Origin of the sequence: Exiguobacterium sp. s34 (assembly GCF_018617435.1) — a bacterium.
In the GTDB taxonomy this organism is placed as follows: domain Bacteria; phylum Bacillota; class Bacilli; order Exiguobacteriales; family Exiguobacteriaceae; genus Exiguobacterium; species Exiguobacterium aestuarii.
Genome location: NZ_JACSKE010000004.1, coordinates 172,009 through 286,661 on the forward strand (window position 1 = coordinate 172,009; position 114,653 = coordinate 286,661).

Here is a 114,653-nt window from a genome sequence, read left to right on the forward strand (position 1 = left end):
CGGAAAATTGATTACGGTCGGAATCTCATTCCATGAAGGTCGCCTATTCGGCTTACTCAATCAATTGGTCGGGGTCGCGCTTTGTCTAGGTCTCATTTTCGTGGTCATCAGCTCATTCGTGATGTGGCGAAAACGGAAAGTCGGATCCATCGAACAGATGAAGCGATTCGAGGATGAACGCATCAAGCGTATCGTAGGAGTCCTCATTTTACTTCTCGGCGTCACATTACCGCTCGCAGGAATCAGTATCCTCGTCGTGCTTCTTTTCGATTGGTTCATCGGTCGACGGAAATTGAATGCGGAGGTGGCAGCATGAAACGATTCATCCGAGTCATTCCTGTCATCCTGGCGACGATTTGGTTAGGAGCGTGTCAGCTTCAACCAGTAGAACGCACAATTGATCCAATCGGCATTCAATTGATCGTACCTGAACGTGTAGAAGTTGGGTCGACGACGCTTGCGATGAAAGTATCGAATGACGAACGTGTGACGGAAAGTCATATTCAAGTCACACCTTACGATACAGAAGAGACACGTACGTACGAAGTGACCGAAAAAGATGGATATCTCGTGACGAGCGTGAAGCTCGATCAAGGCATATATCAAGTGAACGGCATGGTGCATGAAGGCCAGAAAGTGTATACACCGACCGCATGGATGATTGTCGGTGATGTACCGCAAGACCAGATTGACAAGCTGGAGCAACCTACAGCTCACTCCCATGGTCATGGTGGGGGACATCAGCATTAAAAAAGTAACCGCTGCTCGCGCAGCGGTTACTTTTGTTTAAGACGTATCCCGATCTCTCCGATGAGAACGACAATGCCCATAAATCCGGCACCGAGGATGGCCATCTGATTCTGATTGGCGACCCCGGTCCCGTCTTCGAATTGATAAATATCGCGAGTGAACAATCGAATCGGCTCACCCGATGTGAGTGCCTGTTCATAACCGAGCCAAATCAAAATCGAGAATGTGGCAATTGAAACCAAAAGTCCGACGAATGCAGTAGTACTGACACGGATTAAGGTTCTAGTCATAGCGGTTCCTCTTTTCCTGTTTGTATACGATACGTCACAAGCTGAGGAAAAGATTCACGAGGCAATCATTTCGGAATGGTCAACACTTGCCCGACACTGATGAGATTGACGTTCGTGATGTTATTAGCGGCTGCAATTTTTGCGACGGTCGTATTGTACATTGTCGCGATCTTGTAGAGTGTGTCGCCCGACTTCACGGTATATTTCACGGTCGTTGTAGGTGGTGGTGTGACGGTCGTTCCAGGAATGATGAGCACCTGTCCGACACTGATGAGGTTGATGTTCGTGATGTTATTGGCGGCTGCGATCTTCGCGACGGTCGTATTGTACATTGTCGCGATCTTGTAGAGTGTGTCGCCCGACTTCACCGTATATTTCACGGTCGTTGTAGGTGGTGGTGTGACGGTTGTTCCTGGGATGATGAGCACTTGTCCAACATAGATCAAGCTGTAGTTCGTGATATTGTTTGCGGCAGCAAGAGCCGATACGGTGACACCGTATGTCCGTGCAATACTGTACAACGTGTCACCGGATTTCACGGTATACGTTTTGTTCGTTGACGTGTTTTGATAGGCGAGTAATTGCGAAACCGTGACAAATTTGTACCCTTTTGCTTTGAGTTGCGAAATCATCGTTGGTAATGCGAGTGGGGTGCCCGGTGCCCCCGCACCTGTGTGCATCAAAACGATGGAACCCGGTTTAATATTGGTTTGTACTTTCGTATTGATTTGACTCGCGGTCAATCCTTTCCAGTCAATTGTGTCGATGTTCCATTGAATCGTGTATCCATATCCGGCGGCGCCGACGCCGTTCAATACGGCACTATTGACGGCTCCGAACGGTGCTCTGAAAAGTGGTTTCGTCGTTTTGCCAGTCAACGATTTAATCAAAGCTTCCGTGCGGTCGAGTTCGGATTTCATTTGAGTGGCAGTCAGTTTGGTGAAATCAGGATGCGTATACGAGTGATTACCGAGCTGATGTCCTTTTGCAGCGATGTTTTTAATGTATTGGGGATGATTGTTCGCACCCGATCCGGTTAAAAAGAAGGTCGCTTTCACGTTGTTTTTTGCCAAAATGTCTAAAATCTTGTTCGTGTTCGCACCGTCTGCCCCGTCATCAAATGTCAACGCGACAACCTTGCTCGTCGTGTTCACACTCGTGATAAATTTTGAAGCGGCGGCACTGACGGAAATCGATTGTGTGATCACCATCGCCAATAAGATGAAAAATGCCATCGCCCCACGAATGACCCTACGTTTCACCTGAATTCGCCTCCATTCATGATGTCATCCTCTTGATGTTAAGACTTTCCAAATGCACACCTTATATAGTTTTTATATACCCCTTTTTAGAAATGATGGACTAAAATTCGGAAATGCACACGATAAATTTTCAATTAATCATATGTGTGAAATTTGTGAGAACGTATCGTGGGATATATCACAGAATGCTCACACTCTTTCTGGAAAGGGATGGTATCATGAAGAATGTGTGAAAGATGTAAGCGATTTATAAGGAGGACTTATGATGAAAAAGATGATGACACGGTTTGGGGTCGTGTTTGGACTCATCGGCCTGTTCGTACTCGGTGCGTGCGGCACGGAAAAAGAAGCGGAAAGCGCAGCTGTTCCACAATCGATGGAACCTGTTGAAGCAGAGTTGACGGTGGCGGCGACGGCAGAAAAAGAAGAAACAGTACCTTTATCTGTAAAAGTCACGCAAGACGGTCAGCCTGTAGACGATGCGGATGAGATTAAATTCGAAGTGTGGAAGAACGGTGCGAAAGAAGAGAGCGACATGATTAAGGCGACGCTCACGAAAGATGGCGTCTATGAAGCGGAGACGACGTTCGCTGAAGAAGCAGTCTACACGGTCCAAGTTCACGTGACGGCTCGTTCGATGCACACGATGCCGACGACGAACGTGACAGTCGGACATCCAGAAACGGCTGCCGAAGCGGAAGAGGATAGTGACCATCATCACCACGCTGGAGCGGATATCACGCTTGACCCAAAAGAGGCGACAGCAGGTGAAGAACAACCGTTCATGGTGCACGTTATGATTGAAGAGGAGATGCTCGCGGGAGCAGACGTACAACTCGAAATCTTCCAAGACGGGGCAGAAAAGCATGAGTGGGTGAAGTTGGAAGAGGCAGAGGCAGGAATGTATAAAGGATCGTACACCTTTACTGAATCTGGCGCATACAACGTTCAAGTCCATGTCACGAAAGGTCATGACATTCATGAACACGTGATGGAGACGGTAGACGTTAAATAAAAAAATCGGCTCGCGTTTGAGCCGATTTTTTTATTATGCGTTTTGGTAAAGTGATTCAACTTGTTGTTGAAGCGCTTCGTTCTCCAAGTACTCATCGTACGTTGCTTCTTTATCCACGATGCCGTTCGGTGTCACTTCGATGATGCGTGTCGCAATCGTCGAGATGAGCTGATGGTCATGTGAGCTGAAGAGAAGCACGCCTTTGAACGACTCGAGACCGTTGTTAAGTGCAGTGATTGATTCAAGATCCAAGTGGTTCGTCGGATCGTCGAGGACGAGCACGTTCGAGTTCGAGAGCATCATCTTCGAGAGCATACAGCGTACTTTTTCTCCCCCTGAGAGGACAGACGCTTTCTTCATGACTTCTTCACCTGAGAAGAGCATGCGACCAAGGAATCCGCGAAGGAACGTATCTGACTCATCAGCTGGTGAGAACTGACGCAACCAGTCCAAAATACTCTTTTCCGAGCCTTCGAAGTATTCCGAGTTGTCTTTCGGGAAGTACGACTGAGTCGTCGTTACGCCCCATTTGACCGAACCTGTATCTGGTTCCATCTCACCCATAAGAATTTTGAAGAGCGTCGTGATGGCAACGTCCGAACGACCGACGAATGCGACTTTGTCCGTCTTGTTGAGTGAGAACGTGACATTGTCGAGTACTTTTACGCCATCAATCGTCTTCGATACGTTGTCGACATAGAGAACATCGTTCCCGATCTCGCGCTCCATCGTGAATCCGACGAACGGATAACGACGTGACGACGGACGAATGTCATCGAGTGTGATCTTATCGAGCAACTTCTTACGCGACGTCGCTTGACGCGCCTTTGAGGCGTTCGAACTGAAGCGTGCGATGAAGTTTTGGAGTTCTTTGATCTTCTCTTCCTTCTTCTTGTTCTGGTCTGAAGCCATACGTGAAGCAAGTTGGCTTGACTCATACCAGAAGTCGTAGTTCCCGACGTACAATTGGATTTTTCCAAAGTCGAGGTCTGCCATATGTGTACAGACTTTGTTCAAGAAGTGACGGTCGTGGGAAACGACGATGACTGTGTTTTCAAAGTTGATCAAAAACTCTTCCAACCATTGAATTGCTTTTAGGTCAAGTCCGTTGGTCGGCTCGTCCAAAAGCAAGATGTCTGGTTTACCGAAGAGTGCTTGGGCAAGAAGGACTTTGACTTTCTCGCCACCTGTGAGTTCGCTCATTTGTTTCTGGTGAAGCGCTTCTGTGATTCCGAGACCTTGAAGAACCATCGACGCCTCTGACTCTGCTTCCCAGCCGTTCAACTCGGCGAATTCGCCTTCGAGTTCAGCTGCACGCATGCCGTCTTCGTCTGAGAAATCTTCTTTCATATAAATCGCGTCTTTTTCTTTCATGACGCTATAAAGACGCTCGTGACCCATGATGACGGTCTCGAGAACAGCACTGTCCTCATACGCATAGTGGTCCTGTTTGAGGACGGCGAGACGCTCACCCGGTGTGATGCTGACATCACCCGTCGTCGTATCTTGCTCACCTGATAAAATCTTTAAGAATGTCGATTTACCGGCACCGTTTGCACCGATTAATCCGTAACAGTTGCCTGGTGTGAACTTGATGTTCACGTCTTCGAACAACTTGCGACCGCCAAATTGTAGGCTGACGTTATTTACTGTAATCATGTATGGTATCCCTCGTTTTTCTGATTAGTTTACGACGTGTATTGTATCACGTTTTTAAAAATCGCGCAGTGTCACGTCATGATTCACAAACGTTAAAGATCAACTTGTGCATCATGATAGAGGATTCTACACCGTAAGATGGAAATATTATGTAGAACGAAATGAACGTAAATAAAATGGGGGATACTATGAAACAAATTAAACTTTGGTTGATCATCCTATTCGTTGTGGTCAGTTCAAGTATCGTGAATTCGCTATTGAAGAGTGAACTTCAAGCGTTTGAGGTGGGGAAGTTTGAGTTTGGGAAATATGATGATTTTGACGAGGCGTTGGCTAAGGGTCTCACTTATGACATGAATAAATTGATTTATACAACCCGTCACGATGGGGTGACCATCGTCATGTACACGACGATTCCAGATCCAGCAGAGTTCCAAGATGTCATAGAGTTTCAAGATAATAGTGAGTTTCAAAATAAGATGGAGGCACTAGTCGTCCAGTTCTTTGAGGGGAATAACGAGGAAGGGTGGGAGCTTCTTGGACCAAGAGGGTGGACGCACTATGAAAACGACAATTTCACCTCATATAGCACATTTTTACGAGAATACGATGAAGCCGGAAACGTCGAACATTCTTTCAATGTGGGATTTGGAGAAGTGAACAATCCAGAAATCGATACGATTGAAATAAAATCTCATCACGACAATACGTTTACCGAGGCAACGATGATTCAAAAAGGCCCGTACCGATATTATTTTCAAATTGGAGAAGACGCGGTTGTACGAGGAATTTCTGTGAAAGGTGAGATTGTCGATTAACAAGGTAGCTGATACTTCGATGCACAGAAAAAGCCATCATCACGATGGCTTTAGTCGACTCGTACAACAGTCGTATTCAATTCAAACGCCACATTTCCTGCGAGTGCGCGTGAAATCATACATTGATCTTTCGCTTTTTTCGCAATGCGCTCGACTAGCGTGATTTCTCGATCCGTCATCTCTGCAGGTACTTGAATCGTTGTCTCATAGCGAATCGTCTCATAGGTGAAGATACCGTTCGTCACATCGACGATGCCTTCCGCATCAATCGTGATGCCACGGTGAGTCAAGTCACTTCGTCCGAGTACGGCTGCGAGTGTGATGATATAACACGTGGCCGCGGCTCCGAGTAACATCTCATCCGGATTCGTACCGACTCCGGGACCGTCCATTTCGGGTGGGATTGAAATCTGTGTCTTTAACCGCTCGGCCTCGAGGGTACCGACGTCATTTCGTCCGCCATCCCAGCCGAGGTTCATGCTAAATGTATGTTTCATCAAAAATCGCCTCCAATGTCTCTAGTGTAAAAGAGAACGATTGGAGGCGCATTTGTTATGCTTGTGCACGCTTCGCGAATGTGCGAAGTGTTTCGATGATGACGGTTGTTGCTTTTTCCATATTGTTCACAGAGATATATTCGAACTTCCCGTGATAGTTTTCGCCACCCGTGAAAATGTTTGGTGTCGGAAGACCCATGTAAGAAAGTTGCGATCCGTCTGTTCCACCACGAATCGGTTCAATCTTCGGTTCGATGCCAAGGCCGCGCATGACGTCAGCGACGGTATCGACGATGTGTTTCACGGGTTCGATTTTCTCGGCCATGTTGTAATACTGATCTTCCATCTTGAGCTCGATCCGCTCTTCCCCGTATTTTTGTTTCCATTCGAGGACAAGTTTCTCCATCAATGCTTTACGTGCTTCGAACTTCTGTTTGTCGTGATCGCGAATGATGTATTGAAGTGTCGTCTTCTCCACATCCCCATTGAAGCCGTTCAAATGGAAGAATCCTTCGTAGTTGCTCGTACGCTCTGGTGCCTCATCAGCCGGTAAACGGTTTTGGAAAGCCATCGCGAGCTTCATCGAGTTCACCATCTTGTTTTTCGCGCTACCTGGGTGTACGTTCGTTCCGTGGAAGGTGACGGTCGCACCCGCTGCGTTGAAGCTTTCATACTGCAACTCGCCGAGCGGTCCCCCATCCATCGTGTAAGCGAAGTCCGCATTAAAACGGGCGACATCGAATTTATGTGGTCCACGCCCGATTTCTTCATCTGGTGTGAAGGCAATGCGAACCGTCCCGTGTGGAATCTCAGAATGAGCCAATAAGTATTCGACAGCTGTGACGATTTCAGCGATCCCTGCTTTATCATCCGCACCGAGGAGTGTCGTGCCGTCGGTTGTCATGAGCGTATGCCCGATATACCCATCAAGTTCCGGGAAGTCTTTTGGTGATAAGACGACATTCAATGACTCGTTCAAGACAATGTCGCCACCTTCATAATGCTCAACGAGTTGAGGTGACACGTTCGTTCCTGTGAAGTCGGTCGCTGTATCCACGTGAGCAAGGAATCCGATTGTCGGGACGTCATAATCGACGTTACTTGGAAGTGTGGCGAATAGATAGCCGTATTCATCCGTCTCGACATCTGTCAGTCCGAGTTCTTTTAATTCTTTCTCCAAATGACGAATCAAATCCCATTGTTTAGCCGTCGATGGTGTTGTCGTACTCGTGAAGTCAGACTGTGTATCGATCTTCGCGTAAGTCATTAAGCGTTCAATTAATTTTTCTTGCATGGATTGCCCTCCTCTAAAAGTTTCATCTTCATTAGTTTATCACGAGCGCTCGAAGTCGAAACAAAAAAGTCACACCCATCGATGAAGTGGGCGTGACCTGTTCAAAAGAGAAACGGATATAGAATGGGTAAGATGAACGATGTGAAGATGGCGGTCAATCCCATCGCAGCACCACCTGTTGCACCAGACAGCGGATGTTCAGTCGCTGCTTGAGCAGTTCCAATCCCGTGACTGATGGTGCCGAGCGTAAGTCCACGCGTGAACGGGTCGTCCATACGGATCCACGTCAACAAGACCGGTCCGAGCATCGCACCTAAAATACCGCAGGCGACGGCAATTGAGGCGGCAAGTGTCGCATCCCCCTCTAGTTGTCGTGCCAACTCGAGGGCGATTGGGGATGTGGCCGACTTGACCGATAGCGCAATCAACACGTTTTCGGTAAACGAAAACAACTTCCCGAAGAGCACAGCGACAAAAATCGTGGAGAGAGTCCCGATAACAATCGCACTTAATGCTCGCTTTGCCCGAGCGAGTAACACAGGTAGGTTGCGATAGAGTGGCAATCCGAGGGCGACCGTCGCTGGACCGAGTAAGATCGTGATGAGATCGGTAGCCGGTTTATACGTATCATAGGACTGTCCCGTCACGAGTAACAAGAGAATCAAAATGGCTGTACTTAAGAAGACGACATTGGTGAACGGGGATGCCCATTTTTTAGAGAGTTGCCGACTAAGCGTATACACAAGAATCGTCAACCCAATCCAAACGTATGTCATGATGCCTCACCTTCTTTCCCGGAAACGAGCGCCGTCACAATCATTCCGACCGCCATGCTGGCGAGTAACGTGAGGAGAAGCGGGATGCCGGCGGCTTTTAACAACGTACCGTACGCCATGAGACCGACGGCAATCGGGATAAAGAAGAAGGCGAGATGCTTCGTCAAATATCCAGCGCTGTCTTCAATCCACTCCACGCGAATGACTTTTGTCAGTAAGAGGACGAGCAAGAGCACCATGCCGATGACACTGCCCGGTACTTTCCAGGAGAACGTTTCAACGATCCAGTTGCCGAGCGTGCTCAACCCAAACAAGAGTGAGAGTCCGATGATCCATTTAAATAATTTCATTTATATGACTTCCTTTCGCGTCATTCAAAACGTATGAATCTTCTCAAATTCATCGTTATTGGTCAAGAAAAGGGTATAACAAAAAAGATAAGGGGTACATACGTTCGAGATGTTATACTACATCTATCATAAACAAGCGGGGTGTCGAGATGGAACTAAAAACGATTGAGCAATTTATCCAAGAGCAAGGGTTACAAAACGGGGAAGACATTTTGCGTGCGTTCACGAAGCGGGTCAATTTGACGCTTGTACCACGAACTATACGAGAAGAAGTTGAAATCGGTCATTCAAAATTCGGTGGGTATCCTGACTTGCCACATGCTGACTTGCACCCTGGGGAGAATATGACGTTTTTAGCTCAGTTCCGTTTAAATGATTTATCTGACTTTGAATCCGTGGATGCACTCCCGAAAGAAGGTCTATTGTCTTTCTTCTATGACTTAGAAGAACAACCTTGGGGAGATGCGGACGAACGTCATCTTTGGCATGTCTTGTATACGGAAGAAACGCCACTTGAGCGAGTAAGGGTTGGAGAAGCATTGAATGAACGTGCCGTTTCTTTTAAAGAGAGTTATGCGGAGAATGGGTATGATTTGTACGATTTGCTCGGTGACGACATGTACGAAACGCTCGTCGAACAATTCGATCAAGAAGAACTCCACGCAATCGGTGGACATCCGAATGAAGTGCAGAATGACGTGTTTGAAGAAGCGCAAGAAACATATGGGGAACGATTCGATGATCCATTCCTGTTGTTTCAAATGGACACATCTGAAGAGTTAGATGTCATGTTCGGGGATGCGGGTATTCTCTATTTTCTTATCCCAGAAGATGCCCTCCGTGCCAAACGATTTGAAGAAACCGAAATCATCATGCAGTGTTATTGAACGAAAAAAGAGAGTCGACTTATTAAAGTCAACTCTCTTTTGTTTACGCTTGTTTTTTCTTACGGAATCGTGCGAAGAACTCATAGACGATCGGTACGATAAGCAGCGTGAGGAGCGTCGAACTTGTGAGTCCGCCGATCACGGTGACACCGAGACCTTTCGAGATGAGCGCGCCACCCTCGAGACCGAGTGCGAGCGGTGCGAGTGCACCGATTGTCGCGAGTGCGGTCATCAAGATTGGGCGAAGGCGTGTGCCTGCTGCTTCAAGTAACGCTTCACGTGTTGATAAACCGGCTTCTTCTTTATGAATGACGCGGTCGATCAAGACGATGGCGTTTGTGACGACAATCCCAATCAACATGAGTGCTCCGATCAAGGCAGATACCGAAATCGTTTCACCTGTGATGAGAAGGGCCACAAGTCCCCCGATGATCGCATACGGAAGTGAGAACAACACGACGAATGGCGTGACGGCACCGCCGAATGTGATGACGAGAACCAAGTATACGATGGCGATCGCAGCGAGCATCGCAAGACCGAGCTGCGTGAACGATTCTTGAATCTGTTCCGTTACCCCGCCGACATCATACGATACGCCAGATGGAAGCTCGATCTCTGATACGCGTTCTTCGATCGCAGCAGACGCTTCCGTCGCTTTATCCGTGCTGAGTTCGACACTCACTTGTGCGAGCAGTTTTCCGTCTCGCTCGACGAGTGTGTCCGGTGTCGTGCCTTCTTCGATTTCAATGAAGTCTGAGATCGGGCGTGGACCGAACGGTGTCGTGATTTCTTGTGCTTGTAAATCATCCACACTGTCATACGTCACTTGTTCGTTCGGGATAATGACGTCTAACTGTTTGTCATCCACCGTCACGCTCGCAAGTGGGCTTTCTGGTGCCTGGAATTGACTGATGACTTGTGCGATTTGACCTGCTGACACACCAGCTTCCGCTGCGGCCTGTTGGTCGACGTTGAACGTATATTGTACATATGACTCACGTAAGTCAGAAGTTGCCTGACGCACGTAGTCTGTCTCTTCTTCAATCGTTTCGATGAAGGTCGGCACAATCGCTTCTAAATCTTCAAGTGTATTGGCATAGACGTTATACGTGACACCGCTCGTCGCGCCGCCACCTGAGAAGTCTTGTTCTTTCCACTCACCGTTTGAAGCGAGTTCATTTAACTTCTCGATATCGGCCAACTTCACATCCGCGAAGTCTTCCGTATCCGGGTCATATTGAACGATGAAGATTCCTTGTTTATTGTTTCCTGGGTTCAGCGGATTCTCGCCACCGACTGTAAATTGAACGTCTGTTGCGTTCGGTTGTTCTTCCATGAAATATTCTTCGGCCACTTCTGCTGCGGCAATCGAATCTTCAAGCGTTTGACCAGGTTCTGGGTCGAATGTGACGAACAGCGTCTTCTCCGAATCCTGATTCAAGAAGTTGACCCCGATTGCTGGGACTAACGCGAAGCTACCGATCAATAGGGCGGTAGCGAGACCGAAAACGATGAGTTTATGATTGAGTGACCAGTTCAAGACGCCACGATACCATTCTGCGAGCTTACCTGGACCTTCTTCCGGCTTCAACTTATCGCGGTTCTTAAAGAACGAGTCGGCCATCATCGGTACGACCGTAATCGCCACGAGTAACGAAGCGAGAAGGGCGAAGACAACAGTCAATGCGAACGGCAAGAACAACTCACCAACGAATCCTGTGACAAAACCGAGCGGTAAGAATACCGCGATTGTGACAATCGTAGACGAGGCGATTGGGATGAACACTTCTTTTGTCGCCGCGATGATTAGTTCTTTTCCACGAAGTGGTTCGTTCGCCCGTGTGAGTCGGCGGTAAATGTTCTCGATGACGACGATGGAGTCATCGACGACACGTCCAATCGCAACGGTCATCGCACCGAGTGTCATAATGTTCAACGTGATGTCCAATTGTTTCAACACGATGAGTGCCATGAGAAGCGACAACGGGATCGAGATGACAGCGATGATTGTCGATCGGAAGTTACGCAAGAACACTAAGATGATCAGGATGGCGAATAGACCACCGAGCAATGCTTTCGATAACATCGTCTCGACCGACTCTTCAATCGGTTGTCCTTGGTCAAGTGTGATCGATACATTCGCCGTATCGTATTCTGCCTCGAAGTCATTCAATACTTCTTTGACGGCATTGACGACATCTACCGTGTTCGCATCTTGCGTCTTCGTCACTTGTACGCCGATTGAGCGTTCGCCGTTCGAGCGGGAAATCGATTCTTCGATTCCTTTGTCTTCGATGGTAGCAAGCTCACTCAACGCGACAGTCGGAACTGTCGTTGGGACGTTCGGCGGCAATGCCGATGGTGTTTCCGTCGGGACCTCTGTCGGTACGTCTGGTGTTTGACCAGGTGGCAATTCCGTCGGAGCAGACGGTGTCGCCGGTGCTGATTGTGCTGGTGAGTAAGGGATTTGGATATCGCGGAACGCTTCGAGTGTCTCCGACTTTCCGTCGATGACGACGGCTTGCTCCGTGTCACCCAACTCATACAAACCAAGGGCGATTCGCGCATCGTTCGCTTGAATCAATTGTTTGACCGTGTCTTCTGTCAAATTGTATTCAGCGAGCGCTTCTTGGTCGAATTGAAGTTCGACGCGGCGAATCTCTTGTCCGGCAATTTGGACCGTTTGTGCACCTTCCACACCTTCAAGCGCAGGTTGGACTTCTTCTTCGACGAGCTTCGTCAATTCTGCCAAATCAAGACTCTCATCCGAGATGGCAGCCCCGATTACCGGGAAAGCGTCGAAACTGAGACGTGACACTTGAGGTTCTTGTGCCGACTCCGGTAGCTCGACGTTACTTAACGCGTCTTTGACTTGTTGTTCCGCTTCATCCATATCAGTGCTGAAATCGTAATCGATTTGGATGTTCGAAGCGTTTTGGAACGATGAAGAACGGACTTGTTCCACACCGTTCAGACTTTGTAGGCGTTCTTCGAGGACGCTACTGACTTCTTCGAGCACTTGCTCAGGGGATGCACCTGGATAAATAGTTGTGACCGAGACGGTCGGTGTTGTAATGTCCGGTAACGTCTCGAGCTTCATCGTCAGACCTGCGAAAAGACCTGCGGCCGTTAAGATGATTGTCATCAACCAAACCGCAAACTTATTGTTAACGGAGAAGGATGTGATTTTCTGCATGGGTTTTTAATCTCCTCATATATATTGTTTTTTTATGATTGACGATCGATATCGTGCGCCCGCTCAATCAATCGGGCAATAATTGCTTGTTTGAGCTCGGCAGGGGGAACACCGACACCAAAATGTTCTGACATCATCATGCCTTCGAGCGCATAACGAATGATCATCGTTTCAACCGGGTCGGCTGTTTTTTGGAACTGGGCGAAGAACGTATCTAAATCTTGCTTCCATCGATCCGCATACTCTTGGTCGACGGCGAACAGCGTGAGAAATGCGATCATTTTCTCGACATCGATGTGAATGGCGGAACGTTCGGGATGCAGGTTCGTCTCGTCGAACAGACGAACGAACGCTTCGACTGGACCGTGACCTTCTTGTTGCAGTGAGGCATACAGTTCATTCTGCTCTTGTTGCAACCGCTCAACGATTGCGGTCATTAGCGCTTCTTTTGAAGCATAGTGATAGAGAAGTCCACCTTTGGAAACACCGGCTGTTTTGGCTACTTCGTCTAACGTAAGTTGATGCACACCTTGATTCATGATGATGTCCGTTGCCGCATCGAGTAGCTTTTGTTTTGTGACGTTCGATCGGTTTGTCATATTTCCACCCCTTTCTGTACCGACCAGACGGTTTGTTTGATTTCACTATATCGTCCGCATTCTTTTGAAGTCAAGAAATGATAACCTCGAAACTGTCACAAATCGTACATTCAATGTGATAGCGATTGCAGAAAAACCTTGACGTGAGAATGATTATCAGTGATGATAGGTACTGAGAGTAATTATCATTACCATAGAGAGAAATCATTGAACGTGGGGGAATGACAGATGAACAAAAAATATGCAGCTTTAGGAATTTCAGCAGCACTAACGACATCGCTCCTTGCCGCTTGTGCAAGCACAGATGAGACAACTTCAAATGAAGGCTCAGACGATTCGAACGTCGTCAATGTTTACTCGAGTCGCCACTACGATGTCGATCAACAATTATATAAGCAGTTTGAAGAAGAGACAGGCATCAAGGTAAACGTCGTGGAAGGTAAGAGTGACGAACTCCTCGAGCGTTTAAACACGGAAGGCGAGAGCACAGAAGCTGACCTCTTCATTACGGCAGATGCCGGTAACTTGTATCAAGCGAAAGAAGCAGGACATCTCCAAGCGGTCGATAGCGATGAGCTTGAGTCAAACATTCCTGCCAAATATCGTGACACGGACAACGAATGGTTCGGTTTGACGAAACGTGCACGTGTCATCGTGTACTCGAAAGATCGCGTGAAACCAGAAGAGTTGTCGACGTATGAAGCGTTGACAGAAGAACAGTGGAACGGCAAAGTACTCGTCCGTCCGTCTGAAAACATGTACAACATCTCACTCCTCGCATCATTCATCGAAGTGAACGGTGTCGATGAAGCGAAAGAGTGGGCGAAAGGCTTAGTGAACAACATGGCACGTGACCCACAAGGGAACGACCGTGACCAAGCGAAAGCAGTCGTCGCCGGTGAAGGGGATGTCGCCATCATGAACACGTACTACATGGGTCTCATGTTGAATTCTGAGGACGAAGAAGAGAAGAAAGTCGCTGAAGAGCTCGGTGTCTTCTTCCCGAACCAAGATACAACGGGCACACACGTGAACATTTCTGGTATCGCGATGACAAAAGCATCGAAAAACACAGAAAACGCTCAGAAGTTGATGGAGTTCATGTCAGAACCGTCAGCTCAAGAGAAATTTGCGAGTGTGAACTACGAATACCCAGTCAACGAATCGGTTGAACCGAACGAGCTTCTTCAATCATGGGGCGAGTTCAAAGAGCAAGACATCAACCTCTCCGTACTTGGTGAAAACCAACAAGAAGCAATCCGTATCTTTAACGAAGCGGGTTGGAAGTAAGATGACTTCGGCTTGAACGAGAGTTCAGGCCGGAGGTTTTTGCGTTTCTCACACCTAAGCGCTACACGGGACACGTAGAAACTGATATGATGGGACAGGAATTGATTGTTTATAGAACGGGAGCGGTACGACATGAACTGGCAAGCGGTAAAACGACAACTGAATGGATGGGCGATCCTCAGCTTTCTCGCGATTTTATTGATCGTCTTGCCGGGAATCGTCGTGCTCGTCGAATTGTTCGCACCGGTCAATGAGAATTGGCAACACATTCAAGAGTATTTGTTGCCCCGTTACGTACGGAACACGTTGTTCATCATGTTGGCCACTGGCCTTCTGACGACTGTGATCGGAACGAGCCTCGCTTGGTTCGTGACCGTCTATGATTTTCCGTTCCGTCGCTTCTTTAAATGGGCACTCATCTTGCCGCTGGCGATCCCGCCTTATATCGGGGCGTATACGTATCACGGCATCTTAAACTATACGGGTGTGATTCAAACGACGTTACGGAACCAGTTCGGCATCACCGTCGATCAATCGTACTTCAATATCATGTCGATTCAAGGAACAGTGTTCATCTTTACCTTGTTCCTGTATCCATACATCTATACGATTACACGAGCGTTCCTGCATAACCAGTCGTCCTCGATGATTGAGAACGCACGGATTCTCGGGCGTGGGTCGTGGGATATTTTCTTCACCGTCGTCATTCCGATTTCCCGAGTCGCTATTATCGGTGGTGTCAGTCTCGTCTTGATGGAAGTACTCAACGACTATGGCGTCGTGAAATATTTCGGGATTCAGACGTTCAGTACCGCTATTTTTAGCACATGGTTCGGGATGAAAGACACGTCGTCGGCATTGAAGCTAGCGGGTACCCTTATGATTCTTGTCATCGCCATCTTGACGATGGAACGGCTCGTACGGGGACGAAAGCAGTTCAGTTACGCTTCGACGAAAGTGAAGCCGCTCAAACCGAGACCACTTCAAGGATGGCATCGCTACGCGGTATTCGCCTACGTCTCAATCGTCTTTGCGATCGCATTCGTCATTCCGTTCACGCAGTTGACGGCTTGGACGTTCCTGACGTTCGATACGGTCTTCACGGAAGAATTTTGGCAACTCGTTTGGAATACGGTTCGTGTCGCTTTTATCGCAACGGTGATCATCCTGTTGTTCGCACTCATCATTGCGAACTATACGCGACTATTCCCGTCGAACATGACACGTGTCATTTCAAAGGTGACGACGCTTGGGTATTCGATTCCGGGAGCAGCGATCGCGATTGCGGTCATCACGCTCTTCTTATGGCTCGATGACAAAGTGCTCGACATGGCTAAGGCGCTCGACTTGAGTCAGACGTTCGTGTTTCGTACGACGCTCATCATGCTCATCTTTGCCTACGTCATCCGCTTCCTCGCTATCGGCTACAATTCGATCGAGAGCGGATTCGAGAAGGTCGGGAAGTCGTTCACAGAAGCGTCTCGTATGCTTGGATGGAACACGGTCCAAACGTTTTTCCGGGTCGATATCCCGATGATCAAAGGCGCAATCATGAGCGCGTTTATCCTCGTCTTTATTGATATTATGAAAGAGTTACCATTGACGCTCTTTTTACAACCATTTAACTTTTCGACGCTTGCGACACAGGCGTTCAAATATGTGAGTGATGAGAAGATTCACGAAGCGGCACTCGCTTCGATCGTCATCGTCCTCATGAGTGGACTGTTGATTTTCGTTTCCCACAAGGTGCTTGATAAGGAGGCCGACTAATGTTTGTTCAAATCAATGATTTACATTTTAGCTATAAAGGTGCGCATGAAGAAACAATCAAAGGGTTCTCGATTTCGATTACAAAAGGCGAAATCGTCTCGCTTCTTGGGGATAGCGGTTCTGGGAAAAGTACGATTCTCCGATTGATCGCAGGACTCGAGATGCCGAACCAAGGCGTCGTCGTCGTGAACGACTGTGTCTGTTGCGACGATTGTCAGTTCATGCCGCCAGAAGATCGTGGCGTCGGGATGGTCTTCCAAGATTACGCACTCTTCCCGCACATGACTGTTGAAAAGAACATTCGATTCGGCCTTCACAAGCTCAGTCGCAAGGAACGGAATGCGCGTGTCGAAGAGATGCTCGAACTCGTCAATTTGACGGAGTTCCGTCACCGTTATCCGTACGAACTTAGTGGAGGACAACAGCAACGTGTCGCACTCGCTCGTGCGCTTGCACCAAAACCGGCGTTGTTGATTCTAGACGAACCGTTTAGTAACTTGGATACGTCACTCCAACATCGGATTCGCGACGACCTTCGCCGTCTTTTGAAGCAGACGGGCACGACGACGATTTTCGTGACACACGATGAGGAAGATGCCGAGGCGCTTGCTGACCGCATCGTCTACCTTGGAGAAGGCAAAATTAAAAAGCAAGTCATGACGGAGAACAACAAGACGTTCAATCCGCAGATTCCTTGCTTCGTATAAGCTCAGCGCACTCATTGATGAAATGGGTGCGTTTTTTTGTGGAGTTCATCGTTCAATGAATCGATGGTCTAAATCAGACAGGTGTTCCTGCCAATCTTTCCAAGAGGACTGAAGTGACGTGATCAATTCGTGCCCACCAAAGCTAATCGTACTCTCATGGGACGCATAAATGACCCAGTTCATGTGTTGGTCGAACCAATAGCGTTCTAAATAGCGCCCGTCATAACAAGGATCCAAGGAAGCGGTATCGATTTGCCAAAGCGTACGGTCCTCGTGTAGTTCAAAGATGACATCCGCTCCTCGACGCACGATCCATTGCTGAATATCCTCGATTTTTTGATCAATGTCTTCAATATAATCGCTATCGAACGCGATCACATCGGTGCGCCCGGCAGTCGATAGAGGGTACCAATAATATGAATCCGTCACACCCCAAATGGCGCGAATTCTTCTCTTTAACTGATTTGCGAGAGGTGATGAAAGTTGCGTCTTCATGATGTGTAAACTCCTTATCCTAAACATAATCTATGTATTGCTACATCTACTATACATGGGAAATAGAAAAACGTCCTTAGCAGTGAGCTAAGGACGTTTCGTACTACTTCGCTGTCTGAGACGGTTTCGACTCATTTCCCAACTGGTCAATCGCAGTCACGTAGTAGGATGCATTGTTCTCATTTGTGACCTCGATACTCTTTCGTGCATGGGACGGGATGCTTTCGATATGAGTCGCTTTTCCGTCGATGACTTCATAGACGCGATATCCAATCACGCTCTCTTGACGAACGGCGTGCCATGTCAACAAGTTTCCTTTTAGTTCGACTGCCGTTGGTGTCTCGAGTTCGACAGTTTCGTTCAGCTCGGTCTCCACTAGCTCTGTATAGACGACAAATCGTTTATCATAGCCCCCGTCCCCGAACGTACCCGAACAGGTAATCAAATTTAAGTTCCGATTTGATGTGGCACCGAAAATTTCTTCGATTGGCGCGGTTTTTGTATCATAGCGTTCTGTCTTTGTGACGCGGAACCGAAGGGTGTTGCCCGCCTCGTCTTGAATCAGAACGTCATTACCTTTTGTCAGTTGATCGAGTTGATAAAAGATAGCCGGGCCGGTTTTGCTGTCGACGTGACCGGCAATCACAGCATTTCCTTTGCTACCCGGTGTGACACCGGGTTCGAACCACCCGACCTGGTTCTCATCTTCTGGTACACCCATCTGTCCATTGTCTAGGACCCCAACTTGTTCGATGGCGGTGTCGACATCGATTTTAGGAATCTGGATTTGAACAGGGGTAACGGCCTTGGCGTTTTCTTCTTCCTCGGCTAAACGTAGCTTTTTCACCTCTTCCTGTAGAAGTGAGAATTCAGCCGTTAAATCCGGGCTCTCCTCTATTTGTTTTTCTTCTACAGGTGGTGACGACGATTCTTGGGCGCTCGTCCACGTCCAGAAGCTAAAACAAAAGAGAGAGAGCGCCAGAAACAAATGGCGCTTGTTCATGGGGCTCCCTCCTTATTGATTATTGTTCAGACACTTTACGTTTGCGAAGCGTTACGAAGGCGAGTAAGATTCCGCCAAGTACAGCTAATGCAGCGTAGAGGCTGTTCATTGATTGTTCTTGTGCACCACCGAGACCTGTTTCAGGCATCTCTTCAGGCATCATTGTTTCTTCGAACTTGTCAGGCATTTGTGTCACGATCGCGTTACCGAGTGTTTCGCCAACACCGAACATGAACGCATATCCTTCACGGAATGACATCCAAGCAGCTTCTGCATCGCCTGCGACATATTGATCAAATGTGTCGAGTACAAGCGCTTCGTGCTGTTTGATGGCTTCTTCACCGGCAGCTTGTGGTAAGTTACCTTCTGTTGCTGCATCGAGGAATGTGCTGAAGTCGACAGCGAAAGTATCAAGTCGCATGCGCGCATCTTCAATCATCGCTTCGTCACCTTCAAGTGTAGCGGCTACGATATCACCTTGTGCTGTGATGTGATCCGAGTTCCAAACTTTTTCAAACTGTGCAGCACCTTCGTCACCATATACAGATGCGATGGCCGCTTTAAAGTCGAGTGTGTTTTGGTCTTCTGCCCATGTCACGTAGTCATAGTCCTCTGCTTGATCGTAACCTTTTTGCATACCGATTGCAGCGAGGGCGAAGTGCTCACCTGCAAGACTGTTCAATGTCGAGCGGAGTTCAACAGCTGGTGTGTCAGCTCCAGTCGTGAATTTGTCAGGCATTTGTGTGACGATTGCACCTGAGAGGGCTTTACTGATGTTGAACATGTGCTTGTAACCTTCACGGAACGTCATGTAAGCTTCTTCATAATCTCCTTCGACATAGTTATCGAATACAGAGAGGACTTGGTCTTCATGAAGTTCAAGTGCATCGGCTGCTGCGTCTTTCGGTAAGTTTCCTTCAGTCGCTGCGTCGAGGAATGTTGAGAATTCTTCTACGAACTCATCGACTTCCGCTTCAGCTTCCATACGTAGTTCTTGGTTGTCTGATTTTGCAGCTTCTACGAAATCATCTGAATAGTCGTTATGGCCACGGAAGATTTCTTCAAACTGTGCAGCGCCTTCTTCACCGTAGATTGAAGCGATAGCTGGTGTCATGTCGAGTGCGTTTTGATCGAGTGCTTGATCTGCGACCTCAGCATCTGCTGCCTCGTCATATCCTTTCATCATCGATGTGACGGCTAATACGTAGTGCTCAGATAAGAGTTGATCGAGTGTGGCGCGAAGGTCACCTGCTGGTGTGCTTGCTGTCGGTGTGTGATCCGCCGCTTGTGCGTTGACCGGTACGAGTAGTCCTAAGGCTAGTGCCGGTGCTACGATTTTGTTTAACGTCTTCTTCTTCATGTGTAATCGCTCCTTTTCGTAAGTGAGTGTTGTCGTTATTTACACCCATCTAACGGAGCGGTTCAAAAAATGGATCACTCTTTTTTTATTTTTTTTTCGTTTTTTTGTTGAAGAGTGCGATAAACCCCTGGTGCTACGCCATATTTTCGTTTAAAAATTCTGTGGAAATATGGATAACTTCGAAATCCAGACAGTTCCGCAATCGTTTCTAACGAATGTTTTGTATAGCGCATTTGCTCTTCGGCAAGCTGTAGACGAATCGATTGTGCATATTCGATGATCGTCATCCCGGTCCCTTCTTTAAAGAGATGGACGGTCCGTGAAACACTAAGTCCGACCTCTATAGCGACGTCTGCCACTTTGAAGTCACTCGTGACGTGGGCTTCGATAAAACGCATCATGCGTGAGACGACTGGAGGTCGTGCATGGGAATGAACGTCTTGGATGGCGCGATCGAGCATGAGTAAGAGCGCTTGGACGAGTGTTTCGATTAATCCAGTGCTCTGTTCAGAAGGCGGCCGACGCACTTCTTCCGTGATGTGTTGCCATAGCGATAGGAGACGGGAATCAATGGTGATGGAATACAGTCGCTCCCGTGGGATCGCATGCCACCATGTATCAATCAAGGATCCGGTACAAAAGATATGGTAGTCTCCGCTCGCGGGTGTGTCGACATGCATTTCATAGAAGTCACCCGGACGAACAATCAATACGTCACCAGGTCGTGTGAATAGTGTTTCCCCATTGACGACCACCCGAGCCGTTCCTTCCGTCTGCAATCGAATCAGATACGTATCGAGTCGGTTAGCAAATGGAAAAGTATAAGTCGTTGTATGATATGAATAGCCACAAAAGCCGATTTCCATAATAATCTCCTCTTTTAATAGCAAGATTGTATATATCTTAATCATATCATGGATGGTCATGCATACTTGAAGGCAGTACGATGAAAGCGTTGAAACGGAAATGAACTTCAAGGAGGATGTAACATGAAACAATGGTGGAAAGAAGCGGTCGTATATCAAATTTATCCACGGAGCTTCAATGATTCGAACGGGGACGGAATCGGTGATATCCAAGGAATCACGGAGAAGATGTCTTACTTGGCAGAACTCGGGATCGATGTCATCTGGCTCTCGCCGGTGTATGACTCGCCGAACGATGACAACGGATACGACATCCGTGATTACCGTGCCATCATGGATGAGTTCGGTACGATGGACGACTTTGATGCGATGCTTGAGGAAGCACACCGTCACGGGGTTAAAATCATGATGGACCTTGTCGTCAACCACTCTTCTGACGAACACCAATGGTTCATAGAGTCGCGTTCTTCAAAAGAGAGCCCATACCGTGACTATTACATTTGGAAAAAAGGGAAAGACGGTCAGCCACCGACGAATTGGGGAGCTTTCTTCGGCGGAAGTGCTTGGCAGTATGATGAAGCAAGTGATGAGTATTATCTTCACCTCTTCAGTAAGAAACAACCTGATTTGAACTGGGAAAGTGAGACGCTTCGTCGTGAAGTGTATGACCTTATGACGTATTGGCTCGATAAAGGAGTCGACGGGTTCCGGATGGACGTCATCAATATGATTTCCAAAGATCCAAGCTATCCGGATGGTCAAACGCAAGGAACGGGCTACGGTGACGGTACGCCATTCTTCTTCAATGGACCACGCATCCATGAATTCATGCAAGAGATGAATCGAGAAGTCTTATCGAAATACGACACCATCACGGTTGGTGAGATGCCAGGTGTCAGTGTGGAAGAAGCGAAGCTTTATACGGGGGAAGACCGTAACGAACTGAACATGGTCTTTCATTTTGAGCACGTAGACGTCGGAAACGGCAGCTTCGGGAAATGGAATCCGACGGACTGGAAGTTGACCGAGTTAAAGACGATCTTCTCACGTTGGCAAGAAGGACTGGAAGAGGAAGGGTGGAACAGCCTGTACTGGAGTAACCACGACCAGCCACGAGCCATCTCGCGCTTCGGAAACGATTCACCGGAATATCGTGTCCGTTCTGGGAAGATGCTTGCGACCCTCCTTCATCTATTAAAAGGAACACCTTATATTTATCAAGGCGAAGAGTTTGGGATGACGAACGTCGCGTTTGATTCGATTGATCAGTATCGGGATATTGAGACGTTGAACGCCTATCGTGATTACACATCAAAAGGGTTGTTAACGCACGACGAGATTTTCCGTGGAATCCATGAGCGGGGACGCGACAATTCACGCACGCCGGTACAATGGTCGAACGAAGCGCACGGTGGATTTACGACGGGGACGCCTTGGATTGAGGTCAATCCGAACTATATCGACATCAATGCGGAAGCGGCACGGAAAGACCCGGAATCGTTATTCCATTACTACCGTCAGTTGATTGCGCTCCGTAAAGCCAATCCGCTCGTCGTCTATGGGAAGTATGAGCTCTTGCTCCCGGAAGATGAGGCGGTCTATGCGTTCACACGATCGTTCGAAGGAGAAACTTGGCTCGTGCTCTGTAACTTCTCAGGCGACACACAACAACGTGATTTACCATATGACGTCAAAGAACGCGTCATCGGCAACATGGAACCGATTGAACCGTTCACCCTTCGTCCTTACGAAGCACAAGTGTACAAACTGTGACGAAAAGCTCGCCATTTGGCGAGCTTTTTTGAGTGCATACGTATCTTCTTTTCATGATTCGGGAATAGAATAAATAACGTCTGACATGAAAAGAGGGAACGACATGGGTACTTTAATCGCTTACTCTTCGAGATATGGGACAAGTGAAAAAGTGGCGTCTCTACTCGCTGAACGGTTATCGGGAAACGTTCATGTCCAAAATATCGTGGAAGAGCCGAACGTCATGTGGGAGACGATCAATCACGTTATCGTCGGCAGCTCGATTCGGATGGGCACCATCCAGGACGAGATGAAGGAATGGCTGATCAATCATGAAGAACACTTGCTCGAGCGCCCCCTTGCTTTGTATTTGTGTGCTGGCACACCGACAGAATCAGAGCGGATTCGTGAGTTAGAAGAAGCCTATCGTGCCGCACTGCGCGAGCATGCCTATTTCGTCGAAGTCGTCGGCAGCGGGTATGACTTTGAACGAATGGGCTTTTTAGACAAAGCAATCGTCCGAATGATGGCCAAACAGAAAGAAAGCTCGCTTGAACTCGATGAGGACAAATTGGACCGGCTCGTGGAGGCGGCTCAAACGTCCGAACGCACCCGGTCTGAGAATCCGTAAGCGAGTAGATCTTTCACATTAATTGGGCTTTTCGTGGAGATGAGTACATCTCCGCTTTTTTTCTGCCCTTCGATTTGATGAAGTGCGATGTTCTCCAGCTGACGTCCTATTTTCAAAGCGATTGGCGCAGATTCGTGGCATCGCAAGTTTTTGATGGTCACTTCATCGGTTCGGTTATCTCCCCCGAACAGCTCGAGATCAGCTCTCGAGGTTGTAAATCCGCGCACGGAGATGCGATGTAATTGAACGCGTCGAGACTTGTATTGAATCGCCAGTGCCGGATGTTGTTCATAATCGTAGGTCGGGTCACCGATGGCGGTCAATCCATGAATCAAGACATCCTGATACGCCGAGACGACTAGACTTCTTGGAGAGGACTTCGCATAGAGCGGGCTTCGAATCGGTTCGATGGACACCAAGTTCGTACCGGACAGAAAACGGGCCGTCGTCGAATCGGGGTCGTCCGCTAAATGATGACTGATGTGGCGGAAATTGAATGAGCGATTGTCATGAACGGAGAGATGTCCGAAGATATGGACATCATGAGCGGCTGACGAGGTGCCATGTGCCTTCACTTCGATTCCGCCAAAACACCCTTCACTTTTATTGTTCACGAGCGTGACATGTCGAGATCCGTCGTCGATTTCAATGCCGTTCGAGTTTGAGAATCCGAGAGCATGCGTTCGACCATGAGGATGATGACAATAGCAGTTGGTAATATAGATAGCATCACTATGATGTGTCGTGATTCCGTCATCGCCATAGTTCGTCGCCTCGAGGTGGTCGAGGTGGATGTACCGACTGCCGTTTGCGGCGCGGAGTCCATCTCCGAGATAATGATAGTGTGGAGACGTGATATCGAACGCATGAAGACCGGCATTTTTAGCCGTCACGTGATGCACCCAGCCATACGTCACGTGCGCAAACATCAAAGCGCTCGATGTCGTGTCACCGCTCGTCGTACGTTTCACATCGCCTAATCGTGCAACGTTCCAATCGAGCGTCAGGTGACATACCTCGATATGATGATTTCCCGCAAATGGGGTGGCGTTTCGCAACAGTCTTCGATGCTTTGGGGCACGATTGGATAGTTTTAGAATCGTGACATCTTGACCGGCACCTTCTAGCACACAGTTGGAAGGGAGGCGAATACCTCGAACGATATACACGCCTGCTGGGACAAAGACACGACGGTTGGAACGGAGAGCGAGACGAAAGGCGAGCGTACAATCCGTTTTACCATCTCCGACAGCCCCATAGTCCGTCACGTCGACGCGTTGTTTCGTGACCTGTATCAGATTCAAATATTCCGCATCGAGTCGGCGCATCCAAACAGGACGAACGATTCCATCGATTTGTTCGAGCGGGAGTGATGTTTGGACAGGAGCAATGCGTTCCGTCAATGGAATTCGGCAAGGTATGGACAGTTGCTGCGCTGAGTAAGACTTTTCGCGTGTCGCTCGGTGCCACTCGAGTGATTGATGAATCAAGTCTTCAGACCAATCCGAGTAAGAAGCGATCATCGAGGCGATTGATTGTTGCTCTCTTGCGTTTTTCATAATAGATCCTCCTAGCATCATCTTCTCTAGCATGTACCCGTTTCACCTTGTTTTTTAGCAATCAGAAGTATTTACTAGACAGAAGCATCTAGTCGTGTTATATTCAATATGTGCTTAATTAAGAATAGCTGGAATCATAATTCACAAGTGCTTGGGATTATTTTTCATTAGATAATCCAGAGGCTTGTATTTTTTTTGGTCAAGTTTTTTCTAGTAAGGCACTACTATAACGCATAGCGTTTATTTCAGGAGGGTTCATTCATGAACACAGGTAAAGTAAAATGGTTTAACTCAGAAAAAGGTTACGGCTTCATCGAAATGGAAGGCGGAGACGACGTATTCGTACACTTCTCAGCAATCCAAGGCGACGGCTTCAAGACACTTGAAGAAGGCCAAGAAGTAACTTTCGAAATCACAGACGGAGCTCGTGGACCACAAGCTTCTAACGTTGAAAAAATCTAATCTTCCTTTCTAAGGAATATGATACCTGCTCGCATCGGCGAGCAGGTTTTTTTGTGTTTAATCGTGTAGTTTGAGGGAACAGTATACGAGCGACAAATCATGAAGGAGGAATTTGGAATGAGTGCAAAAGAAACAGCTTTGAAGATCCTAGATTCAAGTGATGTAGGGACGATGGCGACCGTATATAAGGTGAAGCCCCATAGTCGATACATGACATTTTTCCATGATGATTTCACGCTCTATACAGCAACCTCGAATGATACAGATAAGGTAGAGGAATTAGAGAAGAATCCATATACGCATATTTTGATTGGTTATGATGGAGATGGAGTGGGAGACACCTACTTAGAAATCTTAGGTAAAGCGACTGTGTCAGACGATGAATCGATGAAAGAAAAAGTGTGGAACGACAAACTCGAGGGCTGGTTTGATGGTCCGGACGATCCGAAATTGGTCATTCTCAAAATCGAACCAGAATCGATGCGTGTGATGAACAAAAAAGGGCAGCCACCTCAAGAAGTAACATTGTAAACTTCTCAAAGACGCCTCGAGTAGGCGTCTTTTTGCTGGATGTGAATAGAGTGTGACGTACATATGGACGAATCATGAACAAAGCAAAATACATATGTGAAATAGTGAACATGGGTGTTATATTGTGAATGTAATCACATTATTCATTTATTCAACTTCTTGAAAGGGAGGAATCATCATGTTCACGAAATTTTGGCAAAATCATAACATCGCTACGGCAATCTTGACGGTGTTACGTGTATGGCTCGGTTATCATTGGTTAACAGCAGGTTGGGGTAAAATCACAGGTGGCTTTGGAACGGAAGGTTTCTTAAACAACGCGGTGACGCTCGCGACTGGAGAGCATCCAGCCGTCGCGGGATGGTGGGCTGCATTCTTAGAAAACTTTGCGATTCCGAACGCCGGATTATTCGATGTCCTTATTCCTTATGGTGAATTTTTGGTCGGGTTAGGGTTATTGCTCGGTGCACTCACACGTAGCGCGGCGTTCTTCGGTCTTGTCATGAACATGGCGTTCTTGCTCTCAGGGACGGTCAGTACGAACCCGACGATGTTGATCGTATCTGTATTGATTTTGGTTGCTGGACATAACGCAGGAAAAATCGGAGTCGATGGCTTGTTCCTTCGCAACTTCGTCGAAACAAAAGTATTGCATCGTTCACCAAATCGTCAAATAGCCTCGTAACTTTTATGCACTCTCCTGTGACAAACCTCTCATGTTTCGGCTACGATAGATATAGCCTACAGAGATAAAGGAGAACGCATATGACTACGACTCATTTTAAATGGATTGGCTACACAGAAGGTGTGTCCTTCTTGTTGTTACTGTTCATCGCGATGCCACTGAAATATATGGCGGGTATTCCACTCGCGGTCAGCATCGTCGGCGCTGCACATGGTTTCTTGTTTGTTGCCTACGTGCTCGCAGCCGTCTACATGGCATGGCGCTTCCGTTGGGGCTTCAAAGTTCTGACGCTTGCCGTCATGGCATCGGTCATCCCATTCGGACCATTTTTATTAGAGAAACGGGTACTCCCGTCAACAGAGAAGACATCGAACTGATTCGTTCGATGTCTTTTTTCGTTACGAGATGCGTTCGATCGATTGGACTTCTGCTCGTTCTGCTTGGATATCGTGACGGATGCGATGCATGGAAATCAAAGTGAGACTAAGCAAACAAATCATACAGATGGTGTAGAGAAGAGCGACTGGAATTAAATCGCTTAAAAAACCGAAAAGAATGAACCCAAGTGGTGTGATTCCCATTGCAAGTGACTCGAGGACTCCCATTACACGACCTAGATAATTTGGATCTGTGTTCGTTTGTAAATACATCTGAATCGGAATATTGGCTCGAATAACGAAGAGGCCACTCAATAAAGCGAAAAATGAAAAGAATAAAATTGCGGGCAATACGTTGAATGTAAAGTAAAGTGGGATGGCTGGACCGATAAAAAGTAAGCTTAAAGCAATTAAGGCACTTCTCATCGTTGAAAGTCGGTACTTAATTTTGAAGAATGGTAATGCATGTAGTAATGAAGCGACTAAAAACCCAATGGCGAACATACTTTCTAAAAATCCGAACTGAAGAGGTGATACCCCGATTTCTTGTAAGGCAGCAATAGGGAATAAGACTTCGGATGCGACAAAAAAGAAATTAAGAAAAGTAGCGAGGAGCGCAATGGTCCATAAAACACGCTGTTTTTTAAGATATTGAAACCCGGATTGTACTTCTTTCCAAGTCGACTGAGACGTTTCTTGAATATCGCGGGTTTGAAATTTAAGTTGAGTGGCGACTAATCCTGCGATGAAAAATAATACAGCTGAACTGAACAAGAATACGGAAATCGGTAGAATTTTAAATAAAGCTCCGGCCAATAAAGGTGTGCCAATACTTGAAAATGAGATGATACTTTGGATTAATGAGTTGGTCCGTTGTAACTCTTCTTCCTTAAACAAAAGAGGGATTGAGCTAGATAAAGTCACGGATAGGAAAGTTGAAAAAACAGAGAGTAATGCGGTGATCAAAAGATAAGCAGGGACATTAAATGTCCAAATTAAGCTCGAAATTCCGGCAAGAAGAAACAGCATTCCATTTAACGTTTCCATATTTACGATGACACGCTTGCGATTTAGCTTGTCTGCATAAGCACCAGCAAAAGGAGAGAGCAGAATGCGAGGAAGGGTTCCTGCTAATAAGACAATCGCAAATTGTAACCCTGAACCGGAAGTGGTAAGTACAGTCAATCCGGCGATAAATGTGAACAAGTTTGAGGCGAACAACGACATGAATTTTCCGATTAACAAGATGTGTAGATTCGAAAATGATTTTTTCATAAGAAGTCTCCTTTACAAATTAGTTAAATGTGATTTAACATTATCATAAAGGCAATTTAGTGAAATGTAAACAAAAAGTTCAATATAATTTAACTTTAAGGGGTGTCATATGATTGGAGAGCGCATTAAAGCATTGCGAAAACAGAAAAAAATGACTCAAACACAGTTGGCGGAAGGAATTGTCACGAAATCAATGCTTAGCATGATTGAGAATGGAAAAGCGGAGGCATCGATGCGCAGTTTGCGAGAACTCGCCAGTCGATTGGATGTATCAGTACAGTTTTTGCTCAAAGATTCTAGAGAGTCTGAACTACAAAAACTTGTAGAGGAAATCGAGTACGCAGATATGGGTTTTATGAAATGGGACAATAAAGATATTATCGAGCGTTTAGAACCATTTCTTGATAGTGACATGCAATCGATTTCGTTGGGACGAGCGTATGTTTTTTATGGTGACGCGATTTTGACGAATGATAATCGCGATTTAGTATTAAATTATTATGATCGTGCTATTGAGTTATTTGAACGATTAGGTGAGAAAGATGAAATTGCAATGACGCGAATCGGTCAAGCATATTATTTAATGCACTGGGATCGATTTGATGAAGCGGGTGAAAAAATCGAACTGATTGAACAGCTCGATTCTCAAGCGATGAAAACAAAAACACGTATCGAATTTTATATGTTACTTGTTTTTAAAGAATTACTTTACAACGCTCAATTGTCTCACGCTATTCAATATTTAGAAGAAGCATTGAATTATATGAAACAGACTCGAACTTATTATCGAGCAGATGACGTATATCGAGCTCTCGTCATTTGCGCACTTTATCGAAAAGAGAATGAATTGATTCAGACAGCAATCATGAAAGCTCGACAGTATGTTGATTTTACCGAAGATGATTCTTCTAGAATGAGATTGGCGTTTACAGAAGGCTTAGTGGCGATGAAACAAAATAATGTAGACTTGATGGGGGTTCAATTAAACATTATCGAAAAAATCTTGCAAAAAGAAGAAAGCTATATGGCGATTAAAGAGGAAAAACGCTTCATTACTCCTTTTGAAATGTTCAAAGGAGTTTATCATGCGATGAAGGGTGATATCGAAAAAGCGGAAGTATTCTTAAATGAATTGTGGGAAAGAAGAAATGAATGGCAACTGAAGCATAGCTTGATTGACCAAGCCATTTATTTAGAAGGACTATTACTTGGTACCCTTTACGGATGTGGGAATCAATGGTTAGAGGAGATCGAGATACTTATCGATCAATTCCCTGAAGGGTACTATCATCAAAACTTAACGGGATTACTAGTTAAAATCAAGGGCTGATGTATCAGCCCTTGAATGTTTGAATCAATGTTCCTTGACCATGCTCGACTTGGACAGAAGCGTGAGCCCCGTTGACGAGCGTCATCTGTGGGGGGACGTGTCCGCAATCGATATCGTAAAAGATTGGAATACCTAGCATGTGGTGAAGCTCTTCATATATCATCTCGACCGTATAGTCTTGATGCACAGATGGTGCATCACTTCGTCCGAATAGAATACCAGACGTATGATCGAACCAACCGGCCCACTTCATTTGGAGGAGGGTCCTTTTTAATGCGGGGACGTTCATCTCGGCATTCTCAAAATACCAAAGAATCGGTTCATCATTCAGGTAATCGTGTTGGAATGTCCTGACGTCGCCATACGGTGTCCCGATTGTATGTAAGAGCACATCGAGACATCCACCAAGCAATCGACCTGTCGCGTGTTGACCCCCAATCGCTTTCCATTCCGTTGTTTCACTCAAATGAAACAGGTGTGGCGTCGGATTGTCATGCTGCCATTCCTTTTGAAACTTCTCAGACGAGCGTTGGATGACCGTCTCGTCGACCCGCGTCGACAATACATCTAACCAGCGTGAACTCGTCTCATCCCACATATCCGCACGTAAATCGACCAGGTTCGGACCATGGGCCGAGGCGATTCCGGTTTTTAGCGTATAGACGAAGAGCAACAAACTCGTATCTGAATAACCGAGCATCCATTTTGCGGGTAAGGATTGCCACTCGATTTGGTCGAGGATCTCCATTAAAAGTTCTCCGCCCCAAGGCGGAATGATCAAGTCGACAGTGTCGTCTTGAAGGAGATTGGTCAGTTCATTTACTCGTACGCGAGCCGGGGAGGACTTCCCGAATTGTTGTTTCCACGCATTTGGAGTGAATTGCAATGTGAACCCTCGATCAGAAAACTTATGTTCCGCTTGATGCAATAAATGGTGTAGTTCTGTTGGTATACCGGATGAGGGAGCGGTGACCCCGATTTGATGACCGGTTAACTGTGGATAACGAATCATGACGACCTCCTGTGGATAAGTGATAAATGGGACGGGTTAAGACGGTTATCCACATGTGGACAACTAGTTGGAACGCATACGTTCTGCATGACGCATTCCCCATTCGTTCATTGCTTCGAGAATCGGGATAAGTGTTTTCCCATACTCACTTAAGCGATAGTCGACACGGGGTGGAACTTCTGGATAGACGGTCCGGATGACGATATCCTGTTCTTCTAAGTCACGGAGTTGCGCGGTCAATATCTTTTGACTGATCTTTGGTAATGCTCGCTTCAACTCACTGAAGCGTAGCGTGTCCCCATTGATTAGGACGAGAAGGATGGAGTGCTTCCATTTTCCTGTGATTAGTTCAAGTGCCGTATCGACTTCGCAGCTTGTTATCTTGGTCACAATCGCTCTTCCTTTCCAATAGTATCGTTGAGGTAACTATACCACCTTTTTGTGCCTACTTCTGCAACATAAGCCGAGCGGGTATAGTGAAGGGGAGGTGATTGTATATGAAAATCGAAAATATTGAACTAGGACCGGTGACACTTCGAGTTCGTGACATCGAACAAGTGACACAATTTTATGTAGACGTGATCGGGATGAGCGTCCTAGAAGAAACCGAGGATTTTGTCACGCTCGGAACGAAGGAGCGCCCGCTCGTCATCTTGCACAGTGTTCCCGAGGCAAAGAAAAATCCGCGGGCGGCGGGGTTATTTCATTTAGCGATTCTATTACCGAATCGTGTAGCGTTAGGAAGTATCTTGGCACATCTCATCGAGCGGCGTATCGAAGTCGGACAAGGTGACCATTTGGTGAGCGAGGCGTTCTACTTGAGTGACCCAGAAGGGAACGGAATTGAGCTATACGCCGATCGTCCGAAAGAACAATGGAGCTATGAAGCGAACGGGCATGTGAAAATGGCGACTGAGCCGGTCGAATATGAATCGATGCTTCAAGCTGCAGCCAATCGACCGTTTACAGGTTTACCAGTCGGGACGACGATGGGACATGTGCATTTTAAAGTCCGGTCCATCGAGGCGGCGAAACGCTTCTACCATGACCGACTCGGATTTTCCATCACGACCGATTCTTATCCGGGGGCACTGTTCCTTGCGGCCGACGGATATCACCATCACGTTGGGACGAACGTGTGGGCACGTCCGAGTGATGAGCTAGGCGTTGAGGCCGGACTCGAGGCGTGGACACTTCTCGTCGATGAAGAGACGAATCAGGCACTAGGAGGAACATCGTCTGAGTGGTCGTTGACCGATGAAGACGGAATTACCGTGCATATAAAAAGAACGGGCGCTTGAGGCGTCCGTTCTTTATTAACGTGCGGATACTTTCTTCTGACTTGCATTGAATGAGAGACGAAGTCCGCGTTTTTGATACGCTTGCTCGACTCGCTTCGGATTGATGCTGAGCTCGAGATGAGCTAGCTTCAAATGTTCAAGTGCTGGCACCGTGACATCGAGACGAACGAGCTCCATATTGCGCTCTGCTTTTTTGCGTGTTCGTCTCAAGTTACGGGGCACCTCCTCTGACGTCAGTGCCGCGATCGTTTCATTTACTTGTTGTCGTTTGTCACCTTTGATACTCAAGGCAGAATACAGCTTATCGAGCGAACCGAATCGTTTGATCAATTGGACCGATTGGCTTTCGTCGAGCCCTGCAACTGGCGGAATCCCGTCAGAACGGTCTCCCGTCAACGCTTTAACGGCTGACAGTTGCTTCGGTTTCAATCCTTCGTATAACGCCGCAATCTCTTCTGGTCGAATTTCTAAATGACGTTTGAGCGGTAATGGGCGGTTATCACGAATGTCACAGCGAGCCTGCATTTGCTGAAGCTCCTGTGTTTGCAACCAAACGGTGATTCGTGGACTGACAAGCTGTAACAAGTCTTTGTCTTTTGTCATGATGACCACAGGTGCACTGCAACTGAATTTACGCGCGATGTGGGCAATTAAATCTTCCCCTTCATAGCCCTCTACTTGGAATTGTGGAATCCCACTATCTTCAAGCAGTTGACGCATGAGTTCCATTTGCGCTTTCAATTCAGGCGGTGTTTGACGTCTGCGGCGTTTATAGCCCGGGTAGAGTTCTCGACGCCATAATGTTTCACGTGAGACGTCCCAGACGACGACAAAGTGAGTCGGACGATGTCTACGTAGAATCGTCCGGATGAGGCCGGTCATTCCGATGACGGCACTCCGATCGTTTTTAGATACCTCGCGTCCTTTTTTCGTTCGGCTCGCGGCGGCACCATAGTAAGCACTGGCCAGCATGGAGTTACCGTCAATCAAAAATAGTTTGCGTTCCATGCGTAACCTTCTTTCTATTTCTTTCTGTTTAAACCGAACATCTCGCCATGTTTCGGTGATGTTGTGTCATTGAGTGCGTGACACTCAAATAAGCAACATATGTGCAGTATATCACGGCAAGAGGCGAAAATATAGCGACAGTTCAGCTCACATATCAAAAACCCTTCTCTAAAATATAGAGAAGGGCGTTAAGAAAAGCGTTATTCTGATACGGGTTCCTCATCTTCATAAGAGGCTAAGATTAAATCGACGAAGACGATTCGGTGGTTATCGACCTCGCTGACAATCAGTTCATGATTACCAGGCAAAATGAACCGTTCTCCTGTTCGTGCGTTCGCTTTTTGTGACAAAACGAATCCACCGACCGTATCGACGTCATCTTCGATTTCGATTCCGAACCGCTCCTCGAGTTCTTGTGTCAACACAAGTCCAGAGAGACGGTAATGTTTCGGAGCAATTTCGGTAATTTCTGCTTGTTCATCTCGGTCGAACTCGTCGCGAATCTCACCAACGATTTCTTCCAAAATATCTTCAATCGTCAAGAGGCCCGCAGTCCCCCCGTACTCATCGATGACTAAGCACATCATCGTCTGCGCGTTTTGCATCTTCACCATCGCTTCTTGGAGCGGTGTGAATTCGGTGACGAGTGGTAATTGGTGAATGAACGACTCGAATGGTGCATCATTTTTTGACAGTTGAGCAGTAAAGAGTTGCTTCGCATTCACGAATCCGAGGACGTCATCACGATCTCCATCTCTTGTGACTGGATAACGTGTGTACTGATGCTCTTCAACAACTGAAATGATTTCTTCGATTGTATCTTCTTCATCAATGGTTACCATGTTCATCCGTGGAACCATGGCATCTTTTGCGATTCGTTCGTCAAACGAGAAGATGTTTTGTACATACGCCAACTCGTTTTCGTTGATTTCACCACTGCGGAAACTTTCCGTCATGATGATTTTCAGCTCTTCTTCTGAGTGTGCCGTCTCCTGCGCCGTCGTCTGCACTCCGAATAAACGGAGAGTGAGGCGTGCCATGCTGTTCAAGGCACGAATGAACGGGTAGAAGATTTTCGTGAACACGTAGAGCGGGCGTGCGACAAGGAGCGTCAACTTTTCGGCTTCATGAACCGCAAGTGTTTTCGGAACGAGTTCCCCGATGACGACGTGCAAGAACGCAATGAGTAAGAATGCGATCAGGAACGACAAGAATGTCACGAGAGATGGCGATAAGTTTAGCTGGTCGACCAACGTGTGGATATATGTTTCGATTTGATCGGCACCAATCCACCCGAGCCCGAGTGCAGAAAGCGTAATTCCGAACTGAGATGCAGAAAGGGAGTCGTCGATATTCTCGATGACTTTTTTTGCGCTGACCGCTCTCTTATTTCCTTCAAGCACGAGCTGGTCAAGTCGAGCGCCACGCACTTTCACAATTGAAAATTCGGCTGCCACGAAAAAGGCGGTCAAAAAGATTAAGAGCGCAACGATGAGTAAGCTGAGTAACATGGGACTGTCCAACAATTCCCCCAAAAATCGGGGAGTCACCTCCATTGAGTATAAGATCAAACGTCTTTCAGGCAATTCCTGAAAACGAATAGTTTGTTTCAGTATAGTTGATTTGTCTCCAATATTCAAAATGCAGCCAATCATGTTTGATGAAGAGGGGAATGCGGGAACTAAACCCGAGAAGATGAAGGAGGAATTGATATGGCAAACTATCCAGAGTTAAAAGGAAAAGTCGCAGTCATCACGGGGAGTTCGAAAGGTCTCGGCCGAGCCATCGGGGAACGCTATGCGAAGGAAGGGATGAGCGTTGTCCTGAACTATCGCAGCAGTGAGAAAGAGATGGAGGAAGTCATCCGTGCAATCGAGGCGGGTGGCGGGAAAGCCGTCGCCGTGAAAGGAGACGTCTCGGAAGAAGGACTCGCGGAGAAGATGATTGAGAAAGCTATCTCTGAGTTTGGGAAGATGGATATCTTCGTCAACAATGCCGGCGTACAAGTCGAAGCGAAAACGCATGAGATGGAATTCGATAATTGGAAGAAGATTATCGACGTCAACTTGAACGGTACGTTCCTTGGTGTGCGTGCTGCCTTGAAATACTTTGTTGAACATGAAATCGAAGGCAATATCATTAATATGTCTTCCGTTCACGAAGTCATTCCGCGTCCGGGCTACACACATTACGCAGCAAGTAAGGGCGGCGTGAAAATGTTCACAAAATCAGTCGCTCTCGAATATGCACCGAACCACATTCGTATCAATGCGATCGCACCAGGTGCAATCGATACGCCGATCAACGAAGAGACGATGAGCGACCCGGAAGAGAAGAAAGGGCTGGAGGCACTTATCCCATCTCACGTCATTGGGAAGCCAGAGCAGATTGCCGCCGTTGCCGCTTGGCTCGCATCAGATGAATCGTCCTATGTGACCGGTACAACAATCTTTGCGGATGGTGGACTATCGCTTTATCCATCATTCGGTCCAGAGAATAAAGTTCAATAAGGAAGTTAAAAGAGGGGGACACACCTCTCTTTTTTGTTTGATTGCAAGTTCTTTACGTGTCGTATAAGCTAATGGAGATTGTTGTAATCGCTTAAATGAAAGAGTGATACATGTATATAATTTATTTTATATTTAATGCAAATGAAAAATGAGTAGGATTATTGTGTTTCGGGAGGAGATTATGCTTCATTTTAATGATCGGATTCTAAATTTTGAGCATCTGTTAAATGATACAGACGATCAAATCATAGAATATATTCAGGCCAATTTTGAAGATGTAACCCATATGTCAGTACAATCATTGGCTACTCAAATGTTTACGGTACCAAATACGATTATTCGTTTATCGCGAAAGCTTGGATACGATGGATTTTCACACATGAAAACGGCCATGAAGGAAGAATTGCGCGAACTAGAAGAGTTAGATGCGATGCAAAACATTAAAAAAACACATGCTTTGCTAAGTCATCAGAAAATACAAACGTTTAATATGATGATTCACCAATCTTCTCGTGTCATCGTATATGGAATAGGTGACTCGGCTATTTACTGCGAATATCTAATGAATGGATTAAGAACAGTAAACAAGAAGTGTGAATTCTATCTTCATCGTCATAATATGCTGACAGAACTTGAAACTTTAACAAGTAAGGACTTGTTAATATTTATTTCCGTTTCGGGTGAAACGAGTCAATTGATTGAGCTGGCACATCTCGCAAAACAGCGTCATGTCCGAACAGTTGCTATTACTCATTTATGCGACAATACCTTGCAGAGAGAATCCTCATATTCATTATATTTTTCATCCCCTCCAATCTACAGTCATCATCATAACATTACGGACCCTACACCTATTTTTTATCTATTAAGACACATCCTTGAAGATTATTGGAAATCGTATAAATGATGTGTATAAATACACATGAAAACCCTTACATGAATAGAGTTTGTGCAAAAAAGAGAAGAATCATTCTTCTCTTTTTTTTGTTGATACACTTGGCATATAGAAAGTTATTCATTCTCATAAGGAGGACAGAAGTTATGCAACTGAGAGAGAGCACAGACGTTTCATTGTTGAATGTTGAACAATCCTTCTCCTCAAAAGAAGAAGCGATTCGTTTTTTAATCAAACAACTTAAGCAAAATGGCAATATCACGTCCGAATCAACATTTTATCAAGCAGTGATGGAGCGTGAAGCATTATCGCCGACAGGATTTGAAGGAGGACTTGCAATTCCTCATGGAAAGTCAGATGCAGTTGTAAAAGCTGGTTTTGCTATCGCCACCCTTAAACAACCAATCGATGACTGGGAAAGTGTTGACCCTACCAATCGAGTCAATCTTGTCATTTTGTTGGCCATTCCTACTGCTGAAGCAGGATCTACTCACTTGTCGCTATTATCAGAATTTGTTATTCGTCTGACTGACACGGCATATAAGAATCGTTTATTACAAGCGAAATCTCCAGAAGAGATGCTTGTTCGATTAGATGAAACGGAAGAGAAAGAGAATTCGATTTCATCAAATGAAAATCAAAAGTTAGTTTTGGGCGTCACAGCCTGTCCTGCCGGCATCGCTCATACGTATATGGCGGCAGAAGCTCTAGTAAAAGCGGGTCAAGAACTTGGCGTGAAAGTCAAAGTCGAGAAGCAGGGTGCGAACGGGATTGAGGATCGCCACTCGACAAAAGATTTAGAAAGTGCTGAAGCTGTTATCTTTGCTGTGGACGTTTCCGTAAAAGAAGAAGAACGTTTCAGTCATTTGCCGAAAGTAAAAACGTCAGTCGCATCACCGCTTCGTAATGCAAAACAATTAGTGCAAAAAGCATTAAATAAAGGCGAAAGTGAAGCGCGCGGTGAGTTCAAAGAAGTTTCGGCTACGCATACTGAAGAAGATGGTCAGTCATGGAAGACAGAAGTGAAAAATTCACTGCTTACTGGGATTTCTCATATTATACCGGTCATCGTCGCCGGGGGAATGACGCTTGCGGTCGCGGTCTTTATCGCCCAAATTTTTGATTTACAGGCGCTTTATGCTGAAGAAGGCTCATGGTTGTGGTTGTTAAGACAATTAGGTGGATCGCTCTTAGGTCAACTTATGATTCCAATCCTTGCAGCATACATGGCGTATTCGATTGCAGATAAACCGGCGCTAGGTCCAGGTTTTGCTGCTGGTGTTGCCGCGAACTTAATTGGTAGCGGTTTCTTAGGTGGGATGCTCGGTGGTTTGTTAGCGGGTTACTTCCTTAAGTATTTAAAAGCGAAAATACAACCAAAAGGTACATTTGCAGGATTCATTAGTTTCTGGGTGTACCCGGTAGTAGGAACATTAGTCGTCGGTTCCATTATGTTGTTCGTCATTGGTCGACCACTTGCGGCGCTAAACACAGGATTGCTCGAATGGTTAAGTGGTTTAGAAGGAGCAAATGCGCTCTTACTTGGAGCGATTATCGGAGCCATGGTCTCGTTTGACTTAGGTGGTCCAATCAACAAAGCGGCATATACGTTCTGTATCGGTGCGATGGCAAGCGGGAACTTTATCCCGTATGCGGCATTCGCTTCGGTCAAGATGGTTTCTGCTTTCTCGGTCACATTGGCAACGCGTTTAGGTAGAACATTGTTCACACGTGAAGAACGTGAAATTGGGAAACAGACTTGGTTACTCGGACTTGCCGGTATTACAGAAGGGGCTATTCCATTCATGATCAATGACCCACTCCGAGTGATTCCGTCACTCGTTGCGGGTTCAGCCGTGACGGGCGCAATCGTTGCATATTTTGGGATCGGATTGAACGTTCCGGGAGCAGGGATTTTCTCATTAGCACTACTTCAAGGTCCACCGTTGTTCTTCGCGGCAACGATTTGGTTGGGAGCAGCATTAGTAGGGGCTGCAATCTCTACATTCCTTCTCTTGTATACACGGAGACACAAAGTTCAAAAGCAGTTGAAAGCGGAGAAAGAAGCAGCATAAAGGAGAGATAGAAATGAAACAGGTTCATGTGGTTCCACATATGCATTGGGATCGTGAATGGTACTTCTCCACAGAAGAGTCAAGAATTCTGTTGGTGAATAACTTAGAAGAAATTATGCATCGTTTGGAAACAGATGAGCACTATCCGTATTACGTGTTAGATGGACAAACGTCTATTTTAGAAGATTATTTGGCCGTAAAGCCGGAGAATCGTGAGCGGATTAAACGCCTCGTTCAGGCGAACAAGTTGATCATCGGACCTTGGTATACACAGACGGATGAGATGATTGTTGGGGCAGAATCAATAGTTCGAAACTTGCTATACGGTATTAAAGACTCTAAAGAGTTTGGACCCCATATGGAAATCGGATATCTGCCTGATTCCTTTGGTCAATCTGCACAAATGCCAATGATTTTGAATGGTTTCGGGATCAAGCGCTCCATCTTTTGGCGTGGAACGTCGGAACGTCATGGGACAAACAAGACTGAATTCTACTGGGAATCGAAAGATGGATCGAACGTATTGGTTCAATTGATGCCACTCGGTTATGCAATCGGAAAGTATTTGCCTACCGAACCAGAGGCGTTAAAGAAACGCATGGATAAATATTTGCCAGTACTTGATCGCGGAGCCACAGGTGAAAACCTTCTCCTTCCAAATGGTCATGACCAGATGCCGATTCAGCAAAATATTACGGAAGTGCTCACCGAACTGCATCGTTTGTATCCTGAACGTGAATTTTTCTTGAGTCGCTATGAAAAAGTGTTTGAGCAACTCGAGAAACAGTTGAATCTTCCGACGATTAGCGGCGAATTTCTCGATGGAAAATACATGCGGGTTCACCGAAGTATCTATTCAACTCGAATGGATATCAAAACGATGAACGCCATCATTGAGAACAAGTTGACGAACACGCTCGAACCATTGATGAGTTTAGCGTATTCCCTCGGCATTGAATATCATCACGGTTTGATCGAATTGATTTGGAAAGAAATCATGAAAAATCATGCCCATGACAGCATCGGTTGCTGTTGTTCGGATAAAGTCCATGCTGAAATCTTCAACCGTTTCTTCATCGCAAACGAAAAAACAGATCAATTGATCACATTCTATAAACGTAGAATTGTGGATTCGATTGACACGAAACGAACAGAAGATAGATTGACGTTCTTTAATTTGAGAAGCATTGCCGAAGAACGTGTGATTCGGACGGAAGTCATCACAAAGTTTGAATCATTCCGCTTAGAAACAGAAGACGGAACGGAAGTACCTTATGAATTGATTCAAAAAGAAATCATTGATCCAGGCTTGATTGATCGCCAAATCGTTCACTACGGCAACTATGATCCGTTTTACAAGTATACAATCGAAGTTCGACGTGAATTGGCAGCACTTAGCTATGAAACCGTATTTGTAGTATCAGAGTCGACGCCAACAGTTGTAGAAGAGACGACAGTATTTGGTCCACAACTGATTGAAACAAAAGTCTATGACATCACGGTCAAAGAAAATGGAACTATCGATTTGCTGGATAAACGATCGGGCGTATTGCACCGAGATTTGTTGTGGCTCGAAGATAGTGGAGATGATGGAGATGAATATGACTATTCTCCGCTCGCAGGAGACAATCCGATCACGACACAATCGAGTCGTCCGATCATTCAAACGACGAGTACATCCAACCGAACAGTTGTCACGATTTCACATGATATGAAGATTCCGCGTGATTTGATGGAACGAAAAGATGGGCGACTGACGAATCTATTGAAGGTTTCACTTGAATTGGTCATTGAACAAAATGATTCAACAATTGGACTCAAAGTAGTCGTGGATAATGACGCAAATGATCATCGCCTTCGCCTTTGTTTGCCAACTTCTGTCCAAACGAATGTTTCGTTTTCCGACAATCAGTTCGGTGAAATCAAACGACCGTTCATCGATGATGCAATTCATGTATGGGAAGAAGAAGGATGGAATGAACGACCGGACGGAATTTTCCCGATGTTGTCTTATGTGGGATTACAAGAAGAATCAGGAAATGGAATGGGTGTCATTACGAACAGCTCACGTGAGTTTGAAGTAATAGAAGAAGGTGAATCGACACTAGCCATCACCTTGTTCCGAAGTGTAGGCGTGTTAGGTAAAGAAGAGCTTGTTCGACGACCTGGGCGACCATCTGGAATCAAATTATCGACACCGGATTCCCAGATGATCGGAACGTATACGTTTGACCTTGCATTCACATCATTGGATGGAACTGAACGTCTCTCTGACTTGGCGAAACGTCATCTTACACCGATTGTGACCTATAACAAAATTCCGCATGATGCGATGAAGCTTAACCCTACCGGACTTTGCTTAAACGCCTCTGCATCGCTTTTTGAAATGGCTGAAAATGGGTTATTGATGAGCACTTTGAAGAAAGCAGAGAACGAAAAAGCGTTACTGTTGCGTGTGTATAACCCGACTGAACATACGATTCCTCTCATGTTTACGAAAGTAGACTTTGATTCATTCACTGAAGTCAATTTGAATGAAGAACCGGTTCGAGACATTACTGAGGTCGTGTCAAACAATCAGTTTAATATCTTACCGAATCAAGTGAAGTCCATCTTGATGAAATAAAACGAATCAGGACATGGATGATCCGTGTCCTGATTGATTTTTATACGGAGGGAATCAACATGTCTGTATTAGTAGCACTTGATTCATTCAAAGGAAGTCTGACATCCGAACAAGCTAACCAAGCTGTAAAAGATGGAATCCGAATGGTCAATCCAAATGAACGCATTGATCTTTTGACAGTTGCAGATGGAGGAGAAGGAACGGTCTCTGCATTACGACATGCATTACAACTCGAAAATCGGGAGCTTGAAGTACTTGATTCACGAAAAAAACAAGTGATGGCGATGTATGGAATCAATCGACAACATCAAACAGCGGTAATCGAAGTCTCGGCGGCGTGTGGATTACCTCAAGTTCCAATCGAAGAACGGAACGCGCGACTTGCGACATCTTATGGGGTCGGGCAACTCATCCTTGATGCAATCAAAGAAGGAAGTCGAACGATTTATGTCGGGTTAGGTGGGAGCGCAACAACGGATGGCGGATTCGGGATGTTACGTGCACTCGGAGGAATCTTCTTCGATGCTAAACAAAAAGAAGTCACTAACGTCGAAAACCTTCATTCTGTGGTTCGCAGTGATTTGTGTGAGCTTAAGAAGAGGTTAGAAGACACAGAGATTGTTCTGGTCTGCGATGTAGAGAACCCATTTTACGGAGAGACCGGGGCAGCGTATGTATATGCACCACAGAAAGGTGCGACCCAAGAGGACGTGTTGTTACTAGATGAGAGGTTGAAACATTTCGCAAAACTGATGGAACGAGATACAGGAGTGGATGTTCAATTATGTGTCGGAAGCGGTGCGGCGGGCGGAATTGCAGGAGCACTATACGCCTATGCCGGTGCTAAATATACATCCGGTGCAGAATTGGTGTTGTCGCTGAACGATGTTCCCGAACGAATTGCCAACTACGCTTTAGTGATCTCGGGCGAAGGGAAAATCGATGAGCAAACCTTAAACGGAAAGCTTCCGTTGATGATTGGAAAGCTTGGAGCGAAAGAACAGATACCCGTAGTGTTACTTGGGGGAAGTGTCAACATCTCATTTGAAAAGTTACAACATACCTCCGTTCTCGCAGCACATTCCATCGCGTCGGGCCCAATGTCTCTCGAAGAGTTAATGAAACCAAAAGTCGCTTATGAACATCTTAAACAGACGGCGGCACATTGCTATGCTACTTTCCAAGCCAGAAAGGAAGGGAACAATGATTCTAAAAGTTGAACCGGTATTTCAAGAGAGAATATGGGGCGGTAGAAAGTTAAGTACTCTCTTTAACTATAAAATTCCAGATGGAAATATTGGGGAATGTTGGGGGATCTCGGCGCATCCGAACGGCATGAGCTACGTTTTGGCTGGAGAATATAAAGGAATGTCTCTAGCGGAGCTATGGAAAAATCACCGTTATTTATTCGGAGAGTACAAAAATGAAGAATTTCCTCTACTCATTAAATTGTTAGATGCGAGGGAGGATTTATCCGTACAAGTTCATCCAAACGACGATCAGGCACAACGTTTAGAAGGTGAACCTTACGGAAAAACCGAATGTTGGTATGTGGTCGATGCAGAACCTGATGCGGAATTGATTCTTGGTCATCGTGCAAAAACAAAATCAGAATTTTTGGAGCGGATTGAGCATGGCCAGTGGGATGACCTCTTATGTCGCATGCCGGTAAAAAAAGGTGATTTCATCTATGTTCCAAGTGGTACGATTCACGCGATTGGAAAAGGAATCGTTATTCTTGAGACACAGCAGTCATCAGACACGACTTATCGGGTATATGATTTTGATCGTGTCGACGCGACGGGAAATCTTAGAGAATTACATTTAGAAAAAGCATTAGCTGTCACGAACTTCCCGAATGAACAGGTAGTCATTGTCCCAGAAACAATAAAAGTTCCTGATGGCACAATTACAACGTTGGTTGAAACGAATGAATTCAATGTCTATCATATGAATGTTCAGACAGGTTTCAATCTTTCGTCATTGAATCGTTTTCGACTCATATCGATTTTAAAAGGGAATGGTCAAATCGATGGAGTGGATGTTCAACAAGGTGATCATCTCATCGTGACTGCACATCATCAATCGTTGTCGGTTGTTGGAACTATGGAGTGGATTACGAGTGATTGTATCCTGTAAGATTTAAGACATCGGAGACGGTGTCTTTTTGTGTTAGGAATGATGAGGAGGGAATCATGAAAGAAGCAGAATATAAGATTTTTTATTGTAATGTAGAGTTGGCGCTCGATGTGATGGGGGGGAAATGGAAACCACTTATCATCTATCACGTAGGCGGTGCTGGCGTGATCCGATTTGGAGAATTGAAACGTAAAATTCCGAACATCAATGAACGAGTACTCTCTCGTCAACTCAAAGAACTAGTAGAAGCAGATCTCTTGGCTAAAAAAATATATGACGAAGTTCCACCACGTGCAGAATATTCTCTTAAGGAGGCTGGCGAAGCGCTCTTACCCATTTTAAAGCAATTAGGATCGTGGGGAAAAGATTATCAAGATGAGCATCAATATGGAGAAATTTATTTCGAAGAAGAATATGACGCATAACCGTAGTCTGTACAAAAGTGTCCGTACGGATAAAGAAGTCCGTACTTGTAGGCGGGTAATATGAGTCCTATACTAGGCGCATATCAAGTTTTAAAAATCGAAAAAGGAAGTGTAGATATGCAACTGGTTAAGACATTAAACAATCGATACTCAACAAAAGAATTTGATGTATCCAAGCAAATTTCTGAAGCGGACATGGAGTCAATCAAGTCGCTACTCCAACTTTCTCCATCATCAACGAATGTTCAGCCATGGCATTTTGTGCTTGCGACAACTGAAGAAGGAAAAGCGCGTGTCGCAAAAGCAGCGAATGGATTCTATAGTTTTAATGAATCGAAAGTGACAAATGCATCTGCCGTCGTTGTATTTGCATCTAAAACGGAAATCACAGAAGAGTATCTTCAACATGTGACGGACAAGGAAGATGAGGATGGGCGTTTTGCGGAACAGGAATTCAAGCATGCTAACCACGCAGGGCGAAAGATTTTTGTCGATATGCATAAATACGATTACAAAGACTTATCTCATTGGACTGAAAAACAAGTCTATCTGAATTTAGGTTCGTTTTTACTTGGTGTCGCGTCATTGGGAATTGATGCGATCCCAATGGAAGGATTAGATATGAAAATGTTAGACGAGGAGTTCTCATTACGGGAAAAAGGCTTCACTTCTTGTGTTGTCGTATCACTCGGATATCGTTCGGAATCTGATTTCAATGCAGCCTTACCAAAATCACGTCTTGATTTAGCTGAAATCATTGAGGAAGTGTGATGAAGATTCTCGTTACCGGTGCCACAGACGGAATCGGACTAGCGACCTCCAAACTTTTGATTGAGGAAGGTCATGAGGTTTTGGTTCATGGTCGAGACGAGCAAAAACTAGCGGCCGTCGTGCGAGAATTAGACTCTAGTCATGTCACTTCATATATTGCCGATCTTTCGAAGTCAGAGGACGTCATGTTATTCGCTGACCGACTACTAAAAGAACATAATTCGATTGATGTCCTGATTCATAATGCTGGAATTTATGAGGCACAGCCACGACTTGGGGAGAACGGATGGGATCTTCGCTTCATTGTGAATGCGATAACACCTTATGTTTTGACTAAGAGACTGTTGCCGTTACTTCCTGTAACAGGACGAGTCGTCAACGTGTCATCTGCTGCCCAGGCACGATTAGACTACGGGGCGTTACGAGGTCATTCACCTATCACGGACGGTGACGCATATGCACAAAGCAAACTGGCAATTACGATGTGGACATATGAGTTATCAAAAAAATACCCTCAGACTTTCGTAGCGGTCAATCCAAAATCCTTGTTTGGTAGTAAAATGGTGAAAAGTGCTTATGGAATCGATGGTCATGATTTGATGATTGGAGCGAAAGTCTTGCGTGATGCCGCTACTTTAGATGAATTTGAAGGTGCGTCAGGAAAATATTACGATAATGATCGTGAGCAGTTTGCTGAAGCACATCCAGATGTTTACGATGAAGAGCGCAGACAGGAACTCATGGAAACCTTGAATTCCATTTCGTATCTTTAAGTTCACGTCATTCAGCGATTATTGTATCATTCTTGGCGGCGCAGCTTTTCCGCGTAAACGGAGAGATATAAGTTCGGAAGATGCCAACGATGATATCTCTCGGGCCTTTCCTATTCTTCAACCCTTTTCATAACTAATACTTTGTCAATATAAAGAAGCCATCGCCCATAAAGGCGATGGCTTCTTCTCGTTAACTACTCATTTGATTTGATACATCCATTTTTGGAAGGCTGACTGTGAAAATGGAACCTTTTCCGATATTCGATGCGGCGTGGATCGTGCCACCATGACCTTCTGCGATTTCTTTACAAATCGCGAGGCCAAGGCCTGTACCTCCGATTTTACGGCTGGCTGAATTGTCGACGCGATAGAACTTATCAAACAACTTCGACAGCGCGGCTTGTGGAATCCCGATTCCATGGTCCTCAATCGAAATATCAATCCAATCCGGTCGTTCACATGCGACACGTACATGGATGTCTCCACCACTTGGAGAGTACTTCACGGCATTATGAAGCAAGTTCGTGAAGAGTTGTCCGAGTCGTGTCCGATCTCCATATACATAGACGTCTTCTTGACAATCAAACGTGATGCGATGATGTTGACTGGCACCTTGATGAATGGCGATGGCCTGTTTTAGGATTTCCGATAGGCGCTCCGTCTCATTGTGGTACGTCTGTTGTCCTGATTCCATTCGCTGAACATCGAGCAAGTTGGAAATCAAATCCTCGAGACGTAACGTTTCCTGATGGATCATCCCTAAATATTTCTCCGAACGTTCGGGAGACAGTTGTCGGAAACGAAGAAGTTCGGTGAATCCGATGATACTCGTGAGCGGCGTGCGGAGTTCATGGGAGACGGTCGAAACGAGTTCGGTTTTCAAACGATCGACCTCAGTCTCATGCGTCACATCACGGAAGACGAGCATCGTGCCGTGGCGTGTCCCTCTCAAATAAATTTTCTCCGCATACATTTGAATGAAGCGCTCTTCCTGATTCATCGAGAACGTGACGCTCTCTTCTTTACACTGTCCATCGAATGAACGTTCCATGAATGCAAAAAAGGCATCCTTTTGGTCGACCTGCAGCCCGAGTTCTTCAAGACTAGCATCTAAACGATATAAATCGACTTCATTTCGTTTTGTGATCGGTTGATTGAATAAGACGAACAACGCTTGGTTCGCCACTTTTTCGCTTGTCGCGTGCTCGACATAGATGACAGCATCTCGAATCGAGTGGAGAAGGCGAGCTGTCTTTTCACGCTCTTCCTCAATCCGATAACGCTGATGCGTAAGCGAAGTCGCCATCTGACGGAATGATGTCGTCAATTGACCGACCTCGTTTTTAGATTGAACCGTGATTGGCGTGACCGGTTGCTTCTCTCCGGCAAGACGCTTACTGTTTTCAATTAACTCTTGGAGTTGACCGGTCAAGCGTCGGACGTAAGGGCGGGCGACGATGAAGAGAATGAAGAGGACTCCGAGTAAGGAGAGGAGCCAGAGGGCCTGTGCCCATTTCGTATGTGTCGCAAGTTGAGCACGGAGCGCATCCTCTTCTGCGTTCAGTGAGTTCCGATATTCCGTGAAGACGCTCTCCATATCGACGATGCTCGCGCTCATATCCGCGGCACTTTTCGAGTTGATTTTAAATTTTCGATCCGCCGGCGGCTCTTTTTGAGGGTTTACTTTCCCGAGCGTTGGCATTTTTAAGAAGGGTTCGGTCACGCTTCCGCTCCGCTTTCCTTCTACATAACGTTCAAGGCTTGGCATGACGCGTTCCTGATAAGCGACAAACAGCGTACGCGCATCGCTCGCATACGTTTTTTCCTTATCGGTCACGGCGTTCTGTTCGAACCAGGTCGTCTGTTCGTCAATCAAGACTTGTTTATCTTGTACGCGCTCTAGCATCGCATCGTCTCCGAGGAGTACATAGCCGCGCATTTCATATTGCATCGACTGCCATGTCTCGAACAATTCGGTCGCATTCGTGCGCCGTTCACTAATGTTCTCGAGCGATGACGTCGTCTGTTCGATTTGGTTTTCCGTATACACATATACGGCAAGTGACGTGAGGAGGATCAGTCCGATGAATAAGTAGAAGACGAACAAAAATTGTCTTCCGATCCGCTGGTCAATCCATGACTTCATAAAGACCGTTCCTTTCTAGAATGATGAACATTCCGACTGTGACTAATATCCTACGAGTGTCGTTCTTTCATTGTACAGATTCAAACGTTTAGATGCTATATATTGAGAAATCAGGGGAATGGATACTATTATATATTGAACAGTAGTGAATGATATGCTATTGTTCTATGTATAGTAGGGGGTGGGATCATGAATCCTCAATTCAAAAAGGGCGTACTCAACCTTTGTGTACTGGCGCTTGTGGCGGAACAAGACCGCTATGGCTATGAACTCGTCCAAGCGATTTCAGCCAAAGTAGCCATTTCAGAGGGTGCCGTCTATCCATTGTTACGTCGACTGACGACAGAGGGCTATTTCACAACGTATTTAACCGAGTCCGGGGAAGGGCCTCCGCGAAAGTATTATCAGATTACGGAACAAGGAAAAACACATTTGGCTGAGTTGCGAGCGGAATGGGATGTATTCACGAACGGCGTCAATGACTTAATCCGAGGGGGAGACGACAGATGAATGAAGAACAGTACTTGTCAGAGCTTGAGCAGTTATTGATGAACGTGAAGGTGAAGGATCGCCTCGATATTTTACGAGACGTGTCTGAATATTTCACGAGCGGTCGATTAGAGGGTAGGAGTGATGAGGAGATGGCACGCGAGTTAGGGGAACCGAGCGTACTCGCCTCGGAACTACTCGCTTCTGTCGATTTTGAAGTATCGGAATCGACACGACCGCCTGCGGTTGTCAAAAGCTCGACCGTAGCCTTTCAAAGTGTCCTCATCCAAGTACAGCATGCACAGGTGTTCGTCACGCCATCACAAGACGGCTATGCGTATGCGACGCTCGAAACGGAGACCGACCATGGGGTTGTGATGGACATCGTCGGGGACACGCTTGAGATTCGGATTGAATCCGAACGTCGTTTCGGTCTCTCTGACCTCTTCTCGTGGTTCGGGTCGAAAGCACCGGTGCTTCGAGTCGAGCTGCCGCATCACGCCTATCATCAGATTCAATTGAAAAACCGCCACGGTTCGAGTGATGTACAAGATCTTCAAGCGGAACGGTTACACGTGGAGAGTGAGAACGGTCGAGTCATCGCGCATCATATTCAGGCACGCCAAGGTGTGCTTCGTACATCGAACGGACAGGTGCTCGCGTCGAGTTGTCACGGTCACGATTGGGAGCTCCATTCCTCAAACGGTCGCGTGGAAGCAAAACATTCTCAACTAGAACGGATCAACATCCATTCCTCGAATGGTCGAATCGATGTCGATCACGTCATGGGGGCAATTGATGCCAAAACGTCAAACGGTCGAATTGACTGTATCGTTCAATCGATTCAATCACCGATTCGATTGAAGACAAACAATGGGAAGATTGACTTGCACGTCGAGGAACGTCCAGAAGATGTGACGATTCGGGCGAAGTCGCGGAACGGAAAAGTCAATGTATTCGGAGAACGGTCGAAAGAGTGCGTGTTCGGTGAAGGATCGATTGATGTGAAATTAACAAGCTCGAACGGAAGTGTCACCGTATCATGATTAACATAGCCCCTCCATCAATCGATGGAGGGGCTATGTTTATAAGTCATGCACTAAGATATAGGCGACTCGAACGGGTCCATGGACACCAACGATCAGGTTCATTTCAATGTCGGCCGAGTTCGACGGACCGGAGATGAAATTGACACCGTTCGGGGAACGGAGGTCATCTTGGTCGAGTTCGGCAAGTTGTTGTGCCGTTTGCGTCATACGTGGAACAAGGACAGATTTCGGGATGATTGCGATATGGTCTTGCGGTAACAGACTGATCGTTCGTGATTTGCCAGGCTTCGCATATTGAACGATTGTCGCACTTTCCGCAAACGCCGCATCCGCAATCGTAATGCCGATGTCGGCACGGGCGGCCAACTCTCGACTCGCTTTCGGTTGTGACGAATCCCACCAAGCGAACGTCTCACTCGTTGTGGGTGCCCAAGCGGAAATTCGTTCATCGTTCTCCGCAAGAATCCTTGTTCCGTCATAACGGCCAATCAAGAGACGGAGCGTATCATCGAGATGCGAGGATTCGCATTCGACCAAATCGGTATGAATTCGGGTCGCGACCATACGAAACGTTTCGAGCAATTCCTCTTCGCTCGCATCTTTTAACACGTCGTCTTGTGGGCGATATTTATAGTCACGTTTCGGTGGGGTGAGGTCGACCTCACGACCGAGCTGTTTGGCGATTCGTTGTAAAAAGTCTTCACGGTTTGTGATTGTGCCAGGATTCATTCGACGTTCCCCCGTTTCTTAAACCAATCTCGGACGGTCTGTTTGTTCGGTTGCGGCAAGTCTTTGGAGTCCGTCCAAGCAGGTAACCCTTTTTCAATCTGACCAGATGTGGCGAACGGTGATGTCGCAAACGGTGCGACGTGTTCCGCGGCTTCGAATAAGAAAGGACTCGATGCCGTGACGGCAAATCCTTTCATCGCAATCCGCTCCACGAATGGTGATTGTCTCTTTTCTTCTACGATGACACGACGGTGTTCAATCAATAGCTCGTGTAGCGGAATCTTCACAGGGCATGCCTCTGTACAGGCACCGCATAGACTTGACGCGTAAGGGAGCTCTTTATAGTTTTCGTATCCGTCTAGGAGTGGGGCCAACACGGCACCGATTGGACCAGGATAAATTGACCCGTACGCATGCCCACCGATATGGCGATAGACCGGACAGACGTTGATGCATGCCGCGCAACGGATGCATTGCAGGACCGATTGGAACTGTGTACCGAGAATGCCAGAACGTTTATTGTCGACGATGACGAGATGGAATTCTTCCGGACCATCGACTTCACCGACCGCGCGCGTCCCGGCGAATGTCGTGATGTATGACGTGAGGCGTTGACCGACCGCGCTTCGACAAAGCATATTGACGAGTACCTCGAACTCTTCATAAGATGGGACGACGCGTTCCATCCCCATGACAGAGATGACCGTATCAGGAAGTGACGTCACCATGCGTCCGTTTCCTTCATTGGTCACAAGCCCGACGGCTCCACTCTCTGCGATGGCGAAATTACAACCGGTGATGCCGACTTCTGCCTTCAAAAAGTCTTTTCGGAGTTCTTGTCGTGCGTAGCGTCCGAGCTCGGTCGGATTGTTCGAACCGGTATATCCGTGAGCAGTGAACGTCTCGTGGACAGCGTCGCGGTCTTTGTGTAGGGCAGGGGCGACGATGTGAGACGGTGGATCTTCGTCGAGTTGTAAAATCCATTCCCCAAGGTCGGACTCGACGACGGTACATCCTTCTTCCTGAAGTGCCTCGTTCAATCCGATCTCTTCTGTGACCATCGATTTTGATTTCACGACATGTTTTGCTTGTTTTGAACGAACGACTTCTCGAATATAGCGGTTCGCTTCTTCTGGTGTTTCTGCAAAAAAGACGCTCCCGCCTCGTTTTGAGACGTTCTCGCTCAATTGATACAAGTAATAATCGAGATGTTCGAGCACGTTTTGACGAATCTCTTCCGAATGATCACGAAACGCTTCCCAGTCTCCAAGTTCACCTGCAGCATCCAACCGTCCATCCCGCAGCCGATTTTGAGCCGAACTGACGGCTTGACGCATGAACGTATCCTCAATTCCGTCCTTCCGACGGTCTTGAAACTTCTCATCTAACCGAATCCCCATGCTCATGCTTGCTTCACTCCTTCGTTCAAGACTTCGGCAATGTGCATCACTTTGATCGGATGCCCTTGTTTATGAAGACGTCCGCCGATGTTCATGAGACAAGACGCATCCGCCCCGATCAAAACGTCTGCACCGGACTGTAAAATCGATTCGACTTTCTCATCTACCATCTGGACCGACACGTCTGGCATTTTGACGGAGAACGTCCCTCCGAACCCGCAACAGTTATGTACATTTGCGAGAGGAACCATCGTCAAGCCATCGACGTTTCCGAGCAATTTCCCTGGCGCGGCTTCGATTCCGAGGAGGCGGGTCATATGACAGGACGCATGATAAGTCGCTGTAGCGGGAAACTTGGCGCCGACGTCTGTGACTTCGAGCACGTCGACGATGAACTGTGTCAGTTCGAACGTTTTGGCGGCATGCGCTTCTGCACGAGGACCCCATACCGGATCATCTTGGAATAAATGTGGATAGTCACGCATCATCATGACACATGACCCCGATGGTCCGACAATATACTCCGCATCGGCCTGTTCGAACGTTTCAATCATGTGCTTGGCGATTTTCTTCGTCTCCTCATGGTAACCGCTGTTATAGGCGGGTTGCCCACAGCACGTCTGTTCAAATGGGAAGGTCACCTCGCACCCTAAATGTTCAAGCAGTTCGACTGTCGCTTGTCCGACGGATGGAAACAACGTATCTGATAAACAAGTGACGAATAAAGCTACATTCGGCATAGCCATTCCTTCTTTCTTCTCATGATAGCGATTTCAACGTCATTATTTCATAAAGAGTAGGAAAGTGACAGAAAAATGGGGAGAAAAACTGATTTATTTGTAAAATCCTGTCTAATTGATAACGTATCTCACTGAACAGACATTCATCTATTTTCTGATATAAAACAGGAAGGAAGCACGTATAACAGAAAAAGATCCTCGTCATATGGCGAGGATCTTGCATCTAAATTATAGGAAGAACATTTCCAAGATGAAAAGTGCGCCGAACAAATAGATGAGCGGATGGACCGTCTCTTTGTTCATCGCTTTGAAGATCGGATACAAGATGAACCCGAACGCGATTCCGCGTTCGATGCTTCCTGAAAGCGGCATGATCAAAATCGTCATGAACGCCGGGAAGTATTCGCTAAAGTCGCTCCAGTCGATATAACGGACGTTCGTCAACATGAGAGCCCCGACGATGATGAGTGCAGGAGCTGTAATCGCTGCAACGCCGGAGATGGCACCGATGAGCGGGCTAAAGAAGAGCGTCAGTCCGAACAAGCTGGCAACGACAGCCGTTGTGAGACCGGTACGTCCACCTTGTGCGACACCGGCTGCAGACTCGATGTATGCAGTCGAAGGACTCGTTCCGACGAGTGAACCACCCATTGTGGCAAGCGAGTCGGCAAAGAGTGCACGGTGACCATTTTCAATCGTGCCATCTTCCTTTAAAAGACCGGCTTGTTTCCCGACACCGACAAGTGTACCTGTCGTATCGAACAATGTGACGAGGAAGAACGAGAGGACGGCACCGAATAATCCATATTGAATGACATCACTAAATGCTGTCACCGGGTTGACCATAAGTCCTTCTGGAAGTGTCGGCATTGCCGTGACACCGTTGATTTGTAAGATGTCCATGAAGTAAGCCGCGATTCCAGTGAGCAGCATCCCAATCAATAGTGACCCTGGGACATTGCGCGAGAAGAGAAGTGCCGAGACGATTAAACCACCGAGTACGAGTAATACTTCTGGTGAGGATACGTCACCGAGACGCACCAAGTTCGCCTCATCTGCGACAATCAATCCCGATAACTTCAATCCGAGCGAAGCGATGAAGAGACCGATTCCGGTCGTGATCGCATGTTTCAGCGAAGTCGGGATCGCTTGAATCAGTTTCGTCCGAATCGGAGAAAGCGACAGGATTAAAAAGAAGACGGACGAGACGAAGACGACGCCGAGAGCAGCGGATGGTGCGATTTGTTCTTGGGCGACGAGTGTGTACGCGAAGAAGGCGTTGAGCCCCATACCAGGTGCCACAGCGATCGGCAAGTTCGCATAAAACGCCATCAAGCCTGTCCCGATGAGAATCGCGATGATTGTCGCCGTGAAAGCTTGAGCGAAAGGGATTCCGGCATCAGATAGGATGGCCGGGTTGACGACAGAGATATATGCCATCGTCACGAACGTTGTAATCCCTGCAGTGACTTCCTGTTTAACATTCGTTCCATGTTGTTTCAATTGAAAAATATTCATCGATAAAACTCCTTATTTCGGTCTATTTCCGAACAATAATTGAAAATAATGATCAAATTAACGTTATCAACTTGATGACTATACAAAAATGTTTGATTCACGTCAATTGTTTTGAGTAAAAAACATCAAAAATGATTAGGTGGGATAAAAAATGTTCGGAAATTAACTTTTTTACAAAATATGCTTGCTCTGAAACGCGTTTCAGAAGATACGGTATAGACAAAGGGAGGGGAACCGATATGAAACCGACAACGTGGAAGACATGGTGCAGTGGAATTGTATACGAGCTCGTCATCAATCAGTTGTATACGCCGTTCGGGAAAATGTTGTGTAGCCGTTTCCGTGAAGAGTTTCTTCATTTGCCGTTAGAAGAGCGCTTCCGCCTCGTTCAGGCGATTCGAAGTCAAGTCGTCGAAAGAGGTGACAGTCAGCAAGCAGAGTGGGTACACTATATGCAAAGACTGACAAGTTGAGGTGAGACGAATGGCAAACATTCGAGATATCGCAAAGCACGCTGACGTTTCGGTGACGACGGTCTCGCGCGTCTTAAACGAGCATCCGTACGTATCGAAGGAAAAACGGACCCGTGTCCATGCGGCGATGAAAGAGCTCGGGTATTTGCGAAATCAACAGGCGTTGACGTTGTCGACGGGGAAAACACAACGTGTCGTCGTCATCTTACCTTATATGGATCATCCGTATTACGGTCTCTTCGTCAACGGGCTTGCGAAAGCGGCCCTCGAGCACGATTACCGCCTCGTCATGTGGCAGACGGAGTATAAGTTGAGTGAGGAGCGACAAGCACTCGATTTATTGAAGCATCGCGAAGTCGATGGGGCGATCGTCTTGTCGCACGAAATGTCCTTTAAGGAAATGGAGACGTATCGCGCTTACGGACCGATTGCCGTGGCGACCGTAGGCGCACCGGAGACAATCTCATCCATCCATGTCGACCATTATGCGTCGTTCGTGTCAGGTATTCATGTGCTACAGGAGCATGGATATGAAGAGATTGGAATCATCTTGTCAAGAAGCCACAGTCCGAGCTCCCTTGCGCGTCAGCAAGCCTATTTCGATGAAGTAGCGCATGCGCGTGAGCAATGGATTTGGACCGGTTATTTGACGAGTGAGGACGGCATTCGGTTAGCAGAAACGTTCCTCTCTCAAAAAGAGCGTCCTCGAGCGCTCTTTTTCTCGTCGGATTATGTCGCACTTGGATTTTTGGGGGAGATGCAACGGCGGCAAGTCGCCATTCCTGAGAAAGTCGCCATGCTTGGATTTGACGGGCATCCGATTGGTCGGGCGTTTGGGTTATCGACGATGCTTTCTCCGAATGAACAGATTGGTCGCCATCTGTTTGAAACGACGCTCGCTGAGATGAACGGGGCTCAACCTGAAACACGTGGAATGACGGTGAGCTATCAAATCGGGACGACACTTTAGGCAACATCCTCGCTCGACTCTTTTGAAACGTTTAGAATGAAAGAAGTAGTCGAGAGGAGGAAATGTTATGAAGATTCAAGTAACAGAAGAAGCGCTCCAATGGTTTAAAGAAGAAATGGAAGTCGAAGCGGGTCAAACGGTACGTTTATTCGCAAAATACGGGGGTTCGACAGACTTAACGCACGGTTTTTCCGTCGGAGTCATCACAGAAGACGTGAACAATGCGGCTGTTGAGACCGAAGAAGACGGCATTCGTTTCGTTGTGGCGGAACAAGATGAGTGGTTGTTCCAAGGACAAGACGTGAAAGTCGAACTTCGCGGAGAAGAAATCGTCTTCGTTCAAGCCTGACGTTTCAGTTTGTTTACGTTTGATGAAATGTCGTTTGACGAAATCTGGCTTGGGGAACAGATTACGACAAGTCGGATTTTCGAAAGGATGACACGATATGTCAGACAAAGAAAAGCGTGAACAAGAAGAAAAAGAGAAGTTGAAACGAGATCAACCGGACATCTCCCACGAAGAGGATTCAAAAGGAGATCATTCCGACCTCGAAGAGACAGATGAAGATGAACAATCATAAGAGCCGACACGGCTCTTTTTGTTTGGGAATTGAAAGAAATGCCGTGGGCGTTATAATGGATAAGGGAAAACTATTTAGTGAGGAGAATGAGATATGAGTACAGTACTAGTCTTCGGACATAAAAATCCAGATACCGACACGATCACATCAGCGCTCGCCTATGCCGAGTTGAAAAAGAAATTAGGGATGGACGCAGAGGCAGTCCGTCTCGGTGAAGTGAACGGGGAAACACAATATGCACTCGATCACTTCCGCGTGAAAGCACCACGTTTGATTGAAAGTGTGAAAGGTGAGGCCGAAGAAGTCATCTTAGTCGACCACAACGAGTTCCAGCAAAGTGCGGACGGCATCGAAGACGTGCGAATCCTTGAAGTCATCGACCACCACCGCATCGCGAACTTCCAAACGGCAGACCCGCTCTACTATCGTGCAGAGCCAGTCGGATGCACAGCGACAATTTTGTTGAAATTGTATAAAGAGCACGGCGTTGAGATTGCAGCGGATATGGCCGGTTTGATGCTTTCAGCAATCATCTCAGATTCGCTTCTCTTCAAATCACCGACATGCACGGACGAGGACATCAAAGCAGCGAAAGAACTTGCAGAAATCGCTGGCGTCGATGTGGAAGCATACGGACTTGAGATGCTCAAAGCCGGTGCGGACCTTAGCCAAAAAACGATTGAAGAGCTCATCTCACTCGATGCGAAAGAATTTGCGATGGGCGACTATCGCGTCGAAATCGCACAAGTGAACACGGTCGATGCGAGCGATGTCTTGAACCGTAAAGAGGAAGTCGATGCAGCCATCGCTAATACGGTTGCAGCGAAAAACTTAGACTTGTTCGTCTTTGCCATCACGAACATTTTGACGAACGATTCAGAAACAATCGTCGTCGGACCAAAGCCAGAACTCTTCGAACAAGCGTTCAACGTGACGCTTCAAAACGGATTGGCGACACTTCCGGGCGTCGTTTCGCGTAAGAAGCAAATCGTGCCATTCTTAACGGAAGCGGCGACAAAATAAAAACTCGAAGCATTAGCCTCGAGCGAAACTGCAGACGTTCATACGTCTGCAGTTTTTTATTTTAATTCATTTATTCATCATAAAAAAGACCGGACACTGAAGTCCGATCTTAAGATGATTTTGTTTGTCTTCCGTACGTCCCTAAGCGCCATAGCTTCTCAAACGGTCCGTAACGGTGATTTTTTAGCCACCACATCGAGAAGATGGATTGGACAATTAAAATAGCGATGCTTAGGAACAATCCTTCGGTCAAAGAGAGCGTACCGTATGCTCCGAGCGCAATCACAGGGACGAAGACGATGAGCGTATGTGTCAAATAGTTCGTAAGCGCCATCCGTCCGAGCGCTTGAAGTGGGGCGAACGTGCGACCCTTTCGAACGGCTATCGTAAATAGGCAGACATATGTCGTGGCGAGTAACTTCCCGGAAATCAAGACGGCGAACAAGTTTAACCAGAAATAAGGATACCCTTCACCATAATGATGCCAAATGATTACGCCGAAGAACGGGAGGGCAAGGATAGCACAGATGATGGCCGTTCGTGTTAACCCTTCTAGACGCCATGTCAGGAGTTTTCGTTCACGTCCAATATACAGTCCGAATAAGAATAGACTGAGAATCTCGAAGCCGACAACGAACGAGTTGGAGAAGGCGTTAAAGATTTCAACAGAATACCGATAATCGAACCAGGCACCAAACCCTTGGTTATACACATCTGGGAACGGGATACCACCATAATAGCTTCCGCCCATGCTCCATTCATTCAGCGCGGAAGTTCCGTACAATAGAAGGATACTTCCAATCAGTAATCCCCAAGCCCATGTCAGAATGGCACGGTTACTCAACTTATAGAAAAGAGGAAGCAGCAAGCCCCACATCGCATATGTATGTAGGATATCACCTGACCAAATCGCCAAGTGTGCCAGACCGAACAAGAAGAGAATCAAAATCCGGCGTATGTAACGACTGACCGATTCGCCTCGGGCGTAAGAACGCTCGAGGAAAATCGAAAAGCCGATCCCAAATAAGAGGGAGAAAATCGTATAAAACTTCGTCTGCACGAACAAGTCGAAGAGGGTGCGGACGAACAAGTCGCTCCCATAATAGTCGGGGCGACCGAACATCCAGTCGCTCCCGAGCATACTCGGGATATTGACGAGGAAAATGCCGCAGAGGGCAAACCCTCGGATAATGTCATACAAGATAATCCGTTCATTCGTTTGAATTGGGCCAGCCATACGACACGTCCTTTACTGAATTAGAATACTTTCGTCGTCCACGACTCACAGTTCCAGACGTCTGTGACGATATCTTCATAGAATTCTGGCTCGTGACTGATGAGGAGGACACTACCCTTGTACTCTTTCAACGCACGCTTCAACTCTTCCTTCGCATCGACGTCCAAGTGGTTCGTCGGCTCATCGAGTAAGAGAAGGTTTGTCTCGTTGTTGAGGAGTTTGCAAAGACGAACTTTCGCCTTTTCCCCACCACTGAGGACGGAAATCTTACTTTCGATGTGCTTCGTCATGAGTCCACACTTCGCAAGCATCGCGCGTACTTGTTGTTGGTTGAGTGACGGGAATTCACTCCAAATCTCTTCGATACACGTGTTGTTGCTCGTTGCCGCTTCTTGTTCGAAGTACCCCATTTCAAGAAACTCGCCGCGTTCGACTGTTCCTTCAAGTGGGTTGATCAAGCCGAGTAAACTCTTCAAGAGTGTCGTCTTCCCGATTCCGTTCGCTCCGACGAGGGCAATCTTTTGACCGCGCTCCATTTGAAGGTCGAGCGGGCGTGAGAGCGGCTCGTCGTAACCGATGACGAGACCTTTCGCATCAAAGATGAGACGTCCTGACGTACGGGCCTGCAAGAAGCGGAATTCCGGTTTCGGACGCTCCGCGCTCAGTTCGATGACATCCATCTTATCGAGCTTCTTCTGACGCGACATCGCCATGTTCCGTGTCGAGACGCGCGCTTTGTTTCGGGCGACGAAGTCTTTCAAGTCGGCAATCTCGGCTTGTTGACGCTTATAAGCTGCTTCAAGCTGTGAGCGTTTCATCTCGTATACTTCCATGAACTTGTCATAGTCTCCGACGTAGCGATTCAACTCTTGGTTCTCCATATGGTAGACCAAGTTGATGACACTATTTAAGAATGGGATATCGTGTGAAATCAAGATGAAGGCATTGTCATAGTTTTGGAGATAGCGCTTCAACCACTCGATGTGTACTTCATCCAAATAGTTGGTCGGCTCATCGAGGAGCAAGATATCTGGCTTCTCGAGAAGCAACTTCGCGAGCAATACTTTCGTACGCTGTCCGCCTGACAAATCTGTGACGTCACGGTCGAGACCGACGTCTAAAATACCAAGACCACGTGCGACTTCCTCTACTTTCGCATCGATGATATAAAAGTCGTTCGAGTCGAGCGTCTCTTGAAGTTCACCGACCTCAGCGAGCATGTCTTCCATCTGTTCAGGTGTCGCATCTCCCATCTCCATGTAGAGTTCGCCGATGCGCGTCTCCATGTCGATCAAGTATTGGAAAGCACCTTTCAAGACGTCACGAATTGTCATCCCACGCTCAAGTACCGCGTGTTGGTCGAGGTAGCCGACACGGACATTTTTTGCCCATTCGATTTTTCCCTCATCCGGTTGCAGTTTGCGTGTGATGATGTTCATGAACGTCGATTTTCCTTCACCGTTCGCTCCAACGAGACCGATGTGCTCTCCTTTTAAGAGACGGAAAGAGACATCGTTCAAAATAGCGCGGTCACCAAAGCCGTGGCTTAAGTTTTGTACCGTTAATATACTCATAATTCGTTTTCGTTCCTTTCAAAGTAAACTACCCGATATTGTAGCATGAATCCAATCAAATTAGTACGCCAGTCCGACTGACTCTCTTATATGTTCATCCTCTTCGATGGCGTGAAGCATGAACTGGGCGACATCTGCCCGTGAGATGTGTTTCCCGTTCTCTGGTACCTCATCGATGGCCGTGCGGTACGTTGAAGTACGCGGACCGTCTGTCAATTGCATCGGTCGCACAATCGTATAATCGAATGACGAGTTGCGCCATAAGTCCACGGCTGCCCGATGATCGCGGAGCGGTTTCCGGAGCATGAACGTGATGGCTTTCCCCGCAAGTCCCGGAATCTCATTGTCGATACCCGCTGAAGCCAAATAGATGACGCGTGAGATGCCATTCGCCTTCATCGCTGGGACGAGTTTGTCCGTGACACTCGCTAAAAAGTCTGGGTCGCTCAAGTCCGTTCCGAGGCAACTGACGACCGCATCATGACCATGCATCGCTTCCGTTAACGCATCGATGTCATATAGATCCCCTTCGATGATTTCGAGTTGTGGGGTCCGAATCAGCTTTTTCTGTTCCCGTACGAACGCGGTGACATCATGACCGTGCTCGATGGCTTGATCGACGAATTGATGTCCGGTCCGACCGGTTGCGCCTAATACGAATAACTTCATAAGGGCAGGGCTCCTCTCTCATATCCAATACATACAGTATACAGCAGTTTCAGAAAAATCGAACATTTCACCGTTTGATTCCAACCTATTGCAATTCTCGTCAGCTCGTCTACAATAAAGTTTATCTTATATAAATAGATTCGCACTCGTATATCAGCGGAAATATGGTCCGCAAGTCTCTACCGAACTACCGTAAATGGTTCGACTACGGGTGGCGCTTGTCGTATGCTGTCGTTGATTTCCATGCGGTTCGTTGCCTCCCGATGAGGGGTGACGAATCGCATTTTTTTATGGAGGGAAAACAATGAAGCAATTAGAAGACAAAATCCGTGAAGAGGGTCGGGCGCTATCTGACCAAGTACTGAAGGTCGACGCCTTCTTGAATCATCAAGTCGATCCCGTACTCATGCAAGCTATCGGCAAAGAGTTTGCGGAGCGTTTTAAAGACGCTAACATCGACCGAATCGTCACACTCGAATCGAGCGGAATCGCACCGGCGATGATGACGGCACTTGAAATGGGCATTCCGTTCGTATTCGCTCGTAAACGGAAATCGCTGACGCTTCAAGACGATCTCGTTGAAGCAGACGTATATTCCTTTACCAAACAAGAAACGAATCGTATCAGCTTGAGCCAACGCTTCGTCTTACCAGGTGAACGCGTCCTCGTCATCGACGATTTCCTCGCCAATGGCGAGGCGGCACTCGGATTGACACAACTCGTGGAGGCGGCAGGTGCGAAGGTCGCGGGTGTTGGCATCGTCATCGAAAAATCGTTCCAACCAGGCCGTGACAAACTTGTGGAGCGTGGCTATTGCGTCGAATCGTTGGCACGTATCGCAAAATTAGAGAAAGACCATATCTCATTCGTGGAGGTCGCGCGATGAATACGTTCAAGACGGCCAGTCTAGGGTTTCAACATCTACTTGCCATGTACACGGGAGCAGCGATCGTCCCGCTCATCGTTGGAGGCGCCATCGGTCTTGGCCCGACCGAGCTCGCTTATCTCGTCGCGATTGATTTATTCATGTGTGGGGTGGCGACGCTTTTACAAGTATGGACGACACGCTTTACGGGTGTCGGATTGCCGGTCGTCCTCGGATGTACGTTCACGGCGGTCGGTCCGATGATCGCGATTGGAAGCGCAAATGGAATTACGGCCATTTACGGCGCATTGATTGCGAGCGGACTGATTGTCATCCTCATTTCTGGATTTGTCGGGAAGCTGGCGCGCTTCTTCCCACCGGTCGTTCTCGGTTCGGTCGTGACGATCATCGGTCTCTCGCTGATCCCGGTCGCTATCAATGACATCGGTGGCGGGATGCCCGGTGAACCTGGATTCGCATCCATGCAAAATCTTGGACTAGGTGGTTTGACGATTTTACTCATTCTCATCTTGAACCGTGTCGGGACCGTCTTCACACGGGCCGCTGCTGTCCTCTTTGCCGTACTCATCGGAACGGGGATCGCCGCTTCGCTCGGTCTCGTGGACTTCAGTCCTGTCCGTGAAGCCAGTTGGTTCCAAATGGTTCAACCGTTCTACTTTGGGATGCCGACATTCGATGTGTCCGCCATCCTCGTCATGACGCTCGTCGCCATCATCTCGATGATTGAATCGACCGGTGTGTTCTTGGCGCTCAGTGACATCACGAAAAAGCCAATCGGTGCAAAAGAATTGACGAAAGGGTATCGTGCGGAAGGCGTCGCGACGATTCTCGGAGGAATTTTCAACAGCTTCCCATACACGACGTTCAGTCAAAACGTTGGAGTGGTCCAATTGTCGGGTGTGAAATCTCGTTGCGTCATCTTCTGGACAGGCGGATTACTCATCTTGCTCGGATTCCTCCCGAAAGTGGCCACGTTCACAACGTTGATTCCAAAACCCGTTTTAGGCGGAGCGATGCTCGTCATGTTCGGAACAGTCGCTGCTTCCGGTATTCGTATTCTCAGTCAGGTTGATTTTGCGAAAAATGAAAACTTGATCACGATCGCACTCTCGATTGGCGTCGGGCTCGGCATTACGGCAAACCCGGCTATCGTCGCGAACATGCCGGAATGGCTTCAATTGTTCACAGATAGCGCCATCGTAGCAGGTTCGTTCACAGCGCTCCTCTTGAACGGTTTCTTCCGCATGATGGACCGTTTCCGTCCCATGACGATTATTGCCGAGGAACGGCAAGTCAGCTAGACTGAAGGAAATAGTAGTCTAGGAGGAGTCATGAATGGGGAAAACTGCACTTGTCGTAGGCGCGACCGGCTTGATTGGCCGCGAATTGGTAGAACAGTTGTTAGAAAGTGACCGTTATGAGGCGGTCTGGATTGTCGTCCGTCGCTCGAAGCGTTGGAGTCATCCGAAGTTACACGAGGTCGTCGGCTTCGAGGAGATGGATGCGGCACTTCCACATATCGATGACGTATACTGTGCACTCGGTACGACGATTGCGGTCGCCGGCTCGCAAGAGGCGTTCAAACAAGTTGATTTGGAGTTGCCGCTTGAAGTCGCTCGTGTCGCCAAAGCACACGGTGCGACACGCTATGCGGTCGTATCGGCACAAGGCGCATCGCTACGTTCGTCTTTCTTTTACAACCGGGTAAAAGGGGAGCTCGAAAACGGATTGCGCATCTTCAACTTCCATCATCTCATTATCGCGCGTCCGTCGTTGTTACTTGGAGAGCGTGATTCATTCCGACTCGGTGAGAAAGCGGCCGAGGTCGTCAGTCGGCCGTTCCAGTCACTGCTTGTGGAAAAGGCACCGGAAGTCGCACCGATTCAAGCGCTGCATGTTGCGCGTGCGTTAATCATGGCGTCTGAAGAAGGTGAAGGGATTGAAGTGTTGACGTCGGGGATGATGCAGAGGATGAGCCGATGAACTCATTGACTAAGAAACGAACGAAAGCGGTCCTGATCGATAGTGTGATTGCAGGTATCGTCAGCGTTGGTGTGGAACAATTCGTGCGCAAGAAAGTGAAGAGCGAGTTTGTGCATGCGGTCGTCACACCAACCTTGCTGACGTACGCGATGGAAGCCTGTCAAATGCGTCGAGGTGGACAAACGATCGGTTATAAACTGATGGGACTCGAGTTGAAAAATGACGACGGCACCGATGTCACGGCGAAACAGGCGCTACAGCGCGCCTTATATCGAGATACGTTGTCAGCGGTTCGGTACTGGAAAGACCGTGAGCATTTTGAACAAGAAGAAGGCGCCGTGTTACCGCACGATGCCCGTTACCATATGTATGTAAGCGAAAAGAACTGACCGATTGGGTCAGTTCTTTTTTCAATCCTTGATTTTACTTAAAATGGCCGTCGTCAAAGCGACGATTGTGCCGAGGACGAGTCCGTTTGAAAAGACGGTCGCAAGGAGCGGCGGTAAATCATTCATCGAACCGGGTGGCAAGAGCATCGCTCCGGCACCAATCACGAGCGGAAGCCCGACCGTGAGAGAAGCCGTTGATTGTTTTAATTCGAAGGCAGCCTCATTGATTCCGATGATGATCATCGTCGCGATAAGTGGTGTCACGATCGCATAGCCGACAGCGGCTGGAATGCTCGCGATTAACGAGACGAATGGACCGATGAGTGCCAACCCCATCATGAGGGTGTGGGCAATCAAGTGAGGCGCACGCTGGACGCTCTCCGTCGAAGAGAGGAAACCGGCCGTCCCTGAGATGGCGACAGGACCCGGTGTACCGAACAGACCGGCCACGATTTGACTGATTCCACTGGCGACACCAGACGCAGGAACGTTCCCTTTGATTTCTCGTTTTTCACGAGAGCTGACAATCCGTTCAATTAATTTGATGTTCGCGAGTACATTCGTCATGAGAAGCAAGGTGATGACGAAAGCCGTCGGCAACAAGTTCCAATCCCATACCCAGTTTCCGAACGGAAGAAGTTCAGGGACGAGGAAGAAGGATTCTGAACGAACGATTGGGTTTCCGAGGTCGAGTAAATGAAACAGACCGAATCCAACAAATAGCGTCATGACGAGTCCGTATTGTTTGAAGCGACTTTGCTCGAGGGTGAGCGCGAACAAGACGAGACCAGCCGTTGCGACGGCTTGGACGATGTTGATTCCGTCTTCCGTCACCCCGAAGCCCCCTTTAATGACGGCCCCAGATAACTGGAGGACGAGTAAAATCATATAGACGCCGAGCACTTGTGGTGTAAACAGGGAAAGCATTCGTCTTAAAATACCGGTGACGGTCAACAACACACCAAGGATCCCACTCAAGAACAACATAAATCCGAGTGCCTGCAACGTCTCTTGCTGACTTCCGTATAGGGCAGGACCGATGGATGCGTATAAGGTGAAGACGCCCCACCAAATGCCGGCAGGTCCTTCGAGTATCGGGAGGCGGTGTCCGAGCAACGTCTGGACGATGCTAAAGAGTGCGAAGATGAAGAGTGAGCGGGATATGAAGGTCATCGTCTCATCTGGTGACAGTTCAAATAATGCGGCGATGGAGAGTGGTGGTACAATATTTGTAGCTAAAATAAAAATAAACCACTGAATCGTCGTGGTTACATTACTTCTGGTCATGGTGTCCCCCTGATCATGCTTTTTCTTATTAGTGTAACGTTATGATGAAGTGGATGCAAATGGAGGCTATATAATGAAGAAATTCTTCAAGTGGACAGGACTGGTTGTATTAGGATTGCTTGTCGTCGCGATCGCCGGCTTTTTGATTTGGACACAGTTCACGTACGGACCGACCGATGAAGCGACACAGTATGCGGAAGAAGGAAAAGTGGTTGATAACCGTCTCGAGTTTGGAGATACGACGAGTGAAATCGGCATCATTCTTTATCCAGGAGCAAAGGTGGAGAAAGAGGCATATGCGTATTATGGAGCACGTTTAGCTGAGGAAGGGTATTTCGTCGCCATTCCGTCGCTTCGTCTCAACTTAGGCATTTTAGATATCGACGCAGCCGATCCAATCATCGAAGCACATCCGGAGATCGAACGTTGGGTCGTGGCCGGTCATTCACTCGGAGGTTCGGCGGCATCGGGATATGCACTTGAGCATCAAGAGTTGGTGGAGGGTGTCATTTTCCTCGCTTCGTATCCGATCAGTTCGATGGTCGACAGCGACTTACGCGTATTATCGATCTCGGGTGAATTGGATGGACTAGCTGTACCAGAAGATATCGAAGCAAGTCGAAGCGACCTCCCTGAAGATAGTCAATTCGTGCAAATCGAAGGAGGGAACCATGCGAACTTCGGGATGTATGGTCCGCAAAAAGGAGATCAGGAAAGTCCGCTCACATCAAAAGAACAATTAGATGAAGTCCTTTCAGCGATTCTCGAATGGTTATAAAAAACGTGCGCACCTGCATCGAGGTGCGCATGTTTTAGCGTTGGTCGAGCGAATAACTAACTGCGGTCAACCCGGCTGTGACCAGGGCGACCAAGCCGCCGACAAGTGCGAGCGTCATGATAGGGCTCGTCGCATAGACGACACCACCGAGAGCGGAACCGAGTCCAATTCCGACGTTACTCGCCACGGGCATAAGTGACGAGGCGAGACCTTTGGCGTTCGGATTGAACTTCTCTGCCAAATCGATCAAATAAATCTGTGTCGATGTCGTCAATAAAATCGCCATGAACGACATGAGCGCGATGTTAAGAAGACCTAGCGTCACATTCGACGTCGTCACAAATAATGCGGCCAGGACGAACGCCTGGACGAGAAAGACGAACCGTAAGCGTCCGATCGGATTGTGACTAGCAATCTTTCCGGCAGCGATATTACTGAAGATTGAAATGAATCCGTATGCGAATAGGATCGGACTGACCCAGGCGACCGGTACGCCGAGTACATCTTTTAAAATCGGTACGAGATACGTGTACACGACATACGTTGCCCCGAAACCAAACGCCGGAATCAAGAAGGCAATCAAGATGCGAGGGTTCGTCAGCAATGCCAATTGTTCGCGAAGTGATGCTTTTTCTTGAGACAGTTGATTCGGCAAGACACGATAAATCGCGATCCAAGCGACTGCACCGAGTGTGGTCGTCAACCAAAACGTTGACTCCCAGCCTGCCTGTTGACCGATAAACGTCCCAATTGGAACACCGAACACGTTGGCCATCGTGAACCCACCAAAAATAAAGGACACCGCGACACCACGCTTCGCCGGAGGGACACTCTCACTGGCAACGAGCATGGCAAGCGAGATCAACACGCCAGTGACGACGGCCGTCAACATGCGTAAGATGAGTAGCCACTCATATATCGGTGCCAGGCTGCTCAGTAAGTTCAGGACAGTGAACAAAATGGTCAGACCAAGCATCAATTTACGTTTCGGAAGATGGCTCGTCAATGACATCATAATTGGCGTGCCGATGGCAAAACTGATGGCGAATGCCGATACGAGACTACCGGCCGTCGCAATCGAGATGGCTAAACCGGTTGCGATGTCAGGCAAAATTCCGACAATGACAAATTCACTCGTTCCGAGAACGAAGGTTAATAAGGATAAGGATAAAACTAAAGTCCAGTCGCTTCGACTGAGCGAGCTTGTCTTCATGTTCAAACACTTCTTTCTAGTTCATTCATTAGTAGTTAGACATCAGTCTTCTCTCACGTTACAAGATTTTCCCCAAAAGAAAAACCCTTTTCTCCCAAGTCGGAAGAAAAAGGTGAATCAGCGCCAAAACACGGTCGCTTCGACACCAGCGTGGTCAGAGACGATAGGACCGTTCTCTCCGTCAAAAACGACGGCATGGCGTGAAACGTGAATTGGGGCGTTCGTCAGCATCAAGTCGATGCGAAGCGATTTCTTGTTTTCATCCCATCCGGCGATTTTTCCTTGTACCGTTGCATCGCCTTCCCGTTCTGTTGCGAGATGGAACAAATCTTGGAGTCCGTTCTCCATCAAATAATCGTATCCTTCTCCTCGGAGGAAAGCATCGTTATTGAAGTCGCCGAGTAGAAGCGCATGGTCGTCATGCTCGACGCGACGCAGCAGTTCATCGAGTTGATGTTTCACCGGTTCTTCTTCGTCATGCCACCACCCGAGGTGACACGAGTAGACGGTCGTCGGAGCATCTGCTCCTTCGATGACGGCTTTGACAATCTTGCGGGACTTGTAATTGTCTGGGTCCGTCGTCTTTGATACGAAGAACGATTCTGTTGATAGGAACGGTTTACGTGACAGGATGGCGACGCCTTCCTCATAGATATCATATCCGTAATGGGCAAAATCCCATGTCATATGGTAGTGAACGTCCAACTCTTTCAGACGTTCGACGAGGACGTGTGCAAAGTTGTTCTCGCGGATATTCCCATAGATGAGGGGGGCCTCTTTATGTTGATTGACTTCTTGAAGCGCAATGAGATCGTACTCTTCACTCGCAATGCGTTCGACGATGGCATCGATTTTCTCTTGTTGACGGTCTTCTAACCAGGCGTGACAATTGAGCGTTAAGATATTCACGATAGTCCTCCTTTAGAAAAAAGGCCAACTCTCGAGCGAGTTGGCCAGTAGATTATGCACCGATGACGTCTTGAATGTCTGATTTCAATACGTCGGCTTTCGGGCCATAGATGGCTTGGACTCCACGGTCTTTCACAATGAGACCCATGGCGCCATTTTTCTTCCATTCTTGTTCGTCAGAGACGAGTGTGACGTCTTTGACAGTCACGCGAAGGCGAGTCATACATGCATCGACATCTTCAATGTTTTCTTCCCCACCGAGAAGTGCGATAATCCCCATGACTTGTTCGTTACCTGTCACAGATGACTTCTCTGTCGTCTCTTCCATGTAGTTTCCGTTACGTCCTGGTGTCGGCAAGTTCATCTTCTTGATGAAGAAGTTGAACACACCGAAGTTGAGGAAGAAGAACGCTACAGAGACGAGAACGAAGTTGATCAAGTCTTGAAGAAGTCCCGCTTTGACGATCATCGGGATGCGCGTCAAGAGTTCGATCGCACCGAAAGCATGGACGCGTAGGTCAATGATGTCTGCCAATGCGAAAGCGGCACCTGCCATGAGTGCGTAAACGACGTAAAGTACTGGAGCCACGAACATGAACATGAACTCGATTGGTTCCGTGACACCTGTCAAGAAGACAGCGAGTCCAGCTGACAAGAACATCGGCTTGTATTGTGCTTTCTTCTCAGCATCGACGTTACGGTACATCGCATACGCGGCACCAATCAAAGCAGCGAATGACAAGATGACTTGACCGACTTTGAAGCGGGCAGGAACGACATCAGCGAGAAGAGCATTGTATGCAGCTGTATCACCAGCAGCACGCAAGTTAACGAGGTCTGTTACCCATGCCAACCAGAGCGGGTCTTGCCCGGCAACGACCGATCCTGCTGTCGCGCCTGTTAAAATTGTATATGTTCCACCGAGCTCCGTGTAGTTCATTGGAACCGTGAGCATGTGGTGTAAACCGAACGGCAAGAGGAGACGTTCGAGCGCGCCGTAAATGAACGGAGCGAGGACTGGTGCCGTGTTACGTGATGTGGCGATCCACTCACCAAAGCTGTTGAGCGCACCTTGGATTGTTGGCCATACAATCGATAGAACGATGGCAGCAACGACTGAGCCAAGGATGACGACAAATGGTACGAAGCGCTTTCCGTTGAAGAACGAGAGGGCGTTCGGTAACTTGTTGAAGTTGTAGAAACGGTTGTATAGTGCACCACCAAGGAAACCGGCGATGATCCCGACGAACACACCCATGTTGAGGGCAGGTGAACCGAGTACAGATGTGAAGTAGTCTGCGACGACAAGGTTTGCACCGAAGAGTGACTCGATTGTCGCTTCAGAATCTTGAAGCATAGCGCCATTGACACCGAAGATGGCACCTGTGACGCGGTTAATCAAGATGAAGGCGAGAAGTGCTGCGAACGCACCGCCTGCACGATCTTTTGCCCACGAACCACCAATCGCGACTGCGAAGAGGATATGTAAGTTGACGATGATGCCCCAACCTAAATCTTCAATAATGCGAGCTGTTGTTAATAAGATACCGACATCTCCGGCTGACATTCCAATCAATTTACCGATGGAAATCATTAAACCGGCAGCTGGCATAACGGCGATGACGACCATCAAGGCCTTACCGAGTTTTTGCCAGAAATCGAATGAGATCAATTGTTTCATGCTATACGCTTCCTTCCTGTGAGGGAGTTTTTATCTATTTTTGTGTTTGCCAATAGTGCAATCGCTTGCATAAATGATTGTAATCGATTGCATAAATTCATGCAACCGTTTTCCCTATTTTCATTTGTTTTCATTTTTTGATGGGAAACGACATGTATGAGGCGAACTTGTCAGCCGAATCGAATCTAGCTACAATATGATAGGTTGAAGGGAGCGAGAAAGATGGGTTGGAGACAGACTACATCTGCTTTGACGAAGGATGAGCAGATTGAATTAAAAGAAGAGTTATTACAGAAGGGCGTGTTGAAGGAAGACGATCTTCCTCTATATGAGATGCTCATGCCAGACCGTATCAAACGGATGTATGAAGTGTTGAATACACGAACGAACCATATCACGATTTTGACGGAAGGTGTGGACGATCCGCACAACCAATCCGCCGTGTTGCGTTCGGCCGATGCGTTCGGGGTACAAACCTTACACGTCGTCGAAGGGCGAGCGAAGTTCAAACCGAACTCGATTATCGCAAAAAGTGCCGACCGTTGGGTGGACGTCGTGGAACACGGGTCGATTGAAGAAGCGATTGATGCTTTAAAACAAGACGGCTATCAAGTGTATGCGACGGCATTAAGCGAAGAGGCAATCCCGCTCGAAGAGGTGGATGTGTCGAAGCCGACGGTTCTTCTATTTGGGAATGAACATAGTGGCGTTTCGGAGGCGGCGCTCAACAAGGCGGACGGAAACTTTGTCATTCCGATGCAAGGATACGTACAAAGTTTGAACATCTCAGTCGCCGCTGCGATCTCCTTATATGATGTTACGACACGGTCACGCCATATCGTGACGGATGGCTATGAACTGCCTGTCGAGGATCAAGCGCGCATCTTCAAAGATTGGATGGTCAAGAGTTTACCGAAGCGTACGCTCGGGCTTTATAAACAAAAAGGTGTCACGGCTTTCGAACGGGAGACAGGAAATTCGGAATGAACGGCGAAAAGAACAGACGTACGGAATCTTTGTCCAGAAACTGAAAGGGGATGGCACGATGAGTACGACGAGTTCATTTATCGTAAAAGATGTGACGAACAACTTTAAAGATTTTGAAGAGGATTTCTTCCGACTGTATCGCACGCTGTATGGCGATCTCGATCAGTTGCGTTTCAAAGAACGCCTGTATCGACACGCTAACCCGTTAGTGCTCTTAGCTTTCTCAGAAGAGCAATTGGTCGGTTTTAAAATCGGTTATGAGGCAGAGCCTTATCGATTTTATAGCTGGGCGGGTGGGGTACACTCAGACTTTCAAAAGCATGGCATCGGTCGCAAGCTGATGGACACGCAACTCGAATGGGTCGAAGCGCAAGGGTTCCATTCGATTCGGACGAAAGCGCGCAATACGAACAAAGGGGTCATCATCTTGAACCTCCTTTGCGGATATGACATCATGGGCGCCTACACAGAAGATGGCGAGCCACGCATCATGATGGAGAAACAATTGAACAGTTGAATGGATGCCGCGGTCGAATGATCGCGGTTTTTTGGTGAAACCGATTCGACTGAATGAACGTACATAAAGAAAAAGGGGGAATTTGAAATGACAGTGTTTGGATTTGGAGGAGATCCGTTTAGTGACTCCATGGGGGACTCATTCTTTACCGGAGTGTTCGCTGTGTTTCCCATCGTGTTCATGGTTATCTTCGGTCTCATTATTTTTGCGTTCGTTAAAACGATTTTTCATCATTCTAAAACATCGAGCACGTTGAAAGACTTGCAACGATTCGCCTCGCAGCTCGCCGATGATCCAGACGATGACACGGCCGAGCGATTGGCAGACTATTTACAGAGTGTTGATTCCTTCTCCATTGAACGGACACGGATGGAACCGTTCCGTGTCGCGCTCGGGTGCTATCAATTGGTGATGGAGTCGAGATCCGTTCGCGAAGAGACGAAAGAGCGGGTTGATCGCCAATACAAGCGTCTCGGCATTTTAGATGGGGAAAAATTTGCTGACGAAGCACCGCCACGTCGACGTTCTTCTTCATCGAGTCATCATGATATCCACCACAACCACCATGACCATATGTAAAAAAGCGAAGGGATTCCTTCGCTTTTTTACATATATCGTGAAGCATCAAAGTCAATGTCGGTCTGATAGCGTACGGCCTGAATGGCACTTTCGATTCGAATAGCGCGCTTTTTAATATCGCGTGCCTTCAAGCGATAAAGCTCTGGATCGTATAAGGCGTGTTTAATCACGGTAACCCCGTGCACATATTCTTTCTTCGGACGAAGTGACAGTTTTTCATAAAGCTTCGCCTGGACACGCAACTGAATGGCGAGTTCGATGGCCTCTACGAGCGGGAGTGGACCGTCATGCGTTTCGACGACGGCTCGGACGTTCGCCTCTTGAATCAAGCGGTCGAGTTGACGTAAGTCTAACCGGATGTGTTCAAGTTCCATCTCGATGTCTTGGAGCGAACGGGACTGAATCGTCGGAATAGACTCATTCGCTTGAAGCGAGATGAATGCCACGTGTTCAATCTCTTCGGTCAATGTATCGATTTGCTCATGGAGCAACTGTTTTAACGTTAGGGCATCTGCAAGGTTCATATCGATTTCCTCCTTCTGCTTTCTCTAACCGTACCATATCAAGGTGACTGAAAAAAGATGGATGACATCTCAGATTGCGGGAATAAAACAAAATAGAAAGGAGGAGGGACGATGAAGAAATGGAAAGCACAATGGATGATTGCACTCGTCCTACTCCTGTTCGGGACGGCGACGTTCCTTTACCAGTGGATTGATGTCAGTCCAGGCGATATCCGGGACTATATCATTCGATTCGGTTGGTTAGCTCCTTTAATTTACATCCTCTTGTTCACCGTGCGTCCGCTCATCCTGTTTCCGACGTCCGTCTTATCGGTCGCCGGCGGTTTGGCGTTCGGGATCTTACCGGGTGTCGTCTATACCGTCATCGGGGCGACACTGAGTGCTCTCGTCGCGTATTACGTGGCCATCTATTTCGGCGATCGTTTCTTGCATCACTTCGAATCGAAGAACTATGAAGCCATTCAGCACAAAATCGAAGAGGACGGATTCTTTTATGTACTCATCTTACGTCTCATCCCACTCGTCAATTTCGATTTGGTCAGCTATGCTTCCGGGTTGGCAAAAGTGAAAGTACCAGCTTATCTGTTTGCGACCGTCGTCGGTATGATTCCTGGGGCGTTCGCGAACAATTTTCTCGGAAGCAGCATCGCGAGCGGAGATTGGACGCTGATTGCATTGGCGTTCGGAATCATGCTCGTGCTGACGCTCATCGCGACCGTGTTCCGTGAACCGATTAAACGTCAGATTCATCGCTATCAAAAAAAGTAGGCGACTCCGTACGGAGCGCCTACTTTTCGATTAACGGTTGTCGACCGTCTCTGGATACAGGTCATGGTTGAACAGGCGATGTTCTGCCATTTTTTCGTACTTCGTACCCGGTTTTCCGTAGTTGTAGTACGGGTCGATTGAGATACCGCCACGTGGTGTGAATTTCCCCCACACTTCAAGATAGCGCGGTTCCATCAATTTCACGAGATCTTTCCCGATGACGTTGATGCAGTTCTCGTGGAAGTCACCGTGGTTTCGGAAGCTGAACAAATACAACTTCAATGACTTCGACTCAACGAGTTTCTCATCCGGGATATACGAGATGTAGATCGTCGCAAAATCAGGTTGGTTCGTGATCGGGCACAGGGACGTAAATTCTGGTGCGTTGAATTTGACGAAGTAGTCGTTCTCCGGGTGACGGTTCGGGAACGCCTCGAGGACGTCTGGTGTGTATTCAAAAATATAAGGGACGCTCTTCTGTCCGAGGAGCGAGAGGTCTTGTAAGTCTTCTGGTCTCATAATTATTCTCCTTACACGCCACGTTCGTTGGCGTACAGTAATGTGTGTAGTTGTGGCAGGACGCGGACGCTTTGCCACGATGGGTCGCGTGCGACGTCTTCCCATAGTTGTTTTAAACGACGGAGCTGGGCATCGGTGATGTCTCCATCAGCCCCGGGCTCCGGGTTACCGGCAGACAAATACATGACGTCCGGTGAATAGCGTTGCTGCACGTCTTTCGCATAGGCGAGATCTACTTCGTCAAAGACGGCGACTTTAAATGTCGTCTGTTCCGGGCGCAATCGATTGACGATGTCGTCCAGTTGTTCCCAATTCGTCTTCATACCGGATGATGGGGGTTTCGGACTGAGGGTCACGTCGTCGATTTGTGTAAGCCAGTCCTGATAACGACTGCCCTGTGTCTCGACGGCGAGTGTGACGCCACGTTCTTTCAACTTCACGACGAGGTCTTCCATGGCCGCAATCAGGAGCGGGTTACCACCGGAAATAGTGACGTAATCGTACATGCCAAGTGTGTCAAGGCGTGCAATCACCTCGTCGGCCGTCAACATGTCCGGTTTTTCTGAACCGTCCCATGTGAAGGCGGAATCGCACCACGAACAGCGATAATCGCAACCAGCGGTCCGGACGAACATCGTCTTCTGCCCGATGGCACGTCCTTCTCCTTGGAAGGTCGGTCCGAACACTTCTAAAACTGGGATTTTCACGATTCCACCAACCATTCACGGCGGAACTCTGCGTACGACGTCGGCGTTTCGTATAGACGCACGAACTCGACACGGACGTCTCGTTCATTCGGTAAATGCGTCGCCAGCTGTTCAAAAATCCAATAGCACATGTTTTCTGCAGTCGTATTCATATAAGGGAGTGACTCGTTCAAATAGCGATGATCGAGATATGGCTCAAGCTCTTCTTTGAAAATCTTTTTCAAGTCACCAAAGTCGAGTGTCATGCCGCGATTGTCGAGAAAGCCGCTGACACCCATCTGGAGCTTATACGTATGACCATGGAGGGCACGACATTTGCCGTCATAATCAAAAAGATGGTGCGCCGCATCGAACGTCACTTCTTTGACGATTTGAACGCGATGCGGGCAATAGATGAGCGACCCTTCTTGTTTCGATTCGACACTGGTTGGGGCGAGGAACGGAGCATGTTTCATACGCGCACCTCCTCATAAGCTGTGAGTCCGTTTTGGCGAAGCTTACACGCTGGACATTCACCACAGCCTGAACCGATGACACCGTTGTAGCAAGTGAGCGTGCGTTCTTTGACGTAGTCAAATGCACCGAGCTCGTCGGCGAGTGCCCACGTCTCTTTTTTATCGAGCCACATGAGCGGTGTGTCGATGACAAATGGATAGTCCATCGCTAAGTTGAGTGTCACGTTGAGTGATTTAATGAATTGGTCTCGGCAATCCGGGTAACCTGAAAAGTCCGTTTCACATACACCGGTCACGATGTGATGCATACCGAATTGTTTGGCCATGACGGCCGCAAATGATAAAAAGAGATGGTTGCGTCCATCGACGAACGTATTTGGGACGTCCGCATTGTCGATGTCGAGATCGTGTCTCGTGAGCGCGTTTGATGTGAGTTGTCCGAGTAGGGACAAGTCGAGGATGTGGTGTGGGACATCGAGTTCTGCCGCGATTTCTTTTGCGACTTCGATTTCCGCATCATGGCGTTGACCATATGCGAACGTCACCGCCTCCACATGGGAGAATTGTTGTTTTGCCCAAAATAGACAAGTCGTTGAATCTTGGCCACCACTAAAGACGACCAATGCTTTTTCGTGTTGCATGAAGCACACTTCCTTTTCGCTAGTTTTGATGTCGGAGGAGGTTACGAACTCCGGAGGTCACCCTCAAGCATATAATTTATCATAAAAAGGCGTTTGACAGGGAGAAAGGAAGCGAGTATAGTAAAAAACATCACTGACATGCTTTTGTGCATAAAAGCGTTTAAGCGGTTAGGCGAAATAATAAATAATCAGGATATAACGAAAGGAGGGGACGTCGATGCAGATGAAAGGAAAAGAAGCTGTATTCGTCGTGTTGATGAGCGGGATCACCTTGCTCGCACTGATGTTTTTGGCCAAAGCGACGCCACATATGGCGATTTTTGGCACAATGGTAATGGTAGGTGGATACGCGTATTATCGTTCACGCGACTTCAAACAGATTGAAACGGCGATGATCAACGGGATTCGTGAAGCCATCATGCCGGTGTTGATTTTGTTGTTGATCGGGATGCTCATCGGAGTATGGCAAATGTCCGGGACGGTCGCGACGATCCTCTCTATCGGTTTAAATACAATTTCCGCTGAATGGTTCTTACCGAGTGTCTTATTGATTACGATGATCGTATCGACATTCACAGGAAGTGCGTTTACAACAGTCGGAACGGTCGGTGTCGCCTTGTTCGGAATCGGGACGGCACTAGGAATCTCGCCAGCGCTCGCTGCAGGTGCCATCGTCTCGGGGGCCCTCTTCGGAGACAAGATGAGCCCATTGTCGGACACGACAAACTTTGCGCCAGCAGTGGCGGGCGTCAAATTGTTCGATCACATTCGCTTCATGATGGGGACAACGATTCCAGCGTTCATCATCACACTGATTTTATTCACGTTCCTCGGCCGAAGCGGTCAAAGTGCTGACACGACACAAATCGCAGAGGCGCAAGCCGCATTAAGTGGACGTTTCGACCTCTCGTGGCTCACATTGATCGCTCCTGTCCTTGTCGCAGTGCTCGCGTTCCGCCGGATGCCGGTCTTGCCGACGATGCTCGTCGGAATGTTTGCCGGTGTGTTGACGGCTGGTTTCGTTCAGGGCAACTGGAGCATCTCGAACTGGCTCGGTGTCATGCAGTCTGGATTCAAGTCAGGTGTAGAGAATGAGACAATTGCGACGGTGCTCGATCGTGGTGGTCTTGAGTCGATGCTCTGGTCGGTCAGTCTCGTCTTGATCGCCCTCGCATTCGGTGGCTTGTTACGTCAACTCGGTGTGTTCCAAGCAATCGTTGAATCGTTGCTCGAGCGTTTGAAATCACCAGGAAGCTCGGTTCTCTCGGTCGTCCTCAGCTCAATCGGTGTCAATTTGCTCGCAGGAGAACAGTACTTGTCGATTCTCTTGCCAGGTCAGGCGTTCAAACAAGGCTTTATCGATCGTGGGATTGACCCACGCTACTTGTCACGGGCACTTGAGGATGGCGGGACTGTAATCAACCCGCTCATTCCATGGGGTGTCTCCGGTGCATTCTTCGCAGCGACACTCGGTGTACCTGTATTGGAGTACGCACCATTTGCGTTCTTCCTCTGGCTCAGTCCAGTCTTCTCGGTCATCTTGGGATACGTCCGATTGGGGAAGCAACGTGAATCACTTAAAATCGCATCATAATGTCAAGGTGTCCTGCTATGCGGGGCATCTTTTTTGTATGCACCATATGACTTTTGAGAAAATAGGAAAAATGGAGGTGGAACCATGAAGCGACTCGATTTGGCATTTTATGAACAACCGACACTCGATTTGGCACGTGCCTTGCTCGGACAATATTTGGTGAGGCGACATCCGGAAGGTGATATCATCGCGAAGATTGTCGAGACAGAGGCTTATCTCGGTGCCATCGACCGAGCGGCACATAGTTTCGGAGGACGTCGAACGAAGCGGACAGAAGTCATGTTCGGAAAACCCGGGCATGTGTACACGTATCAAATGCATACACACACGCTCCTGAACGTTGTCAGTGGTCCGGTGGGCACACCGGAAGCCGTCTTGATTCGAGCCGTCGAGCCGATTCAAGGGCAGACTTCCATTACGGCGAATCGTCCTGGGGTGAAGCGATATGACCAGACGAACGGACCTGGTAAGTTGACGAAAGCGTTAGGAATCACGATGGATTTATACGGACATTCGTTCCAACAAGACCCGCTCTATATCGCTGAAGGTGAGACAGAAATCGTTGTCGAGGCGGGTCCTCGCATCGGCATTCCGAATACAGGCGAGGCGCGTGACTACCCGTATCGTTTTTATGAACGCGACAATCCGTACGTCTCGAAGTTCCGTTGAATGCATGCAGTGATGTTTAAGTGATTCATGCCAGTGGAACAGTCCCTATGTGCATAAAACAAACAGAGGGAGTGTTTTTGAAATGGCAAAAGTAGCAACGCTCATTACAGATATGTTTGAAGATGTAGAATTCACGGGACCTCGTGACGCATTGGTGGATGCGGGGCATGACGTCGTGACAATCGAGAAGAAAGCAGGCAACACGGTAGAAGGGAAGCAAGGCGAGGCGAAAGTGAACATCGATCAATCGATTGATGACGTATCGCCAGAAGATTTCGATGCCCTTCTCTTACCGGGTGGGTTCTCACCTGACTTATTGCGAGAAGACGAGCGTTTCGTCTCGTTCGCGAAAGCGTTCATGGACGCGAAGAAACCTGTGTTTGCCATCTGTCACGGACCACAGTTGTTGATTACGGCGAAGGCGCTAGAAGGTCGTGACGCGACCGGCTACAAATCGATTAAAGTCGACATGGAGTATGCTGGGGCCAAATATGCGGACAAAGAAGTCGTCGTCTGTCAGAACCAGCTCGTGACGAGCCGTCAACCGGATGATATTCCGGCGTTCAATCGCGAGATTCTCAACTTATTGAAATAACACGTCAACCACGGGATGAATCTCGTGGTTTTTTTGTGTTTTCGGGAATAGAAAGGTAAGGAGGAGATTCAAATGCGAAAACGAGCACGTTCTCCAAGTTAAGTTCGTCGAAACGTTGTCCGATTAGGGTGGATTCGTTGGTTTGAAGGGTTGATTCCTGCTTACGTGATTGAACGGCTATTTTGGGAATCACGAGGAATCTCCATTCAGGAAGTCGTCTATTTAGAGATGGTGTATGCGCTCATCATCGTACTGCTCGAAGTACCGACTGGCGTATGGGCGGACCATACGGCACGGCGTCGACTCGTCCAAATCGGTGTCGGGTTAGAGTGGCTGTCGTTTGTCGTCATCTTGTATTCGTTCACGTTCACCGGTTTCTTTGTCGCCATCAGTTGTTCAGCCGTCGGGTCAGTCATTCGAAGTGGGGCAGAAAATGCCTTGCTGTATGAATCGTTACAGGAAAGTCATGACGCTTCGTCATTCGAACGGGTACTTGGGAGGTTGAACGCGATTGGGATCTTGTCTGCTGTTACAGCGGCATTGAGCGGAAGTATGTTGGCTCAGTACCTTCCTTTGGACTGGAACTACAAGCTCTCCATCGTGAGTCTATTGATTGCGACCGTCTGTAGCCAATTTCTCGTCGAACCGACGCAACGAGAGATGGAAGAGCGTTTGACGTGGCGGCATTTGTTCAGAGGGTTTCAATTCGTTTGGTCGAACAAGTCACTTCGGCATGTCACAATCAGCTTTTTGGCGGCGGTATCCGCCTTCAACTTTATCGATGAGTTTTGGCAGCTATACGCACGCGATGTGTCCGTTCCGATTTATTGGTTCGGTGTCATTTCAAGCGGATTACTCTTGATTCAGTTGCCTGGGCAACTGTTCGCCGGAACCATCGCACGTTTTGCACCATCAGAACGTTGGTTGAAACGATTCGGTTGGATGATGGGTGGTGGGTTTCTTGTCATCGGACTATTCCCGAATCCAATCGGGATTGGTGTGATGGGGCTGTTGGCTCTTCTCTATGGGACGATGGAGCCACTCTATTACGGTCTGTTGCACCATCAGGTCCCTTCATCCATTCGAGCGACGACAGAATCATCCGTGTCGATGTTATGGCATCTCGGTATCCTCTTATTTGGGATTGTCTTTATCATAGGGACGACAGGGTCGCTATTTTTGGCGTTTTCAATCATTGGGGTCGTTGTTTGGATCGTTCATGCGACTCACCCGTAATCACTACAGGCATGGGCCATAAGCCATGCCTGTTTTTACGTCTTAAGACGGACGAAAGATGATGATGAGAAGTGTATGATGAGAACAATCTAGAAGAAATATAGGAGAAACATTGTGGAATGGTATGAGTTATTCGTAGGTTTTTTGTTGGGTGTCGTTGAGGGACTGACAGAATTTGCTCCGGTCTCGTCGACGGGGCATATGATTCTCGTGGACGGGCTCTGGTTGAACTCGAGTCAGTTTTTAGGTCAGGAAGTAGCGAACACGTTTAAAATCGTCATTCAATTAGGCTCGATTTTAGCGGTCGTTGTCGTCTTTCGAGAACGGTTCAAATCGTTACTGAATCCGAAGTCGTTACTCACACTCAGACAGAGCGGGGCAACGCGACAATTCAATCTGATACATATTTTGATCGGGTTACTACCCGCGGGTCTACTCGGTGTCATGTTCGAAGATTACATCGATACACACCTCTTCTCGGTCAAGACGGTATTGATCGGTTTAGTGATTGGAGCTTTCTTTATGATTGCGGCAGATTTATCAGGCGTAAAACGACAAACGACCGCCACGCTCGATGACATTACGTATAAGCAAGCGCTCGGCGTCGGACTAATTCAATGTTTCTCGCTATGGCCAGGATTCTCAAGGTCGGGTTCTACGATTTCAGGTGGCGTCCTCCTTGGGATGAGTCATCGGGCAGCGGCGGATTTTACGTTCATCATGGCGGTACCGATCATGTTCGGAGCGAGTGCGTTATCGCTTTATAGCAAGTGGACGTACTTCACGATCGAGACGTTACCGGTGTTTGTCGTCGGCTTTATGAGTGCGTTTCTCTTCGCACTCCTCTCCATCAAATTCTTTTTGAAGCTGATCAACAAAGTGAAATTGATGCCGTTCGCGGTCTATCGGATCGTATTGGCCATCGTCATTTACGTTTTATATTTCTAAAAAAAACACGTGCAAAGCGCACGTGTTTGAAACCAAATATTTAGAACGTCCGTAAATTGAAGAAGAGGTGACATTATGGGACAAATCGTTGTAGTATTCGGAACGTTAATCGGTCTTGGGACTGTTGGGGCCTTGCTTTACATGACCCGCCTAGCCTATGAATCATGAGAATGGATAATGATAGAAGCGCTCACGTTGGAGTAACTCCATGACGTGGGCGTTTTCTGCGTTATCGATCGCACGAAGCAATCCTTCTGTCTGAGAACGGTGGGCGAATAGAGCATCTTTTTTCTGTTCACTTTCTTCCGTTACATCGACGATGACATGAGGTTGTCCAAGTTCTTCTTCTGTCCGGCGATCGAAGGCGACACCTAAAAACGCAGGACGTGACTCTCCCATCTCTTGAAGCGCTCGTACGACGGCACGAGCAGTTGCTTCATGGTCCGGGTGAACGGCATATCCCGGATAGAACGAGATGACCGTTTCCGGCTTTACTTCGTCAATCAATGCGCGGAAGCGGCCGGCGAGCTCGGCTTCGTCCTCAAATTCGACTGTTTTATCGCGAAGTCCCCACATGCGTAAGTCTTCGATGCCCATCATGCGACAAGCTTCTTCTAATTCATGCTTGCGAATTTTTGGTAGTTCTTCACGCGTCGTAAAGATTGGGGAACCCATGTTGCGGCCCATCTCACCGAGTGTCAAACAGACATACGTGACCGGGAGTCCTTTTTGACGGTGTTGAATGATTGTTCCGGCTGAGCTAAACGCCTCATCGTCCGGATGTGGGAAAATGACGAGTAGTGGTCCATTCATTGATTCTCCACCTCCGATGCTCCTTGAGGGAGCGGTTTGATATCGATATGCAGCGCACACGCCAGTCGACCGAGTCGATCGTGACCAGCGAGTAATAACTGTTCGCCATGCACCTCGTAGTCGGTCAATCCTTCTACATAGAGCCAACCGTGATCAAGTTTTAAGCCGACACGGTAAGGTCCGTTTCCTTTGATTTGGCCGATGCTATATTCGATTTTGGCATTACGGATAAACATCCCGGCGTTATGAAAATCCGGGTCGTTATGTGTCGCATAGGCACCGTTCGTCGTCTCAACATGAACGAAAAGTGGTGTTGCGACGTGATTGTCTAAATATTGCTGAATGTGATCAGGTTGAATCGCCTTCACGTCTGTCCCTCCAATGGAAAGGATGACCCGAAACTAAGCGCCCCGGGTCATCTTTTTACGATTGTGTAGCTAATTTTTTGCGGTACCCTGTATGGTTCGTCGGTCCAACGTATTGGTTTAAACGGAATGAGTGACGAACTGCTTCTGTGATGAATTCTTTTCCAATCTCAATCGCTTCTTCGACCGTATGGCCGTTTGCGAGAGAGGCCGCAATAGCAGAAGAGAATGTGCATCCACCGCCGTGCGTGAACGCAGGCTCGATTTTTTCGCTTTCAAGTAGACGGAATTCGTTTCCATCGTACAAGACATCGAACGCTGTATCGAAACCAAGTTTGCCACCGACTTTGACGATGACGATTTCAGCGCCGAGCTCATGGATTAAACGAGCTGCTTCTTTGATTTCGTCCATCGTCGATGGTGTTTTGTCGAGGCCAGCGAGCATACGCGCCTCGAATAAGTTTGGTGTGATGATTTTTGCGACCGGTACGAGGTGTTGACGCATCGCGACTGCGACGTTCGGGTCAAGAATCTCATCCGCGCCTTTACATGCCATGACCGGGTCAACGACTGCGTTTTCGATTCCATACTCTTTGATTTTACGAGCGGCGAGTTCGATGATCTCTGGTGTTGGAAGCATTCCCGTCTTCACCGCATCGACTCCAATCCCGGCGAGCACCGTATCGATTTGCTTCTCAATCAATGTCGTGTCGATTGGGAACACTTCGTGATTCCATGCGTTATGTGGATCTTGTGCCACGATGACAGTCAAGGCTGTCATGCCGTACACACCGAGTTCTTCCATCGTTTTCAGGTCGGCTTGAATTCCTGCGCCACCACTCGTGTCAGAACCGGCAATCGTCAATGCTTTTTTCATCGTCATAATCGTCCATCCCCTTTGTCTGTTTGGATAGTTTCACTATAACGACTTTTTCGTATTCCGACAAATACGAGGATTAGGAGACATGTCCATAACTTTTCAGAAAAAATATGCAGGATGTTCATCATATTTGGGGAATAATAATGAATAGGGTGTAGACCACTTTATTTTTGGCTAGGAGGAAAACGCATGTTAGTGCATAGCTTATGTATCCCGAAGAAGGATGTTGTCACCATCAGTGAAAAGGCAACATTGCGGGAAGCGCTTCATACGCTTGAAGAAACAGGATATCGTTGTGTGCCTGTTTTAGACGAGACGGGAAAATTTTTCCGCGGTAACATTTATAAGATGCATATTTATCGTCATGGAATGAACGGGGAAAACATGGACGATAATGTGATGACGCTCATTAAAAACACGCAAAAATATGTTCACGAATCGGATGGTTTCTTCGAAGTATTTTTCTCGATCAAAGAATTGCCATACATTGCCGTGTTAAAAGACGAAAGCAATGAATTTTATGGGATTCTTCCTCACGGGAAGATGCTCGGGATGCTTGAAGAGGCGTGGAGTCGCGACACAGGTAGTTACGTCTTGACGATTGCCTTGAGCGAGCAAGCGGGCGCGCTTGAGAAGATTACAAAAATCGTGAACAAGTATACGTCAATTGCGAGCTTGATGACGCTCGATGCGAAAAGTAAAGTATTGCGTCGGGTACTCGTGACGTTACCGCCGGATTGTGAAGAAGACATGAAGAACAAAGTCGTTGCCAAGCTTGAACAAAAAGGCTTCCGAATCGTCGAAGTCGAGAACTTGAACAACTAAGCCAAAGCCCTTTCACGTCACGTGAAAGGGCTTTTTACTCGAGTCGTTTTTCCATGCGAATGTCGGACCAAAATTGACCGTCCCAATAAGTGAATTGTTCGATTCGTCCAATTTCTTCATAACCGAGCTTCGTATAAAGGCGGTGGGCCGCATCGTTAAAGGCGAATACGCCGAGTTCCATGCGTGGTGTCCCTTGGACTCGTAGTCTTTCTTCTAATAAACGGAGGGCCTCCGTGCCGACACCTTTCCCGCGTCCGATTGCTTCCCCAATGACAAATCCGAGCCAGGCCGTACCAGGTTCTTGATGATACAGATGGGGTGGGTCATACATGACGTTCATTTCGCCGACGAGATGGTCATCTGCGTAGATGAGAAAAATGTCATGTGTCAGGAGACGTTCCTCTAAGTCATCGAGCGTCATTTCATAATGAGCGGTCAATTCTTCTTCGGATCGACTCGGGCGAATCAAGTGTACAATCTGTGGGTCATTATTCCAGCGATTGAAAGTGTCGACGATTTCGTCGGATGCTGTTGTAAGTGGAACAAGCGAGATGTTGATAAGTCATTCTCCTTTCTCGCTTAACAACATTCGATTCGATTGATCAAAATCCTTCTCTTAGACAGGTTTCAACACGTTTAAATGACTCGGCAAAATTTCAAATGTGAATGGCAACGTTCCGCCTGTATCGCCATCTGCATTTACGGGGAGAGACTCAGGAGAGGCCACTTTCACCTGTTTCGTACAGAATGACGTGACGCTATCTGTTTCCTTTAACTTTCCTGTGAAGAGAGCAGGCGTTAATTGAAGGGCATCCTTTAAACCGAGCTCTTCAAAAATATAGACGTGCAGTAACCCGTCGTTCAGTCGCGCGTCTGGCTCAAAATTCTCAAATCCTCCGACCGAGTTCGTCAAGGCGATGACGACGAGGTACGCTTCACCATCAAATTGGCCATCCTCACTTTCAATCGCCAACTCATATGGGCTGTGTTCACGGAACGCTTTCACGCCTTCGATCAAATAAGCGAACGGTCCCCATTTTGTCTTTTCTTCCACACTCACTTCATCGACGGCCTCGGCAATGAGCCCGATCGCGATGACGTTCATAAAATAGCCGTTCTCATATTTTCCGATATCCATCGGTGTCGGTTCAGCATCACGAAGTGCTTCAATCGCTTTTTTAGGATCACTCGGGACACCGAGTGCGCGGGCGAGGTCGTTGACTGTACCGAGTGGGATAATTCCGAAGTCAGGGCGATGGGGCGCCTCGGCAAGTCCAGTGACTGCTTCGTTTAACGTTCCATCTCCCCCCATCGCGATGACGGCTTTATATTGCTTTTCCGCTGCTTCTCGTGCGAAATTCGTTGCATCTTGTTCTTTCTCGGTGAAGCGGACATCGACGTGTCCATATCGTTCGCGCAACACCTTCTCGGCATGTGTCGCGTGTTGCTCCCCCAATTCTTTTCCTGAGGATGGATTGACGATTAACATGACTGTGTCCATTCCGGCATATCTCCTTTTCAGTTCGAATACTGTCCTTTATTCCCGTCTACGAAATCGGCTACTCCTAAAAAAATCCCCATGACCGTCAGCGTTTTCGGGCTGACCTTCACGGGGAATTGAGCGTTTATCGAGTTTAATAATGACGAAATGCGGACATATCTAAATGACTTGCTTCAGACTCATCAACAGCGAGCTCGATGCGCAGATGTTCATGAAACGGAGAGGCGAGGGCGCCCATGCACGCGACGGGTTCATGGTCAGGGACCGGTGATTTACGTTTCGTTTTAACGAATAAATAGTCCGATCGTTTCAACGTCAACAAGAAACGTTCCACGGCATGCGGTTCACGGGTCACGTTTGGCCAAGGTAAATGATTGAATAATAAAAAGACCGCGCCTTCTTTTTCGAGCGCATAGTCCGGTGCGATGCCTTCCCGATTCAACAAATCGATGACAGCATGCAAAAACTCCCGTTTAATCGTCAATGAAATTTCGTAATACTCACGCATACGGTCCACCCTTTCTTAAAATCACAATACTACCATTCTAAACGTTTCCGACATAGGCGACAACGAAGAAGTTCCTTGACGAAGTATTTTTCCCGGCTTATACTGCATAAGTCCTGCTATACTAGTGATATATGATGAACGAATTGAGGTGAAACCGACATGATTGAATCCCTTGAATTGAAGGCGTGGGTCGTTCTCGCACGAACGATGGATGCCATCAGCGATCGTGTGAAAGAAGATTTGCGACGCCACCAGTTAAATTCAACAGAGTTCGGTGTTTTATCAGTACTGTATAAACGAGGAGACACCCCGTTACAACAAATCGGGGACCAGATTTTGATTACAAGTGGTAGCGTGACATACGTCATCGACAAGTTGGAGAAGCGTGGACTGATTGAACGAATCGCTTGCCCGTCTGACCGTCGAGTCACATATGCCTCGTTAACGGAGGATGGAAAGGCGCTCATGGATGTCGTCTATCCACAGCACATCGAAATCTTCAAAGATATATATGGACCGTTAAGTGATGAAGAGACGGAACAATTGATTTCGTTATTGAAGCGAGTCGGTTATAACGCAGCGGGCAAATAAAGCCCGTTGCTTTTTTCATTAATATCTTGAAGTTAAAATAATTGACGATGAGATATACAGATGATATAGTTCTAACTGTTATTGAAAAAAATTAGAGATTACCTAAATGGAGGATTACACGATGACTAAAGTATTATATGTATCGGCTAACCCGAAACCAACTGAACTTTCATACAGCAAACAAGTAGCAGAAACATTCGTATCAACACTCAAGGCTGAAAATTCAGCACTCGAAGTAGAAGCAATTGAACTCTACGATGTCGATGTGCAAGAAATCGACGGAGACGTGCTTAGCGCATGGGGCAAATTCGCGTCAGGTGAAGCACTCACGGACGTAGAAGCGAAAAAAGTAGGAACGATGAGCAGCATGCTCGAGAAGTTCATGGAAGCGGACCTTTATGTATTCGCAACGCCAATGTGGAACTTCTTCTTCCCAGCACGTATGAAAATGTTCCTCGACAGCGTACTCATGGCAGGAAAAACGTTCCGTTACACGGAGCAAGGTCCTGTCGGCTTGCTTGAAAACAAACAAGCGATCCACATCCAAGGAACAGGTGGAATCTATACAGGAACAGACCTTAACTTTGCAGACGCATACCTTCGCCAAGCGCTCGCATTCGTCGGTGTTTCTGAAGTGACGACGGTAGCAGTTGAAGGGATGAACCAATACCCAGACAAAATCGAAGAAATCGTTGCAGACGCGAAAGCGAAAGCAGAAGCACTTGCGAAAGAAGTTGCAGGCGCAGTAACGGTATAATACGAAAGACGAGTCGATTGACTCGTCTTTTTGTATGCATACATTTTGGGTATGATACAGAAGGAAAGGGGAGTATGCAATGGGAGAACAGTTATCGAGTCGATTACTTGGGGATTGGACAGACATCATTCAAGATGAGATGAGTCAGCCTTATTTTCAACAGTTGAAACAATTCGTCGATCAAGCGTATGAAGAGACGATCGTTTACCCAAATCGGGAAGACATTTGGAACGCATTTATTTACACGAAATTTAGTGACGTGAAATGCGTTATTTTAGGGCAAGATCCGTATCATGGACCGAACCAAGCGCATGGACTCAGTTTTTCGGTACAGGATGGGGTGCGATTCCCACCGTCGTTACGAAATATCTTTCAAGAACTTAAGGATGATATTGGCTGTGATACTCCGAAGAGCGGGAATTTAGAGAAGTGGGCGAAACAGGGAGTCCTCCTCTTGAATACAGCGCTCACGGTCGAAGCAGGGAAGGCGGGCTCACACCGTGGGAAAGGCTGGGAACAATTCACCGACTCGGTGATTGAGCGACTCGGGCGTCGTGAAGAGCCGGTTGTATTCATCCTCTGGGGAAATGACGCAAAGAAAAAAATGAAGTGGATCGGAGAGCAGCATAAAGTGCTCACATCCGTTCATCCGAGCCCATTATCATCCCATCGTGGATTTTTTGGGTCAAAGCCGTTTTCTCAAGTGAATGATGCTCTAAACGAGTGGGGTCAGTCCCCGATTGATTGGTGTCTCTGACAGTCTACGAAAATTCGTAGGCTGTTTTTTGTTGACGTGTCGAAAAACCTTTGATACAGTAACTAACAAGACGTCACTTTAGCGCTTAAAAGCATATATGCATAACAGCATAACTGTATAAAAGATAAACATGTATACGTAATAGAAGCGAAGAAGGAACCGAAGTAGAGACATCTTCCCTGGCCCAGAGAGCGTGTGGTGCTGCGAACACGCCCAAAAGATGAATCGAATTACAGTTCCCGAGCTCTCATGATTGAGCGGTCCCCCGTTATCGGATTAAGCGGCTAGAGATTCTCTAGCAACCAGGGTGGTACCGCGGCTTTGTCGTCCCTATCGATTCAATCGATAGGGACTTTTTTGACTTTAAAGGAGGACTTCACATGTTGACACAATCGATTCCATCACATCTTGCCCCACATATTTCACCGCAGTTCTACAATGAGTACACACCGACGGATCACGCTGTCTGGCGCTTCGTCTTACGGTTGAACCTGCATACGTTAGAAGGGAAGGCGCATCCGTTTTACATCGAAGGATTAAAACGGACGGGAATGGGACCAGACCGATTGCCGAACGTCGAACAGATGACGGATGAAATGCGTGCGGCAGGATGGTCGACGGTCGCGGTGGATGGACTCATCCCTGGCGTTGCCTTCTTTGACTTCCAAGGGAACGGAATGTTGCCTGTCGCGACGGATATCCGGAAAGTCGAGAATATCTTATACAGCCCTGCACCTGATATCATTCATGAAGCGGCAGGCCACGCACCGATGTTGATGGACCCGACATTTTCGGCAATCGTCAAACGCTTCGGTCAACTAGGGGCGAAGGCGTTCATGAACCGGGAAGAGCATGCTTCATTCGCAGCGTTGAAACGCTTGACGATCGTGAAAGAGAATGCCAATTCAACGGAACAAGACATCGAGGCGGCAGAACGAGCGGTCCATGAAGCGAAAGCACAAGTGACCGGGTTTTCAGAGGCGCAACAAGTTGCACGCATCTTTTGGTGGACGGTTGAATTTGGATTGATTGGCGACCTCGAGCGTCCAATGATTTACGGCGCAGGTCTCTTGTCATCTGTTGGCGAAAGCCGTCACTGCTTGACCGACGCGGTCGTCAAACATCCATTTGACTTGGAGCATGCGTTACAGACGAAGCAAGACGTGACGAATATGCAAAAAGAACTGTTCGTCATTCCAGACTTTGAGACGCTCTCTTCCGTCTTAGACGAATTAGAAGGGAGAATGGCGATTCGAAAAGGTGGGATTGAATCTGTCTCGAAAGCATTGGCGTCGGGAAGTCAATCGACGCTTCGACTCGAAGATGGCTCTGAGCGCGTCGGAATCGTTCGCCATATGACAGAGTCGAAAGAACATACGCTCATCCAATGGGATGAATGCACGATTGTAAAAAATGGTCAGTTCACGAAACGAGAACGTCACGGACTTCTCATTGTCCACGATACGGAATCCGCACTAAATCGAGACGATCTCCTCGAAGGGATGACCATTCGTCAAGCATGTTCATCCGATAAGATCCAAGACGTGACGATTCAGCTAGAAGGACGGACGATTTCACTCGACTCGCTCGAAGTACGCGTCGATTCACTTCCTTCGGTATTCCCCGGAACGACAGTGGAAGAATTGATGATCATTGAAAAGCCCGTGATCATCGAGCGAGATGAACGCGTATGGACGAATGATGACCCAATGTTCAACCGCATTCACCTCATGCGTGAACGAGGGGAGTCGATTGATGATCTCGTTCCAGACATTTTATCTGAGCATCCAGACGCGTGGTTGTTACACATCGAATGTTTGGAACTAGTGGAAGACGAAGAGCTGAAGCAGGCGTTGATTGAACGCCTTGAAGCGTTGCGTCACACATCTCCATCCCGAAATGAATTGATCGGACGTGCGTTCGAACTGTTGCGTTAACAAAAATAAGCGACGTTCCCTAAAAGAGAACGTCGCTTATTTTTTATACGGATTGATTCGTCGTTTCACGCAAGAACGTGATTAAACGGCGATACGTCGAGTTGGCAGCTGGTCGGTCCATTTCGAAGTAATAGTTATGACCAAGTTCGTGTTCGTTTTGATCATAAAACACAGTCGTCACATCTGTTCGACCTGAGAGAATTGTCGCAAATTCTTTCGCCTGATCTTCAAACGAATGATCGTTTCCGTCGGCGATGAATGTTGGCACAAACGTGGCAGGTACGTTGACGAGCGGTGAAGCTTCAGCGACGACCGGGAGCGTTTCCCAGTTGTATGTGCCGAAGTAAGCCCAGCCGATGCGTTTGAACAAGAAGCGATTCACCGATTTCGATGACTCGAGCCAAGACCGTTTCAAATCCAGTGGAGCAGATAATAAGACAGCTCCAAGGATCGATGATTTCGGTACGACTTGTCTGACCTCGGCAGAAGGCGAGTAGTCGTCATTCAACTGGATGCCAACAAACTGTGCGACGAGCTGTCCACCATTCGAATCACCCGCGAAAAAGACGCGGTCCAAGTCGAGGCGGAATCGATCATTGTTTTCAGCAATGAACGAATATGCTTCTTCGATTTGTTGAAGTGGTGTCGGATAGGTCACATCAGGCGCAAGCGCATAGTTGATGCTGACGACGTTGTAACCGTTACTCGCAATCGATGTCGCGTACTTGAGGACGTCTGATTTGTCACCACCGACGAATGAGCCACCGTGTACCCAAAAAATCGTCGGAACCGTACGGCCGTCTCCTTCATAGCGAATCAAATCAAACGTTCCGTTGTCATAAGAGGACAAGTAGTCGATGTCTTTTCGGACAGACGTCTTTTGAACGACTTCCTCGAATCCCTTCATCTCCACCTCGTTCCCCCCTGCGAACGAAGTTTTGATTAAACGTGTTGCTGGTTTAGGTGATAGGAACACATAAGCCGCTCCCGCGACCGCTGTTCCAATCAAGCCGACTCCAGCGCGTTTCAACCCTTTATTCATCTTACTTCCTCCCTTTCTACAATCAGAAGCTTACTGCGTGACGAGTACGTCCGCCATATATGTCTCGATGACATGAGCGATGCCGTCTTCGTTGTTTGACTTCGTAATGAAGTCCGCTTTCCCTTTGACCGTCGTATTGGCGTTACCCATCGCAACACCAAGACCTGCCCATTCAATCATCGTCAAATCATTGTTTCCATCACCGCAAGCGATGACTTCTTTCTGGGCGATGCCGAGTTGATCCGCTAGGAAGGCGAGGCTCGTTCCTTTTGTGACACCGGCTTCCGTGAATTCTAGGAAGAACGGTTTTGAACGAGCGACGGCCAACTTCCCGGCCAACTCTTCTTGTAGTTTCGTTTCAATCGGAGCAAGCGTGTCACCGTCGGCAAGCATCAAGCATTTGACGACAGGTGCTGTCACAGCGTCTTTAAAGTTGTCGACATGGATGACCGGCATACCTGTCAATTCACCTTCGATATCGGTATATGGGTTCGGGCGATCGGTTACGATTTCGTTACCGACGTACGTATGAATCGCGATTCCTTCCCGTTCACTGATATCATGGAGATGGGCGACTGTGTCTGGTTGAAGCGTGCTCGAGAAAATCTCCTCATTCGTTTCGCAATTGATGACCGAGGCACCGTTGAACGATAAAATGAAGCTACCGTACTTTGCAAGTTCCAATTCACGGGCTGCATCCCACATCGCAAACGTCGGGCGGCCACTCGCAAGTACGACTTTATAGCCGCGCTCTTGCGCATCGAGAAGTGCTTCTTTTGTTTTAGGGGAAATCGTATGGTCGCTCGTGAGGAGCGTATCATCCATATCCAATACAATCATTTTGTAACTCATAGTAGTAGGGGGTCCTCCTTCAGAATCTAATGACTCCATCCTAAACCTTTTTAAGGTCAATTGACAACCTTGTCGCAAAAACGTAACTATAATGTAGAGAAGTGAACTCTAGAAGAGGTGTAAATATGAATCGAATTTTAGTAGCTGAGGACGAGCATGCGATTCGCAGCTTCATTATTGTCAATTTAAAACGAGCCGGATTCGATGTGTTTGAGGCGACGAATGGACGAGAGGCGGTCACCGCATTTGACCGTGAACCGTTCGACGTTGTCTTATTAGATGTCATGATGCCAGAGATGGACGGGTTCGAGGCGTGTGCGGCCATTCGAGATATCGATGAGAACGTCGGAATCATCATGTTGACGGCACGAACGCTCGAAGAAGATAAAATCGAAGGACTCGGAAAAGGGGCGGACGATTATATCGCCAAGCCGTTCAGTCCAGGCGAACTAGTGGCGCGTATTCAAGCGTTGCTGCGTCGCGTCGAAAAAGTGAAACGAAAAGACTCGAAACGGTTGAAGTCAGGACCGTTCGCAATCGACCTTGCGGCGAAGCAAGTGACGAAGTACGGTCAATCGATCGATTTGACGCCGACGGAGTATGACTTGATTTGTCATCTCGTCCAAAATGAAGAGATCGTCTTGTCACGTGATGCATTACTCGATGCGGTATGGGGCGTCAACTACTTCGGTGACCGTAAGACAGTCGACGTCAACATCCGTCGGTTGCGTCAAAAAATCGAGGATGACCCGAGTCACCCGATCTATATTGAAACGTTGTGGGGTCACGGATATAAATGGCGGAGACATGAAGCATGAAACAACAGTTAGTCATTCGCATGATGATCGTCGTGACGATTGTCTTACTTCTACTCGTCAGTGTCTTGTCTTACGGGACATATCGATACTATTACGAGTATGAGTCGGAAGCGTTACTAAGTCATGCGACCACGAGTGCATATCTATATCCTCAAGCCCAGGTCGGGTTTGAGACGCCGAGCGCCTTCTCCGTCCTTGTCCGGACATTCGGATATCCCGGAACGGATTTAACGATTGTCGACCAGAGTGGTTCCATCGTCAAGACGACGGGGCAACGGACAAGGCAGGCATCTTTTTCACAAGAACAATTAGAAAAACTTTCACGAGGAGAGTCGGTCGTACAGGACTATGACATCGGTGAGGAGCATTACTTAGCGGTGACCAGTCCGATTATGACGAACGATACGTCAGAGTTTGCGATTAGCTTTACACGCCCGCTCGAAGACTTAGATACGCTCATCCGTGAAATTTGGATGACCGTTGTCATGATTGGTGTCCTGATCTGGTTACTTGCACTCTATACCGTCATTCGAATCGCTGATCGTTTCGTCCGTCCGATTCGTCAAATCATCGAAACGGCGGATGAGATGGCTCAAGGTGATTTCGACGTTGCCGTTGAATCGAATGAAAAACATGAGCTTGGGGCATTGGCTCGAACACTCACGTATTTAGGTGCTAAAGTGCAACAGCATCAGTCGACACGTAACGAGTTTCTCTCAAGCGTATCCCATGAACTGCGGACACCGCTCACTTCGATTAAAGGGTGGACGGAGACGATTCGGGGCGGCGATGAGAAGCTATCTGAGGAAACGGAGCTTGGTTTAAGTATCATTCATTCCGAAACAGAGCGCATGATTGGTCTCGTAGAGCAGCTTCTCGACTATACGAAGATCGAAGAGAGCCGATTGGTGTTGTATCGTCAGGAACTAGATTTAGTCTCACTGTTACGAAAGGTGACATTGCAGTTAAAACAGTCGCTTGAAGATAAAGACATCACGCTCATTGAGCGTTATCCTCAAAAGTCGGTCGGATTGTTTGATGAGAATCGGTTGAAGCAAGTGTTCTTGAACATCCTCGAGAACGCGATTCGCTTCTCGCCAGACGGTGGAACGTTGACAATCCGTTTCGTTCAATCGGAACGTGTTGCTTTCATCTCGATTATCGATGAAGGTCCTGGTATCTCACGTGAGCATTTACAGCGTATTACGGAGATGTTCTATCAGGCCCACGTGACGGAAGGAAGTAGCGGTCTTGGACTCGCCATCTCAAAAGAGTTGATTGAGGCACATGAAGGAAAACTGGTCATCGAAAGTGAGGTCGGACATGGGACGACCGTGACCGTGTTATTGCCACTCGACCCGAGTGAACTACATTAATAGGGTTAAACCTCCCGAATTCAGGCTACATATAGATGTATGTAGAATGAGGGAGGTTTTTTACTATGGCCAATCAGTCATTGAAGCCGTTAAAAGGAAGTCCAAACGCCGTCTCGACGCAAACCTCGATTGAAGAATTGCGCATGTCTCCACTCCCATATGCGGGTAGTCGTGGTCAATCGATTGAAGCGATCAAGATGGCAATGAACCAATTGCCGCGAGCTGAACTGGTTAAAGAAACGGATGAGGGCCTTCATTATGTGGTGACCTCGAAAGTGATGCGTTTTAAAGATGATGTGAATTTTATATTTGATGATTCCACTCAACAAGTCGAGTTTCGGTCTGCGTCTCGTGTCGGCTATTCAGACTTTGGCGTGAATCGAAAGCGGATGGAAGATGTGAGTGAACGATACCGGAGGTTGATTCGATGAAGGACTATCGGTTGATTGTCATCGGTGGCGGTGCCGCCGGGATGACAGTGGCAGCAGGAGCAGCGAACTTAGGCGTGAAAGTCGCGCTTGTTGAAAAGAACAAACATTTAGGTGGCGACTGTCTGCATGTCGGATGTGTGCCATCGAAAGCATTGATTGCCGCTTCGAAAGAAGCGAATGCAATGATGCGCGCAGCACGTGTTCTCGGAACGGAGTTCAATGGCGGAGAGCATTATCAAATGTCGAAAGCACGGGTCGATAAGGCTCGCGCAATCATCCAAGATCATGACGGGACCGAGCGCTTTGAAAAGATCGGTGTAGACGTATACATCGGGGAGGCTTCGTTCCAAAGCCCGACTGAATTGAAGGTCGGGGACGATTTATTGATCGGGAAAAAATTTGTCATCTCAACTGGCTCAAAACCGACAGTCCCTCCAATCGATGGATTAGATCAAGTCCCATACTTAACGAACGAGACGGTCTTTGAAGAAGAGACGCTTCCAGAGAGCCTCATTGTTATCGGTGCCGGGACGGTAGGACTCGAACTAGCACAATCATTTGTGCGACTCGGATCGCAAGTTACCGTACTCGAGGCACAGGATGCGTTCTTACCAAAAGAAGACGAGGACGTCTCCACTTACCTAAAATCGCAGCTTGAGATGGCGATGCGCTTGAAAATTGGCGTGAAAGTCAATCGGGTCGATGAAGTCGATGGCCGTATTCGTGTTACGACAGAGGTAAACGGCGAGATGGTCGAATATGAGGCAGATAAACTCCTTATGGCGACAGGACGCGTCCCACGCATCGACGCGCTCCGTCTCGATCGGGCGAACGTTCAAGTGACGAAAGGGTACATCGACGTCTCTTCTTCGTATCGGACGTCACAGCCGCATATCTTTGCGATTGGCGATACGATCAAGACGCTCCCGTTCACACACGCAGCAGGTGAAGAAGGGAAAGCAGTTGTCGCGAACGCGCTGTTTGGACTATGGAACAAGGTAGACTACAGTAAGCTTCCTTGGATCACGTTCACAGATCCTGAAGTGTTCCACGTTGGGATGACCGAGAAAGAAGCGCGTGAGCGTTACGGGGATGACATCGAGACGTATGAAGCGAAACTGTCAGAAGTGGACCGTTTCATCGCCGAACGCCAAGAGGCCGGCTTTGTCAAAGTCATCACGAAGAAAAATGGCAAGATTATCGGGGCACATGCGGTCGGTGAATCGGCCGGTGACTGGATGCAAATCGTCGTCTATGCGATGCAACGGGGCGATAAGATTGGGAAGTTGTCACGAATGATTTATCCTTACCCATCGCGCAGTGAAGCGGTGAAGAAAGTGACGGATCTCTACTGGCGGAAACGCTTGTTCGAAAGCCCACTTACAGAACTGGCAAGACGCTATTTCAAATTGATGCAATAACACAAATCACCCACTCATTTGAGTGGGTGATTTTAGTTCGGTAATGTGATCGTCTCAATCATCTTCGGTTCGCCTTCTGATAAGTCGACGAGCGGTTTAATTAACACTTCGACGCGTCGGTTTTTCGAGCGACCTTCTTCGGTATCATTCGTGGCGATCGGTTTAAATTCCCCGTAGCTTGCAAGTGTAAACTGAGCCGGATTCAGTGCGTCATTCGTTAATAAACCACGCATGAATGCGGTCGCACGTGCTGAACTGAGTTCCCAGTTCGATGGGAAACGCGCCGTGTTGATTGGAATGTTGTCGGTATGACCAGAGACGACGATTTCTCGCTTCCCAGCCTTCTCTAAGATTTGACTGATGTTTTGAGCGACATTTCGAGCATCCGCATCCAGTGTCGCTTCTCCTAAGTTGAAAAGGGCACGATCTTGAATTGTTAAGACGAGACCGCTCGAGTTGATTGTCGCTTTAATTTGACTCTCTAACCCATTCTTCTTAATGTACTGATTCACATCTTCCTTCAACTCATCAAGCTGAGCAAGCTCGTAGGTGCGTGGGTTGGCAGTCGTATTGGTTTTATCCGTCCGACTGATGTCGCTGTTTGAGGCGGTCGAAGCTTGGAAGACACTGACGCCTCCAGAGAACACCTGGTTGAAAGAGCGAGACATTTTCTCGAGCTTCGTTTGGTCGATGTTACTCGATGCGAACAGTACGATGAAGAGCGCGAGCAAGAGTGTCAACAAGTCGGCATAAGGAATGAGCCAACCTTCTGGAATGTGTTCTTCATGATCATGCTTCTTTTTGCGTTTCATAGTCAGCTCGCTCCTTTGGAGACAAATACACAGACAGCTTATCTTCTAACGTTTTTGGAGATTCACCGCTTTGAATCGATAAAATCCCTTCAATCATCATTTCTTTGATGATGACTTCGCTCTTCGAATATTGCTTCAGTTTATTCGCAAACGGGAACCAAAGCACGTACCCGGTGAAAATCCCGAAAAGTGTCGCGACGAAGGCTGCCGAAATGGCGTGTCCGAGTTTCTCGATATCTGACAAATCTTTAAGGGCAGCGATCAATCCGATAACGGCTCCGAGTACCCCGAGCGTCGGGGCATACGTCCCGGCCTGGGTGAAGATGTCGGCATTCGCTTTATGGCGCTGTTCCATGTTTTCGATATCACGTGACATCACTTCCGCAATGTATTCAGAAGGTTGACCGTCGATGACCATCATCATACCTTGGCGTAAAAATGGTTCTTCGACTTGTTCAAGTGCTGTTTCTAGGGATAAGAGTCCCTCTTTCCGAGCTTGCGTCGACAAGTCGACAAATTGTGTGAGCAATCCGGATTTACTTGGAAGTTCTTGTTTTTTGAACAAGATTTTAAATAACTTCGGTACGTTTTGAAGCTGTTCTTTCGATACGGCGATACTGACCGCAGCAGCTGTACCGACGAAAATGATAACGATTGCGGCAGGGTTGATCAGCGGTGCAATACCCGCTCCTTTTAATAACATTCCACCAACGAGGGTGAGGAACCCGAGTATGAGCCCGACTAACGTGACGACATCCATGTCTTTGTTTTCCACCTTTCCGAAATAAATCAGGACAAAAAAAGCGAGAGACGCTACTCGTCTCCCGCAACATGCGTTCCCGATGATTAAGCGCCGTTTTCATCAATCAGCATTTGAATGCTGATGTTTCGTTCTTCACGCTCTATATCGGTTAATACGTCGTATTTTTTTAACAATGCGTACAATTGATTCACGACTTCTTGCTCAAGTGACCAATTGAGTAACTCTTCTAGCTGAAAATAAAGGTGAGCGGGCATACATTGTGATTGGCGCTCCAACCTTCGCGAGACATCCTCTATCGAATGATCTACCGTACTAGGGTCCACGGTTTCATTCAACCTCCTCAACATTCTTAAAGTCTATCTCCCATAATACCAAAAAAATGAGGAAAGCGTTAGAGATACATTTTCTTGTTGGCATTTAGAAAAGCGAGGAGTAACATGAGGCTTAGAATAACAGATGTGAAGGGGATGTCGTAATGCGACATAGACTGTCAGCGCGTGAAATGCGCTTGAAGCGAATCGAGGTACTTTATCGAGTCGTGTTTGAAAAACCTGCTCGCTTTATCGCGGGAGGATTTTTACTTGCGATTTTTATCGGGGCAACACTCTTATATATGCCATTTGCACAAGAAGAGCCAGTTTCTTGGATTGATTGTTTGTTCATCGCGACTTCTGCAGGAACAGTGACCGGATTGTCGACAGTCGACATCGGATCGTCGTTCAACCTGTTTGGGGAATTGGTGATTGTCGCCCTCATTCAAATCGGGGGTCTCGGGTTCATGACGATCGCGTTGATGCTCCTGAGCGTATTAGGGAAGAAAATTGGATTAAAACAACGGATTCTCTTGCAAGAATCGTTGAACTTAGCGGGGCCAGGCGGTACGGTTCGTCTCGTTCGAAATATCGTCTTCACGACGGTTATCGTACAATTTATCGGGATGCTGTTTTTGACGTTCGAACTGTATAGTACGGAGAGTTACTCGTTCGGTGCGGCACTTTATTACGGCTTCTTCCATGCTGTCTCTGCCTTTAACAATGCCGGCTTCGCGCTGTTCCCGGACAGTCTCATGTCGTTTGAACAAAACACGGCGATTGTCGTGACCATTGCCCTCATGATTATGATTGGGGGTCTCGGGTTCACGACCATCGCCGACGCGACAGAGGTAAGAGGATGGAAACGTCTCGCCCTTCATTCGAAAATCATGATTTTGTCCCTTTTGGTGATCAATGGAATAGCGTGGTTCGTGCTTATGATGTTTGAGTGGGTATCGAGCGAAGGTGCACTGTATGGACGGTCCATCGGTGAAGCGTTACATGTGACGTTCTTCCAAGCCGTGACGACACGGACGGCTGGTTTCAATACGATTGATATCTCGATGATGGCGCCTGCCTCAATCGGCTTAATTTTGATTTTGATGTATATTGGGGCCGGTGCAGCTTCGACAGGGTCGGGGATTAAAGTGACGACGCTTGCGGTCATCTTCGCGGATATGTGGGCGTTCATTGCAGGTAAAAAAGAAACGGTCATCATGGAGCGGACGATTGATGCATTTCAAATTAAAAAAGCATACGTCGTTGCCATCTCAAGTTTCTTCTTTATACTCATCATTACGACACTCGTCATTTTGACGAACGGTCATATTCCAGCGAGCGCCATTTTGTTTGAGACGGTGTCGGCGTTCGGGACGGTCGGGTTATCATTAGGCATTACCGCTGAGTTGAATGCTGCCGGTAAAGGGTTCATCATGTTCATGATGCTGCTTGGCCGTGTCGGATCCTTGACGATTCTCTTTACGGTCGCGCGACAAGCTGACCGAAAGATTCGCTATCCGAAAGAAAAGATTTTGATTGGATAAACAGAAAAGCCCTGAGCGCATCAGGGCTTTTTGTGTGTCATGAAATAACGGGCGATCTCCGGGAGATAATCTTGTAAATCTGGACAGACGATTCCGGTCCCATCGAGCGCACGAATTGTTTGCGTCGTATCAAAATGGACGGGATGTTTGAAGTAGTCCAGCAGTTCATGAGGAACATCGAGTTGTGCGGCATTCTTCCAGCTCGTGAATGCGACGTCCGCAACAGCGTGAGGAACCGTTCCTCGAGGTGGGCGTTGGAACATCGTCTCATGTAGCATGCGATACACTTCACGCGCACCGTGTGGGAACGGGTCCGTCAAATGGAACGTTCGCTTCATTCCGGCTGGTGAGTGCGCTAAGAAAGCGGTCGCTTCCACCACGTAATCATAAGGGACGAGATTCACTTCGACGTTCGCTCGTCCGATATAAGGCAGCGGTCGCATCTGTTTCAATTGCTCCATTAACTTCAATACGAAATAGACACCGTCAAATTTTTTCGTTTCTCCTGTTCGACTATGACCAATCACAATGCCAGGACGAATGATGGTAATCGGCATCGCACCCATCTCACGCGAGACGAGAGCCTCTGCTTCATATTTTGTCGCCTCATAATGATTTTTAAACCGAGCCCGATGCCATAGTTCGTTCTCGTACACGGTTCCTTGCCGACGACCGGCGATATAGGCTGTGCTGAAGTATACATAGCGCTTCAATTGTTTTGAGCGTTTGGCGAACGCGGTCACATGTTTCGTACCGAGGATATTGATTCGATATCCGGTGTCATACGGAATGCTCAAGTCATATGCTGCGGCCAGATGAAAGACGTAATGCACGTCGCGCTCGATGACAGACCGCATAATCGGATCGAGAATCACTTCAGGCAACGTGATATCCGCCTCTACTAAAACGAGTTGACGAGGCTCGAGGGACGTCGTGGACAGTAAGGCGTCCCTTAAGTCTTCTGCTTCGCGTTGTTGACTCGGAAGGTGCAATGCATAGATCGTCCCGATTTGATGAGGTAACGACGCGAGATGCTCGATTAATTTTCCAGCTAAAAATCCAGGGAAACCGGTAAAGGCATAATCGTTCATGACATCTCCTCCGCTAATTCTAGTGTGAATGTAAAAGTCGATCCTTTTCCGACAGTCGATTCCACTTCAATGCTACCGCCGTGTGATTCGATGATTTCTTTGCAGATGGACAACCCGAGACCGGTTCCGCCAATTTTACGCGTATCCGAGTTGTCGACCCGATAAAACTTCGTAAATAGTTTCTCAAAGGCGTGTTCCGGAATACCGATCCCAAAATCACGAATGGAGACGTGGGCTTGATTGTGGTCGTGCCGGACCCGTACCTCAATCTCTTGTTCGTTCGGAGAGTACTTGATGGCATTTGAAATCAAATTGACGAGTACTTGTTCAATTCGGTCTCGGTCAGCAATCAAGAGTAAATCTTCATCCGCGTTATCGAAGTGAATGGCATGATCATTCGTTTCACGGAAGCGTTCAACCACCTCTAAGACGAGTTCATTCAACGAGAAATGATCTTGCTTGTATTCCTGATGACCATCTTCCATGCGTTGAATATCTAAAAAGTCGTTCAGTAATGCTGTTAGCCGTGACGCTTCTCGCGACATCGTCTTCAAGAAACGTTCCCGCTTATCGGGAGTCAAATCGCGAGCGAGCATCAACTCGATGTAACCAGATAATGAAGAAAGTGGTGTCCTCAGTTCATGCGAGACCGTGCTCACTAATTCGTTTTTAATCTGGTCCATGCGTTCTTCCTCTGTCCGATTGCGGAATACGAATAAGAAACCGCTGTCCATTCCGATTTGCCGTTTCGTATCCATCGTCGTGCCGTACATCTCATAATATTCCTCATCCCGGTCGTTCGGCTGGGGGATGGAGAAACGCATCGACACTTCCCGGGCCGTCCCGTCGAGAAGTTGGTCCATCTTTTTCAACATCTCGCTCCGGTCGCGTGGACGGAACGTGGAGAGGAGGGGAATGCGCTCTTGTATTTTGTTCGGAGCGATCCCAGGTAAATCCATGAGGCGTCGCGCATGGACGTTCATGAACAAGACACTCCCGTTCGACTCGGTCAAGACGAATGCTTCGTTCGACGCTTGTAAAATCGATTGAATGATATCTCGTTGGCGGGCAATCGCATTTTTCTCTCGTTCGAGCATACGCTCTACTTTTTTGCGATCGCTTATGTCGCGCATGACGGCTACCCGTAACGTTTGGCCTTGATACGTCACTTCTTTCGGGTAAACCTCCATCTCTAGAAACGTGCCGTCTGCTCGTCGGCCAATCACTTCGTATGGTGTTTGGATATGATTCCGAATCCGTCGCAATACATCCGCCCGATACCCTTCAGCGATAAATTCGACCGTTTGACGACCGACCATTTGTTCAGCAGGAATTTTAAAGATAGATTCCGCCGCTTTGTTCGCATCGAGAATCATACCGTCTTCGTGAAACAGGACGGCTTCGATGACGGATTCGGCAAACATGCGATAGCGTTGCTCCTTATAACGAAGTTCTCGTTTCAATTGAATCTCAGGACTCACATCGAACACGAAGAAAAAGAAGCCGATGAGTTGCTCTTGTTCATATACCGGATGCATGAAGAGTTTTCCAATAAAATGTGTCCGGTCCTTACATTGGAACTTCCATTCACGGTCTCCTTTGTCGAGCGCAAGGCGTAACATTTGCTCGAATGACAGCAATCGTTCCGTTTCATCTTGATAAGCAGAGCGCTTTTCGCTCAGCTCTCTCGACTCGAACAAAGCGAAGGGTGTCATTTCATATAGCACTTCATGGGGCGCATATCCGAACAGTTCGGTCGCTCCCTGATTAAATCGTGTGATTAACATATTCGCATCGGTCATAATCATCGCCATGTCGAGTTCAGTATGCATCATCGCTTCAAATGCATTGTGTTGAATCGTCACGCGCGTATCGAGAGGGAGTGGTTCGATGGATAGGATGTAATGGTCTTCCCAAGGAATGGCATGTACACGCATCGTCGGCAATTCATACATCCAAGGAAGTCCTTGCTCCATTCGGCGAGATAATTCCATCGTAATCGGAGACTGGTTGACCATATGAAAAAGGTTCGTACGAGTCTGCAGATTCTCTGGGAAATTTTCTAAGAATGGGCGGTTTGCCTGAACGATTGTTCCATCTTTTTGTATTAAAGCAACCCCGTAAGGTAATGCATGTAATAACTCACTGTGGAGATTGGTGGGTTTCTCCATGAACGATCATCCCTCCTTCGTTGGTGTCAGACGAGCATATCTTCTATAACATTCGACAGATCCCCCTTTCATTTCCTGCCCTCAAAACGGTAAAGTGGGAGAGAGGAGTTGGAAAGGAAAGATGGGGATGATTGGATTACTTCTAAGTATGATCGGTGCCATTGGTTTATGGTGGTTCGGGGCACCGCTTTGGAGCAGTATCTTGCTACTCCTGTTTGGGATTGCGTGGTTCATTTGGAGAGCACGGCTGTCGACCATCGACCGAATCGACCGGATGGATGGGCGGGAATTCGAACTGTTCTTAGAAGATGTGTTCACGGCGCTCGGTTACACGGTCACCGTGACCCCGGCATCGCGTGATTTTGGGGCCGACTTGTTACTTGAGACCCCGGACGGATGGTTGATTGCGGTACAAGCGAAACGTTATGAAAAGGTAGTCGGTCTTGAGGCGGTTCAACAAATCGCAGCTGCGGTTCCTTATTATCAGGTTCACGAAGGATGGGTCGTGACGAACTCGACGTTCACGGACAGTGCGTACGAATTGGCGGCACCAAATCAAGTTCGTCTGATTGCAAGATTAGAGCTTGAAGAACTCTTAAAAGAAGCGGGATATAAGCGTTAAGAATAGGCATGTTCACAAGTTCGACAGAATCCAAAATGATGTCGAAAAAAAGGGCTTGTCTTTTTCTTTAATCGATGCAATAATCATCTTCGTCATATGAAATATGTAGTAGTTGAAACGAGCTCAAAACTACAGAGAGAAACGATTGGGGTTTCAAGAAATGCCCGACCGTACACATACAAACAATCACGGTTGGAACGTGCTAGGAGGAAAAAGCGGTGCGCAAATTAATTTATGTAAAAGGTTGCGTCTTTACGCAAGGCGAGGCGACCATTTATGATGAGACAAATGATGCGATCGGATCTGTTCACCGCGACGCGGAAGGCAGTGTCCAAGTGCACAATTTGTCTGGACGACAGATCGCTCACGGGAAGTATATCCCGAACTGCCAAAAATGGGTCGTGATGAACCATGACGGACAGGCGATTGGTCAATTGAAAGACAAGTTCTCGTTATTCGGGAAAAAGTGTGAGTACAACGTCTATGAACGCGGACTCTTCACGATTCAATACGATGTGGAACGTCATAAGTTCAGCGTCCGTGACAAAGCAGGTAAGCTTGTTGCGGAGCTACGGAAACAAGAGGACGACACGTTCTGCTTAACGAAAGAAGCAGATCAGCTATCGATGTTCGAACTCCTTTCTGTCTTAAAAACGTTAACGGTTAAATCGCGGATGCCGCTCGCAGCATCTGTCTCATAACGATGACGAGCACCGGTCTATGACCGGTGCTTTTTGATGCAACGAAAAAACCGTTTCATCAAATGAAACGGTTTAAGTAGTGCTTGGCCTCGAGCTCGAGTGTCGTCACACGGTGTGCATATAGACAGAGCTTTAAGACATGAATGATATTCGGGTGCGTGTACTTCGTCTTTTCGAGGGAACGTTTGGCACGCGTATCGAGTAAGTCGATTGGACTCGTCGACTTGGCATACTCCGCATACAAACGATAAAAATCAATCGGGGTGATAAAGTCGTCTTCGTCCCGGTCAGGGTTGTTGAAGATGAGTGCCAACAAGGAACTCGTCTCTTCAAGTGAAAAAAGGTGTTTCAAGTCATCAAGGAGATAGATGATTGCCGCTTGATGCAAGGAATACTTTTTACCGATTCGTGGGACACCGATGATTTTACGGACTTCACGCTTCGTCCAGTTTTGAATCGTCGTCGCCGAGAGATGTTCTCCGGTCAATGCGTTCGCAAGGGCGACGATTTGATTGATAGACAAGCCGTTCTTTTCAATATGAAACAAGTGGATTTTTCGAAGCTCTTTTGGAAAATGTTCACGCACGTCTTCAGGGAAGAGGGCGATGGCTCGCTCGATTTCTCCGACCTGCATGAAATGAAGGCAATCTGCCAAAGTTTGAATTGAAGTTGCGTCGCGCATACGGCCACCCTTTCTATGACCAACATCGTACGTTGGCTATACAGTCATTTGACCTCATTCTACCAAATGTTTGAAAAGTAAGCTAGGATGGGCACTGATTAAGGTATAATGACGATATCATACATATCCTATACATAGAGGTGGTCAAGCAATGAATGAATGGATTAGTTCGATTCTTTCCATCGTAATCGTCCTTGCGTTCCTCGTCGGTCTTGAACAAGTCGGGAAGCGTCTTGGGTGGACAGATGAAACGATTCGAAAGAGTGTACATATCGCAGTCGGACATTGGTCGCTGTTAGCGGTCTGGTTAATGGATTCATGGTACGTCGCGGCAGTCCCGCTCGTCTTCTTCACGTTTGCGAATGCGGTCTTATTGTATAAAAGCCCCTCACCGGTCCATCAGACGGAGCGAAAGTCTTTTGGGACGGTCTATTATCCAATTGCCTTACTCATCATTTTATACTTCTTCTTTGAATCAGAGCCGCTTGCATTTTTAGCGGGCTCACTCGTTCTCGCATGGGGTGACGGGATGGCCGCATTGATCGGGCGGAAGTACGGAACAGTCATCTATGATTTGTACGGTCAAAAGCGTTCCTTCCAAGGGAGCGTCGCCATGTTCTTAAGTTCGTATGTAGTCTTATTTTTATTGTTTTTGTGGAATGATGTCGTCATGTGGCAAGTGGTAACATATGGATTTATCATTTCTATCATCGCTACACTGACTGAAGCGATTTCATACCGAGATTGGGATAACTTTACAATTCCGATTATCGTTGCCGTAGCGACATCGCTATTGTTATAAACTAATCGTGACATTGTAAGAAAAACGTTGCTTGTCACGTCCGACAATCATTTGTATACTGTGTTTCGTACTGAAACCATTCAGTGACGTGCTCGGTACCAAAAGTCGTGACCGAGACACTGATTAAATAGAACGTAAAGGATTGAGTGAACGCATGAGCTTTTTACAGCAACTTCAAAGTATTATTCCGGCCGAGCGCGTCCTCCAAGACGAGCCGTTGTCGGCACACACGTATACAAAACTAGGCGGAAAAGCCGATTACTTCGTAGCCCCACATACGTACGAAGAGGTACAAGCCGTTTTAGAACTAGCCCATCAGGAAGCGATGCCGTTCATGATTCTCGGGTTCGGTTCAAACTTGATTGTCCGCGACGGGGGGATTCGCGGAGTCGTTTTAAACTTGAATGAGCTGAATACGATTCGTCGTGAGGGTAACCAAATCGTGGCACAGGCTGGAGCAGCGATTATTGATGTATCGCGTCAAGCACTTGCGGAAGGCTTATCTGGCCTCGAGTTCGCTTGTGGCATCCCTGGAACGGTCGGTGGTGCCGTTTATATGAACGCGGGTGCCTATGGTGGAGAAACGAAAGACGTGATTACGTCTGCGACGGTATTGACGTCAGAGGGACAAGTCCTTCATTTGTCAAAAGACGAATTAGAACTCGACTACCGAACGAGCCGTGTATCAAAAGAAGGATTCATCGTTTTAGAGGCGACGTTCGAACTCGAACCGAAAAACTATGAATTGATCAAAGAAGTGATGGACGATTTGACGTACAAACGTGAATCGAAGCAACCGCTCGAATATCCTTCATGCGGCAGTGTCTTCAAACGTCCACCAGGCTACTTTGCTGGTAAGTTGATTCAAGACTCTGGTCTTCAGGGCACACGAATCGGGGGAGCGGAAGTATCGCTCAAGCACGCCGGATTCATCGTCAACATTGCGGAGGCGACGGCGACAGAGTATATTTCACTCATCCGTCACGTCCAAGCGACCGTTAAAGAGAAGTTCGAAGTGGATTTAGAACCGGAAGTAAAAATCATCGGCGAAGATATCGCTGTCGAGAACGCATAATCATGGAAAGGGATTGGACGATGTTGTTCAATCCCTTTTTTATTTCATACAAAAAAAGGCGACGAGAACGGGCATCTCGTCGCCTTTCGCTTACGCTTGTGTTTGTTTGGCAACTGCCTCATAGGCAGGTACGAATGGATACTCCAAATCGCGAGCGACCGCTTCATATGTGACCGTTCCGTTGATGACGTTTAAGCCTTTGAGGAGCGCGTCGTTTTGAAGAAGTGCCGGGAACACACCTTTTTGTGCACATTCGATGATATATGGCATCGTCGCGTTCGTCAGCCCCATTGTCGATGTGCGTGGTACAGCGCCAGGCATGTTGGCAACAGCGTAATGCTGGACACCATAGCGCTCATATGTCGGTGCATCATGTGTCGTGATGTGATCGATTGTCTCACAAATTCCACCTTGGTCAATGGCGACGTCCACGATGACTGAACCTGGTGACATGCGTTGTACCATTTCTTCTGTGACAAGTTTCGGTGCTTTTGCGCCTGGAATCAGAACGGCACCGATGACGAGATCACTCTCCGCCACTTGTTTCGCGATATTATATTTGTTCGAGATTAACGTGTTGATTGTGTTTCCGAACAAGTCGTCGATTTGACGAAGACGAGCCGGACTAATATCCATCAACGTAACGCTCGCACCGAGACCGATTGCGATACGGGCTGCATTCGTTCCGACGACACCGCCCCCGATGACCGTGACGTTCGCACGAGGTACGCCCGGGAGACCTGACATGAGGATTCCTTTGCCACCGTGCGGTTTTTCGAGGATCTGTGCCCCGATTTGAGCAGCCATACGACCTGCGACTTCACTCATCGGTGTGAGGAGCGGTAACGTCCGATCGACTTCTACCGTCTCATACGCGATTGCAGTGATTCCTGATTCGACGAGAGCTTTCGTCAATTCTGGCTCCGCCGCTAAGTGTAGATACGTGAAGAGCGTCAAATCAGGACGGAAGTGTTGATATTCAGACGGCTGTGGCTCTTTGACTTTGAGCGCAAGTTCGACGCCTTCCCAAACGTCTTTCGCCGTTTCGACGATGGTTGCGCCAGCATCGATATATTCCATATTCGTGAAACCACTGCCGAGACCAGCATTCGTTTCGACGAATACGTCATGGCCAAGTTCCGTTAACATAAATGCACCCATCGGTGTCAAAGCCACCCGATTTTCATTGTTTTTAATCTCTTTTAATACCCCGATTTTCATGGAACATTCCCCTTTCATTCCGTTGACACAAATTGTTCACACCCCTAGTATAGACCCATTCGAAAACGCTGTCTTTATCATGGATTCTAAAAACGAAGACGCTCACTTTGTGAAAAAACACAAAGCGAACGTCTAGTCTTCTAATCGATATTGACCGGCTTTAATCGCCAAATAAATCATGGACCGTTCGGGTAATGAAACTTGCGTGATATTCGTCAACTCTTCGATGCGTCGAATCCGATACAAGACGGTATTCGGATGGATATGAAGATGAGCGGCGACCCGCTTTACGTTCCCGTCGAAATAAAAATACCATTCGAGCGTCTTCACGAGTTCGGTCTGATGGGATGAATCATATTGTTGCAACCGTTCGACGGTCGGATGGGTCTCTAGTCGAAGCCCGATGCGACGGGCGAGTTCCGGGACGAGCTGATAAATCCCAATCTGTTCGAAAGCGCGAGAAGTTGCGAGCTCGAGAGGGAACTTACGACGAAGTGTCGTGACGCGTCTTGCTTCTTCGGCTGCGGCGTATAACATGTCACTTTCGAAAAAGCGTCGACTGATTCCGAGCCGTGGTTCGGATTCGGTGAATTTGTCTTGAAGCAACTGTTCGAACCGTTCCGCCCAAGCGAGCAATTCTACTTCTTCATCGGAAAGTTCGGATTTCATATAGTGCCACACAAGCAACTGCTGTCCATCGATGGCATGTAAGACGACCTCGATTGCCTCCTGTGTCGCGAGCACATAATGCAGCCGCTCAGCGAGTTGCGGGGTGATCGGTTGGGCACATTCGATAATCGTCAACCGGCTTGCGACGGCGATGGGTGCGAGTTCGTTCAATCGTTCGCGATTGGCATCAGAGAGGGTCGGAGAAGCGAGGACATCTAATAAAAAACGTTCGAGTTCCGCGCTAATGCGCCGTTCGTGCATCGCGATCGTCATGAGCAACTTTTTGGCAATCGTCGCTCCTTCTTGCAAGATGGCCAATTCTTGATTCGTGAACGGGTTCGTTCGAGCCAGGCTCCAAATATAGCCGAGCACTTCGTCATGTTGTTTGATGACAATTGCCGCACGTTCTCCTAGCCCGACAGCGAGCCGTGCCGGAATGACGACAGGTTCATCCTGGTCAATCACTTCTCGTAAAATCCCGCTTTCCCATAAATCTTCGATGACCGCTTCTGGGACACGACGACCGATGATCGTCGCGATTCTGGCCGGGTCGGTCGAATCGGGATGTGTGCTATAGGCGAGCAATTGATGGTGACGGTTCTCGATTGTGATAGGTGCTCGAATCGCTTGACCGATTGCTTCAGCGAGTGTATCGAGAGACTCGTAAGATTTCTGCAAAAAAGGCATGTCGATTCCTCCTCTCTCTGAGTATAACTTCTTCTTTGTGAAACTTCACAAAAAGAATCGAGAGTGTGAGAAATGACATACCTTCAGTGGATTACATTGGGAAGAATAAGCCAACAGCGAGACCTAGTAACGCCCCGACGATGACCTGGAACGGTGTATGACCGACGAGTTCATTCAAGAGTGGGGTCTCGTGTTTAATTCCTTTGAAATAATCATTCAGCAGTCGAGCTTGAAAGCCGACCGCTTGCCGAACGCCGGTCGCATCGTACATGACGATGGTGGCGAAGACGACAGCGAGAGCGAATATGCTCGAGTCGATGCCTTCCATCCGTCCGATTGCCGTCGCGAGTGCCACGACCGTAGACGAGTGTGAGCTTGGCATACCGCCTGAAGCGAACATGATTTCAATTTCAAAATCCCGTGTTTTAATAAGTTCGGTTACGAGCTTGGCTGCTTGGGCGATAAACCAAGCGAGAATCGCGGCGAGTAAAGGTTCGTTAAACATGCATCTATTCACTTCCTGTCTGACATAGTATCTTCAATATACCCGAAAGCGGGGCAGGCTAGACGTTAAGATTTCGTCAAAAAAGGTGTCATGGACGGCTTGTCCATGACACCTTTTGGTCGATTTTTGTTACCCGACTACTCCTTCAGTTTCCTGAAGTTTCTCTGCAATGTTATCGATGATATAACGGTTGCGTGGGTGTTCTTGACACTCTTTCGAGCATGAACGCATTTGTTTCGGTTCACACTCTTCACAACAGAAATGCTGTACATTGCACTCCGGGTTGGCACAATTAACGTAACGAACCGTCTCTGTCCCACAGTGCATGCAGTGTGAAACAACAGTCGGGTTCACAGAGTTGACAGGGACGTTGATACGCTCATCAAAGACGTAAAGCTCACCATCCCAGTTTTCTCCTTTTGTCGCTTCGTCTTTTCCATACATCGCGACGCCACCTTTTAAGTGGAAGATGTTGTCGTGACCTTGGTCACGCATATATGCTGTAAATTTCTCGCAACGGACGCCACCGGTACAGTACGTGAGAAGTGTTTTCCCTTCGTAGAGGTCTTTGTTCTCTTCGAGCCATTCCGGCATGTAACGTGAAGCCTCTACATCGATTTTGATCGCGTTTTTAAAGTGACCAAGTTCGTACTCGTAGTTGTTACGAACGTCGAGGATGACGACATCATCACGATTCATCATCTCTTTCCATTCTGCTGGTTCGAGGTATGCACCGTGTTGTTTCGGCACATCAAACTCGCCATCAAAGCGCCACGTCACGAGCTCTTTCTTGTGACGGACAAAAATTTTCTTGAATGCATGCTCTTCGACTTCATCGATTTTGAACTCGATATCGCTGAAGAGTGGGTTTGCTTTCAAGTCGTTCATGTATTGCTCAGTTTGTTCCCAAGTACCAGAGCACGTCCCGTTAATTCCTTCGGAGGAAATCAAGATACGTCCTTTGATGCCGAGATCCTTACAATACTTCAAATGTTCTTGCGTGAGTGTTTCTGGGTCTTCGATGTTGACATACTTATAGTACAGCAAGACCCGCATTGGTTTTGTTTCCATGTTGTGTTGCTCCCCTGTGTTCAGTTTTTTGCAGGAAAACGAACGTTGGGTTGTGTCGTTCGACGAATAGACTTGCCTGCAACCACAAGTCCATTATTATATGATAAATATCACGGCGAATTTTCGCAAATGGTTTTTAATTTTTTTTGACGAATGCAGGGAGATGCGTCTTGTAAATCGAATTCGGGTAATAGAGTAGTAGTAACGAAAGTTGAAGGTGGAACGACTATGCTCACTTCTCTCCAACAGTACATCATCCAATTGATTGAATGGCTTCAAAGCTTGCCTGGCGGTCCTTGGGCCGGACTCGGCGCTCCATTTTTAGAGGCGATCTTTCCGTTTTTGCCACTCGTTTTAATCATTTCTGCCAATGCGGCGACATACGGTTTTTTATTAGGAGTCCTTTTATCGTGGATTGGGAACCTTCTCGGAACAATTGTCGTCTTCGCAGCCGTCCGGTATGTGTTCCGAAAACCGATGACGCGCTGGCTCGAAAAACATAAGGTGGCGGTTTATTGGTTAGAACGAATCAATCATATGAGTCCGATTTCACTCGGATTCTTGTATTCACTTCCGTTCATCCCGGTCAGTTTGATCACTTATTTGCTGGCGCTTATTCAGATGCCGCTCCGCACATTCATTTTAGCGGCAGGATTCGGGAAACTACTCGTCGTCGTCATTTTCTCTGTCATCGGGGATCAGTGGGAAGAGTTTATCCAAAGTCCATTTCGTTTATCGATGCTCGGTCTTCTTTTGGTCGCATTATGGGCCATCAGCCGGGGATTAGAAGAAATTCTCAAACGACGCGCTTTCAAGAAACGAAACGAGCAACTGAAACAAGAAATGGTCACGAAACGACAAACACCCCTTTGAACAAGGGGTGTTTTCGCTTAAGACTGTTTTTTAAAGCGCGGGAAGTTAAATGCGATGGCGATCCCTCCACAAATAAAGAGGAGGAACGGATAAAACATGAACGGCACGAGGTCCGGCGATGCGGTCTTCGTCAGCTCTGCCGCGATGAGGAGTTGTGCTCCATATGGCAGAATTCCTTGTACCCCACATGAGAAGATATCGAGTACACTCGCTGATTTTTTCCGTTCGATATCATATTCGTCCGCAATGTTTGCGGCAAGCGGTCCGGCTACGAGAATCGAAATTGTATTGTTTGCCGTCGCCACGTTCGTCGCGCTGACAAGACCAGCGATACTCCACTCGGCACCGGCACGTTTTTGGATTCGTGACGTCAACGCGTCACGCAAATACGTGAGTCCGCCGTTGTGCGAGATGAGTCCGACGAGTCCGCCCATGAGTAACGTCAGAAACGAGATTTCGGCCATGCCGACCATGCCGTCGGCGATAGCGGTCACGAATGCTGTCACCGATAAGCTTCCGTCGAGGAGACCGATGATACCAGTGAGCGTGATGCCGCCCAAAAGGACGAGAATAACGTTCAGTCCTGTTAACGCTAAGCCGATAACCGCGAGATAGGGAATCAGTTTATACCATTCGAATGCAGCGACATCGACCGTCGACTCACCGTTCGATAAGACCGCTAGTAAAATCGTCGTGATGATAGCGGCGGGTAAGACAATCCAGAAGTTTGTCCGGAACTTATCACGCATGTTCGTCCGTTGCGTCCTTACGGCGGCAATTGTTGTATCCGAAATGAACGAAAGGTTGTCCCCGAACATCGCGCCTCCGACAACTGCGGCGGCTGCGATGGCGACGTTCACGCCACTCTCTTCATGAATACCGAGAGCAATGGGTGCAAGTGCTGCGATCGTTCCGGTCGATGTTCCCATCGCCATTGAAATGAAAGCAGCGATGACGAATAGTCCGCTCAAGAGAAGCGATGGCGGTAAGAGCGTCAACGCGGCGTTAACCGTCGCGTCGATGGCGCCAATCGATTCGGCTACGGTCGAAAAGGCACCGGCGAGTAAGAAAATAAAAATCATAATGATGATTCCCGGATTTCCGGCACCTTGTGCGATGCGCTCCACGGTTTGTGTCGCACTTCCTTTTGTCATGAATGCTGCGACTAGCAATGCGATGATCGCTGCGACGAGAACTGGGAACTTATAAAAATCCCCATAGTAGACACCTGCCCCGATGAAAAAGAGCAAAAAGACGAATAATGGCAAAAGTGCCCACTTGTTGGCTGTTGGTTGTTCCAAAATAATCACCTCACTAAAAAATAAAAAGGACCTTTTTCTTGAGAAAAAGGTCCTTCGTGCGAAATACCCTTTTCATCTTTCGAGCAATACGCCCGCTGGATTTGGCACAGGTTCCCCGCTGCCGAGACTTCACAGGGCCAGTCCCTCCGTCTCTCTCGATAAAAAGTGAATCTATCTAATTATTAAACACGTTCCCTAACGTACCTGTTTCGAATCCGGTTGTCAACCTAAAAACTCCCCAATTCGATGTGAGAAAGGGGAGTTTACGTCGTTAAATTGTTGAAGTGGGCTACTCGGTTCCGCCCTGCGTATTTCCCACCGACATAGAGCGCACGGTCAGCGTTTCGAATCGTGTCATCTAGACGCTTGTTCCCGAATGCTTCAATCGTATCGACCCCGATAGACGCGGTCACAGAAATCTCATGATGGTCAACAAGGAACGGTTTCGCTTCGATTTGGTGGCGAATCCGCTCTGTGATTTCGATGGCTTGGGTCATGTCACAATGGTTGAGTAGTAAAATGAATTCTTCGCCGCCATAACGCGCGGCAAAGTCATCCGTTCGAAGTACTTGCCGAATGCGTCGACCGAATTCTTGTAACACTCGGTCACCGACCTGATGACCGTACGTATCGTTAATTTTTTTGAAGAAATCAATATCGAGCATGGCGACAGATATCGGATACATCGACATATCCGATATTTGTTGAATGCCGTATTCATAAAACGCACGCGCATTGGCAAGAAGCGTCAAACTGTCTGTCCGGCTCTCGGTATAGAGACGATCCCGCTCGTGACAACGGCTAATCGTTCGATTGAACGATTTCAACAACTTGATGATTTCATGCTGAATGATTTTCGGATATGCGTATACGGGTTCTCCCGTCATGACGATCCATGTACGAATCTCTTCGATTTCCTCCGAACGGACAGAAACAAAGCTATGATAATCGTCATGGAAGGCGTCGGAAAGTGCGGTATCCCATTCAAACCGCATCTCATAGTCGAGAATTTGCTCGATTGGTTGACTCATCTCAAGCAGTGCAAAGACGACCGGTCGATCGATGGGCTGTCGCGTCTTCAAATCGAAGTAGAGCGTGCGGTCGAACAATTTGAACTCGATATAACCTTCGTCGTAATGGTTCAACTGTTCACACTGACTTAAAAAGACTTCGATTGCTTGCGCCTCACTCTGTGACAAAGAGACGGCTTCTTTAGCTTCATCATATTGCTCGATCAAAGATTTGAAGGCGTCTTGCCGTTCTTTTTGAATGAGAAGTCGTTTAATGAAGAACGTCAAGGCAGCGGCGATACTACTGACGACCAGTAAACTCGTCTCCCGGAAGAATGATGCCGCTAAAATGAAGGTCAAACTGACGACGTATGTGTAGAAAGCGATTTTCATAAAATCGCTCAATGCGATGTCGACGCGGAACCACCATTTCACCTGATATTTTTGGAATACCGTGTTTAAGAAGATGGCAAGGAACAGTCCGGCAAGCGGCACGAACGAATCTTGCGAATAAAAGTCGAGACCGGTCTCGCCACCAAGGGCGAGATAAACCGCTGCCGGGATGACGATTTCTAAGTACGCCGTAATGGCATTCCAAGGATACGTGAAGCGGAAGCGACGGATGGCGACTTTCGGTTTCAAATTGGCGAATTGAAAGACGAACAACCCGATTTGGTTGACGATGAGTGCTGTTTCAAATCCAAAGAATAAAAATAAGATTAAGACGATACTTTCAGAAAAAGTGAAGTACACACCTTTGACTTCGATCGAGTCGAGTTGAAAAATGATGACCAATAATGAAATTAAAATAAACGACAATGGATCAATCGTCGGGGCGTGTAGGACATCCAATGCAAATAACGAGATGGTGAAGATGAATAAGGCACTCCATATACTCCAACCGAGCACGGACATCTTACGAAAGTGGTTCATGCGTTCCCTCCTAGCATGGGACATTTCGAGATCTAATAGTAAAGATTCGTCACGTTTTCGTGTGAGTCCTGCTTCTCTTCCATGATGCTTGAATTCTAGCATTGAGTATAGAGGGAATATCCTCTATAATGAAATTGCTTTTCAACCGCATAGACGAATGTCGATGAAAAAGAGAGTAACGATGGTTTAGTCAACAAAGCGACCTAGGGATTGGTGAGAGCCTAGGCTGACAAACGTCGCGAAACGCACTTTTGAGATGCTATCCGAAACGAGAGTAGGCATAGCCGGAGGGAACCGTTATCACCATAAAGCGGTCTGCGTCATGCAGGCAAGAAGAGTGGTACCGCGGGAATTCCCGTCTCTTTGCATCTATGCAAAGGGCGTTTTTTTTATGAGTTGTGATACGAAGAAGGAGGACATACAAATGAGTTATGAACGCAAGTACGCAGAAGCGTTATCACGTGTCATCGGAGACGAGCTCACGATTGACCAGATTGAAGCATTGATTGAAAAGCCGAAACATGAGGCACACGGTGATCTCGCGTTCCCATGTTTCCAATTGGCGAAAGCCTATCGGAAAGCACCTGTCATGATTGCGACAGATATTGCGAATGACTTGAACGATGAACTGTTCACAAAAGTCGAGGCAGCAGGACCTTACGTCAACGTCTTCTTGAGCCGTGACGTCGTGTCAAAAGAAATCATTAACACGGTGCTCGACGAGAAGTCGGATTATGCAACACACGCAGCGCGCAACGAAACGATTGTGACGGACTTCTCGTCACCGAACATTGCGAAGCCGTTCTCGATGGGTCACTTGCGTTCGACGGTGATCGGGAATGCGATCAACCAAATCGCACGCAAAAACGGATACGACGTTGTCGGCGTCAACCACCTCGGTGACTGGGGAACACAGTTCGGTAAATTAATGGTCGCCTATAAAAAGTGGGGCGATGAGGAAGCGGTACGTGCTAACCCGATCGCAGAACTCTTGAAGCTATACGTCCATTTCCATGAAGAGGCGAAGACACAGCCAGAACTCGAAGATGAAGGCCGTGCTTGGTTCAAGAAACTTGAAGATGGTGATGCGGAAGCGACAGAGCTTTGGCAATGGTTCCGTGACGAGTCACTCAAGGAGTTCCAAAAAGTATATGACCTTCTCGGTGTGAAATTCGAGAGCTTCAATGGTGAGGCGTTCTACAACGATAAGATGGGACGCGTCGTCGAGATGCTCGAAGCGAAAAACCTCTTAGTCGAAAGTGAAGGCGCGATGGTCGTCTCACTCGAAGAAGAGAACTTGCCACCTTGCTTGATTAAAAAGAAAGATGGTGCAACATTGTACGCGACACGTGACTTGGCTGCGGCAATCTATCGCTACGAGACGTACAACTTCGTGCAAGCGAACTATGTCGTCGGTGGCGAACAGGCGCTTCACTTCAAACAACTCTTCT

At 47.6% G+C, this 114,653-nt stretch carries 118 protein-coding genes, 2 riboswitches and 2 other annotated features (2 of these 122 only partly in view); of the genes, 62 read left to right on the plus strand and 56 right to left on the minus strand.

What is annotated here, in order from left to right:
• Positions 1-316, plus strand: partial view of a PepSY-associated TM helix domain-containing protein gene (locus tag KNO87_RS10275; RefSeq protein WP_214795991.1) — the final stretch only. Its footprint begins 1,010 nt before the window's first position; the window shows 316 of its 1,326 coding nt (coding positions 1,011-1,326); the start codon falls outside the window, past its left edge; it ends in the stop codon at positions 314-316.
• A complete protein-coding gene (locus KNO87_RS10280) occupies positions 313-750 on the plus strand; it encodes a hypothetical protein (RefSeq protein ID WP_214795993.1) in 438 nt (145 codons plus the stop codon). The genes KNO87_RS10275 and KNO87_RS10280 overlap by 4 nt, the downstream gene beginning before the upstream one ends.
• Positions 751-776: 26 nt before the next feature.
• Here the strand turns inward: KNO87_RS10280 and KNO87_RS10285 are convergent, their stop codons facing one another.
• Positions 777-1,040: an LlsX family protein gene (locus tag KNO87_RS10285; protein WP_214795995.1), complete on the minus strand. Its 264-nt coding sequence runs from the start codon at positions 1,038-1,040 to the stop codon at positions 777-779.
• 65 nt (positions 1,041-1,105) lie between these two features.
• Positions 1,106-2,302 carry a LysM peptidoglycan-binding domain-containing protein gene (locus KNO87_RS10290; RefSeq protein ID WP_214795997.1) on the minus strand — a complete coding sequence of 399 codons (1,197 nt, stop codon included), beginning with the start codon at positions 2,300-2,302 and terminating at the stop codon, positions 1,106-1,108.
• 265 nt (positions 2,303-2,567) lie between these two features.
• Between KNO87_RS10290 and KNO87_RS10295 the strand changes: the two genes are divergently transcribed.
• Positions 2,568-3,317 (plus strand): FixH family protein, encoded by a 750-nt coding sequence (locus tag KNO87_RS10295; RefSeq protein ID WP_214790194.1) that lies wholly within the window; start codon positions 2,568-2,570, stop codon positions 3,315-3,317.
• Between the two features lie 33 nt (positions 3,318-3,350).
• Here KNO87_RS10295 and KNO87_RS10300 read toward each other — a convergent pair whose 3' ends face one another.
• Positions 3,351-4,976, minus strand: a complete 1,626-nt coding sequence (locus KNO87_RS10300) for an ABC-F family ATP-binding cassette domain-containing protein (RefSeq protein ID WP_214790196.1) — start codon at positions 4,974-4,976, stop codon at positions 3,351-3,353.
• Positions 4,977-5,164: 188 nt separating this feature from the next.
• Between KNO87_RS10300 and KNO87_RS10305 the strand changes: the two genes are divergently transcribed.
• Entirely contained in the window at positions 5,165-5,794 is a 630-nt protein-coding gene (locus KNO87_RS10305; protein WP_214795999.1) for a hypothetical protein, read from the plus strand.
• 50 nt (positions 5,795-5,844) lie between these two features.
• Here KNO87_RS10305 and KNO87_RS10310 read toward each other — a convergent pair whose 3' ends face one another.
• The 4 genes from KNO87_RS10310 to KNO87_RS10325 form a co-directional block, all read right to left on the minus strand.
• Positions 5,845-6,294 carry an SACOL1771 family peroxiredoxin gene (locus tag KNO87_RS10310; RefSeq protein ID WP_371816663.1) on the minus strand — a complete coding sequence of 150 codons (450 nt, stop codon included), beginning with the start codon at positions 6,292-6,294 and terminating at the stop codon, positions 5,845-5,847.
• 52 nt (positions 6,295-6,346) lie between these two features.
• Positions 6,347-7,585 carry a peptidase T gene (gene pepT, locus KNO87_RS10315; RefSeq protein ID WP_214796003.1) on the minus strand — a complete coding sequence of 413 codons (1,239 nt, stop codon included), beginning with the start codon at positions 7,583-7,585 and terminating at the stop codon, positions 6,347-6,349.
• Positions 7,586-7,686: 101 nt separating this feature from the next.
• Positions 7,687-8,361, minus strand: coding sequence for an LrgB family protein (locus KNO87_RS10320; protein ID WP_214796005.1), 675 nt, complete (start codon positions 8,359-8,361; stop codon positions 7,687-7,689).
• Positions 8,358-8,711, minus strand: a complete 354-nt coding sequence (locus tag KNO87_RS10325; protein ID WP_214790206.1) for a CidA/LrgA family protein — start codon at positions 8,709-8,711, stop codon at positions 8,358-8,360. The genes KNO87_RS10320 and KNO87_RS10325 overlap by 4 nt, the downstream gene beginning before the upstream one ends.
• 149 nt (positions 8,712-8,860) lie before the next feature.
• Between KNO87_RS10325 and KNO87_RS10330 the strand changes: the two genes are divergently transcribed.
• Entirely contained in the window at positions 8,861-9,598 is a 738-nt protein-coding gene (locus tag KNO87_RS10330; protein ID WP_214796007.1) for a YwqG family protein, read from the plus strand.
• A gap of 43 nt (positions 9,599-9,641) precedes the next feature.
• Here KNO87_RS10330 and KNO87_RS10335 read toward each other — a convergent pair whose 3' ends face one another.
• Positions 9,642-12,794: an efflux RND transporter permease subunit gene (locus KNO87_RS10335; protein ID WP_214796009.1), complete on the minus strand. Its 3,153-nt coding sequence runs from the start codon at positions 12,792-12,794 to the stop codon at positions 9,642-9,644.
• Between the two features lie 32 nt (positions 12,795-12,826).
• Positions 12,827-13,393, minus strand: a complete 567-nt coding sequence (locus tag KNO87_RS10340) for a TetR/AcrR family transcriptional regulator (RefSeq protein WP_214790210.1) — start codon at positions 13,391-13,393, stop codon at positions 12,827-12,829.
• 228 nt (positions 13,394-13,621) lie between these two features.
• Between KNO87_RS10340 and KNO87_RS10345 the strand changes: the two genes are divergently transcribed.
• The 3 genes from KNO87_RS10345 to KNO87_RS10355 all read left to right on the plus strand — a co-directional run bounded on the left by KNO87_RS10345 (position 13,622) and on the right by KNO87_RS10355 (position 17,160).
• A complete protein-coding gene (locus KNO87_RS10345) occupies positions 13,622-14,683 on the plus strand; it encodes a Fe(3+) ABC transporter substrate-binding protein (RefSeq protein ID WP_214796011.1) in 1,062 nt (353 codons plus the stop codon).
• Between the two features lie 132 nt (positions 14,684-14,815).
• On the plus strand, positions 14,816-16,453 hold the full coding sequence (locus tag KNO87_RS10350; protein WP_214796012.1) for an ABC transporter permease: 1,638 nt from the start codon (positions 14,816-14,818) through the stop codon (positions 16,451-16,453).
• A complete protein-coding gene (locus KNO87_RS10355) occupies positions 16,453-17,160 on the plus strand; it encodes an ABC transporter ATP-binding protein (protein WP_214742571.1) in 708 nt (235 codons plus the stop codon). The genes KNO87_RS10350 and KNO87_RS10355 overlap by 1 nt, the downstream gene beginning before the upstream one ends.
• A 45-nt stretch (positions 17,161-17,205) precedes the next feature.
• On the opposite strand, the gene KNO87_RS10360 is transcribed toward KNO87_RS10355, so the two are convergent.
• From KNO87_RS10360 to KNO87_RS10375, 4 genes are all read right to left on the minus strand, one after another.
• Positions 17,206-17,655 carry a hypothetical protein gene (locus KNO87_RS10360; RefSeq protein ID WP_214796014.1) on the minus strand — a complete coding sequence of 150 codons (450 nt, stop codon included), beginning with the start codon at positions 17,653-17,655 and terminating at the stop codon, positions 17,206-17,208.
• 103 nt (positions 17,656-17,758) lie between these two features.
• Positions 17,759-18,658: a class F sortase gene (locus KNO87_RS10365; RefSeq protein WP_214796016.1), complete on the minus strand. Its 900-nt coding sequence runs from the start codon at positions 18,656-18,658 to the stop codon at positions 17,759-17,761.
• Positions 18,659-18,677: 19 nt separating this feature from the next.
• Positions 18,678-20,018, minus strand: coding sequence for a globin family protein (locus KNO87_RS10370; protein WP_214796018.1), 1,341 nt, complete (start codon positions 20,016-20,018; stop codon positions 18,678-18,680).
• A 74-nt stretch (positions 20,019-20,092) separates the two neighbouring features.
• Positions 20,093-20,884 (minus strand): helix-turn-helix domain-containing protein, encoded by a 792-nt coding sequence (locus tag KNO87_RS10375; protein ID WP_214796020.1) that lies wholly within the window; start codon positions 20,882-20,884, stop codon positions 20,093-20,095.
• A gap of 123 nt (positions 20,885-21,007) precedes the next feature.
• Here KNO87_RS10375 and KNO87_RS10380 point away from each other — a divergent pair, with 123 nt between their 5' ends.
• Together KNO87_RS10380 and KNO87_RS10385 are read left to right on the plus strand one after the other, a co-directional pair.
• Complete coding sequence (locus tag KNO87_RS10380; RefSeq protein ID WP_214796022.1) at positions 21,008-22,657, plus strand: glycoside hydrolase family 13 protein; 1,650 nt, start codon at positions 21,008-21,010, stop codon at positions 22,655-22,657.
• 103 nt (positions 22,658-22,760) lie between these two features.
• On the plus strand, positions 22,761-23,267 hold the full coding sequence (locus KNO87_RS10385; RefSeq protein WP_214796023.1) for a flavodoxin domain-containing protein: 507 nt from the start codon (positions 22,761-22,763) through the stop codon (positions 23,265-23,267).
• Here KNO87_RS10385 and KNO87_RS10390 read toward each other — a convergent pair.
• Complete coding sequence (locus tag KNO87_RS10390) at positions 23,231-24,826, minus strand: glycoside hydrolase family 55 protein (RefSeq protein WP_214796025.1); 1,596 nt, start codon at positions 24,824-24,826, stop codon at positions 23,231-23,233. The genes KNO87_RS10385 and KNO87_RS10390 overlap by 37 nt on opposite strands.
• 261 nt (positions 24,827-25,087) lie before the next feature.
• Between KNO87_RS10390 and KNO87_RS10395 the strand changes: the two genes are divergently transcribed.
• The 4 genes from KNO87_RS10395 to KNO87_RS10410 all read left to right on the plus strand — a co-directional run bounded on the left by KNO87_RS10395 (position 25,088) and on the right by KNO87_RS10410 (position 26,881).
• On the plus strand, positions 25,088-25,288 hold the full coding sequence (locus KNO87_RS10395; RefSeq protein ID WP_015880427.1) for a cold-shock protein: 201 nt from the start codon (positions 25,088-25,090) through the stop codon (positions 25,286-25,288).
• 117 nt (positions 25,289-25,405) lie between these two features.
• Positions 25,406-25,819, plus strand: coding sequence for a pyridoxamine 5'-phosphate oxidase family protein (locus tag KNO87_RS10400; protein ID WP_214695810.1), 414 nt, complete (start codon positions 25,406-25,408; stop codon positions 25,817-25,819).
• Positions 25,820-25,997: 178 nt separating this feature from the next.
• Positions 25,998-26,504 (plus strand): DoxX family membrane protein, encoded by a 507-nt coding sequence (locus tag KNO87_RS10405; protein ID WP_214790228.1) that lies wholly within the window; start codon positions 25,998-26,000, stop codon positions 26,502-26,504.
• A gap of 80 nt (positions 26,505-26,584) precedes the next feature.
• The gene (locus KNO87_RS10410; protein ID WP_214796027.1) at positions 26,585-26,881 is read left to right on the plus strand and encodes a DUF3817 domain-containing protein; all 297 of its coding nucleotides are present in this window, start codon (positions 26,585-26,587) and stop codon (positions 26,879-26,881) included.
• Between the two features lie 21 nt (positions 26,882-26,902).
• Here the strand turns inward: KNO87_RS10410 and KNO87_RS10415 are convergent, their stop codons facing one another.
• The gene (locus tag KNO87_RS10415; protein WP_214790230.1) at positions 26,903-28,156 is read right to left on the minus strand and encodes an MFS transporter; all 1,254 of its coding nucleotides are present in this window, start codon (positions 28,154-28,156) and stop codon (positions 26,903-26,905) included.
• Between the two features lie 109 nt (positions 28,157-28,265).
• Here KNO87_RS10415 and KNO87_RS10420 point away from each other — a divergent pair, with 109 nt between their 5' ends.
• Positions 28,266-29,486 (plus strand): helix-turn-helix domain-containing protein, encoded by a 1,221-nt coding sequence (locus tag KNO87_RS10420; RefSeq protein ID WP_214796029.1) that lies wholly within the window; start codon positions 28,266-28,268, stop codon positions 29,484-29,486.
• Positions 29,487-29,490: 4 nt separating this feature from the next.
• Here the strand turns inward: KNO87_RS10420 and KNO87_RS10425 are convergent, their stop codons facing one another.
• Both KNO87_RS10425 and KNO87_RS10430 read right to left on the minus strand, forming a co-directional pair.
• Positions 29,491-30,498, minus strand: a complete 1,008-nt coding sequence (locus KNO87_RS10425) for a S66 family peptidase (protein WP_214796031.1) — start codon at positions 30,496-30,498, stop codon at positions 29,491-29,493.
• Positions 30,499-30,561: 63 nt separating this feature from the next.
• Positions 30,562-30,888: a winged helix-turn-helix transcriptional regulator gene (locus tag KNO87_RS10430; protein WP_214790236.1), complete on the minus strand. Its 327-nt coding sequence runs from the start codon at positions 30,886-30,888 to the stop codon at positions 30,562-30,564.
• Positions 30,889-30,995: 107 nt separating this feature from the next.
• Between KNO87_RS10430 and KNO87_RS10435 the strand changes: the two genes are divergently transcribed.
• Positions 30,996-31,799: a VOC family protein gene (locus tag KNO87_RS10435; protein ID WP_214796033.1), complete on the plus strand. Its 804-nt coding sequence runs from the start codon at positions 30,996-30,998 to the stop codon at positions 31,797-31,799.
• Between the two features lie 15 nt (positions 31,800-31,814).
• Here KNO87_RS10435 and KNO87_RS10440 read toward each other — a convergent pair whose 3' ends face one another.
• Together KNO87_RS10440 and KNO87_RS10445 are read right to left on the minus strand one after the other, a co-directional pair.
• Complete coding sequence (locus tag KNO87_RS10440; RefSeq protein ID WP_214790240.1) at positions 31,815-32,807, minus strand: 5'-3' exonuclease; 993 nt, start codon at positions 32,805-32,807, stop codon at positions 31,815-31,817.
• A 200-nt stretch (positions 32,808-33,007) separates the two neighbouring features.
• Positions 33,008-34,330, minus strand: coding sequence for a hemolysin family protein (locus KNO87_RS10445; protein WP_251126172.1), 1,323 nt, complete (start codon positions 34,328-34,330; stop codon positions 33,008-33,010).
• Between the two features lie 189 nt (positions 34,331-34,519).
• On the opposite strand from KNO87_RS10445, the gene KNO87_RS10450 reads away from it, so the two are divergent.
• The 9 genes from KNO87_RS10450 to KNO87_RS10490 all read left to right on the plus strand — a co-directional run bounded on the left by KNO87_RS10450 (position 34,520) and on the right by KNO87_RS10490 (position 45,021).
• The gene (locus KNO87_RS10450) at positions 34,520-35,317 is read left to right on the plus strand and encodes a glucose 1-dehydrogenase (protein ID WP_214790242.1); all 798 of its coding nucleotides are present in this window, start codon (positions 34,520-34,522) and stop codon (positions 35,315-35,317) included.
• A 181-nt stretch (positions 35,318-35,498) separates the two neighbouring features.
• A complete protein-coding gene (locus KNO87_RS10455) occupies positions 35,499-36,224 on the plus strand; it encodes a MurR/RpiR family transcriptional regulator (RefSeq protein WP_214790244.1) in 726 nt (241 codons plus the stop codon).
• Positions 36,225-36,358: 134 nt separating this feature from the next.
• Positions 36,359-38,287 carry a PTS 2-O-a-mannosyl-D-glycerate transporter subunit IIABC gene (gene mngA, locus KNO87_RS10460; RefSeq protein ID WP_214790246.1) on the plus strand — a complete coding sequence of 643 codons (1,929 nt, stop codon included), beginning with the start codon at positions 36,359-36,361 and terminating at the stop codon, positions 38,285-38,287.
• A 13-nt stretch (positions 38,288-38,300) separates the two neighbouring features.
• Positions 38,301-40,913 (plus strand): mannosylglycerate hydrolase, encoded by a 2,613-nt coding sequence (gene mngB / locus KNO87_RS10465; protein WP_214790248.1) that lies wholly within the window; start codon positions 38,301-38,303, stop codon positions 40,911-40,913.
• 59 nt (positions 40,914-40,972) lie between these two features.
• The gene (locus KNO87_RS10470; protein ID WP_214790250.1) at positions 40,973-42,133 is read left to right on the plus strand and encodes a glycerate kinase family protein; all 1,161 of its coding nucleotides are present in this window, start codon (positions 40,973-40,975) and stop codon (positions 42,131-42,133) included.
• Positions 42,117-43,052 carry a mannose-6-phosphate isomerase, class I gene (manA, locus tag KNO87_RS10475; RefSeq protein ID WP_214790461.1) on the plus strand — a complete coding sequence of 312 codons (936 nt, stop codon included), beginning with the start codon at positions 42,117-42,119 and terminating at the stop codon, positions 43,050-43,052. Before KNO87_RS10470 ends, manA begins: the two co-directional genes overlap by 17 nt.
• Before the next feature lie 56 nt (positions 43,053-43,108).
• Positions 43,109-43,477, plus strand: a complete 369-nt coding sequence (locus KNO87_RS10480) for a winged helix-turn-helix transcriptional regulator (protein WP_214790252.1) — start codon at positions 43,109-43,111, stop codon at positions 43,475-43,477.
• 117 nt (positions 43,478-43,594) lie between these two features.
• Positions 43,595-44,248: an oxygen-insensitive NAD(P)H nitroreductase gene (gene nfsB / locus KNO87_RS10485; RefSeq protein ID WP_214796035.1), complete on the plus strand. Its 654-nt coding sequence runs from the start codon at positions 43,595-43,597 to the stop codon at positions 44,246-44,248.
• Positions 44,248-45,021, plus strand: a complete 774-nt coding sequence (locus KNO87_RS10490; RefSeq protein WP_214796037.1) for an SDR family NAD(P)-dependent oxidoreductase — start codon at positions 44,248-44,250, stop codon at positions 45,019-45,021. The genes nfsB and KNO87_RS10490 overlap by 1 nt, the downstream gene beginning before the upstream one ends.
• A 190-nt stretch (positions 45,022-45,211) precedes the next feature.
• Here KNO87_RS10490 and KNO87_RS10495 read toward each other — a convergent pair whose 3' ends face one another.
• Entirely contained in the window at positions 45,212-47,167 is a 1,956-nt protein-coding gene (locus KNO87_RS10495) for an ATP-binding protein (RefSeq protein ID WP_214796039.1), read from the minus strand.
• Between the two features lie 189 nt (positions 47,168-47,356).
• Between KNO87_RS10495 and KNO87_RS10500 the strand changes: the two genes are divergently transcribed.
• The gene (locus KNO87_RS10500) at positions 47,357-47,677 is read left to right on the plus strand and encodes a PadR family transcriptional regulator (protein WP_214790262.1); all 321 of its coding nucleotides are present in this window, start codon (positions 47,357-47,359) and stop codon (positions 47,675-47,677) included.
• A complete protein-coding gene (locus KNO87_RS10505) occupies positions 47,674-48,702 on the plus strand; it encodes a DUF4097 family beta strand repeat-containing protein (protein WP_214790264.1) in 1,029 nt (342 codons plus the stop codon). Before KNO87_RS10500 ends, KNO87_RS10505 begins: the two co-directional genes overlap by 4 nt.
• A 39-nt stretch (positions 48,703-48,741) precedes the next feature.
• Here the strand turns inward: KNO87_RS10505 and KNO87_RS10510 are convergent, their stop codons facing one another.
• From KNO87_RS10510 to KNO87_RS10525, 4 genes are all read right to left on the minus strand, one after another.
• The gene (locus KNO87_RS10510) at positions 48,742-49,434 is read right to left on the minus strand and encodes a LutC/YkgG family protein (protein ID WP_214790266.1); all 693 of its coding nucleotides are present in this window, start codon (positions 49,432-49,434) and stop codon (positions 48,742-48,744) included.
• Positions 49,431-50,834 carry a LutB/LldF family L-lactate oxidation iron-sulfur protein gene (locus KNO87_RS10515; protein ID WP_285800649.1) on the minus strand — a complete coding sequence of 468 codons (1,404 nt, stop codon included), beginning with the start codon at positions 50,832-50,834 and terminating at the stop codon, positions 49,431-49,433. The genes KNO87_RS10510 and KNO87_RS10515 overlap by 4 nt, the downstream gene beginning before the upstream one ends.
• 2 nt (positions 50,835-50,836) lie before the next feature.
• Positions 50,837-51,574: a (Fe-S)-binding protein gene (locus KNO87_RS10520; protein WP_214790270.1), complete on the minus strand. Its 738-nt coding sequence runs from the start codon at positions 51,572-51,574 to the stop codon at positions 50,837-50,839.
• A gap of 228 nt (positions 51,575-51,802) precedes the next feature.
• Positions 51,803-53,086, minus strand: coding sequence for an NCS2 family permease (locus tag KNO87_RS10525; protein WP_214796199.1), 1,284 nt, complete (start codon positions 53,084-53,086; stop codon positions 51,803-51,805).
• Positions 53,087-53,331: 245 nt separating this feature from the next.
• Here KNO87_RS10525 and KNO87_RS10530 point away from each other — a divergent pair, with 245 nt between their 5' ends.
• The 5 genes from KNO87_RS10530 (at position 53,332) to KNO87_RS10545 (ending at position 56,139) form a co-directional block, all read left to right on the plus strand.
• Positions 53,332-53,565 (plus strand): hypothetical protein, encoded by a 234-nt coding sequence (locus tag KNO87_RS10530; RefSeq protein WP_214790272.1) that lies wholly within the window; start codon positions 53,332-53,334, stop codon positions 53,563-53,565.
• A 10-nt stretch (positions 53,566-53,575) separates the two neighbouring features.
• Positions 53,576-54,535 carry a LacI family DNA-binding transcriptional regulator gene (locus tag KNO87_RS10535; RefSeq protein ID WP_214796043.1) on the plus strand — a complete coding sequence of 320 codons (960 nt, stop codon included), beginning with the start codon at positions 53,576-53,578 and terminating at the stop codon, positions 54,533-54,535.
• A gap of 67 nt (positions 54,536-54,602) precedes the next feature.
• Positions 54,603-54,884: a HesB/YadR/YfhF family protein gene (locus KNO87_RS10540; RefSeq protein WP_074034990.1), complete on the plus strand. Its 282-nt coding sequence runs from the start codon at positions 54,603-54,605 to the stop codon at positions 54,882-54,884.
• 97 nt (positions 54,885-54,981) lie between these two features.
• Positions 54,982-55,116 carry a hypothetical protein gene (locus KNO87_RS15525; RefSeq protein ID WP_256441184.1) on the plus strand — a complete coding sequence of 45 codons (135 nt, stop codon included), beginning with the start codon at positions 54,982-54,984 and terminating at the stop codon, positions 55,114-55,116.
• A 93-nt stretch (positions 55,117-55,209) separates the two neighbouring features.
• Positions 55,210-56,139: a manganese-dependent inorganic pyrophosphatase gene (locus tag KNO87_RS10545; RefSeq protein ID WP_214796045.1), complete on the plus strand. Its 930-nt coding sequence runs from the start codon at positions 55,210-55,212 to the stop codon at positions 56,137-56,139.
• 109 nt (positions 56,140-56,248) lie between these two features.
• On the opposite strand, the gene KNO87_RS10550 is transcribed toward KNO87_RS10545, so the two are convergent.
• Genes KNO87_RS10550 through KNO87_RS10560 form a run of 3 tightly spaced genes read right to left on the minus strand, consistent with a single transcriptional unit; the run spans position 56,249 to position 59,619 of the window.
• The gene (locus tag KNO87_RS10550; protein WP_214796047.1) at positions 56,249-57,376 is read right to left on the minus strand and encodes a DUF418 domain-containing protein; all 1,128 of its coding nucleotides are present in this window, start codon (positions 57,374-57,376) and stop codon (positions 56,249-56,251) included.
• Between the two features lie 20 nt (positions 57,377-57,396).
• A complete protein-coding gene (locus tag KNO87_RS10555) occupies positions 57,397-58,950 on the minus strand; it encodes an ABC-F family ATP-binding cassette domain-containing protein (RefSeq protein WP_074034179.1) in 1,554 nt (517 codons plus the stop codon).
• Positions 58,951-59,010: 60 nt separating this feature from the next.
• Positions 59,011-59,619: an NAD(P)-dependent oxidoreductase gene (locus KNO87_RS10560; protein WP_214796049.1), complete on the minus strand. Its 609-nt coding sequence runs from the start codon at positions 59,617-59,619 to the stop codon at positions 59,011-59,013.
• Positions 59,620-59,745: 126 nt separating this feature from the next.
• A riboswitch (purine riboswitch) is annotated at positions 59,746-59,847 on the plus strand.
• A 76-nt stretch (positions 59,848-59,923) separates the two neighbouring features.
• On the opposite strand from KNO87_RS10560, the gene KNO87_RS10565 reads away from it, so the two are divergent.
• The 4 genes from KNO87_RS10565 to KNO87_RS10580 are packed head-to-tail and all read left to right on the plus strand — an operon-like array spanning position 59,924 to position 62,877.
• Positions 59,924-60,505 (plus strand): xanthine phosphoribosyltransferase, encoded by a 582-nt coding sequence (locus tag KNO87_RS10565; RefSeq protein ID WP_214796051.1) that lies wholly within the window; start codon positions 59,924-59,926, stop codon positions 60,503-60,505.
• Positions 60,502-61,806, plus strand: a complete 1,305-nt coding sequence (locus KNO87_RS10570; RefSeq protein WP_214796053.1) for a nucleobase:cation symporter-2 family protein — start codon at positions 60,502-60,504, stop codon at positions 61,804-61,806. The genes KNO87_RS10565 and KNO87_RS10570 overlap by 4 nt, the downstream gene beginning before the upstream one ends.
• A gap of 34 nt (positions 61,807-61,840) precedes the next feature.
• Positions 61,841-62,488 (plus strand): NAD(P)H-binding protein, encoded by a 648-nt coding sequence (locus KNO87_RS10575; RefSeq protein ID WP_214790286.1) that lies wholly within the window; start codon positions 61,841-61,843, stop codon positions 62,486-62,488.
• Positions 62,485-62,877, plus strand: coding sequence for an RDD family protein (locus tag KNO87_RS10580; RefSeq protein ID WP_214796055.1), 393 nt, complete (start codon positions 62,485-62,487; stop codon positions 62,875-62,877). The genes KNO87_RS10575 and KNO87_RS10580 overlap by 4 nt, the downstream gene beginning before the upstream one ends.
• Before the next feature lie 21 nt (positions 62,878-62,898).
• Here KNO87_RS10580 and KNO87_RS10585 read toward each other — a convergent pair whose 3' ends face one another.
• Complete coding sequence (locus KNO87_RS10585; RefSeq protein ID WP_214790290.1) at positions 62,899-64,164, minus strand: purine/pyrimidine permease; 1,266 nt, start codon at positions 64,162-64,164, stop codon at positions 62,899-62,901.
• A gap of 73 nt (positions 64,165-64,237) precedes the next feature.
• Between KNO87_RS10585 and KNO87_RS10590 the strand changes: the two genes are divergently transcribed.
• A complete protein-coding gene (locus KNO87_RS10590) occupies positions 64,238-64,942 on the plus strand; it encodes an alpha/beta hydrolase (RefSeq protein WP_214796057.1) in 705 nt (234 codons plus the stop codon).
• A gap of 34 nt (positions 64,943-64,976) precedes the next feature.
• Here the strand turns inward: KNO87_RS10590 and KNO87_RS10595 are convergent, their stop codons facing one another.
• From KNO87_RS10595 to KNO87_RS10605, 3 genes are all read right to left on the minus strand, one after another.
• A complete protein-coding gene (locus KNO87_RS10595; RefSeq protein ID WP_214796059.1) occupies positions 64,977-66,155 on the minus strand; it encodes an MFS transporter in 1,179 nt (392 codons plus the stop codon).
• Positions 66,156-66,272: 117 nt separating this feature from the next.
• Entirely contained in the window at positions 66,273-67,064 is a 792-nt protein-coding gene (locus KNO87_RS10600; protein ID WP_214796061.1) for an endonuclease/exonuclease/phosphatase family protein, read from the minus strand.
• Positions 67,065-67,116: 52 nt separating this feature from the next.
• On the minus strand, positions 67,117-68,745 hold the full coding sequence (locus KNO87_RS10605) for a PTS transporter subunit IIBC (protein WP_214796063.1): 1,629 nt from the start codon (positions 68,743-68,745) through the stop codon (positions 67,117-67,119).
• 222 nt (positions 68,746-68,967) lie between these two features.
• Between KNO87_RS10605 and KNO87_RS10610 the strand changes: the two genes are divergently transcribed.
• The 3 genes from KNO87_RS10610 (at position 68,968) to KNO87_RS10620 (ending at position 70,828) form a co-directional block, all read left to right on the plus strand.
• Complete coding sequence (locus KNO87_RS10610; RefSeq protein ID WP_214796065.1) at positions 68,968-69,732, plus strand: TrmH family RNA methyltransferase; 765 nt, start codon at positions 68,968-68,970, stop codon at positions 69,730-69,732.
• A gap of 58 nt (positions 69,733-69,790) precedes the next feature.
• The gene (locus KNO87_RS10615) at positions 69,791-70,249 is read left to right on the plus strand and encodes a GNAT family N-acetyltransferase (RefSeq protein ID WP_353047464.1); all 459 of its coding nucleotides are present in this window, start codon (positions 69,791-69,793) and stop codon (positions 70,247-70,249) included.
• 87 nt (positions 70,250-70,336) lie between these two features.
• Entirely contained in the window at positions 70,337-70,828 is a 492-nt protein-coding gene (locus KNO87_RS10620) for a hypothetical protein (protein ID WP_214796069.1), read from the plus strand.
• 26 nt (positions 70,829-70,854) lie between these two features.
• On the opposite strand, the gene KNO87_RS10625 is transcribed toward KNO87_RS10620, so the two are convergent.
• Complete coding sequence (locus tag KNO87_RS10625) at positions 70,855-71,352, minus strand: hypothetical protein (protein ID WP_214796071.1); 498 nt, start codon at positions 71,350-71,352, stop codon at positions 70,855-70,857.
• A gap of 111 nt (positions 71,353-71,463) precedes the next feature.
• Here KNO87_RS10625 and KNO87_RS10630 point away from each other — a divergent pair, with 111 nt between their 5' ends.
• Complete coding sequence (locus KNO87_RS10630; RefSeq protein WP_214796073.1) at positions 71,464-72,120, plus strand: TVP38/TMEM64 family protein; 657 nt, start codon at positions 71,464-71,466, stop codon at positions 72,118-72,120.
• 30 nt (positions 72,121-72,150) lie between these two features.
• On the opposite strand, the gene queF is transcribed toward KNO87_RS10630, so the two are convergent.
• Genes queF through queC form a run of 4 tightly spaced genes read right to left on the minus strand, consistent with a single transcriptional unit; the run spans position 72,151 to position 74,442 of the window.
• Positions 72,151-72,639 carry a preQ(1) synthase gene (queF, locus tag KNO87_RS10635; RefSeq protein WP_015880473.1) on the minus strand — a complete coding sequence of 163 codons (489 nt, stop codon included), beginning with the start codon at positions 72,637-72,639 and terminating at the stop codon, positions 72,151-72,153.
• A gap of 11 nt (positions 72,640-72,650) precedes the next feature.
• The gene (gene queE / locus KNO87_RS10640) at positions 72,651-73,361 is read right to left on the minus strand and encodes a 7-carboxy-7-deazaguanine synthase QueE (RefSeq protein ID WP_214796075.1); all 711 of its coding nucleotides are present in this window, start codon (positions 73,359-73,361) and stop codon (positions 72,651-72,653) included.
• Positions 73,343-73,801 (minus strand): 6-carboxytetrahydropterin synthase QueD, encoded by a 459-nt coding sequence (queD, locus tag KNO87_RS10645; protein WP_015880475.1) that lies wholly within the window; start codon positions 73,799-73,801, stop codon positions 73,343-73,345. The genes queE and queD overlap by 19 nt, the downstream gene beginning before the upstream one ends.
• Positions 73,798-74,442 carry a 7-cyano-7-deazaguanine synthase QueC gene (gene queC / locus KNO87_RS10650; protein ID WP_214796077.1) on the minus strand — a complete coding sequence of 215 codons (645 nt, stop codon included), beginning with the start codon at positions 74,440-74,442 and terminating at the stop codon, positions 73,798-73,800. Before queC ends, queD begins: the two co-directional genes overlap by 4 nt.
• Positions 74,443-74,659: 217 nt before the next feature.
• Between queC and nhaC the strand changes: the two genes are divergently transcribed.
• The 5 genes from nhaC to KNO87_RS10675 all read left to right on the plus strand — a co-directional run bounded on the left by nhaC (position 74,660) and on the right by KNO87_RS10675 (position 79,484).
• Positions 74,660-76,036 carry a Na+/H+ antiporter NhaC gene (gene nhaC / locus KNO87_RS10655; protein ID WP_214796079.1) on the plus strand — a complete coding sequence of 459 codons (1,377 nt, stop codon included), beginning with the start codon at positions 74,660-74,662 and terminating at the stop codon, positions 76,034-76,036.
• Between the two features lie 84 nt (positions 76,037-76,120).
• Positions 76,121-76,705, plus strand: a complete 585-nt coding sequence (locus KNO87_RS10660) for a DNA-3-methyladenine glycosylase (protein WP_214796081.1) — start codon at positions 76,121-76,123, stop codon at positions 76,703-76,705.
• Positions 76,706-76,787: 82 nt separating this feature from the next.
• On the plus strand, positions 76,788-77,300 hold the full coding sequence (locus KNO87_RS10665) for a type 1 glutamine amidotransferase domain-containing protein (protein WP_214796083.1): 513 nt from the start codon (positions 76,788-76,790) through the stop codon (positions 77,298-77,300).
• Between the two features lie 165 nt (positions 77,301-77,465).
• Entirely contained in the window at positions 77,466-78,536 is a 1,071-nt protein-coding gene (locus KNO87_RS10670) for an MFS transporter (RefSeq protein ID WP_214796085.1), read from the plus strand.
• Between the two features lie 114 nt (positions 78,537-78,650).
• Positions 78,651-79,484 carry an undecaprenyl-diphosphate phosphatase gene (locus KNO87_RS10675; RefSeq protein ID WP_214796087.1) on the plus strand — a complete coding sequence of 278 codons (834 nt, stop codon included), beginning with the start codon at positions 78,651-78,653 and terminating at the stop codon, positions 79,482-79,484.
• 162 nt (positions 79,485-79,646) lie between these two features.
• Here KNO87_RS10675 and bshB2 read toward each other — a convergent pair whose 3' ends face one another.
• Genes bshB2 through pdxK form a run of 3 tightly spaced genes read right to left on the minus strand, consistent with a single transcriptional unit; the run spans position 79,647 to position 81,545 of the window.
• Complete coding sequence (gene bshB2 / locus KNO87_RS10680) at positions 79,647-80,297, minus strand: bacillithiol biosynthesis deacetylase BshB2 (RefSeq protein WP_214790319.1); 651 nt, start codon at positions 80,295-80,297, stop codon at positions 79,647-79,649.
• Entirely contained in the window at positions 80,294-80,665 is a 372-nt protein-coding gene (locus KNO87_RS10685) for a YojF family protein (RefSeq protein ID WP_214695888.1), read from the minus strand. The genes bshB2 and KNO87_RS10685 overlap by 4 nt, the downstream gene beginning before the upstream one ends.
• 55 nt (positions 80,666-80,720) lie before the next feature.
• Positions 80,721-81,545: a pyridoxine/pyridoxal/pyridoxamine kinase gene (gene pdxK, locus KNO87_RS10690; RefSeq protein WP_214790321.1), complete on the minus strand. Its 825-nt coding sequence runs from the start codon at positions 81,543-81,545 to the stop codon at positions 80,721-80,723.
• A 186-nt stretch (positions 81,546-81,731) separates the two neighbouring features.
• Between pdxK and cbpA the strand changes: the two genes are divergently transcribed.
• The gene (gene cbpA, locus KNO87_RS10695; RefSeq protein ID WP_214695898.1) at positions 81,732-82,367 is read left to right on the plus strand and encodes a cyclic di-AMP binding protein CbpA; all 636 of its coding nucleotides are present in this window, start codon (positions 81,732-81,734) and stop codon (positions 82,365-82,367) included.
• 34 nt (positions 82,368-82,401) lie between these two features.
• Here the strand turns inward: cbpA and KNO87_RS10700 are convergent, their stop codons facing one another.
• The 3 genes from KNO87_RS10700 to KNO87_RS10710 all read right to left on the minus strand — a co-directional run bounded on the left by KNO87_RS10700 (position 82,402) and on the right by KNO87_RS10710 (position 84,376).
• On the minus strand, positions 82,402-82,926 hold the full coding sequence (locus KNO87_RS10700) for a GNAT family N-acetyltransferase (protein ID WP_214796201.1): 525 nt from the start codon (positions 82,924-82,926) through the stop codon (positions 82,402-82,404).
• A 57-nt stretch (positions 82,927-82,983) separates the two neighbouring features.
• Positions 82,984-83,868: a diacylglycerol/lipid kinase family protein gene (locus KNO87_RS10705; RefSeq protein ID WP_214796089.1), complete on the minus strand. Its 885-nt coding sequence runs from the start codon at positions 83,866-83,868 to the stop codon at positions 82,984-82,986.
• A 133-nt stretch (positions 83,869-84,001) separates the two neighbouring features.
• On the minus strand, positions 84,002-84,376 hold the full coding sequence (locus tag KNO87_RS10710; protein ID WP_214790329.1) for a hypothetical protein: 375 nt from the start codon (positions 84,374-84,376) through the stop codon (positions 84,002-84,004).
• Positions 84,377-84,535: 159 nt separating this feature from the next.
• Between KNO87_RS10710 and KNO87_RS10715 the strand changes: the two genes are divergently transcribed.
• The 4 genes from KNO87_RS10715 (at position 84,536) to KNO87_RS10730 (ending at position 88,418) form a co-directional block, all read left to right on the plus strand.
• Complete coding sequence (locus KNO87_RS10715) at positions 84,536-84,967, plus strand: MarR family winged helix-turn-helix transcriptional regulator (RefSeq protein WP_214746962.1); 432 nt, start codon at positions 84,536-84,538, stop codon at positions 84,965-84,967.
• Between the two features lie 121 nt (positions 84,968-85,088).
• Complete coding sequence (locus KNO87_RS10720) at positions 85,089-85,724, plus strand: FMN-dependent NADH-azoreductase (protein ID WP_214790331.1); 636 nt, start codon at positions 85,089-85,091, stop codon at positions 85,722-85,724.
• Between the two features lie 79 nt (positions 85,725-85,803).
• Positions 85,804-86,481, plus strand: coding sequence for a uracil-DNA glycosylase (locus KNO87_RS10725; RefSeq protein WP_214796091.1), 678 nt, complete (start codon positions 85,804-85,806; stop codon positions 86,479-86,481).
• Positions 86,482-86,622: 141 nt separating this feature from the next.
• Positions 86,623-86,816, plus strand: a binding site (T-box leader).
• A 45-nt stretch (positions 86,817-86,861) separates the two neighbouring features.
• Positions 86,862-88,418, plus strand: a complete 1,557-nt coding sequence (locus KNO87_RS10730) for an aromatic amino acid hydroxylase (RefSeq protein WP_214796093.1) — start codon at positions 86,862-86,864, stop codon at positions 88,416-88,418.
• Between the two features lie 43 nt (positions 88,419-88,461).
• Here KNO87_RS10730 and KNO87_RS10735 read toward each other — a convergent pair whose 3' ends face one another.
• Together KNO87_RS10735 and KNO87_RS10740 are read right to left on the minus strand one after the other, a co-directional pair.
• Entirely contained in the window at positions 88,462-89,460 is a 999-nt protein-coding gene (locus KNO87_RS10735) for an alpha/beta hydrolase (protein ID WP_214796095.1), read from the minus strand.
• 30 nt (positions 89,461-89,490) lie between these two features.
• Positions 89,491-90,312 carry a Cof-type HAD-IIB family hydrolase gene (locus KNO87_RS10740; RefSeq protein WP_214796097.1) on the minus strand — a complete coding sequence of 274 codons (822 nt, stop codon included), beginning with the start codon at positions 90,310-90,312 and terminating at the stop codon, positions 89,491-89,493.
• A gap of 125 nt (positions 90,313-90,437) precedes the next feature.
• Here KNO87_RS10740 and KNO87_RS10745 point away from each other — a divergent pair, with 125 nt between their 5' ends.
• The 4 genes from KNO87_RS10745 to KNO87_RS10760 all read left to right on the plus strand — a co-directional run bounded on the left by KNO87_RS10745 (position 90,438) and on the right by KNO87_RS10760 (position 94,358).
• The gene (locus KNO87_RS10745) at positions 90,438-91,130 is read left to right on the plus strand and encodes a response regulator transcription factor (protein ID WP_026824524.1); all 693 of its coding nucleotides are present in this window, start codon (positions 90,438-90,440) and stop codon (positions 91,128-91,130) included.
• Complete coding sequence (locus KNO87_RS10750) at positions 91,127-92,506, plus strand: sensor histidine kinase (RefSeq protein ID WP_214790341.1); 1,380 nt, start codon at positions 91,127-91,129, stop codon at positions 92,504-92,506. Before KNO87_RS10745 ends, KNO87_RS10750 begins: the two co-directional genes overlap by 4 nt.
• A gap of 65 nt (positions 92,507-92,571) precedes the next feature.
• Positions 92,572-92,937 carry a DUF1499 domain-containing protein gene (locus KNO87_RS10755; protein ID WP_214796099.1) on the plus strand — a complete coding sequence of 122 codons (366 nt, stop codon included), beginning with the start codon at positions 92,572-92,574 and terminating at the stop codon, positions 92,935-92,937.
• A complete protein-coding gene (locus KNO87_RS10760; RefSeq protein ID WP_214796101.1) occupies positions 92,934-94,358 on the plus strand; it encodes a dihydrolipoyl dehydrogenase family protein in 1,425 nt (474 codons plus the stop codon). The genes KNO87_RS10755 and KNO87_RS10760 overlap by 4 nt, the downstream gene beginning before the upstream one ends.
• Positions 94,359-94,390: 32 nt before the next feature.
• Here KNO87_RS10760 and KNO87_RS10765 read toward each other — a convergent pair whose 3' ends face one another.
• From KNO87_RS10765 to KNO87_RS10775, 3 genes are all read right to left on the minus strand, one after another.
• Positions 94,391-95,170, minus strand: a complete 780-nt coding sequence (locus KNO87_RS10765; protein WP_074034256.1) for a flagellar motor protein MotB — start codon at positions 95,168-95,170, stop codon at positions 94,391-94,393.
• Positions 95,148-95,930 carry a flagellar motor stator protein MotA gene (gene motA, locus KNO87_RS10770; protein WP_214790347.1) on the minus strand — a complete coding sequence of 261 codons (783 nt, stop codon included), beginning with the start codon at positions 95,928-95,930 and terminating at the stop codon, positions 95,148-95,150. Before motA ends, KNO87_RS10765 begins: the two co-directional genes overlap by 23 nt.
• An 86-nt stretch (positions 95,931-96,016) precedes the next feature.
• A complete protein-coding gene (locus tag KNO87_RS10775) occupies positions 96,017-96,208 on the minus strand; it encodes a hypothetical protein (protein WP_224862903.1) in 192 nt (63 codons plus the stop codon).
• Between the two features lie 200 nt (positions 96,209-96,408).
• Here KNO87_RS10775 and KNO87_RS10780 point away from each other — a divergent pair, with 200 nt between their 5' ends.
• Positions 96,409-97,788: a TrkH family potassium uptake protein gene (locus KNO87_RS10780; RefSeq protein ID WP_214796103.1), complete on the plus strand. Its 1,380-nt coding sequence runs from the start codon at positions 96,409-96,411 to the stop codon at positions 97,786-97,788.
• A 20-nt stretch (positions 97,789-97,808) separates the two neighbouring features.
• Here KNO87_RS10780 and KNO87_RS10785 read toward each other — a convergent pair whose 3' ends face one another.
• Together KNO87_RS10785 and KNO87_RS10790 are read right to left on the minus strand one after the other, a co-directional pair.
• Entirely contained in the window at positions 97,809-98,879 is a 1,071-nt protein-coding gene (locus tag KNO87_RS10785) for an SDR family oxidoreductase (RefSeq protein ID WP_214796104.1), read from the minus strand.
• Positions 98,876-101,050 carry a PAS domain-containing sensor histidine kinase gene (locus KNO87_RS10790; protein WP_214796106.1) on the minus strand — a complete coding sequence of 725 codons (2,175 nt, stop codon included), beginning with the start codon at positions 101,048-101,050 and terminating at the stop codon, positions 98,876-98,878. Before KNO87_RS10790 ends, KNO87_RS10785 begins: the two co-directional genes overlap by 4 nt.
• 127 nt (positions 101,051-101,177) lie before the next feature.
• Between KNO87_RS10790 and KNO87_RS10795 the strand changes: the two genes are divergently transcribed.
• Positions 101,178-101,672 (plus strand): restriction endonuclease, encoded by a 495-nt coding sequence (locus KNO87_RS10795; protein WP_214796108.1) that lies wholly within the window; start codon positions 101,178-101,180, stop codon positions 101,670-101,672.
• 218 nt (positions 101,673-101,890) lie between these two features.
• A complete protein-coding gene (locus KNO87_RS10800) occupies positions 101,891-102,373 on the plus strand; it encodes an LURP-one-related family protein (protein WP_015880506.1) in 483 nt (160 codons plus the stop codon).
• 58 nt (positions 102,374-102,431) lie between these two features.
• Here the strand turns inward: KNO87_RS10800 and KNO87_RS10805 are convergent, their stop codons facing one another.
• The gene (locus tag KNO87_RS10805) at positions 102,432-103,055 is read right to left on the minus strand and encodes a DUF1836 domain-containing protein (RefSeq protein WP_214747004.1); all 624 of its coding nucleotides are present in this window, start codon (positions 103,053-103,055) and stop codon (positions 102,432-102,434) included.
• A gap of 151 nt (positions 103,056-103,206) precedes the next feature.
• Between KNO87_RS10805 and KNO87_RS10810 the strand changes: the two genes are divergently transcribed.
• Both KNO87_RS10810 and murB read left to right on the plus strand, forming a co-directional pair.
• Positions 103,207-103,857 (plus strand): diacylglycerol/polyprenol kinase family protein, encoded by a 651-nt coding sequence (locus KNO87_RS10810; protein WP_214796110.1) that lies wholly within the window; start codon positions 103,207-103,209, stop codon positions 103,855-103,857.
• Positions 103,858-104,011: 154 nt separating this feature from the next.
• Positions 104,012-104,932, plus strand: a complete 921-nt coding sequence (gene murB / locus KNO87_RS10815; RefSeq protein ID WP_214796203.1) for a UDP-N-acetylmuramate dehydrogenase — start codon at positions 104,012-104,014, stop codon at positions 104,930-104,932.
• A 90-nt stretch (positions 104,933-105,022) separates the two neighbouring features.
• Here murB and ald read toward each other — a convergent pair whose 3' ends face one another.
• The 4 genes from ald to trhO form a co-directional block, all read right to left on the minus strand.
• Entirely contained in the window at positions 105,023-106,153 is a 1,131-nt protein-coding gene (gene ald / locus KNO87_RS10820; protein WP_214796112.1) for an alanine dehydrogenase, read from the minus strand.
• Between the two features lie 132 nt (positions 106,154-106,285).
• Entirely contained in the window at positions 106,286-107,509 is a 1,224-nt protein-coding gene (locus KNO87_RS10825) for a PucR family transcriptional regulator (RefSeq protein WP_214796114.1), read from the minus strand.
• A 91-nt stretch (positions 107,510-107,600) separates the two neighbouring features.
• Positions 107,601-108,026, minus strand: a complete 426-nt coding sequence (locus tag KNO87_RS10830; protein ID WP_214796116.1) for a divergent PAP2 family protein — start codon at positions 108,024-108,026, stop codon at positions 107,601-107,603.
• 117 nt (positions 108,027-108,143) lie between these two features.
• Positions 108,144-109,085, minus strand: a complete 942-nt coding sequence (gene trhO / locus KNO87_RS10835; protein ID WP_214695947.1) for an oxygen-dependent tRNA uridine(34) hydroxylase TrhO — start codon at positions 109,083-109,085, stop codon at positions 108,144-108,146.
• Between the two features lie 228 nt (positions 109,086-109,313).
• Here trhO and KNO87_RS10840 point away from each other — a divergent pair, with 228 nt between their 5' ends.
• A complete protein-coding gene (locus KNO87_RS10840; protein ID WP_214796118.1) occupies positions 109,314-109,958 on the plus strand; it encodes a TVP38/TMEM64 family protein in 645 nt (214 codons plus the stop codon).
• A gap of 17 nt (positions 109,959-109,975) precedes the next feature.
• On the opposite strand, the gene KNO87_RS10845 is transcribed toward KNO87_RS10840, so the two are convergent.
• A complete protein-coding gene (locus KNO87_RS10845; RefSeq protein ID WP_214790370.1) occupies positions 109,976-111,259 on the minus strand; it encodes a Na+/H+ antiporter NhaC family protein in 1,284 nt (427 codons plus the stop codon).
• A 69-nt stretch (positions 111,260-111,328) separates the two neighbouring features.
• Positions 111,329-111,424: riboswitch (SAM riboswitch) on the minus strand.
• 98 nt (positions 111,425-111,522) lie between these two features.
• Positions 111,523-113,202 (minus strand): GGDEF domain-containing protein, encoded by a 1,680-nt coding sequence (locus KNO87_RS10850; RefSeq protein WP_214796120.1) that lies wholly within the window; start codon positions 113,200-113,202, stop codon positions 111,523-111,525.
• A gap of 154 nt (positions 113,203-113,356) precedes the next feature.
• Positions 113,357-113,568: a binding site (T-box leader), on the plus strand.
• A 58-nt stretch (positions 113,569-113,626) separates the two neighbouring features.
• On the opposite strand from KNO87_RS10850, the gene argS reads away from it, so the two are divergent.
• On the plus strand, positions 113,627-114,653 hold the 5' portion of the coding sequence (gene argS / locus KNO87_RS10855) for an arginine--tRNA ligase (RefSeq protein WP_214796122.1). The gene runs 656 nt beyond the window's last position; 1,027 of the gene's 1,683 nt are visible here — the first part of the coding sequence; the start codon lies at positions 113,627-113,629; the stop codon falls past the right edge of the window.

Bases quoted from the DNA above. Each gene is read 5' to 3' on its own strand.
- KNO87_RS10280 (WP_214795993.1), top strand. From the start codon at position 313: ATGAAACGATTCATCCGAGTCATTCCTGTCATCCTGGCGACGATTTGG.
- KNO87_RS10285 (WP_214795995.1), bottom strand. From the start codon at position 1,040: ATGACTAGAACCTTAATCCGTGTCAGTACTACTGCATTCGTCGGACTT.
- KNO87_RS10295 (WP_214790194.1), top strand. From the start codon at position 2,568: ATGAAAAAGATGATGACACGGTTTGGGGTCGTGTTTGGACTCATCGGC.
- KNO87_RS10300 (WP_214790196.1), bottom strand. From the start codon at position 4,976: ATGATTACAGTAAATAACGTCAGCCTACAATTTGGCGGTCGCAAGTTG.
- KNO87_RS10305 (WP_214795999.1), top strand. From the start codon at position 5,165: ATGAAACAAATTAAACTTTGGTTGATCATCCTATTCGTTGTGGTCAGT.
- pepT (WP_214796003.1), bottom strand. From the start codon at position 7,585: ATGCAAGAAAAATTAATTGAACGCTTAATGACTTACGCGAAGATCGAT.
- KNO87_RS10320 (WP_214796005.1), bottom strand. From the start codon at position 8,361: ATGACATACGTTTGGATTGGGTTGACGATTCTTGTGTATACGCTTAGT.
- KNO87_RS10325 (WP_214790206.1), bottom strand. From the start codon at position 8,711: ATGAAATTATTTAAATGGATCATCGGACTCTCACTCTTGTTTGGGTTG.
- KNO87_RS10330 (WP_214796007.1), top strand. From the start codon at position 8,861: ATGGAACTAAAAACGATTGAGCAATTTATCCAAGAGCAAGGGTTACAA.
- KNO87_RS10335 (WP_214796009.1), bottom strand. From the start codon at position 12,794: ATGCAGAAAATCACATCCTTCTCCGTTAACAATAAGTTTGCGGTTTGG.
- KNO87_RS10340 (WP_214790210.1), bottom strand. From the start codon at position 13,393: ATGACAAACCGATCGAACGTCACAAAACAAAAGCTACTCGATGCGGCA.
- KNO87_RS10345 (WP_214796011.1), top strand. From the start codon at position 13,622: ATGAACAAAAAATATGCAGCTTTAGGAATTTCAGCAGCACTAACGACA.
- KNO87_RS10350 (WP_214796012.1), top strand. From the start codon at position 14,816: ATGAACTGGCAAGCGGTAAAACGACAACTGAATGGATGGGCGATCCTC.
- KNO87_RS10355 (WP_214742571.1), top strand. From the start codon at position 16,453: ATGTTTGTTCAAATCAATGATTTACATTTTAGCTATAAAGGTGCGCAT.
- KNO87_RS10360 (WP_214796014.1), bottom strand. From the start codon at position 17,655: ATGAAGACGCAACTTTCATCACCTCTCGCAAATCAGTTAAAGAGAAGA.
- KNO87_RS10365 (WP_214796016.1), bottom strand. From the start codon at position 18,658: ATGAACAAGCGCCATTTGTTTCTGGCGCTCTCTCTCTTTTGTTTTAGC.
- KNO87_RS10370 (WP_214796018.1), bottom strand. From the start codon at position 20,018: ATGAAGAAGAAGACGTTAAACAAAATCGTAGCACCGGCACTAGCCTTA.
- KNO87_RS10375 (WP_214796020.1), bottom strand. From the start codon at position 20,884: ATGGAAATCGGCTTTTGTGGCTATTCATATCATACAACGACTTATACT.
- KNO87_RS10380 (WP_214796022.1), top strand. From the start codon at position 21,008: ATGAAACAATGGTGGAAAGAAGCGGTCGTATATCAAATTTATCCACGG.
- KNO87_RS10385 (WP_214796023.1), top strand. From the start codon at position 22,761: ATGGGTACTTTAATCGCTTACTCTTCGAGATATGGGACAAGTGAAAAA.
- KNO87_RS10390 (WP_214796025.1), bottom strand. From the start codon at position 24,826: ATGAAAAACGCAAGAGAGCAACAATCAATCGCCTCGATGATCGCTTCT.
- KNO87_RS10395 (WP_015880427.1), top strand. From the start codon at position 25,088: ATGAACACAGGTAAAGTAAAATGGTTTAACTCAGAAAAAGGTTACGGC.
- KNO87_RS10400 (WP_214695810.1), top strand. From the start codon at position 25,406: ATGAGTGCAAAAGAAACAGCTTTGAAGATCCTAGATTCAAGTGATGTA.
- KNO87_RS10405 (WP_214790228.1), top strand. From the start codon at position 25,998: ATGTTCACGAAATTTTGGCAAAATCATAACATCGCTACGGCAATCTTG.
- KNO87_RS10410 (WP_214796027.1), top strand. From the start codon at position 26,585: ATGACTACGACTCATTTTAAATGGATTGGCTACACAGAAGGTGTGTCC.
- KNO87_RS10415 (WP_214790230.1), bottom strand. From the start codon at position 28,156: ATGAAAAAATCATTTTCGAATCTACACATCTTGTTAATCGGAAAATTC.
- KNO87_RS10420 (WP_214796029.1), top strand. From the start codon at position 28,266: ATGATTGGAGAGCGCATTAAAGCATTGCGAAAACAGAAAAAAATGACT.
- KNO87_RS10425 (WP_214796031.1), bottom strand. From the start codon at position 30,498: ATGATTCGTTATCCACAGTTAACCGGTCATCAAATCGGGGTCACCGCT.
- KNO87_RS10435 (WP_214796033.1), top strand. From the start codon at position 30,996: ATGAAAATCGAAAATATTGAACTAGGACCGGTGACACTTCGAGTTCGT.
- KNO87_RS10440 (WP_214790240.1), bottom strand. From the start codon at position 32,807: ATGGAACGCAAACTATTTTTGATTGACGGTAACTCCATGCTGGCCAGT.
- KNO87_RS10450 (WP_214790242.1), top strand. From the start codon at position 34,520: ATGGCAAACTATCCAGAGTTAAAAGGAAAAGTCGCAGTCATCACGGGG.
- KNO87_RS10455 (WP_214790244.1), top strand. From the start codon at position 35,499: ATGCTTCATTTTAATGATCGGATTCTAAATTTTGAGCATCTGTTAAAT.
- mngA (WP_214790246.1), top strand. From the start codon at position 36,359: ATGCAACTGAGAGAGAGCACAGACGTTTCATTGTTGAATGTTGAACAA.
- mngB (WP_214790248.1), top strand. From the start codon at position 38,301: ATGAAACAGGTTCATGTGGTTCCACATATGCATTGGGATCGTGAATGG.
- KNO87_RS10470 (WP_214790250.1), top strand. From the start codon at position 40,973: ATGTCTGTATTAGTAGCACTTGATTCATTCAAAGGAAGTCTGACATCC.
- manA (WP_214790461.1), top strand. From the start codon at position 42,117: ATGATTCTAAAAGTTGAACCGGTATTTCAAGAGAGAATATGGGGCGGT.
- KNO87_RS10480 (WP_214790252.1), top strand. From the start codon at position 43,109: ATGAAAGAAGCAGAATATAAGATTTTTTATTGTAATGTAGAGTTGGCG.
- nfsB (WP_214796035.1), top strand. From the start codon at position 43,595: ATGCAACTGGTTAAGACATTAAACAATCGATACTCAACAAAAGAATTT.
- KNO87_RS10490 (WP_214796037.1), top strand. From the start codon at position 44,248: ATGAAGATTCTCGTTACCGGTGCCACAGACGGAATCGGACTAGCGACC.
- KNO87_RS10495 (WP_214796039.1), bottom strand. From the start codon at position 47,167: ATGAAGTCATGGATTGACCAGCGGATCGGAAGACAATTTTTGTTCGTC.
- KNO87_RS10500 (WP_214790262.1), top strand. From the start codon at position 47,357: ATGAATCCTCAATTCAAAAAGGGCGTACTCAACCTTTGTGTACTGGCG.
- KNO87_RS10505 (WP_214790264.1), top strand. From the start codon at position 47,674: ATGAATGAAGAACAGTACTTGTCAGAGCTTGAGCAGTTATTGATGAAC.
- KNO87_RS10510 (WP_214790266.1), bottom strand. From the start codon at position 49,434: ATGAATCCTGGCACAATCACAAACCGTGAAGACTTTTTACAACGAATC.
- KNO87_RS10515 (WP_285800649.1), bottom strand. From the start codon at position 50,834: ATGGGGATTCGGTTAGATGAGAAGTTTCAAGACCGTCGGAAGGACGGA.
- KNO87_RS10520 (WP_214790270.1), bottom strand. From the start codon at position 51,574: ATGCCGAATGTAGCTTTATTCGTCACTTGTTTATCAGATACGTTGTTT.
- KNO87_RS10530 (WP_214790272.1), top strand. From the start codon at position 53,332: ATGAAACCGACAACGTGGAAGACATGGTGCAGTGGAATTGTATACGAG.
- KNO87_RS10535 (WP_214796043.1), top strand. From the start codon at position 53,576: ATGGCAAACATTCGAGATATCGCAAAGCACGCTGACGTTTCGGTGACG.
- KNO87_RS10540 (WP_074034990.1), top strand. From the start codon at position 54,603: ATGAAGATTCAAGTAACAGAAGAAGCGCTCCAATGGTTTAAAGAAGAA.
- KNO87_RS15525 (WP_256441184.1), top strand. From the start codon at position 54,982: ATGTCAGACAAAGAAAAGCGTGAACAAGAAGAAAAAGAGAAGTTGAAA.
- KNO87_RS10545 (WP_214796045.1), top strand. From the start codon at position 55,210: ATGAGTACAGTACTAGTCTTCGGACATAAAAATCCAGATACCGACACG.
- KNO87_RS10550 (WP_214796047.1), bottom strand. From the start codon at position 57,376: ATGGCTGGCCCAATTCAAACGAATGAACGGATTATCTTGTATGACATT.
- KNO87_RS10555 (WP_074034179.1), bottom strand. From the start codon at position 58,950: ATGAGTATATTAACGGTACAAAACTTAAGCCACGGCTTTGGTGACCGC.
- KNO87_RS10560 (WP_214796049.1), bottom strand. From the start codon at position 59,619: ATGAAGTTATTCGTATTAGGCGCAACCGGTCGGACCGGACATCAATTC.
- KNO87_RS10565 (WP_214796051.1), top strand. From the start codon at position 59,924: ATGAAGCAATTAGAAGACAAAATCCGTGAAGAGGGTCGGGCGCTATCT.
- KNO87_RS10570 (WP_214796053.1), top strand. From the start codon at position 60,502: ATGAATACGTTCAAGACGGCCAGTCTAGGGTTTCAACATCTACTTGCC.
- KNO87_RS10575 (WP_214790286.1), top strand. From the start codon at position 61,841: ATGGGGAAAACTGCACTTGTCGTAGGCGCGACCGGCTTGATTGGCCGC.
- KNO87_RS10580 (WP_214796055.1), top strand. From the start codon at position 62,485: ATGAACTCATTGACTAAGAAACGAACGAAAGCGGTCCTGATCGATAGT.
- KNO87_RS10585 (WP_214790290.1), bottom strand. From the start codon at position 64,164: ATGACCAGAAGTAATGTAACCACGACGATTCAGTGGTTTATTTTTATT.
- KNO87_RS10590 (WP_214796057.1), top strand. From the start codon at position 64,238: ATGAAGAAATTCTTCAAGTGGACAGGACTGGTTGTATTAGGATTGCTT.
- KNO87_RS10595 (WP_214796059.1), bottom strand. From the start codon at position 66,155: ATGAAGACAAGCTCGCTCAGTCGAAGCGACTGGACTTTAGTTTTATCC.
- KNO87_RS10605 (WP_214796063.1), bottom strand. From the start codon at position 68,745: ATGAAACAATTGATCTCATTCGATTTCTGGCAAAAACTCGGTAAGGCC.
- KNO87_RS10610 (WP_214796065.1), top strand. From the start codon at position 68,968: ATGGGTTGGAGACAGACTACATCTGCTTTGACGAAGGATGAGCAGATT.
- KNO87_RS10615 (WP_353047464.1), top strand. From the start codon at position 69,791: ATGAGTACGACGAGTTCATTTATCGTAAAAGATGTGACGAACAACTTT.
- KNO87_RS10620 (WP_214796069.1), top strand. From the start codon at position 70,337: ATGACAGTGTTTGGATTTGGAGGAGATCCGTTTAGTGACTCCATGGGG.
- KNO87_RS10625 (WP_214796071.1), bottom strand. From the start codon at position 71,352: ATGAACCTTGCAGATGCCCTAACGTTAAAACAGTTGCTCCATGAGCAA.
- KNO87_RS10630 (WP_214796073.1), top strand. From the start codon at position 71,464: ATGAAGAAATGGAAAGCACAATGGATGATTGCACTCGTCCTACTCCTG.
- queF (WP_015880473.1), bottom strand. From the start codon at position 72,639: ATGAGACCAGAAGACTTACAAGACCTCTCGCTCCTCGGACAGAAGAGC.
- queE (WP_214796075.1), bottom strand. From the start codon at position 73,361: ATGGTTGGTGGAATCGTGAAAATCCCAGTTTTAGAAGTGTTCGGACCG.
- queD (WP_015880475.1), bottom strand. From the start codon at position 73,801: ATGAAACATGCTCCGTTCCTCGCCCCAACCAGTGTCGAATCGAAACAA.
- queC (WP_214796077.1), bottom strand. From the start codon at position 74,442: ATGCAACACGAAAAAGCATTGGTCGTCTTTAGTGGTGGCCAAGATTCA.
- nhaC (WP_214796079.1), top strand. From the start codon at position 74,660: ATGCAGATGAAAGGAAAAGAAGCTGTATTCGTCGTGTTGATGAGCGGG.
- KNO87_RS10660 (WP_214796081.1), top strand. From the start codon at position 76,121: ATGAAGCGACTCGATTTGGCATTTTATGAACAACCGACACTCGATTTG.
- KNO87_RS10665 (WP_214796083.1), top strand. From the start codon at position 76,788: ATGGCAAAAGTAGCAACGCTCATTACAGATATGTTTGAAGATGTAGAA.
- bshB2 (WP_214790319.1), bottom strand. From the start codon at position 80,297: ATGAATGGACCACTACTCGTCATTTTCCCACATCCGGACGATGAGGCG.
- pdxK (WP_214790321.1), bottom strand. From the start codon at position 81,545: ATGACGATGAAAAAAGCATTGACGATTGCCGGTTCTGACACGAGTGGT.
- cbpA (WP_214695898.1), top strand. From the start codon at position 81,732: ATGTTAGTGCATAGCTTATGTATCCCGAAGAAGGATGTTGTCACCATC.
- KNO87_RS10705 (WP_214796089.1), bottom strand. From the start codon at position 83,868: ATGGACACAGTCATGTTAATCGTCAATCCATCCTCAGGAAAAGAATTG.
- KNO87_RS10710 (WP_214790329.1), bottom strand. From the start codon at position 84,376: ATGCGTGAGTATTACGAAATTTCATTGACGATTAAACGGGAGTTTTTG.
- KNO87_RS10715 (WP_214746962.1), top strand. From the start codon at position 84,536: ATGATTGAATCCCTTGAATTGAAGGCGTGGGTCGTTCTCGCACGAACG.
- KNO87_RS10720 (WP_214790331.1), top strand. From the start codon at position 85,089: ATGACTAAAGTATTATATGTATCGGCTAACCCGAAACCAACTGAACTT.
- KNO87_RS10725 (WP_214796091.1), top strand. From the start codon at position 85,804: ATGGGAGAACAGTTATCGAGTCGATTACTTGGGGATTGGACAGACATC.
- KNO87_RS10730 (WP_214796093.1), top strand. From the start codon at position 86,862: ATGTTGACACAATCGATTCCATCACATCTTGCCCCACATATTTCACCG.
- KNO87_RS10735 (WP_214796095.1), bottom strand. From the start codon at position 89,460: ATGAATAAAGGGTTGAAACGCGCTGGAGTCGGCTTGATTGGAACAGCG.
- KNO87_RS10740 (WP_214796097.1), bottom strand. From the start codon at position 90,312: ATGAGTTACAAAATGATTGTATTGGATATGGATGATACGCTCCTCACG.
- KNO87_RS10745 (WP_026824524.1), top strand. From the start codon at position 90,438: ATGAATCGAATTTTAGTAGCTGAGGACGAGCATGCGATTCGCAGCTTC.
- KNO87_RS10750 (WP_214790341.1), top strand. From the start codon at position 91,127: ATGAAACAACAGTTAGTCATTCGCATGATGATCGTCGTGACGATTGTC.
- KNO87_RS10755 (WP_214796099.1), top strand. From the start codon at position 92,572: ATGGCCAATCAGTCATTGAAGCCGTTAAAAGGAAGTCCAAACGCCGTC.
- KNO87_RS10760 (WP_214796101.1), top strand. From the start codon at position 92,934: ATGAAGGACTATCGGTTGATTGTCATCGGTGGCGGTGCCGCCGGGATG.
- KNO87_RS10765 (WP_074034256.1), bottom strand. From the start codon at position 95,170: ATGAAACGCAAAAAGAAGCATGATCATGAAGAACACATTCCAGAAGGT.
- motA (WP_214790347.1), bottom strand. From the start codon at position 95,930: ATGGATGTCGTCACGTTAGTCGGGCTCATACTCGGGTTCCTCACCCTC.
- KNO87_RS10780 (WP_214796103.1), top strand. From the start codon at position 96,409: ATGCGACATAGACTGTCAGCGCGTGAAATGCGCTTGAAGCGAATCGAG.
- KNO87_RS10785 (WP_214796104.1), bottom strand. From the start codon at position 98,879: ATGAACGATTATGCCTTTACCGGTTTCCCTGGATTTTTAGCTGGAAAA.
- KNO87_RS10790 (WP_214796106.1), bottom strand. From the start codon at position 101,050: ATGGAGAAACCCACCAATCTCCACAGTGAGTTATTACATGCATTACCT.
- KNO87_RS10795 (WP_214796108.1), top strand. From the start codon at position 101,178: ATGATTGGATTACTTCTAAGTATGATCGGTGCCATTGGTTTATGGTGG.
- KNO87_RS10805 (WP_214747004.1), bottom strand. From the start codon at position 103,055: ATGCGCGACGCAACTTCAATTCAAACTTTGGCAGATTGCCTTCATTTC.
- KNO87_RS10810 (WP_214796110.1), top strand. From the start codon at position 103,207: ATGAATGAATGGATTAGTTCGATTCTTTCCATCGTAATCGTCCTTGCG.
- murB (WP_214796203.1), top strand. From the start codon at position 104,012: ATGAGCTTTTTACAGCAACTTCAAAGTATTATTCCGGCCGAGCGCGTC.
- ald (WP_214796112.1), bottom strand. From the start codon at position 106,153: ATGAAAATCGGGGTATTAAAAGAGATTAAAAACAATGAAAATCGGGTG.
- KNO87_RS10825 (WP_214796114.1), bottom strand. From the start codon at position 107,509: ATGCCTTTTTTGCAGAAATCTTACGAGTCTCTCGATACACTCGCTGAA.
- trhO (WP_214695947.1), bottom strand. From the start codon at position 109,085: ATGGAAACAAAACCAATGCGGGTCTTGCTGTACTATAAGTATGTCAAC.
- KNO87_RS10840 (WP_214796118.1), top strand. From the start codon at position 109,314: ATGCTCACTTCTCTCCAACAGTACATCATCCAATTGATTGAATGGCTT.
- KNO87_RS10850 (WP_214796120.1), bottom strand. From the start codon at position 113,202: ATGAACCACTTTCGTAAGATGTCCGTGCTCGGTTGGAGTATATGGAGT.